The sequence below is a fragment of the Sphingomonas brevis genome, assembly GCF_023516505.1.
Lineage (GTDB): Bacteria > Pseudomonadota > Alphaproteobacteria > Sphingomonadales > Sphingomonadaceae > Sphingomicrobium > Sphingomicrobium breve.
In genome coordinates this window covers 1,782,457-1,894,302 of record NZ_JAMGBB010000001.1, presented here as the reverse complement: position 1 = coordinate 1,894,302, position 111,846 = coordinate 1,782,457, and the positions used below count along the sequence as shown (strand labels likewise).

The 111,846-nt window shown below is 63.3% G+C and carries 115 protein-coding genes (2 of these 115 cut by a window edge); 46 read left to right on the top strand and 69 right to left on the bottom strand.

All coding sequences use genetic code 11. The features are described from left to right. The 17 genes from LZ518_RS09765 to rlmN all read left to right on the top strand — a co-directional run. On the top strand, positions 1–173 hold the end of the coding sequence (locus LZ518_RS09765) for a DUF2569 domain-containing protein (RefSeq protein ID WP_249915800.1). It extends 628 nt beyond the left edge of the window; only the last 173 of its 801 coding nucleotides appear in the window; its start codon lies beyond the left edge, outside the window; it ends in the stop codon at positions 171–173. 443 nt (positions 174–616) lie between these two features. Beyond that, the gene (locus LZ518_RS09760) at positions 617–814 is read left to right on the top strand and encodes a Flp family type IVb pilin (protein WP_249915799.1); all 198 of its coding nucleotides are present in this window, start codon (positions 617–619) and stop codon (positions 812–814) included. A 109-nt stretch (positions 815–923) separates the two neighbouring features. Further along, positions 924–1,862, top strand: coding sequence for a Flp pilus assembly protein CpaB (gene cpaB / locus LZ518_RS09755; protein ID WP_249915798.1), 939 nt, complete (start codon positions 924–926; stop codon positions 1,860–1,862). Continuing rightward, positions 1,852–3,420 carry a type II and III secretion system protein family protein gene (locus LZ518_RS09750; protein ID WP_249915797.1) on the top strand — a complete coding sequence of 523 codons (1,569 nt, stop codon included), beginning with the start codon at positions 1,852–1,854 and terminating at the stop codon, positions 3,418–3,420. The genes cpaB and LZ518_RS09750 overlap by 11 nt, the downstream gene beginning before the upstream one ends. Further along, a complete protein-coding gene (locus tag LZ518_RS09745; protein WP_249915796.1) occupies positions 3,404–3,721 on the top strand; it encodes a hypothetical protein in 318 nt (105 codons plus the stop codon). Before LZ518_RS09750 ends, LZ518_RS09745 begins: the two co-directional genes overlap by 17 nt. A 12-nt stretch (positions 3,722–3,733) precedes the next feature. Beyond that, entirely contained in the window at positions 3,734–5,293 is a 1,560-nt protein-coding gene (locus tag LZ518_RS09740) for a pilus assembly protein TadG-related protein (protein ID WP_249915795.1), read from the top strand. Beyond that, the gene (locus LZ518_RS09735) at positions 5,293–5,811 is read left to right on the top strand and encodes a TadE/TadG family type IV pilus assembly protein (RefSeq protein WP_283938184.1); all 519 of its coding nucleotides are present in this window, start codon (positions 5,293–5,295) and stop codon (positions 5,809–5,811) included. The genes LZ518_RS09740 and LZ518_RS09735 overlap by 1 nt, the downstream gene beginning before the upstream one ends. Next, positions 5,808–6,425, top strand: a complete 618-nt coding sequence (locus tag LZ518_RS09730; protein WP_249915793.1) for a TadE/TadG family type IV pilus assembly protein — start codon at positions 5,808–5,810, stop codon at positions 6,423–6,425. The genes LZ518_RS09735 and LZ518_RS09730 overlap by 4 nt, the downstream gene beginning before the upstream one ends. A gap of 45 nt (positions 6,426–6,470) precedes the next feature. After that, on the top strand, positions 6,471–7,670 hold the full coding sequence (locus tag LZ518_RS09725; RefSeq protein ID WP_249915792.1) for a CpaE/TadZ family protein: 1,200 nt from the start codon (positions 6,471–6,473) through the stop codon (positions 7,668–7,670). A gap of 2 nt (positions 7,671–7,672) precedes the next feature. Then, the gene (locus LZ518_RS09720) at positions 7,673–9,061 is read left to right on the top strand and encodes a TadA family conjugal transfer-associated ATPase (protein WP_249915791.1); all 1,389 of its coding nucleotides are present in this window, start codon (positions 7,673–7,675) and stop codon (positions 9,059–9,061) included. Further along, positions 9,058–10,059, top strand: coding sequence for a type II secretion system F family protein (locus LZ518_RS09715; RefSeq protein WP_249915790.1), 1,002 nt, complete (start codon positions 9,058–9,060; stop codon positions 10,057–10,059). The genes LZ518_RS09720 and LZ518_RS09715 overlap by 4 nt, the downstream gene beginning before the upstream one ends. 4 nt (positions 10,060–10,063) lie before the next feature. Beyond that, positions 10,064–11,041, top strand: coding sequence for a type II secretion system F family protein (locus LZ518_RS09710; RefSeq protein WP_249915789.1), 978 nt, complete (start codon positions 10,064–10,066; stop codon positions 11,039–11,041). 4 nt (positions 11,042–11,045) lie between these two features. Beyond that, on the top strand, positions 11,046–12,056 hold the full coding sequence (locus tag LZ518_RS09705; RefSeq protein WP_249915788.1) for a LytR C-terminal domain-containing protein: 1,011 nt from the start codon (positions 11,046–11,048) through the stop codon (positions 12,054–12,056). Then, positions 12,053–12,877: a tetratricopeptide repeat protein gene (locus LZ518_RS09700; protein ID WP_249915787.1), complete on the top strand. Its 825-nt coding sequence runs from the start codon at positions 12,053–12,055 to the stop codon at positions 12,875–12,877. Before LZ518_RS09705 ends, LZ518_RS09700 begins: the two co-directional genes overlap by 4 nt. Then, the gene (locus LZ518_RS09695) at positions 12,874–13,386 is read left to right on the top strand and encodes an A24 family peptidase (RefSeq protein ID WP_249915786.1); all 513 of its coding nucleotides are present in this window, start codon (positions 12,874–12,876) and stop codon (positions 13,384–13,386) included. The genes LZ518_RS09700 and LZ518_RS09695 overlap by 4 nt, the downstream gene beginning before the upstream one ends. After that, entirely contained in the window at positions 13,386–13,832 is a 447-nt protein-coding gene (locus tag LZ518_RS09690) for a hypothetical protein (RefSeq protein WP_249915785.1), read from the top strand. The genes LZ518_RS09695 and LZ518_RS09690 overlap by 1 nt, the downstream gene beginning before the upstream one ends. Before the next feature lie 48 nt (positions 13,833–13,880). Then, entirely contained in the window at positions 13,881–15,053 is a 1,173-nt protein-coding gene (gene rlmN, locus LZ518_RS09685; RefSeq protein ID WP_249916547.1) for a dual-specificity RNA methyltransferase RlmN, read from the top strand. On the opposite strand, the gene LZ518_RS09680 is transcribed toward rlmN, so the two are convergent. Genes LZ518_RS09680 through LZ518_RS09665 form a run of 4 tightly spaced genes read right to left on the bottom strand, consistent with a single transcriptional unit; the run spans position 15,050 to position 18,757 of the window. After that, positions 15,050–15,499 carry a GtrA family protein gene (locus LZ518_RS09680; RefSeq protein WP_249915784.1) on the bottom strand — a complete coding sequence of 150 codons (450 nt, stop codon included), beginning with the start codon at positions 15,497–15,499 and terminating at the stop codon, positions 15,050–15,052. The two genes, rlmN and LZ518_RS09680, sit on opposite strands and share 4 nt — an antisense overlap. Next, complete coding sequence (locus LZ518_RS09675; RefSeq protein WP_249915783.1) at positions 15,484–16,134, bottom strand: class I SAM-dependent methyltransferase; 651 nt, start codon at positions 16,132–16,134, stop codon at positions 15,484–15,486. Before LZ518_RS09675 ends, LZ518_RS09680 begins: the two co-directional genes overlap by 16 nt. Then, positions 16,131–17,150 carry a glycosyltransferase family 2 protein gene (locus LZ518_RS09670; protein WP_249915782.1) on the bottom strand — a complete coding sequence of 340 codons (1,020 nt, stop codon included), beginning with the start codon at positions 17,148–17,150 and terminating at the stop codon, positions 16,131–16,133. Before LZ518_RS09670 ends, LZ518_RS09675 begins: the two co-directional genes overlap by 4 nt. Next, positions 17,147–18,757: a hypothetical protein gene (locus tag LZ518_RS09665; RefSeq protein WP_249915781.1), complete on the bottom strand. Its 1,611-nt coding sequence runs from the start codon at positions 18,755–18,757 to the stop codon at positions 17,147–17,149. Before LZ518_RS09665 ends, LZ518_RS09670 begins: the two co-directional genes overlap by 4 nt. A gap of 124 nt (positions 18,758–18,881) precedes the next feature. Here LZ518_RS09665 and LZ518_RS09660 point away from each other — a divergent pair, with 124 nt between their 5' ends. Continuing rightward, positions 18,882–20,123: an SAM-dependent methyltransferase gene (locus LZ518_RS09660; protein WP_249915780.1), complete on the top strand. Its 1,242-nt coding sequence runs from the start codon at positions 18,882–18,884 to the stop codon at positions 20,121–20,123. Here LZ518_RS09660 and LZ518_RS09655 read toward each other — a convergent pair. Next, positions 20,120–20,806, bottom strand: coding sequence for an EF-hand domain-containing protein (locus LZ518_RS09655; protein WP_249915779.1), 687 nt, complete (start codon positions 20,804–20,806; stop codon positions 20,120–20,122). The genes LZ518_RS09660 and LZ518_RS09655 overlap by 4 nt on opposite strands. Before the next feature lie 132 nt (positions 20,807–20,938). On the opposite strand from LZ518_RS09655, the gene LZ518_RS09650 reads away from it, so the two are divergent. Further along, complete coding sequence (locus tag LZ518_RS09650) at positions 20,939–22,159, top strand: argininosuccinate synthase (protein WP_249916546.1); 1,221 nt, start codon at positions 20,939–20,941, stop codon at positions 22,157–22,159. Further along, positions 22,156–23,787, top strand: coding sequence for a hypothetical protein (locus LZ518_RS09645; RefSeq protein ID WP_249915778.1), 1,632 nt, complete (start codon positions 22,156–22,158; stop codon positions 23,785–23,787). Before LZ518_RS09650 ends, LZ518_RS09645 begins: the two co-directional genes overlap by 4 nt. Here LZ518_RS09645 and LZ518_RS09640 read toward each other — a convergent pair. The 3 genes from LZ518_RS09640 to LZ518_RS09630 are packed head-to-tail and all read right to left on the bottom strand — an operon-like array spanning position 23,723 to position 25,820. Continuing rightward, entirely contained in the window at positions 23,723–24,454 is a 732-nt protein-coding gene (locus LZ518_RS09640) for a class I SAM-dependent methyltransferase (RefSeq protein ID WP_249915777.1), read from the bottom strand. The genes LZ518_RS09645 and LZ518_RS09640 overlap by 65 nt on opposite strands. Continuing rightward, positions 24,454–25,401, bottom strand: coding sequence for a glycosyltransferase family 2 protein (locus LZ518_RS09635; protein ID WP_249915776.1), 948 nt, complete (start codon positions 25,399–25,401; stop codon positions 24,454–24,456). Before LZ518_RS09635 ends, LZ518_RS09640 begins: the two co-directional genes overlap by 1 nt. Beyond that, positions 25,398–25,820: a GtrA family protein gene (locus LZ518_RS09630; protein WP_249915775.1), complete on the bottom strand. Its 423-nt coding sequence runs from the start codon at positions 25,818–25,820 to the stop codon at positions 25,398–25,400. Before LZ518_RS09630 ends, LZ518_RS09635 begins: the two co-directional genes overlap by 4 nt. Positions 25,821–25,855: 35 nt before the next feature. Between LZ518_RS09630 and LZ518_RS09625 the strand changes: the two genes are divergently transcribed. Then, the gene (locus LZ518_RS09625; RefSeq protein WP_249915774.1) at positions 25,856–27,691 is read left to right on the top strand and encodes an AcrB/AcrD/AcrF family protein; all 1,836 of its coding nucleotides are present in this window, start codon (positions 25,856–25,858) and stop codon (positions 27,689–27,691) included. Here LZ518_RS09625 and LZ518_RS09620 read toward each other — a convergent pair. The 9 genes from LZ518_RS09620 to gluQRS form a co-directional block, all read right to left on the bottom strand. Next, positions 27,688–28,320 (bottom strand): MarC family protein, encoded by a 633-nt coding sequence (locus tag LZ518_RS09620; RefSeq protein ID WP_249915773.1) that lies wholly within the window; start codon positions 28,318–28,320, stop codon positions 27,688–27,690. The genes LZ518_RS09625 and LZ518_RS09620 overlap by 4 nt on opposite strands. Next, positions 28,317–28,967: a nuclear transport factor 2 family protein gene (locus LZ518_RS09615; RefSeq protein WP_249915772.1), complete on the bottom strand. Its 651-nt coding sequence runs from the start codon at positions 28,965–28,967 to the stop codon at positions 28,317–28,319. Before LZ518_RS09615 ends, LZ518_RS09620 begins: the two co-directional genes overlap by 4 nt. After that, positions 28,964–29,851, bottom strand: a complete 888-nt coding sequence (gene folD / locus LZ518_RS09610; RefSeq protein ID WP_249915771.1) for a bifunctional methylenetetrahydrofolate dehydrogenase/methenyltetrahydrofolate cyclohydrolase FolD — start codon at positions 29,849–29,851, stop codon at positions 28,964–28,966. Before folD ends, LZ518_RS09615 begins: the two co-directional genes overlap by 4 nt. Beyond that, entirely contained in the window at positions 29,848–30,150 is a 303-nt protein-coding gene (locus LZ518_RS09605; protein WP_249915770.1) for a YggT family protein, read from the bottom strand. Before LZ518_RS09605 ends, folD begins: the two co-directional genes overlap by 4 nt. Positions 30,151–30,191: 41 nt before the next feature. Continuing rightward, positions 30,192–31,151 (bottom strand): L-histidine N(alpha)-methyltransferase, encoded by a 960-nt coding sequence (gene egtD, locus LZ518_RS09600; protein WP_249915769.1) that lies wholly within the window; start codon positions 31,149–31,151, stop codon positions 30,192–30,194. Further along, positions 31,135–32,370, bottom strand: coding sequence for an ergothioneine biosynthesis protein EgtB (egtB, locus tag LZ518_RS09595; RefSeq protein WP_249915768.1), 1,236 nt, complete (start codon positions 32,368–32,370; stop codon positions 31,135–31,137). Before egtB ends, egtD begins: the two co-directional genes overlap by 17 nt. 80 nt (positions 32,371–32,450) lie before the next feature. Continuing rightward, positions 32,451–33,014 carry a cob(I)yrinic acid a,c-diamide adenosyltransferase gene (locus LZ518_RS09590; RefSeq protein ID WP_249916545.1) on the bottom strand — a complete coding sequence of 188 codons (564 nt, stop codon included), beginning with the start codon at positions 33,012–33,014 and terminating at the stop codon, positions 32,451–32,453. An 11-nt stretch (positions 33,015–33,025) separates the two neighbouring features. After that, entirely contained in the window at positions 33,026–33,229 is a 204-nt protein-coding gene (locus tag LZ518_RS09585) for an HIG1 domain-containing protein (RefSeq protein WP_249915767.1), read from the bottom strand. A 10-nt stretch (positions 33,230–33,239) separates the two neighbouring features. Then, the gene (gene gluQRS / locus LZ518_RS09580; protein WP_249916544.1) at positions 33,240–34,088 is read right to left on the bottom strand and encodes a tRNA glutamyl-Q(34) synthetase GluQRS; all 849 of its coding nucleotides are present in this window, start codon (positions 34,086–34,088) and stop codon (positions 33,240–33,242) included. A 230-nt stretch (positions 34,089–34,318) separates the two neighbouring features. On the opposite strand from gluQRS, the gene LZ518_RS09575 reads away from it, so the two are divergent. Both LZ518_RS09575 and LZ518_RS09570 read left to right on the top strand, forming a co-directional pair. Next, positions 34,319–34,885 carry an HNH endonuclease gene (locus LZ518_RS09575; RefSeq protein WP_249915766.1) on the top strand — a complete coding sequence of 189 codons (567 nt, stop codon included), beginning with the start codon at positions 34,319–34,321 and terminating at the stop codon, positions 34,883–34,885. Positions 34,886–34,938: 53 nt separating this feature from the next. Then, the gene (locus LZ518_RS09570; protein ID WP_249915765.1) at positions 34,939–35,493 is read left to right on the top strand and encodes a response regulator; all 555 of its coding nucleotides are present in this window, start codon (positions 34,939–34,941) and stop codon (positions 35,491–35,493) included. On the opposite strand, the gene LZ518_RS09565 is transcribed toward LZ518_RS09570, so the two are convergent. The 3 genes from LZ518_RS09565 to argH are packed head-to-tail and all read right to left on the bottom strand — an operon-like array spanning position 35,480 to position 38,090. After that, entirely contained in the window at positions 35,480–36,343 is an 864-nt protein-coding gene (locus tag LZ518_RS09565; protein WP_249915764.1) for a UTP--glucose-1-phosphate uridylyltransferase, read from the bottom strand. The genes LZ518_RS09570 and LZ518_RS09565 overlap by 14 nt on opposite strands. Beyond that, positions 36,340–36,663 carry a hypothetical protein gene (locus LZ518_RS09560; protein ID WP_249915763.1) on the bottom strand — a complete coding sequence of 108 codons (324 nt, stop codon included), beginning with the start codon at positions 36,661–36,663 and terminating at the stop codon, positions 36,340–36,342. The genes LZ518_RS09565 and LZ518_RS09560 overlap by 4 nt, the downstream gene beginning before the upstream one ends. Then, positions 36,660–38,090, bottom strand: a complete 1,431-nt coding sequence (gene argH / locus LZ518_RS09555; RefSeq protein WP_431358217.1) for an argininosuccinate lyase — start codon at positions 38,088–38,090, stop codon at positions 36,660–36,662. Before argH ends, LZ518_RS09560 begins: the two co-directional genes overlap by 4 nt. 10 nt (positions 38,091–38,100) lie before the next feature. On the opposite strand from argH, the gene LZ518_RS09550 reads away from it, so the two are divergent. Next, positions 38,101–38,631 carry a TlpA family protein disulfide reductase gene (locus tag LZ518_RS09550; protein WP_249915762.1) on the top strand — a complete coding sequence of 177 codons (531 nt, stop codon included), beginning with the start codon at positions 38,101–38,103 and terminating at the stop codon, positions 38,629–38,631. On the opposite strand, the gene LZ518_RS09545 is transcribed toward LZ518_RS09550, so the two are convergent. The 3 genes from LZ518_RS09545 to LZ518_RS09535 form a co-directional block, all read right to left on the bottom strand. Continuing rightward, the gene (locus tag LZ518_RS09545; RefSeq protein WP_249915761.1) at positions 38,591–39,598 is read right to left on the bottom strand and encodes a DMT family transporter; all 1,008 of its coding nucleotides are present in this window, start codon (positions 39,596–39,598) and stop codon (positions 38,591–38,593) included. The genes LZ518_RS09550 and LZ518_RS09545 overlap by 41 nt on opposite strands. 98 nt (positions 39,599–39,696) lie before the next feature. Beyond that, on the bottom strand, positions 39,697–40,515 hold the full coding sequence (gene dapD / locus LZ518_RS09540) for a 2,3,4,5-tetrahydropyridine-2,6-dicarboxylate N-succinyltransferase (protein ID WP_249915760.1): 819 nt from the start codon (positions 40,513–40,515) through the stop codon (positions 39,697–39,699). Continuing rightward, positions 40,512–41,198, bottom strand: a complete 687-nt coding sequence (locus LZ518_RS09535; protein ID WP_249915759.1) for a pyrimidine 5'-nucleotidase — start codon at positions 41,196–41,198, stop codon at positions 40,512–40,514. The genes dapD and LZ518_RS09535 overlap by 4 nt, the downstream gene beginning before the upstream one ends. Positions 41,199–41,310: 112 nt before the next feature. Here LZ518_RS09535 and LZ518_RS09530 point away from each other — a divergent pair, with 112 nt between their 5' ends. Beyond that, complete coding sequence (locus LZ518_RS09530) at positions 41,311–43,581, top strand: S8 family peptidase (RefSeq protein ID WP_249915758.1); 2,271 nt, start codon at positions 41,311–41,313, stop codon at positions 43,579–43,581. A 4-nt stretch (positions 43,582–43,585) separates the two neighbouring features. Here the strand turns inward: LZ518_RS09530 and mddA are convergent, their stop codons facing one another. From mddA to LZ518_RS09480, 10 genes are all read right to left on the bottom strand, one after another. Further along, positions 43,586–44,332 carry a methanethiol S-methyltransferase gene (gene mddA / locus LZ518_RS09525; RefSeq protein ID WP_249915757.1) on the bottom strand — a complete coding sequence of 249 codons (747 nt, stop codon included), beginning with the start codon at positions 44,330–44,332 and terminating at the stop codon, positions 43,586–43,588. A gap of 73 nt (positions 44,333–44,405) precedes the next feature. Continuing rightward, positions 44,406–44,669, bottom strand: coding sequence for a hypothetical protein (locus tag LZ518_RS09520; RefSeq protein ID WP_249915756.1), 264 nt, complete (start codon positions 44,667–44,669; stop codon positions 44,406–44,408). Between the two features lie 38 nt (positions 44,670–44,707). After that, complete coding sequence (locus LZ518_RS09515) at positions 44,708–45,070, bottom strand: HesB/IscA family protein (RefSeq protein WP_249915755.1); 363 nt, start codon at positions 45,068–45,070, stop codon at positions 44,708–44,710. Next, positions 45,067–45,537, bottom strand: coding sequence for an SUF system Fe-S cluster assembly protein (locus LZ518_RS09510; RefSeq protein ID WP_249916542.1), 471 nt, complete (start codon positions 45,535–45,537; stop codon positions 45,067–45,069). Before LZ518_RS09510 ends, LZ518_RS09515 begins: the two co-directional genes overlap by 4 nt. A 19-nt stretch (positions 45,538–45,556) precedes the next feature. After that, on the bottom strand, positions 45,557–46,732 hold the full coding sequence (locus LZ518_RS09505) for a cysteine desulfurase (protein ID WP_249916541.1): 1,176 nt from the start codon (positions 46,730–46,732) through the stop codon (positions 45,557–45,559). A gap of 14 nt (positions 46,733–46,746) precedes the next feature. Continuing rightward, the gene (locus LZ518_RS09500) at positions 46,747–47,487 is read right to left on the bottom strand and encodes a SufD family Fe-S cluster assembly protein (RefSeq protein ID WP_249915754.1); all 741 of its coding nucleotides are present in this window, start codon (positions 47,485–47,487) and stop codon (positions 46,747–46,749) included. Continuing rightward, a complete protein-coding gene (sufC, locus tag LZ518_RS09495; RefSeq protein WP_249915753.1) occupies positions 47,484–48,227 on the bottom strand; it encodes a Fe-S cluster assembly ATPase SufC in 744 nt (247 codons plus the stop codon). The genes LZ518_RS09500 and sufC overlap by 4 nt, the downstream gene beginning before the upstream one ends. Next, complete coding sequence (locus tag LZ518_RS09490) at positions 48,227–48,523, bottom strand: DUF1330 domain-containing protein (protein WP_249915752.1); 297 nt, start codon at positions 48,521–48,523, stop codon at positions 48,227–48,229. Before LZ518_RS09490 ends, sufC begins: the two co-directional genes overlap by 1 nt. After that, positions 48,520–49,989: a Fe-S cluster assembly protein SufB gene (gene sufB / locus LZ518_RS09485; protein ID WP_249915751.1), complete on the bottom strand. Its 1,470-nt coding sequence runs from the start codon at positions 49,987–49,989 to the stop codon at positions 48,520–48,522. Before sufB ends, LZ518_RS09490 begins: the two co-directional genes overlap by 4 nt. Continuing rightward, a complete protein-coding gene (locus tag LZ518_RS09480; protein ID WP_249915750.1) occupies positions 49,986–50,387 on the bottom strand; it encodes an RrF2 family transcriptional regulator in 402 nt (133 codons plus the stop codon). The genes sufB and LZ518_RS09480 overlap by 4 nt, the downstream gene beginning before the upstream one ends. 133 nt (positions 50,388–50,520) lie before the next feature. Between LZ518_RS09480 and LZ518_RS09475 the strand changes: the two genes are divergently transcribed. Genes LZ518_RS09475 through LZ518_RS09465 form a run of 3 tightly spaced genes read left to right on the top strand, consistent with a single transcriptional unit; the run spans position 50,521 to position 55,051 of the window. Beyond that, positions 50,521–51,552, top strand: a complete 1,032-nt coding sequence (locus tag LZ518_RS09475; RefSeq protein ID WP_249915749.1) for a quinone-dependent dihydroorotate dehydrogenase — start codon at positions 50,521–50,523, stop codon at positions 51,550–51,552. Between the two features lie 10 nt (positions 51,553–51,562). After that, complete coding sequence (gene ggt / locus LZ518_RS09470) at positions 51,563–53,269, top strand: gamma-glutamyltransferase (RefSeq protein WP_249915748.1); 1,707 nt, start codon at positions 51,563–51,565, stop codon at positions 53,267–53,269. Between the two features lie 9 nt (positions 53,270–53,278). Beyond that, positions 53,279–55,051, top strand: a complete 1,773-nt coding sequence (locus LZ518_RS09465; RefSeq protein ID WP_249915747.1) for an AMP-dependent synthetase/ligase — start codon at positions 53,279–53,281, stop codon at positions 55,049–55,051. Positions 55,052–55,090: 39 nt separating this feature from the next. Here LZ518_RS09465 and LZ518_RS09460 read toward each other — a convergent pair whose 3' ends face one another. The 5 genes from LZ518_RS09460 to LZ518_RS09440 are packed head-to-tail and all read right to left on the bottom strand — an operon-like array spanning position 55,091 to position 57,603. Then, on the bottom strand, positions 55,091–55,516 hold the full coding sequence (locus LZ518_RS09460; RefSeq protein ID WP_249915746.1) for a hypothetical protein: 426 nt from the start codon (positions 55,514–55,516) through the stop codon (positions 55,091–55,093). Positions 55,517–55,543: 27 nt separating this feature from the next. Next, a complete protein-coding gene (locus LZ518_RS09455; RefSeq protein WP_249915745.1) occupies positions 55,544–55,963 on the bottom strand; it encodes a hypothetical protein in 420 nt (139 codons plus the stop codon). Positions 55,964–55,980: 17 nt separating this feature from the next. Beyond that, positions 55,981–56,400: a hypothetical protein gene (locus tag LZ518_RS09450; RefSeq protein WP_249915744.1), complete on the bottom strand. Its 420-nt coding sequence runs from the start codon at positions 56,398–56,400 to the stop codon at positions 55,981–55,983. A 49-nt stretch (positions 56,401–56,449) separates the two neighbouring features. Then, positions 56,450–57,190, bottom strand: coding sequence for a hydroxyacylglutathione hydrolase (gene gloB, locus LZ518_RS09445; protein ID WP_249915743.1), 741 nt, complete (start codon positions 57,188–57,190; stop codon positions 56,450–56,452). Further along, on the bottom strand, positions 57,190–57,603 hold the full coding sequence (locus LZ518_RS09440) for a VOC family protein (protein ID WP_249915742.1): 414 nt from the start codon (positions 57,601–57,603) through the stop codon (positions 57,190–57,192). The genes gloB and LZ518_RS09440 overlap by 1 nt, the downstream gene beginning before the upstream one ends. A 111-nt stretch (positions 57,604–57,714) precedes the next feature. Between LZ518_RS09440 and LZ518_RS09435 the strand changes: the two genes are divergently transcribed. After that, entirely contained in the window at positions 57,715–58,449 is a 735-nt protein-coding gene (locus LZ518_RS09435; protein WP_249915741.1) for an SIMPL domain-containing protein, read from the top strand. A 4-nt stretch (positions 58,450–58,453) separates the two neighbouring features. Here LZ518_RS09435 and LZ518_RS09430 read toward each other — a convergent pair whose 3' ends face one another. Both LZ518_RS09430 and LZ518_RS09425 read right to left on the bottom strand, forming a co-directional pair. Beyond that, positions 58,454–59,197 carry a tetratricopeptide repeat protein gene (locus LZ518_RS09430; RefSeq protein WP_249915740.1) on the bottom strand — a complete coding sequence of 248 codons (744 nt, stop codon included), beginning with the start codon at positions 59,195–59,197 and terminating at the stop codon, positions 58,454–58,456. Continuing rightward, complete coding sequence (locus LZ518_RS09425; RefSeq protein ID WP_249915739.1) at positions 59,197–59,964, bottom strand: alpha/beta hydrolase; 768 nt, start codon at positions 59,962–59,964, stop codon at positions 59,197–59,199. Before LZ518_RS09425 ends, LZ518_RS09430 begins: the two co-directional genes overlap by 1 nt. 74 nt (positions 59,965–60,038) lie before the next feature. Between LZ518_RS09425 and thrS the strand changes: the two genes are divergently transcribed. From thrS to LZ518_RS09410, 3 genes are all read left to right on the top strand, one after another. After that, entirely contained in the window at positions 60,039–62,057 is a 2,019-nt protein-coding gene (gene thrS / locus LZ518_RS09420) for a threonine--tRNA ligase (RefSeq protein ID WP_249915738.1), read from the top strand. 128 nt (positions 62,058–62,185) lie between these two features. Beyond that, the gene (gene infC / locus LZ518_RS09415; RefSeq protein WP_431358235.1) at positions 62,186–62,731 is read left to right on the top strand and encodes a translation initiation factor IF-3; all 546 of its coding nucleotides are present in this window, start codon (positions 62,186–62,188) and stop codon (positions 62,729–62,731) included. Between the two features lie 203 nt (positions 62,732–62,934). Next, positions 62,935–65,910 (top strand): TonB-dependent receptor, encoded by a 2,976-nt coding sequence (locus LZ518_RS09410; protein WP_249916539.1) that lies wholly within the window; start codon positions 62,935–62,937, stop codon positions 65,908–65,910. Positions 65,911–65,968: 58 nt separating this feature from the next. Here the strand turns inward: LZ518_RS09410 and LZ518_RS09405 are convergent, their stop codons facing one another. Both LZ518_RS09405 and mutS read right to left on the bottom strand, forming a co-directional pair. Next, positions 65,969–68,698 carry a [protein-PII] uridylyltransferase gene (locus LZ518_RS09405; protein WP_249915737.1) on the bottom strand — a complete coding sequence of 910 codons (2,730 nt, stop codon included), beginning with the start codon at positions 68,696–68,698 and terminating at the stop codon, positions 65,969–65,971. Then, complete coding sequence (gene mutS / locus LZ518_RS09400) at positions 68,698–71,304, bottom strand: DNA mismatch repair protein MutS (RefSeq protein ID WP_249915736.1); 2,607 nt, start codon at positions 71,302–71,304, stop codon at positions 68,698–68,700. The genes LZ518_RS09405 and mutS overlap by 1 nt, the downstream gene beginning before the upstream one ends. A gap of 88 nt (positions 71,305–71,392) precedes the next feature. On the opposite strand from mutS, the gene LZ518_RS09395 reads away from it, so the two are divergent. After that, a complete protein-coding gene (locus tag LZ518_RS09395) occupies positions 71,393–73,687 on the top strand; it encodes an NADP-dependent malic enzyme (protein WP_249915735.1) in 2,295 nt (764 codons plus the stop codon). 54 nt (positions 73,688–73,741) lie between these two features. Beyond that, positions 73,742–74,389 carry a dioxygenase family protein gene (locus tag LZ518_RS09390; protein WP_249915734.1) on the top strand — a complete coding sequence of 216 codons (648 nt, stop codon included), beginning with the start codon at positions 73,742–73,744 and terminating at the stop codon, positions 74,387–74,389. 48 nt (positions 74,390–74,437) lie between these two features. On the opposite strand, the gene LZ518_RS09385 is transcribed toward LZ518_RS09390, so the two are convergent. The 3 genes from LZ518_RS09385 to LZ518_RS09375 all read right to left on the bottom strand — a co-directional run bounded on the left by LZ518_RS09385 (position 74,438) and on the right by LZ518_RS09375 (position 77,595). Continuing rightward, positions 74,438–74,689, bottom strand: a complete 252-nt coding sequence (locus tag LZ518_RS09385) for a hypothetical protein (protein WP_249915733.1) — start codon at positions 74,687–74,689, stop codon at positions 74,438–74,440. 374 nt (positions 74,690–75,063) lie between these two features. After that, the gene (locus LZ518_RS09380) at positions 75,064–77,154 is read right to left on the bottom strand and encodes a RelA/SpoT family protein (protein ID WP_249915732.1); all 2,091 of its coding nucleotides are present in this window, start codon (positions 77,152–77,154) and stop codon (positions 75,064–75,066) included. 123 nt (positions 77,155–77,277) lie between these two features. Next, positions 77,278–77,595, bottom strand: coding sequence for a CC_3452 family protein (locus LZ518_RS09375; RefSeq protein WP_249915731.1), 318 nt, complete (start codon positions 77,593–77,595; stop codon positions 77,278–77,280). Between the two features lie 127 nt (positions 77,596–77,722). Between LZ518_RS09375 and LZ518_RS09370 the strand changes: the two genes are divergently transcribed. Further along, complete coding sequence (locus LZ518_RS09370; protein WP_249915730.1) at positions 77,723–78,217, top strand: winged helix-turn-helix transcriptional regulator; 495 nt, start codon at positions 77,723–77,725, stop codon at positions 78,215–78,217. A gap of 33 nt (positions 78,218–78,250) precedes the next feature. On the opposite strand, the gene rpoZ is transcribed toward LZ518_RS09370, so the two are convergent. After that, complete coding sequence (rpoZ, locus tag LZ518_RS09365; protein ID WP_249915729.1) at positions 78,251–78,592, bottom strand: DNA-directed RNA polymerase subunit omega; 342 nt, start codon at positions 78,590–78,592, stop codon at positions 78,251–78,253. A 141-nt stretch (positions 78,593–78,733) separates the two neighbouring features. Between rpoZ and LZ518_RS09360 the strand changes: the two genes are divergently transcribed. Then, complete coding sequence (locus LZ518_RS09360) at positions 78,734–79,891, top strand: phospholipase D-like domain-containing protein (RefSeq protein WP_249915728.1); 1,158 nt, start codon at positions 78,734–78,736, stop codon at positions 79,889–79,891. A gap of 6 nt (positions 79,892–79,897) precedes the next feature. On the opposite strand, the gene LZ518_RS09355 is transcribed toward LZ518_RS09360, so the two are convergent. Continuing rightward, positions 79,898–80,416: a class I SAM-dependent methyltransferase gene (locus tag LZ518_RS09355; protein ID WP_249916538.1), complete on the bottom strand. Its 519-nt coding sequence runs from the start codon at positions 80,414–80,416 to the stop codon at positions 79,898–79,900. Positions 80,417–80,643: 227 nt separating this feature from the next. Between LZ518_RS09355 and LZ518_RS09350 the strand changes: the two genes are divergently transcribed. Beyond that, the gene (locus LZ518_RS09350; protein ID WP_249915727.1) at positions 80,644–81,954 is read left to right on the top strand and encodes an MFS transporter; all 1,311 of its coding nucleotides are present in this window, start codon (positions 80,644–80,646) and stop codon (positions 81,952–81,954) included. Here the strand turns inward: LZ518_RS09350 and LZ518_RS09345 are convergent. Further along, the gene (locus LZ518_RS09345) at positions 81,919–84,255 is read right to left on the bottom strand and encodes a CDC48 family AAA ATPase (protein ID WP_249915726.1); all 2,337 of its coding nucleotides are present in this window, start codon (positions 84,253–84,255) and stop codon (positions 81,919–81,921) included. The genes LZ518_RS09350 and LZ518_RS09345 overlap by 36 nt on opposite strands. A gap of 320 nt (positions 84,256–84,575) precedes the next feature. On the opposite strand from LZ518_RS09345, the gene LZ518_RS09340 reads away from it, so the two are divergent. Further along, positions 84,576–86,480: an adenylate/guanylate cyclase domain-containing protein gene (locus tag LZ518_RS09340; RefSeq protein WP_249915725.1), complete on the top strand. Its 1,905-nt coding sequence runs from the start codon at positions 84,576–84,578 to the stop codon at positions 86,478–86,480. Here the strand turns inward: LZ518_RS09340 and LZ518_RS09335 are convergent. Then, entirely contained in the window at positions 86,449–87,201 is a 753-nt protein-coding gene (locus LZ518_RS09335; RefSeq protein ID WP_249915724.1) for an SDR family NAD(P)-dependent oxidoreductase, read from the bottom strand. The genes LZ518_RS09340 and LZ518_RS09335 overlap by 32 nt on opposite strands. A gap of 3 nt (positions 87,202–87,204) precedes the next feature. Then, on the bottom strand, positions 87,205–87,654 hold the full coding sequence (locus LZ518_RS09330) for a peptidylprolyl isomerase (RefSeq protein WP_249915723.1): 450 nt from the start codon (positions 87,652–87,654) through the stop codon (positions 87,205–87,207). Between the two features lie 121 nt (positions 87,655–87,775). Between LZ518_RS09330 and mgtE the strand changes: the two genes are divergently transcribed. After that, on the top strand, positions 87,776–89,194 hold the full coding sequence (gene mgtE, locus LZ518_RS09325; RefSeq protein WP_249915722.1) for a magnesium transporter: 1,419 nt from the start codon (positions 87,776–87,778) through the stop codon (positions 89,192–89,194). A 39-nt stretch (positions 89,195–89,233) separates the two neighbouring features. Next, positions 89,234–89,632: a DUF1489 family protein gene (locus LZ518_RS09320; RefSeq protein ID WP_249915721.1), complete on the top strand. Its 399-nt coding sequence runs from the start codon at positions 89,234–89,236 to the stop codon at positions 89,630–89,632. Between the two features lie 10 nt (positions 89,633–89,642). Here LZ518_RS09320 and LZ518_RS09315 read toward each other — a convergent pair whose 3' ends face one another. The 5 genes from LZ518_RS09315 to dinB form a co-directional block, all read right to left on the bottom strand. Then, the gene (locus LZ518_RS09315; RefSeq protein ID WP_249915720.1) at positions 89,643–90,362 is read right to left on the bottom strand and encodes a GIN domain-containing protein; all 720 of its coding nucleotides are present in this window, start codon (positions 90,360–90,362) and stop codon (positions 89,643–89,645) included. 47 nt (positions 90,363–90,409) lie between these two features. After that, positions 90,410–91,132, bottom strand: coding sequence for a head GIN domain-containing protein (locus LZ518_RS09310; protein WP_249915719.1), 723 nt, complete (start codon positions 91,130–91,132; stop codon positions 90,410–90,412). 77 nt (positions 91,133–91,209) lie between these two features. Continuing rightward, complete coding sequence (locus LZ518_RS09305) at positions 91,210–92,277, bottom strand: retroviral-like aspartic protease family protein (RefSeq protein ID WP_249915718.1); 1,068 nt, start codon at positions 92,275–92,277, stop codon at positions 91,210–91,212. 255 nt (positions 92,278–92,532) lie between these two features. Next, on the bottom strand, positions 92,533–93,066 hold the full coding sequence (locus LZ518_RS09300) for a CarD family transcriptional regulator (protein WP_249915717.1): 534 nt from the start codon (positions 93,064–93,066) through the stop codon (positions 92,533–92,535). 163 nt (positions 93,067–93,229) lie between these two features. Beyond that, entirely contained in the window at positions 93,230–94,306 is a 1,077-nt protein-coding gene (gene dinB / locus LZ518_RS09295; protein WP_348538677.1) for a DNA polymerase IV, read from the bottom strand. Between the two features lie 72 nt (positions 94,307–94,378). Between dinB and sucC the strand changes: the two genes are divergently transcribed. The 3 genes from sucC to LZ518_RS09280 all read left to right on the top strand — a co-directional run bounded on the left by sucC (position 94,379) and on the right by LZ518_RS09280 (position 97,397). Then, on the top strand, positions 94,379–95,578 hold the full coding sequence (gene sucC, locus LZ518_RS09290; RefSeq protein WP_249915716.1) for an ADP-forming succinate--CoA ligase subunit beta: 1,200 nt from the start codon (positions 94,379–94,381) through the stop codon (positions 95,576–95,578). A 143-nt stretch (positions 95,579–95,721) separates the two neighbouring features. Beyond that, complete coding sequence (locus tag LZ518_RS09285) at positions 95,722–96,471, top strand: electron transfer flavoprotein subunit beta/FixA family protein (RefSeq protein WP_249915715.1); 750 nt, start codon at positions 95,722–95,724, stop codon at positions 96,469–96,471. After that, a complete protein-coding gene (locus LZ518_RS09280; protein WP_249915714.1) occupies positions 96,468–97,397 on the top strand; it encodes an electron transfer flavoprotein subunit alpha/FixB family protein in 930 nt (309 codons plus the stop codon). The genes LZ518_RS09285 and LZ518_RS09280 overlap by 4 nt, the downstream gene beginning before the upstream one ends. Here LZ518_RS09280 and nhaA read toward each other — a convergent pair. The 4 genes from nhaA to LZ518_RS09260 all read right to left on the bottom strand — a co-directional run bounded on the left by nhaA (position 97,394) and on the right by LZ518_RS09260 (position 101,285). Further along, a complete protein-coding gene (gene nhaA / locus LZ518_RS09275) occupies positions 97,394–98,599 on the bottom strand; it encodes a Na+/H+ antiporter NhaA (protein ID WP_249915713.1) in 1,206 nt (401 codons plus the stop codon). The genes LZ518_RS09280 and nhaA overlap by 4 nt on opposite strands. 60 nt (positions 98,600–98,659) lie before the next feature. Then, positions 98,660–99,706, bottom strand: coding sequence for an NAD(P)H-dependent flavin oxidoreductase (locus LZ518_RS09270; RefSeq protein WP_249915712.1), 1,047 nt, complete (start codon positions 99,704–99,706; stop codon positions 98,660–98,662). 133 nt (positions 99,707–99,839) lie between these two features. After that, complete coding sequence (locus tag LZ518_RS09265; RefSeq protein WP_249915711.1) at positions 99,840–100,262, bottom strand: DoxX family protein; 423 nt, start codon at positions 100,260–100,262, stop codon at positions 99,840–99,842. Positions 100,263–100,367: 105 nt separating this feature from the next. Then, complete coding sequence (locus tag LZ518_RS09260; protein WP_249915710.1) at positions 100,368–101,285, bottom strand: LysR family transcriptional regulator; 918 nt, start codon at positions 101,283–101,285, stop codon at positions 100,368–100,370. Positions 101,286–101,374: 89 nt separating this feature from the next. Here LZ518_RS09260 and LZ518_RS09255 point away from each other — a divergent pair, with 89 nt between their 5' ends. After that, on the top strand, positions 101,375–101,545 hold the full coding sequence (locus LZ518_RS09255; protein ID WP_249915709.1) for a hypothetical protein: 171 nt from the start codon (positions 101,375–101,377) through the stop codon (positions 101,543–101,545). An 11-nt stretch (positions 101,546–101,556) separates the two neighbouring features. Next, positions 101,557–102,252: a pirin family protein gene (locus LZ518_RS09250; RefSeq protein ID WP_249915708.1), complete on the top strand. Its 696-nt coding sequence runs from the start codon at positions 101,557–101,559 to the stop codon at positions 102,250–102,252. 101 nt (positions 102,253–102,353) lie between these two features. Here LZ518_RS09250 and LZ518_RS09245 read toward each other — a convergent pair whose 3' ends face one another. The 4 genes from LZ518_RS09245 to LZ518_RS09230 all read right to left on the bottom strand — a co-directional run bounded on the left by LZ518_RS09245 (position 102,354) and on the right by LZ518_RS09230 (position 105,112). Next, positions 102,354–102,491: a hypothetical protein gene (locus LZ518_RS09245; RefSeq protein ID WP_249915707.1), complete on the bottom strand. Its 138-nt coding sequence runs from the start codon at positions 102,489–102,491 to the stop codon at positions 102,354–102,356. Between the two features lie 213 nt (positions 102,492–102,704). Then, the gene (locus LZ518_RS09240; protein ID WP_249915706.1) at positions 102,705–103,181 is read right to left on the bottom strand and encodes a hypothetical protein; all 477 of its coding nucleotides are present in this window, start codon (positions 103,179–103,181) and stop codon (positions 102,705–102,707) included. Positions 103,182–103,260: 79 nt separating this feature from the next. Continuing rightward, positions 103,261–104,286 carry a hypothetical protein gene (locus LZ518_RS09235; protein ID WP_249915705.1) on the bottom strand — a complete coding sequence of 342 codons (1,026 nt, stop codon included), beginning with the start codon at positions 104,284–104,286 and terminating at the stop codon, positions 103,261–103,263. 1 nt (position 104,287) lies between these two features. Beyond that, positions 104,288–105,112, bottom strand: coding sequence for a DUF2092 domain-containing protein (locus LZ518_RS09230; RefSeq protein WP_249915704.1), 825 nt, complete (start codon positions 105,110–105,112; stop codon positions 104,288–104,290). Between the two features lie 357 nt (positions 105,113–105,469). Between LZ518_RS09230 and LZ518_RS09225 the strand changes: the two genes are divergently transcribed. Further along, the gene (locus LZ518_RS09225; protein ID WP_348538675.1) at positions 105,470–106,093 is read left to right on the top strand and encodes a response regulator; all 624 of its coding nucleotides are present in this window, start codon (positions 105,470–105,472) and stop codon (positions 106,091–106,093) included. 25 nt (positions 106,094–106,118) lie between these two features. Here LZ518_RS09225 and LZ518_RS09220 read toward each other — a convergent pair whose 3' ends face one another. The 6 genes from LZ518_RS09220 to LZ518_RS09195 form a co-directional block, all read right to left on the bottom strand. Beyond that, positions 106,119–106,811, bottom strand: a complete 693-nt coding sequence (locus LZ518_RS09220) for a sensor histidine kinase (RefSeq protein ID WP_249915702.1) — start codon at positions 106,809–106,811, stop codon at positions 106,119–106,121. Between the two features lie 233 nt (positions 106,812–107,044). Next, the gene (locus tag LZ518_RS09215) at positions 107,045–107,728 is read right to left on the bottom strand and encodes a DUF3313 domain-containing protein (protein ID WP_249915701.1); all 684 of its coding nucleotides are present in this window, start codon (positions 107,726–107,728) and stop codon (positions 107,045–107,047) included. Between the two features lie 135 nt (positions 107,729–107,863). Next, a complete protein-coding gene (locus LZ518_RS09210) occupies positions 107,864–109,042 on the bottom strand; it encodes a patatin-like phospholipase family protein (protein ID WP_249915700.1) in 1,179 nt (392 codons plus the stop codon). Positions 109,043–109,224: 182 nt separating this feature from the next. Then, entirely contained in the window at positions 109,225–110,268 is a 1,044-nt protein-coding gene (locus tag LZ518_RS09205) for a DUF2955 domain-containing protein (protein ID WP_249915699.1), read from the bottom strand. A 1-nt stretch (position 110,269) separates the two neighbouring features. Beyond that, the gene (locus LZ518_RS09200) at positions 110,270–111,430 is read right to left on the bottom strand and encodes an HlyD family secretion protein (RefSeq protein ID WP_249915698.1); all 1,161 of its coding nucleotides are present in this window, start codon (positions 111,428–111,430) and stop codon (positions 110,270–110,272) included. After that, a protein-coding gene (locus LZ518_RS09195; RefSeq protein WP_249915697.1) for an efflux transporter outer membrane subunit crosses the window boundary here: on the bottom strand, positions 111,427–111,846 show its final stretch. 1,017 nt of this gene lie beyond the right edge of the window; the window shows 420 of its 1,437 coding nt (coding positions 1,018–1,437); the start codon falls outside the window, past its right edge; its stop codon occupies positions 111,427–111,429. The genes LZ518_RS09200 and LZ518_RS09195 overlap by 4 nt, the downstream gene beginning before the upstream one ends.

The window sequence follows — 111,846 nt, the reverse complement described above, 5'->3', positions numbered from 1 at the left end:
TTGCCCGCGTCGTGGCCGGAACCGAAGGGTTGCCGGGACCAGTGGCCGACGCGCTGCACACCCTGCTCGACGGCAACGTCAAGAAAGTCCTCATCAGCGTCTGCCTGTGGCTACCCTACCTGCTGCTGTCGAAGCGGGTGAACGTGACCTTCCGCCACCGCGTCGAGGCCTAAGCTGCTAATTCCGGCGCGCCGGCGCCGCGACTCGGGAGGCGAATCGAAGCCTGAAAGCCATTCGCCTGGCTCCTCCAACCCCTTAACTTTCGATAATCAGTGATCCCGGGAACGGAGTCTGTCCAGTTTCGAGACTCCGGCGGTGTAATGATCCACCGCTGTGGATAAGTCACAACATCCCCAGAAATGGCAGTTTTCGGCCAGTCATCCACGCAGTTTAGCCAGCAAATGCTGTTAATCTGGGTTAAACAGTCATGCTTGACAAAAAGTTAAGGCAGGCAGAGGCTTTGGGGGTCAAGCGGCTGGGGGGCCGTGGAATTTTGATTGCGGGGGTTGTCGCGTATCGGCGTCCTGCCAGTCCAAATCAGTCCGCCTCCCCTGGCGTGCGACACATCTCATTCGTCCCACTGGGACGGGGGGATCAACTTGATAGGGGACGGATAATGAAGACTTTCATCAACATGCTGCGCGACGATCGTGGCGCGTCGGCCGCCGAATATGCGCTGATCCTTGCCATTATCGGCGCGGTCATTGCCATCGCGGCGCTCGGCCTCAGCCAGGCCATTGGCAATGCCATGGACGATGCTGCTTCGTGCATCAACGATCCGGGCACCGTCGGTTCGCCGAACGCTGACTGCTAAGTGAGTTGGGCGGCCACGCTTCGGTGTGGCCGCCCTTGTACTTTCGTCTGGGTGGGCTGGACGAAATAGCGTATTGTTTGCGTAGCCTTCGATAGCGGGGGACCAGGCTGTGAAACGGCAGACTCTTATTGCGCTCGGCATCGCCCTGGTATTGGGGCTGGTCGCCGTCCTTATCGCCAACTCTTATTTGAGCGGCCGTGAGAGGCAGATCAGCTCGCAGCTGCCGCAGGGCGGCATGGTGCGCATCGCGGTCGCCTCGATGCCCTTGGCCTATGGCACCGACGTCACGCCGGACCGGGTCAAATTTGTCCAATATCCCGCGGCAAGCCTGCCGCCTGGGTCGTACCGGTCGATGGCGGAGCTGTTGCCGGCGGGCAAGCGCCGCGTCGCGCTGCGTCCGATCCTGGTCAACCAGCCGCTGCTTGCGGCGGACCTCACGGGCGCCGGGCAGGGCGCCTCGATCGCCGCGCTGCTGCCCGACGGGATGCGCGCGCTGACCGTCCGGATCAATGACGTGTCCGGCGTGGCTGGCTTCGTCAAACCCAACGACACGGTCGACGTGCTGATCACTCGCACGCCGATCAACGGCAATGGTTCGGGCGAGCAGGTCACCGACGTGCTTCTCCAGAATGTCCGGGTGATCGCGATGGGAACCCAAACGGCGGGTGCCGACGGCAAGCCGAGCCCGACCAATTCGACCACTTTGGAGGTCAATCCGCTCGACGCCCAGAAGCTGGTGCTAGGCCAGCAGCTGGGCCAGCTCAGCCTGGCGCTGCGCAAGCCGGGCGAAGAGCAGAATATTCCGAAAGTCGAGACGGTCAGCCTCAACGACTTGCGCTATTCCTATTACGGATCGCTGCCGCCTGGCGCGGGTCCGGCGATGAACTCGGCCACTGCGCCGGCCAGACCGGCTCCGGCCGTGCGGGTCAGCCGCCCGCGCCCGCCGGTCGTTCAGCGCGCGGTTCAGGCAGTCAAGGACACGTCGACGATCAGCGTCACACGGGGAACCGACACGAAGGACTATGAGGTGGGGGGCTATGCTCAATAGGACTTTGACAAGGGCGGCGCTTGGCGCGGCCATCGCTTGTAGCGCGGCAGCCTTCGCGGCCGCCGTTCCGGCCGCGGCACAGATCTCGGTCAGCGAATCCGACGGCGTTCGCGCCGGCGAGCTGGCGGTGCCGGTCAACAAGAGCCAGGTGCTGCGCTCCGACCGGCCGTTCGCCAAGGCGCTGATCGGCAATCCCGACATCGCCGACGTGCTGCCGCTGTCGGACCAGTCAATCTATGTGCTCGGCAAGAAGATGGGGACCACCAGCCTCACCCTCTATGACCGGCGCAACATGCTGATCGCGGTGGTCGACATTGCGGTCGGGCCGGACGTCATCGGGCTGAAGCGGCAATTGTCCGAATTGATGCCGGGCGACCAGGTAGGCGCGCGCATCGCCAATGATTCGGTTGTGCTGGAAGGCATCGTCAGCTCAGGGCCGGCGGCGGATCGCGCGGTTCAGCTGGCCGAAACCTATGCGCCGGGCAAGGTCATCAACCTCTTGTCGATCGGATCGGCCCAGCAGGTGATGCTCGAGGTCCGCTTCTCCGAGATCAAGCGCGGCGCGCTCAAGGATCTGGGGTTCAGCTCATTTGTCGAAGGCAGCGGCAGCCACGGCTTTCAGGGCGCGATCGGCGGCGGCGCAAGCCTGTCCGGCTCGCTCGGCAGCACGACCACCGTGTCGACCGATCCGGTGACGGGTGACGTCACGACGACTACCACACCCAATGCGCCGACGTTGTCATTGGGCTCGATTGTCGACAGCTTCGGCATCCTGACACGGATGTTCAAGATCGCCGGATTGAACTTTGACGTCGCGTTCAACGCGCTGGAGCGCAAAGGTGTTGTCACCACCCTGGCCGAGCCGACGCTGGTTGCCTTGTCGGGTGAAACCGCCAGCTTCCTCGCCGGCGGGGAATTCCCCATTCCTGTCGCACAGAGTGGGAACAGCGGCGGCGACAGCGCAATCTCGGTTCAGTTCAAGCAATTCGGCGTCAGCCTGGCGTTCACGCCGACGGTGCTTGCCGACGGCGTGATCAACCTGGAGGTGGCGCCTGAAGTGAGCTCGATCGACGCTTCGGCATCGGTCGTCGTCAACAACCTCCGCATACCGGGCCTACAGACCCGCCGCGCCCATACGACGGTCGAGCTTCGCGATGGCGAGAGCTTCGCGCTGGCCGGCCTGATCCGCAGGGACTTCCAGGACACCATTCGGCAGTTCCCGGTCCTCGGATCGATCCCGATCATCGGCACCCTGTTCCGCTCGACCAACTTCCAGAAGGAAGAGACGGAACTTGTCATCATCGTCACGCCGCGGCTGGTCAAGCCGGTCCGGGCGGCGGCGATGAAGGTGCCGACCGATCGCGCAACAGCGCCGGACGAGGTCGACCTGTTCCTGCTCGGCCGTCCCGACACGGGCGTTGGGGTCAATCCGTTGGCGCCGACTCAGCCGTCACCTGCCGGCCGCCCGATCGGTGAGACATCGCCGGCGCCGGCGCCAGGGGGAATGGCGGCGCTCGATCCCTCCAAGCTGGAGAAAGACTATGGCCATGCGTTCTAAGGCGATGCTGATTTCGGCCGGTGCGGCGCTGTTCGCGGCGGCGGGCTGCGCCCCGGTCGATCCCGGCTTCGGCGAGGCTCATCGATACGACATGGCCATCCAGACCATCAATCCTGATCCGGTTTACCCGGCGGATGGCGCGCAGCCGGGCGACAATGGCGAAAAGGCGCAGAAGGCAACAGAACGTTATCGCAAAGGAACAACCAAGGCACTCCGGCGCGAGAGCGCCGGCAGCGGCGGTGGCGTCGGCAGCGGCAGCGGCGGCAGCGGCGCCGGCGGTGGAAACGCTCCGGGAAGCTGAGGATGGTAAGGCATGAATCGGCGTCTCTTCCGGATATGGAGCGATAAGCAGGCGGCGGTTGCGCCGACGGTTGCGCTATCCCTGTTCGCGCTGATTGGCGTCGGCGGAATTGCGTTCGATTATGCGCACATGGCCGGCCTCGACACCGAATTGCAGAACGCCGCGGACCAGGCGGCCCTAGCGGCTGCCAGCCAGCTGGATGGCGAATCCGCGGCTTGCTCCAGGGCCGTCGCGGCGGCGCGCTTGCTTGTGACCAACCAGACAGTGATGGCCAATGATAGCGGCGGCCTGGCGGTAACCATTGCCGATTCAAATGTGTGCACGTCCGATACCGTGATCACGGACAATCCGGATGCGAGCATCCGCTTTTTCCAGGACAAGCTGGCGACTGTGCCGGCGACGACGATGGCCGATGCCAATTTCGTGCAGGTCGCGGTTGACACGAGACGAGCCAATTATGCGCTCACGCCGGTCGTAGGAGCGCTTTCTTCTGGCGATATGAGGGCACAGGCGGTTGCCGGCCTGGGCACTGCCATATGCAAGGTGCCGCCGCTGATGATTTGCCCTCCGACCGGCGGAGTGTCGGATTGGAACGCGCTGAGGGGTCATGGAATCAGGGCGGTTTCGAACAGCGGTCCCAATTGGGCGCCCGGCGACTTCGGTTATATCGGGCCACAGGACGCCAATTCGACCCAGATCGGCCTCGCCTTCCAGAACCCGGTGTTCCAGTGCCAGCAGATTGAAGGCCCGCAATCGGTCAGCTCGGGCGCGCCGACGCCAGCGATTGTCGCGATCAATACCAGGTTCGACATTTACGACATCAGCAATGGCGCCGGAGTGGCGCTTGCGCCATGCCTAGGCAGCGCATGTCCGCCAGCCCTGAATGTGACAAAGGACCTCGTCAAGACGTCCGGTAGCGGGTGTGGTACCCGGACTAGCCACAACAATGGCAACGACGCCTGGCATCTGGTGCCGGCCGCTAATAGATTCAGACCGGTACAGGCAGCCGGTGCCGACCCGATGCGGCAGTTTCAAACGGCAGGCCAGACGATTCAGGCCATGGGCTTGCCCCGGGACAATTGCCATTACACCAGCTACGGCTCGACTTGCCCTGGCGCCAATCCACGCTTTGGCGACGGCGTCTGGGCGCGCGGCGACTATTGGGCCAAGAATCACGCGGGGGTTACTCCGCCGGCTGACGCCGCGACCTGGACGCGCTACGAAACCTATCTGTGGGAAATCACGAACAATAGTATTCCTAACGATACTACTGGTACTGATCGGCAGAGGGGCTCGCCGGTGTGCAATGCCACAGTTCCCGATCCGTCTCGCGATCGCCGCGTGCTCCAGGTCGCCGTTGGCGGCAACTGCGGGTCATTGCATGGCGCATCGACGCCGGTCCAGATCGGGGCATGGGTCGACATGTTCCTGGTCGAGCCTGGCGTGGCCAATCCGGGCCGCGGGAATGGCGACAGCGGCAACGAAATCTACCTGGAAGTGATCGGAGAAGTCACTCCAGGCGGCAATGCGGCCCAAATCATACGGCGCGACTCGCCGTACCTGGTGCGCTGATGACCGCGCGCCCTCGCCTTTGGTCAGATCGCCGCGGTGCCGCCGCCGCCGAAATGGCGATGGTCGCGCCGTTGCTCGTCTTGATTATGTTCGGCTCGCTCGAGGTTGGCAATTTTTTCTGGGACCAGCATCAGGTCTTGAAGGCGGTGCGCGATGGCGCTCGTTTCGCCGCACGCCAAAGCTTCACGTCGATGCCCTGCGGCGGCCCAGCGGCAAATGAAGATCAGATCAAGAATGTGGTGCGCTTCGGAAAGGCCACGGTCGTTTCCGGCGTAGACAGGCCACAGCTTTATTACTGGACCAACAACTCCACGATAACCGTCACCATCGATTGCTACGCCAATGCAGGCGTCGACGGTGCGCGCATCTATGACGGCATCTATAGCGCGAGACCGAATGTCCCTCGCGTAACCGTCGCGGCTTCCGTTCCCTACTCGCCTTTGGCCGGAGTGTTCGGAATTCCGGCGGGCGGCCTGTCGCTCAACGCATCGAGCCAGGCCACGGTGTTCGGCATATGATGGCGCGGCTCGCCTCGATCGCGCGCGATGAACGCGCAGCCAGTGCCGCCGAGTTCGCGATGGTGCTGCCGTTGCTGCTGCTTTTCCTGTTCGGGATCATCGATGTCGGCCGTTACATGTGGACCCTGAACCGGCTGGAAAAGGCAACGCAGATGGGCGTTCGCTATGCGGTTGTTAGCGATCCCGTGGCGAACGTCATCAATACGGATTTCGTTGGCGGTTACGGCCTGCCCGGCGGAAATGTGGTGCCGAATGCGACCTTCGGCAGCGCCACGTGCGACTCGACCGGCAATTGCACGGTGACCGGGGCCGCCAGCAGCGTTTCCGGCCGCAATGCGACCGCCTTTACTGCCATCGTGACCTGGATGCAGAGATTCTATCCGCTGATCACCGCGCCGCAGGTGCGAGTGATCTATCAGAATGTGGGGCTGGGCTATGCCGGCGATCCCACCGGACCCGACGTCTCTCCGCTGACGACGGTCGAAGTTCGAAACATGACTTTTCAACCCCTGATCTTGTTTGGCGGCAGTGTGACCCTGCCGACCATCAGAGCGTCGCTGACTCTAGAGGACGGCGAATGTTCAACCACCGGCGACTGCGGATTTTCGAATTGAAGATGCGCCAGCCCGCCAAGACGGAATTTTTGAACTGAGGTAGTAATGAGCGTGCATAACCCTGACCGACCCACCGCCCAGTGGATGGCCGACACTGGCCCTCCACCGGTGCGCCTGTTGCTTGCCGGAGCTGAAGGCCAGGCAAATGAGCTGGTTGGCGCGCGCGCCGCCGGCTTCCCGCTCGAGCTCGTCATTATCGATACGGCGGCGCCGATCGATCCGTCGGTTCTGTCCGGCGCGGCTGCCGCCGTCGTTCAGGTAACCGAAGGCGATGACCGGTCGACCGATCGGTTCAAGAAGCTGGCCGAAGGTCCCGTGCCCTTGATCGCGGCTGCCTACGAACCTTCGATGAAGCTGGTCCGCGCGCTGGTCCGCGCCGGGGCCCATGACGTGGTGCCCTTGCCGCTCGATCCCGAAGAACTTGAAACCGCTCTCGATCCAATTCGCCGGATCGCGGCTGCCCAGGGTCCGCGCGCCCGGGCCGGTCACCAAAAGATCGTGACGGTCATCAAGAGCGAAGGCGGCATTGGCGCCACCGCATTGCTTAGCCAATTGGCGTTGCGCTTTGCGGCAAATGAGGCCGCCGCAGGGCGTGAGGCATGTCTGATCGACCTGGATGTCCAGTTCGGCAACGCGGCCCTCCAGCTCGGCCTTCAGCCCTCCTTGACCTTTAGCGACCTGGTTGAAGCCGGAAAACGGCTCGACGGCGATCTGCTGCGCTCGGTCGCCACGCGCCATCCCAGTGGCCTTCGGGTAATTGGTGCTCCGCGCGAAATCATGCCGCTCGAAATGCTGACCAGCGAACAGATGCTTTCGATTGTCGACTTGGCGGTCTCTGAATATGGCACCGTACTGGTCGACCTGCCGATGAACTGGACGAACTGGTCGTTGTCGTTGCTCGCGCGGTCAGACCTGGTCTTGCTGGTGACCGAACTTCGCGTGCCAAGCCTTCATCGCGCTCGCCGGCAACTCGATCTGCTTGGCACCCAGGACATGGGTAACCTCGAAGTGCGCATCGTACTCAATCGCACCGAAAAGGGCTTCTTCCGCACCTTGAGCGAGTCGGATGCGGAGAGGGTGCTGAAGAAACCAGTTTCCTACTGCATATCCAACGACCATGAGACGATGAGCCAGGCGATCGATCGCGGGATTCCGATCGACCAGGTCAAGCGCAAGTCACCTTTGTGCCGCGATATCGACGCGCTTGAGCGCGGCCTTGCCGGCGCTCTTGGGCTGGAGCGCTGATCATGTGGCAGATTCGCAAACCCAAGGATCAAACCGGCCCGGAAGAGGTTGCCGAGCGGACCGAAGAAGAACGGAAGCTCCAGACTACCGGCGATGCCGGCGCGTTCGCTACCAAGGACCTTCACACCGATCTCAAGGTTGAGCTCCACCAGCGCCTGCTCGGACTGATCAATTTGAGCGCGCTCGACACCATGTCGCGCGAACAGATCCAGGACGAAGTCGGCGATATCGTCCTGGAGGAACTGGACAAGCAGCGTCATGCGCTCAACCAGGCCGAACGCCGGCAGCTGGTCGACGATGTGCTGGACGAGCTGCTCGGGCTGGGCCCGATCGAGCCGCTGCTCAAGGATGCAACGATCACCGATATATTGGTGAACGGACACAATAGCGTGTTCGTTGAGCGGTTCGGTGTGCTGGAGGCATCGCCGGTTAGGTTCAAGGACGAAAAGCACCTCATCCGCATCATTCAGAAGATCGTTTCGGCAGTCGGCCGCCGCGTTGATGAATCCGCGCCGATGGTCGACGCCCGTCTCGCCGACGGCAGCCGCGTCAACGCGGTGGTTCCGCCGCTGGCGCTTGACGGGGCTCTGCTGTCGATCCGCAAATTCGCCAAGACGCCGATCAGTATGGCTCGGTTGACCGAGATCGGGTCGGTGCCTTCACAAGTTGCGGACGTGCTGAAGGCGGTCGTCGCGGCACGGCTCAACGTGCTCATCTCCGGCGGTACCGGCTCCGGCAAGACAACCATGCTCAATGCGATGTCGGCTTTCATCGACAATCGCGAGCGGATCGTCACGATTGAGGATTCGGCCGAACTTCAACTTCAGCAGGAGCATGTCGCCCGGCTGGAGACACGGCCTGCCAATATCGAAGGAAGGGGCGAAATCCTTCAACGCGACCTCGTCAAGAACTCGCTGCGCATGCGGCCCGATCGGATCATCGTCGGCGAGGTTCGCGCCGGCGAAGCGTTCGACATGCTGCAGGCGATGAACACCGGGCACGACGGATCGATGACTACCGTCCACGCCAACACGCCGCGCGACGCACTAAGCCGCGTCGAGCAGATGATCGGGATGAGCGGGATCGACGTCCCGGCACGCTCGGCGCGGGCGCAAATCTCATCGGCAATTCACGTCGTCGTGCAGGTGGCCCGACTCTCGGACGGCCGGCGCAAGTTGGTCAGCCTCTCCGAATTGAGCGGCATGGAAGGCGATGTCATCACCATGCAGGAGATCTTCCGCTACCGGCAGACCGGTGTCTCCGCCGACGGCATCGTCCAGGGTCGCTTCGAGGCCAGCGGCATTCGCCCGCGTTTCCTTGAGCAGGTCATGGCGCACGGCGTTACCCTGTCGCCCGACCTCTTCCGCCCGGACAGGAATTTCGAAGCATGAGCGATGTCTGGCTCCGCGCGATCGTCCTGGTCCTTGTGTTCGCCGCGGTGGTGTTTGCGGTCGAGCGGGTCGTATCGGTCATGGTTGGCCGCAAGCTTGAAAGCCAGGCAATCAACCAGCGCCTCGACCTGATCAGTCGCGGCGTTTCGCGGGGTGAGGCAATGCAGCTGCTGCGCCGCCAGACCAGCAACCTGGCGGATCTGGTCCCGAACCTGATCGCACGGCCGATCATCGCCTTTGAAAAGACGCTGATGGCGGCCGGGATTGCGATGCCGACCGGGCGCTTGATGCTGGCCCTGGCGCTCGCTCCCCTCCTGATCTTTCTGGCGCTCATCCTGTTCATGATCATTGGCGAAGTCGCGCTTGGAAGCGGCCGGGTGTTGCTGCTCGCGACCTTCTCATTCCTGGTCGGCGCCGCTTTGCCGATGTTCTATTTCAATCTCCGCGCGACCCGCATGCGCAAGAAAATGCAGGACCAGTTTCCGGTAGCCCTGGATGTGTTCGTTCGCGGCCTTCGCGCCGGGCATCCGATTGCCGCTGCACTCGACCTGCTGACGGTCGAAATGCCGGACCCGATCGGCAGCCAATTTGGCATCGTCGTCGACGAAGTCACGTATGGCGCGGACCTGCGCGACGCATTGACCGCCATGGCCGATCGTTGGGACCTGGAAGACATGCGGATGTTCGTGGTCAGCCTTGCGGTGCAGAGCGAGACCGGCGGCAACTTGGCCGAGATTTTGGAGAATCTGAGCCAGGTGATCCGCGAACGGGCATCGATGATGCTGAAGGTTCGGGCCCTTTCGAGCGAGGGGAGGATGACCGCCGCAATGCTTTCGGCCTTGCCGGTCGTGGCGTTCACCTTGCTGTTCATCGGCAACCCTCGATTCTATCTCGATGTCGCCGACGATCCGGCGTTTCTGCCCGGTTATGTCGCGTTGCTGGTTCTGTATCTGATCGGCTTCTTTTCGATCCGCCGAATGATCGACTTGAAGGTGTAGCGCGATGACCGAGCTCCTTGCCAATGACACCGCCCGGATCGCCCTGCTCATCCTGCTGTTCCTGGCGGTAGCCGCGGTGACCTTCGGCATCGTTTTGACCCTGCGCGAGCGGGACGAAGTCCGGCGACGGCTGTCGAGCGGTTCGACCCCAAGCATGGACCAGGACGGAATTGTCCCCGGGGCGGGACTGCGCGTGCATGACGCCCGTGGGGCCTGGATTGCTCTGGTCTCGGCGATCGAGAAGGCCGGCGTGCCGCTGGTCGATACCAAGGATGCGACGCTGCGCAGCCGTCTGGTAGCTGCCGGCTATTCGCAGGAACATGCGCCGCGCGTCTATTCGCTGATCAGGTTGATTACGGTGATCGGATTTCCGCTGGCGGCGATTGGGTTCCTGTGGGCGAACGGAAGCTCGCCATCGCTGACCAAAATCTACCTTACTGGAATGATCGCCGCGCTGGCTGGCCTTTATCTGCCCAGCCTGTGGATCAGGGCGCGCGCCGATCGCAGGCAACGCGACATCATCAATGGGTTCCCGGATGCGCTCGACCTGATGCTGGTCTGCGTTGAAGCCGGGCTGGGCCTTGAAGCGGCCTTCAGCAGGGTGGGCATGGAAATGACGCGGTCGCATCCGCTGCTTGCCGAACAGCTTGGCTCGGTGGTGCTCGAGCTTCGCGCCGGCAGAAGCCAGGAGGACGCGCTGCGGCGCATGGCCGACCGTGCTGGCGCCGACGAGATTCGGGCATTTGCGACACTACTTATCCAGTCGAACAAGCTGGGTTCTTCCATCGCGCAGACCTTGCGCGTCTATGCTTCGGAAATGCGTGAGCGGCGGCGGATGCGCGCAGAGGAAAAGGCGCATCGATTGCCGGTGCTCCTATCGGTGCCGCTTGTCACTTGCATGCTGCCGGTGATGATCGGCGTTCTGATGCTTCCAGCGGTGATCCGAACCATTCGGACCGTCATCCCGGCAATTACGAGGTGAGGCGATGAAAAGGGGCTACTCTCTCATTTGGACCATCTCGGCAATCGCCGCGGCGTCCTGCACGGCAAACAGCATCGACGTTCGCTCGATCAAACAGCCGCTCGCCCAAGGATCGCAGCCGGCAAACTTTCGCGTGGCCGAAGGCGCGTCGCAATTGGCGCTCGGCAACGTCGGCCTTGCGGTCGAAGCTTTTCGCAAGGCGCTCCGCGAGGAGCCGGACAGCGTGCCGGCTCTGATTGGGCTTGCCACCTGTTACGACCGTATGGGGAGGGGCGACCTTTCTCGGCGCTACTATGAATCGGCGCTGGCGGTCGATCCGGCTAATACCGAAGTCTATTCCCTGTTCGCCCAGTCCCTGGATTCTCAGGGACAGCGTGACGAAGCCGCACGGGTAAAGACCGAGCTGGCGGCGCGCGTCGTCGCCCCCGAGGCGCCGCGTGATGTGCCTGGCTCGGTTCCCGTGCTGCCTCCGCCACCGGCGCAAAGTGTGACGGTAGCCCTCGCGCCGCCGCGCTCCGCGCCGGTGGCGGTTGAGCGGCCGAGCTTCGCGCCGGTGGCGGTTGCGCCGCACATTGCGCCGTTGGCGGTTGAGCGACCGATCGCCAGCCTGAAGTTGGAACGGTTGTCGCTACGCGAAGTGGCGCTGGTCACCCGGCCCGAGCCGAAGTGGGAAGCGCGGACCGTAGCTCGCACTGCGACCAGAACGACCATCCAATTCGATCGGAAGATGCAACCGGCAGTGACCTTGCTCAATGCGGCGCGCGTACAGGGGCTCGCGGCCCGCACTCGCGCCTACCTCGCAATGCGCGGTTTTGCAGACGCGAAGATCGGCGACGCCCCGGCGGTTCGAAAACAAAGCGCCATCCTCTACAGCTCGGCGGACGCACCGCGAGCCCTTCGGCTGGCAGCCCAGTTCGGCTTCAGCCTCGAGCGTCGTGAGGCGGACAAGGGCGGGCTGACCATCCTGCTCGGTCGCGACGCGGCGCGCGAGACCGCGCTCCAGCCCAAGGCATGACCCTCACGCTGGCGTTGCTCTTGGCGCTCGCCGATCCCGCGCCAGCTGCGCCCCCTCAAGCCGACGCGCCGTCCGCTGTTTCCCTCAGCGAGGCCGGCCGGGCAATTGCAGCGGGCCGGCTTGACCAAGCCAAGCAAATGCTTGGAGTGGCTGTCGCCGCCGGCGCCAAGGGCGAGCCGGTCGACCGGTTGCTTGCCGACCTCGCACTGGCGCGGGGCGAATATGAAGCAGCGCTCGGCCTTTACCGGGCACTGCTTGCCAATCATCCCAATGAGTCGTTGCTGCTGGAGCGGGCCGGAATTGCCGCGCTGCATCTAGGCCGTGCAAGCGAGGCCACGGCATTGCTCGACCGTGCGACACAGGCGCCGGGCGCCACCTGGCGGGCATGGAACGCGCGGGGAGCGGCCGCCGATGACCAGAGCCGGTGGGAGGAGGCCGACGCCGCCTATCTCCGCGCAGCTCAGCTCGATCCGAACAGCGCCGCAGTCGCCAATAACCAGGGTTGGTCGATGATGCTCCGTGGCCGCTGGGCCGACGCTCTGGCGAGCTTCGAGCGTGCCAATTCGATCAACTCCAGACTGCCGCGCCTCGCCAACAATTTGGAACTCGCCCGCGCGGCGGTCGCGGCCGAATTGCCGGCTCGGACCGCGGGTGAGGGCGATGAAGCTTACGCCATCCGGCTGAACGATGCCGGAGTCGTCGCCGCGGCCAGCGGTGACCGGAAACGCGCCGAAGCGGCCTTTGCTCAGGCGATAGAGCTCAGGAGCCGCTGGTATGACCGGGCGGCCGCCAACCTCGCGGCGTTGGGCCGCGCTCAATGAGGCTGCTGGTAACGGCCCCGGACTGGCTGGCTGGACTATTGCTGCTGTTGCTGGTGCTGGCTGCAATTGAGGACGGCTGGAGGCTCAGGATCAGCGACTGGATATCGGGCCTGGTAGCGATCGGTGCCTTCGCCGCGCTGGTGCTTGACGGGCCGGTCAGCGGTCTATGGCAGAACTTCCTGTTGTTCGCGGCGGTGCTGGCGGTCGGCACTTTCATGTTCGGCCGCGGCTGGATGGGCGGGGGCGACATCAAGCTGCTCGCGGCATCGTCGCTCTGGTTCGACCTGAGTGATGGCTGGAAGGCGATGGTCGCGATCGCCATCGCCGGTGGCATCGAAACGCTGGTCATCATGGCCGTTCGTCGCCTGCCCTGGCCCGACGGCGCGCGAACCAAGGCCTTGCTGCTGAAGCGCAGAGGCCCCATTCCCTATGGCATCGCGATCGCGCTGGGCGTCGCGCTGATGGGTTGGTGGCTGCGCGTTTGGAACTCGCCGTTCATTCATTTCTGATGTTGGCGCTGGCTCCGGCGATCGTCGCCGCCGACGGGCAATGGTCGACGCTGAGCCAGGGCCGGACGTGCGAGGCGGCGGCAAGGTCGGTCGGCACGGTCTACAAGGATCGCTTGCCGGCCAGGGCCAGCCTGTCGTTTGACGCCGGAGGTCCACGCCATGGACAGCTTGCAATTCGGCTCAGCCGCGTGCCGAGGGCGGGAGCGACCGTCATGCTGACCATCGGCGATCAGCCGTTCATGCTGATGAGCCAGGGCGACATGGCCTGGAGCCGGGGCCCCAGGCAGGAGCAGGCGATTATCGCCGCCATGCGCCGCAGCGGGGGAATGCGGGTCGAGGCACGCAGCCCGGGCGGCGGTCGGATCGTCGACCGCTACAGCCTCGACGGTGCGCCGCTGGCGATCGATGCGGCGGCGGCTTGTTCGGCAACACTGGTAAATCGCTGATAATTCTTATATTGGCGCCGGCCTGCCATGAGCGCCAATACCTCATTGATGCCGATTCCCGGCCCCGTCGATCCCGTGCCCGTTCCGCGCGCGTCTCCGGCGCGTGCCGACGGCAAGGTCGAGCTCATCGGGCGTCCCAAGGCCGACATCCGCTCCGCGCTGGAGGCCGCCGGGCTCGATCCGAAGCAGGCCAAGCTCCGCGCCAAGCAAATCTGGCACTGGATCTATAATCGCGGGGTCAGCGACTTCGCCAAGATGACCGACATCGCCAAGGCCCAGCAGCCCTGGCTGATCGAGCGTTTCGCAATCACTCGTCCTGAAGTGGTCGAGGCGCAGGTTTCCTCCGACGGCACGCGCAAATGGCTGCTCCGGACGCACGACGGCCATGATTTCGAGATGGTGTTCATCCCCGACGCCGACCGCGGAACTCTGTGCGTGTCGAGCCAGGTCGGCTGCACCCTCAATTGCCGTTTCTGCCACACCGGCACGATGAAGCTGGTTCGGAATCTCGAGGCCGGCGAAATCGTCGGCCAGGTCATGCTTGCCCGCGACGCGCTCGGTGAATGGCCGTCCAGCCCCGAAGGCCGGATGCTGACCAATATCGTCATGATGGGCATGGGTGAGCCGCTCTATAATTTCGACAATGTGAAGCAGGCGCTGAAGGTCGTCATGGACGGCGACGGGCTGGGACTTTCCAAACGCCGCATCACCTTGTCGACCTCGGGCGTGGTGCCGATGATGGACCGCGCCGGGGAGGAGATTGGGGTAAATCTCGCGGTCAGCCTGCACGCCGTGACCAAGGAAATCAGGGACGAGATCGTCCCGCTCAACAAGAAATACGGCATCGACGAGCTGCTTGCCGCCTGCGCCGCCTATCCCGGCGCCAACAACGCGCGCCGCATCACCTTCGAATATGTGATGCTCAAGGACAAGAATGACAGCGATGCTGACGCGCGGGAGCTGGTGCGGCTGATCAAGCAATACAAGCTGCCGGCCAAGGTCAATCTGATCCCGTTCAACCCCTGGCCCGGCGCGCCTTACGAATGCTCGACCGACGAGCGGATAAAGGCATTCAGCAATATCGTGTTCGAGGCTGGAATCTCTGCGCCGGTGCGTACTCCGCGCGGCCGCGACATCGACGCCGCCTGCGGCCAGCTCAAGACTGCGGCGGAGAAGCGTTCTAGAGCCGAGCGGGACCGGGAAGCGGCTGCTGCGGCTTAGTTATATACGTAGCGGCGTAGTAGCACGAACGTCACTAGCGGCGTTACCAGCACCATAGGAATAGTTGGCCACCAGGTTGGCCCACCGAGCTGTTTGACCAGTAGCCAAACATGGAACTGATTGAGCAGGAACGTGACCAGCGCCACAAATACGAAGCGGCCAGCACGAATATGGTGCCGATCTCTTTCGCCATGGCCTCGAAAGCTAAACGAACCATGCGTTATGTAGCTAATAGCGCCAAATATGGGCACGACTATCGCTAGCGAGATCATTGGATCGATCTGGCCAAGTTCGGCGAGCGCCCAGTAGCTTGCTGCAACCGCCAAAGTAATTCCCAAGCCGGCAATCGCGTACCGACTCATTTGTTCCGCAATCGTTCGGATCTTTGTGGGTAGCAGCCCCAAAGCCGCCGCCGTCAGGCTGTAGCGGCCTATTTTGCGGTCCATGCAGTAACCCTAAAAAGGGGTGCGATTGGCAAGATGGTCTTGACAGCAAGCCGGCTCATCATCTCGCCGGCAGCTGCTTCGATCGCGTGGATATTAGTCTCATGATAGTGACCCTCAAACCCGGCAATTTTGCGACCCAATTTATACAGCCTATTCTCGGTTGGCCCCGACAAGATGAACACACCACCAGGCGCGAGCTTGGTGATGAGAGTCGTAAGCAAGGCGCGATAGCTGGCGTTGTGCTCGAGGGAATCGATTGCGAATATGCGATCATAGGAGCCTTGCAGCGCGCCTTCCAATGTCGTTCGCCGAGCGTCGGGCAACTGCTCAATCAGGAACTCAGCTGCAGCATCGAGTTCTTCGATAAAGTCATACTTGGCGGTATTGGGAAGGAGGTGGCCAAGCTCTCCAATTGAAGAGCCAAAATCCAATGCCCTTCTGGCAGGCGGTCCGACACGCTTTGAAAGATCCGCAGCAGCAAACAGTCGCAGCCAGCTGACATAAGCAGCCGCCGGGTTAGGGTGGCAATAGGAAGGAACGCAGCTTTCTTCCCATGCCTCAAAATCCTTTTTGTATTCGATTGCTGCCCTCAGCACTCGCTGGCGCCTCCTGATATGCGCGATCATGCTGGTCATTTATTTCTTGCTTTTCTCTCAGGAGTTACAATCGTCTTCTTGTGATTCAGGCGATTGTGGATTGGTGCATCTGGAACTGATGCAACATCATGTGCCAAAAAACTCAAGATGAACTGTATGCCCACCAGCACCGGCAGCGCGCTCAGCATGACTGTGCCTGCGGTGGCAGGGTCTCCAGTTCTGAAACTGTCCAGCCACTTGATTACGCCGTAAATCACGCCCGACAATACAAGGAGAAGTCCAGTTGGAAGTGCGATCGAGCCTACGCTGAAATTTCTGACGACATAGTTGTAAATCAGCCGTTTGAAGAAGTTTCTGAAATGCAGAAACGGGAACGTGATCAGGCAACGCCACGTATTGAGGTGGCTAGCTTCGCCTTCGTAGACGGTCTCCAGCGGCAATTCGACGACCTTCGCGCGGAGGATGGCTAGCCGAAATAAAAGGTCGGACTCGAAGAAGTATCTCTGGTGCACCTTATGCGCCGGAATCAATCGAGCAATATCGCTGTGGATCGCTATGTAACCATTTGTGGGATCGAAGAGATTCCAGTAGCCGGTCGACAATTTGGACAGAAAGGAAAGCCCGGCATTTCCGACCAGCCGGATACGGGGCATCGCCAGGACCCGCTCGATGTCGAAGAAGCGGTTTCCTTTTACATAATCGGCCTCACCCTCGACGATCGGCGCTGCGAATTCATTCACGAAGGCGCCGTTCATTTGCCCATCGCCATCGACCTTGACAATGATCTCGGCACCGTCGCCGATTGCCTTGGTCAATCCGTCCATAAATGCGGCGCCGACGCCGCCGTTACGCTCACGCCAGATTCCACGAATGCGCGAGTCCGTCTTGCTGAAATGGGTGATTACAGATTGCGTGTCGTCGCGACTGCAATCGTCCACACAATAGATGCGCCAAATGTCGCCCGGGATGGTTTCCACCACAGTGGCAATCGTTTGACCAACATTGAAGCAAGGGATGACCACAGCAATTCGATAGGGGGCACGACTACCTTTCATGAGACCTGTGCTTCCTTCGTGCGAACTCTGGTATCAATCCGGACAAACTGCCGAAATTTGCCGATTGGCTCGATCTCCCGATACTGCCGCCACGCTTCTTGGAATGCTGGGTCTTCCTTGAAGAACGCCAGATAATCAAAGTCCCTTGGCCCCATGGTGTGACGAGCGGCATCCGTATCGATCAGCACTAGGTCGGGCATTTGGGACAGGTCGTGAAGCATGAATTCGCGAGCATGCTTCTCAATCATGGCCGCGTCTGGTCGTATTGCCAGACCTGCTCGAAGCTGAGCCGTCGCTCCCAAAAACCAGTGGCTGTTCGTGCGGGAGACATGATGCGCTCCAGTGTAAATGGCGACGGGGAAGGTAGGATATGGGTGAAGAGAGACTACCAAAAATCGGCCATTGAGTGCATGCTCGGCTATTGAATTACGCATTCGATCAACCTCAAGCGCACTTGGGCCGCCCGGCCGGTTATCTTTCCACCACCGGACAGTCGGTAGGGCGCAGATCCCGAGATAGGCTATCAGGGCGATGAGAATGGGTATTCGCACGAGGCCGCGCAGTTCCGATGCTAAATGTGCCAGCAAGAGCAATGCGACTACGCTGAATGGAAATAAGTGATACTGGTAACCTTTGTGCTGCACGAAATAGGAAGCAATAAATCCCACCAGTGCAGCAAGAAAGACAATTCCAATCCGATCCCGTTTCACGAATACAATCAATACAAACGGCAGCACAGATAATATTTGCGGTTGAACGTTGTCCCATACTTCTGCCAAAGGACGGTCGAAGGACCAATAGATGGAGCTCGCCAATGGAACAACTTGTTGCAAATAATCCTGCTCGAATAAGAACAGTTCGGCTGCATATATTAAACCGACTCCACATATGGCTAGATTCTCAGGACGTATTAATGATATTTTTCGCTTGCGCGCAATTTGAATGGCCAATTCTAAACAAAGTGGGGCCACGAGAAAATATGGTTTCAGCGCAAGGCCAAATGCAGCATAGACGCCAATAGCTGCGGCTTTTGCAGCCCCAGTCTCACATTTCGCGCAAATTCGTTGGCCACATAACGCTAAATAGGGAAGTATTCCAATCGCAACTAAGTGCTCTCGCTGGCCAAACTCCTTCCCGGGCAGTATCAAGAGGCTAGTCGCGGCAGTGGCGCATAGCATCGCATAACGAACGCGCGTGGGCTCGCCAGGCAAAAGCCGACAGAAGTATTCAACAGACAATGCACCCGCGGCGACTACCGCGATTCGAAAAATCCAATCGAGCGGAAGTCCTGACCACATGGCAATAATCGTAGTAGGAATTGAGAGATACCAAGCCAGCGGGGGATTCGGCTCGATGATATTGACACCCCATTTGGCGCCCATCAACATTTCACGAGTACCCCATAGCACCCAAGCGACGTCGTGATTGGGATACGTCTTGAGTTGAAGTAATATGGCTATGGCTGCCAAGACCGCCAAAATTGAAAAGGTAAGCTGTCTAAGCTTGGGTTGGCCCGCTGCAGCCTGATGGCCTTCAAACGTCGGCGCCGCCGAGGCCAGATCGGCGAGGTCTTCGCGAACCGCATGATGCACGTCCTGAATCCCCATAACACCTCCCCCGTGCTCATCTTATGTGAGAAGGTTTTTGATGGGAAGTCGCGAAGGTGGGCCGGGGCAGACTTGAACGCGGCTGCTTAACCAGCCAACGTGCCTTCCTGACCGGAGGTAATGAATGGCGTTGATTTCCAGGTTGATCGGGACGTTGCTGACCAGGGGTCGGATCACGCTTGTCCAGTCCGACGGCAGCCGCGAAACCTATGGGCCTGGCGACGGCAAGGAGCTGACGGTTCGTTTCGCCGACAAGCGCGTCGCCTTCGACCTGGTTCGCAATCCGCGCCTCAACATCGGCGAAACCTACATGGACGGGCGCCTCATCATTGAGGACGGGACGATCCTCGACCTGTTGGAGCTGATCACCGGGGCCAATCCCTGGGAGCAGGGCGGCGAAGGCCGCTCACTGATGCGCAAGGGCAAGATCAAGGGCCTGAAGAAGCTGCTCCGCCGCAACAAGCCGGCCAAGTCGAGGCGCAACGTCGCGCATCACTATGACCTCAAGGATGAGCTGTACGAGCTGTTCCTCGACGGCGATCGTCAATACAGCTGCGCCTACTTCACCGACCCGGCCAACAGCCTGGAGCAGGCCCAGGCCGACAAGAAAGCGCATATCGCCGCCAAGCTCCACCTGAAGCCCGGAATGAGAGTGCTCGACATCGGTTCGGGCTGGGGCGGCACGGCGCTGTACCTGAACCGGGTCGCCGACGTCGACGTGCTCGGAATCACGCTGTCGGAGGAGCAGCTCAAGGTCGCGCGGCGCCGGGCGGAGGAGGCAGGAGTCGCCGACCGGGTGAAATTCGAACTGATCGACTATCGCCATCTCGAAGGCAGCTTCGACCGGATCGTGTCGATCGGCATGTTCGAACATGTCGGCGCGGCCCACTATGAGGAGTTTTACGCCAAATGCCGGGAGCTGCTGGCCGAGGATGGGGTGATGTTGCTCCACACGATCGGCAAGCTTGGGCAGGCCGGTGCGCCCGATCCATTCACCGACAAATGGGTCTTCCCCGGCTATCACCTGCCGTCGCTCAGCCAGATGAGCGCAGCGAGCGAGAAAGTCCGGCTGATCGCCAGCGATGTCGAGATGTTAAGGCTGCATTATGCCTATACGCTGCGCCATTGGCTCGAACGGGCGACCCAGGCCCGCGACCAGATCGTCGCCATGTATGACGAGCGCTTCTTCCGGATGTGGGAATTCTACCTTGCCGGCGGGATCGTGATGTTCGAGAGCGGCGCGGCCTGCAATTACCAGGTCCAGTACATCCGCGACCGCCATGCGGTGCCGATCACCCGCGACTATATGTTCGAGGCGGAGGAGCGGTACCGGCGCGCCGATGCCGCTCCGAGAAAGGCCGCCTAGCCGTCGGTCTTGCGCTCTTCGATCACCTTCTTGTGAATCATCGGCCGGGCGGCGCGGCGCTCTTCCGGCGTGACCTGGCCGTCATGATTGGCATCCATCTGGTCGAAGTGCTGAAGGGCGAGGGTTTCAGCCTCGGCTAGTGTAATCTGTCCGTCGTGGTTGGTATCGGCCATGACGATCATCCGTCCACCGCCAAATCGGTGCGGCCGAAGCTCGCCCCGATCGCCCTTGTCGCCCAGCGCTTCCTTGCGCTGCTCGCGAATTTCGATGCGCTTTTCGATCCGCTCTTCATGAGCCTTGGCGAATTCGTCGCGGCTGATTGCGCCATCGCGGTTGGCATCCAACCGATCGAAGGCCGCGTTGGGATCGCCCATCGGCCCATCGTGCATCATCATCCGGTGCGGTCCGCCCGGCCCATCCTTGAAGTGAGCGGCCATCTTCTCATGGCCCTGCTCAATCTCTTCCTTGGTAATTGAACCGTTACGGTCGGTATCCATCCGCCCGAAATGCTCCCGGACCATCGCTACCGTTTCGGCGCGGGTCATGACCTTGTCTGCCATCGGATGCGCCATTGGCGCGGGCGGGGCCGGCGGAGCGGGCGGCGGGGCCGCTGTTTGAGCATTCTGGGCCAGAGCGACGGTCCCAGCCATCAGCGCGGCCGTAGCGATCAGAAACTTCTTCATGAGTCAGCCCCTCCTCTACAGGAAAAGAAGGGCTAATCCCGATTATCTGTATGGCGCTTGAACGGCAGGGGTGATGGTGGCAAGGCGCCCGCCACCCGTCCGGGCAGCCTCAACATGAAGGAAAACACCAAGATGGCCGAACAGATCAACCGCGTCGTGCTCGCCTTTTCTGGCGGCCTCGACACGAGCGTGATCCTGAAATGGCTGCAGCAGACATATGCTTGCGAAGTGGTGACCTTCACCGCCGACCTTGGCCAGGGCGAGGAGCTGGGGCCCGCACGGCACAAGGCCGAGCTGATGGGCGTCAGGCCGGAGCATATCTTTATCGACGACCTCCGCGAGGAATTCGTCGGCGATTACGTCTTCCCGATGATGCGGGCCAATGCCCTGTACGAGGGGCTATACTTGCTCGGCACGTCGATCGCCCGCCCGCTGATCGCCAAGCGCCAGGTCGAAATTGCGAGGGCGGTCGGCGCTGACGCCGTCAGCCATGGAGCCACAGGCAAGGGCAACGACCAGGTCCGGTTCGAACTCGGCTATTATGCGCTGGCGCCGGACATCAAGGTGATCGCGCCATGGCGCGAATGGGATCTGAACAGCCGAACCGCGCTGATCGACTTTGCCGAGAAGAACCAGATACCCGTCCCCAAGGACAAGCGTGGCGAAAGCCCCTTTTCGACCGACGCCAATATTCTGCACACTTCGTCCGAGGGCAAGGTGCTTGAGGATCCGTGGGAAGAGGTCCCGGACTATGTCTATTCGCGCACCGACGATCTGGTTTCCGCGCCCGATAAGCCGGAGGAAATCACCATCGACTTCAAGGGCGGAGATGGGGTCGCGGTCAACGGCGAGGCGCTGTCGCCGGCGGCGCTGCTGACCAGGCTTAACGAGCTTGGCAAGCGGCACGGCATCGGCCGGCTCGACCTGGTCGAGAACCGCTTCGTCGGGATGAAGAGCCGCGGCATGTACGAGACCCCGGGCGGCACCATCTACCATGCCGCGCACCGGGCAATCGAGCAGCTGACCCTCGATCGCGGTGCGGCGCACCTCAAGGACGAGCTGATGCCGCGCTACGCGGAGCTGATCTACAACGGATTCTGGTTCGCGCCCGAGCGCGAGATGCTGCAGGCGGCGATCGACCAGAGCCAGGCCAAGGTCGACGGCACGGTACGGATGAAACTGTACAAGGGCGGAGTCCATGTTACCGGCCGAAAGTCGCCGAACAGCCTGTACAGCGAGAAGGTAGTGACGTTCGAGGACGACGCCGGCGCCTATGACCAGCGGGATGCCGAAGGGTTCATCAAGCTGAACGCGCTCCGCCTGCGCCTGCTCGGAAGGCGTGACCGCATTTGATCAAGACGCCGCATCTCGTAGCCGAACAGGCTGCGCCTGCGGCGCTGCCCAAAGGGTCTCCGCGCCCATGGTGGGAAGGGCGACCGTTCGTTGCGGCAATGATCCTGCTGGCCTTCGTACCGTTCCTCTATCCGGCGATCCCGCCGATCGTCGACATCGGCGGCCATATGGGTCGCTACAAAGTCGCCGCCGACCTCGCCACCAGCCCCTTCCTGCAGCAATGGTTTTCGTTCCGCTGGCTGCCGATCGGCAATCTCGGCGTCGACCTGATTGTGGTGCCCTTATCGAAGCTGCTGGGGGTCGAACCGGCAACCAAGCTGGTGGTGATGTCGATCCCGCCAATGACCGTAGCCGGCATGCTGTGGGTTGCTCGCGAAGTGCATAATCGACTGCCGCCGACCGTGGCCTTTGCGCTGCCGCTGGCCTTCGGGCATCCCTTCATGTTCGGCTTCGTCAATTTCGCGCTGTCGATGGCGTTGGCGTTGCTGGCATTCGGCCTGTGGCTGCGGCTTGGCCGCCTGGGCAAGTCCAGGCTTCGTGCCATATTGTTCGTGCCGATCAGCTTCATCGTCTTCTTCGCCCACACCTTTGGCTGGGGCACGCTGGGGCTGATGTGCTTTTCGGCAGAATGCGTCCGCCAGCACGATCGGGGAAGAAGCTGGTGGATGGCGATCCTGCGCGGTGCCTACCACGCCGCGGTTATGGCGCTTCCGGTGCTCCTGGTCGTGCTTTGGCGGACGGAAGCGACGGGCGGGCTGACGCACAAGTGGTTCGACTGGGACTATAAGTGGCAATATCTGCTGCGAATGTTCCGCGACCGGTGGGAGGCGTTCGACATCGCCTCGGCCGCGGTCGTGCTGGCGGTGCCGGTCTTCGCCCTGATCCATCCGCGCCTGACCCTGTCGCGTAACCTCGCCTTTTCCGGCTTGATGCTGGCGGCCACCTACGTGCTGCTGCCGCGCATCGTGTTCGGGTCGGCCTATGCCGATATGCGGCTGGTGCCGTTCGCGGCGGCGATCTTCATCCTTGCGGTCCGTTTCAAGAACGAAACGCGCTTTCCGCTGGCGACCTGGCTGGCGGTGGCGGCGGTCGGCTTCATGCTGGTGCGGATCGCCGGAACGACCGCGAGCATGGCGATCGCCTGGAATCGGCAAAAGGTCCAGCTGCAGGCGCTCGACCATGTCGAGCGCGGATCGCGGATCGCGGTGCTGGTGTGGGACCGCTGCGAGCGCTGGACATTGAGGCGGTCCGACCATCTCGGCGCGATCGCGACGGTTCGCAAGGAGGCCTATACCAACGATCATTGGCCGATGGCCGGCTCGACCCTGATGACGGTCCGTTACCCGGCGGCCGGCTGGTTCCAGCGCGATCCATCGCAGATCGTGCGCGATCCCGGCTGCCGGCATGAAGGCTGGTCGGTCCGCGCGGCGCTCTACAATTTGCCCCACGACGCCTTCGATTATCTGTGGCTGATCGATATGCGACCTATCCCGGCGGACTGGGTCGACGGCTGGCGGCCGGTTTGGGCCGTCAAGGGGTCCATATTGCTAAAGCATGTGCCGCTCAGCGAGGCCGGCGAAGAACAGCGACTAAGGACACTCCGAACGGTAAGGGGACCCGGCCGATAAGGCCGCGCTCCATTCCAAAAACCATGTCGAGCACCTTGTTGACGGGAGCCGAGGGCATGGCATCGTCGCTGTCGTCCTTGTGCGTCAGCTTTCCAACCAACCTGACTGCGGCGATCGGCGGGAATAATAGGCTGTTGAACGGCGACAGCAGGTCAATCCGATAACCCGCATTCGTCGCGAGTTGGCGGATTTCGGACTTGCGGTAGCGGCGATGATGGTGGTGGGCGACGTCGTGTGCGCTCCACATCCACGGATTGATCGGAACCGTGAGGAGCAGCGCGCCGCCGGGCTTCAGCCGTTCGAAGATGGCTGTCAGCGATCCCGTGTCATCGGTGACATGCTCGAGCACGTCGAGCAGGGCCACCAGGTCATAGGTCTCGGCCGGAAACATCGACAGGTCGGGCAATGCGGCCTCGACGACCGGCCGGCCGAGCCGCTCGCTGGCCAGTTCGCGCGCTCCAGGATCGAGCTCGCTCGCTTCAACTTCGCCGAAGCGGGACAGCATCGCCAGATTGTGGCCGGTGCCGGCGCCGAGCTCGAGGATACGAGCGTCGCGTGGCGGCCTGACAATCCGCTCGATTACGCCGTCCAAAATCCGGCGGCGGGCGGTGAACCACCAATGGCAGCTGTCGAGTTGCGCCATCTGGTCATAGACTTTTCGCTCCATCAGTCGGTGCCGATGGTTTCGCGAACGACGTACAGCGGGCGCGCCTTGGTCTCGGTCAGTATCCGCCCGACATATTCGCCGAGCACACCGAGGGAGAGCAGCTGAAGGCCTCCCAGAAAGAGGATCGCGACCATCAAGGAGGCGTAGCCGGGGACGACGATACCGGTGGTCAGCGTGCGAATGATGATGAACAGCGCGTAGCCCAAGGCGCCAAGGGCGACGACCCCGCCAAGGTAGCTCCAGATGCGCAGCGGGGCAGTCGAAGCCGAGGTGATTCCATCAATCGCCAGCGTCCACAGCTTCCAATAATTATACTTGGTCCTGCCGACCTTGCGCTCTTCGCGGTGATAGCTGACCGCGGTCTGCTTGAAGCCCGCCCAGGCAAACAGGCCCTTCATGAAGCGATTGCGCTCCGGCATGCGCCGGATCACCTCGACCACCTTCCGGTCGAGCAGCCGAAAGTCTCCGGCATGTTCGGGAATCTTGTCGTTGGAAAGCCAATTATGGGCCCGGTAATAAAAGTCGGCGGTGATCCGCTTTGGCAGGCTGTCGGTTTCGCGATTGTCCCGCACGCCGTAAACGACGTCGAACCCCTGACGCCATTGAGCGACCATTTTCGGGAGCGCTTCCGGCGGGTCCTGCAGGTCGACGTCGAGCGGGACCACTGCCATTCCGCGGGCCGCGTCGATCCCGGCGGTCAGCGCAGCTTCCTTGCCGAAATTCCGCGACAGCGAAATCCCGCGGATGCGGCCATCGGCCGCATTGGCCTTGCGAATGACGTCAAGGGTAGCGTCGCTGCTGCCGTCGTCGACGAACAATATCTCGAACGATCGCGCCGCCGGATCATCCATTGCCTCGATGACCGGAATCAGCCGGGCCAGGCAGGGGCCGATCGCCGCTTCCTCGTCCTTGACCGGCATGACCAGGCTGAGCTCTACCATGTTCATGCGTAGACGAACCGCCGATGGAGGGTGAAGGTCAAGAGCGGCGTGATGAACACCATCGGGATGGTCGGCCACCAGGTCGGTCCGCCGGCCTGCTTGACCAGCAACCAGATGAAACCCTGGTTGACCAAATAGCCAAGCACATTGACCGCCAGGAACCGGCCCATGCGGATATGGTGCTGGTCCCTGGTGCCGTGGCCGCGGAAGCTGAACTCGCCATGGGTGACATAGCTGATCAGCGAAAAGACGATGAACACGATGGTGAAGCTGATCATCGGGTCGATATGCAGAAGGTCCGTGATCGCCCAATAGCTGGCGGCGACCGCCAGCGTGATCGCCAGCCCGGCAAATCCGTAGCGGATCAACTGGACCAGCACGGTCCGCCGATCGGGATCGATTTTCTGTAGCGTCGACTGGATCATCGGCTTGCTCTGTAGTGTTTCGCCGCTAGGACACAATGTCAGAGTTGGCGGGGGAACGGATGGACGAGGATCGGCCGGCGGAGCTGTTTTCCAGCACCAGGGAGTTGTTTTTCCGCCATTGGCGTTGGGTGGTGGTCCTCGCGTGGGTGGCCTATGCGGCGGTCGCCATCGCCAACAAGTGGGGCCTGATCCAGGCGTTCGCGCTGCCCGACACCGACGATAACCTGCGCATGGCGCAGGTTCGCGCCTTGCTTGGCGGGCAGGGCTGGTTCGACCTAATCCAGCACCGCTTCGACCCGGCGCATGGCGGAGGAAATATCCATTGGTCGCGGCTGGTCGACCTGCCGATCGCCGGGATCATCCTGCTCATGAAGCCCCTGGTCGGTGGGGCGGACGCCGAGCGGACCGCTGTCGCCATCGCTCCCCTGTTGCCGCTCTTGTTAATGGCCTTTTCGCTGGCCCTGACCATGAAGCGGCTGGTGAACGACAAGGCCTGGCCGCTGCCGGTGATCGGCCTGCTGTGCGCTTACTCGACCATGGGCATGTTCGCGCCATTGAGGATCGATCACCACGGCTGGCAGCTTGCCCTGCTTGCCCTGTCGATTTCGGGGATGGCCGATCCGAAGCGGGCGAGGGGCGGCGCGACGCTCGGCATCGCCACCGGCCTGTCGCTGGCGATCGGGCTGGAAATGATGATCTACCTGGCGCTGCTTGGAGGCGCGACGGTACTCCTTTGGGTCGCCGACCGCGACCAGCGCCGCCGCCTAGCGACTTACGCAGCCTCGCTGGTGGCCAGCACCGCGTTTGGCTTTCTGCTGTTCGCTTCCTACGCCAATCGCCAGGCGGTGTGTGACGCGCTGTCGCCGGTTTGGCTGAGCGACGCCGCGATCGGCGGTGCGGTGATGCTCGGCCTTGCGATGCTGAAGCTGGACAGCTGGAAAGCACGGCTCGGGGGGGCAGCCGTCGCGGGCATTACGCTTGCCGGTTTCCACGCGCTCGCCTGGCCCAACTGCCTCCAGCGACTGGAAGGTGTGTCGCCCGAAGCGACACGGCTCTGGCTCGATTATGTGCGCGAGGCCAAGCCATTTTACCGCCACGAGTGGCGCGTGGCGGCGACGGTGATCGCGCTTCCAGCGACAGCAGTATTTGGCTGGGCCTTGCTCGTTTGGAACGAATGGAGGGCTGGGTCGGAAAATCGCGACCGGCTGCTCCGGATCCTGGCGGTTGCCTTGCCGTCGCTCGCAGGGCTCGTCTTGTTGTTCTGGCAGGTCCGCGCCGGTCCGGCCGCGCAGATGATGGCCCTGCCTGGCGCAACTGCCCTGATTGTCCTGCTGGCCAGCCACTGGATGAAATCGTCCAATTGGTGGCTGCACATTGCCGCCTTCGTTCTTGTCCTGCTCGGCTTTGGCGCCGCGGTGCCGCTCGCGATGCAGGTCATCCCGGCCAAGAAGAAGGGCGCGATGGCGCAGCAGGTGTCTCAGGCCAACAACAAATGCCCGAGCCTGGTCGCGCTGGCCCCGGTTGCGCGCCAGCCCAAGGGCATGATCTTCACCTTTATCGATCTCGGCCCGCGACTGATCGTTGCGACGCATCATGATGCGGTCGGCGGCCCCTATCATCGCAACGACAAGATGATTGCCGACGTGATGAATGCGTTCCGCGGCGACGAGCCCCAGGCTCACCGCATCATCGACGAGTATCGCAGCGACTATGTTCTGACCTGCCCGAATATGTCGACCGCGACGATCTTCATGTCCGAGGCCCCCAAGGGCTTCTACGTGCAGCTCGACAAGGGAAAGGTTCCGAACTGGCTTCGGCCGGTCGACCTCGGTCCCAATTCGCCGTTCAAAATGTGGAAGGTAGTCCGCTAACCCGCGAGGCCGGGCAGGCTCCGCTCCAACCCGTCGAGCACAAACTGGGCCGCCAGCGCCGCAAGGATCACGCCGAGAATGCGAGTGATCATCGCTTCCAGCTTGGCGCCGATCAGTTTCATCAGCGGTCCGGCCAATAGGAGGGCGATCATGGTCAGGAGCAACACCAGCGTCAGCGCGGTCAGCACGATCGCATCCTCCACCAGCCCGTCGGCGCGCGCGGTGAGCAGCATGATCGAAGCGATCGAGCCCGGTCCGGCGATCATCGGAATGGCCATCGGGAAAACCGAAATATCCTCGGCCTCCGGCGTCCCCTCAATCTCCTTGGCGCGTTCCTCCCGCCGCTCGGTCCGCCGCTCGAACACCATGTCGAGGGCAATCATGAACAGCATGATGCCGCCGGCCAGGCGGAAAGCGCTCAGTGAAATTCCGAGGGTGCGGAGCAATGGTTCGCCCAGCAGAGCGAAGAAGATCAGGATGCACCAGGCGACGAAGGCGGAACGGATCGCCATTCGCCGACGATGCGCGGCGTCGGTACCGGCTGTCAGCGAGGCGAAGATCGGGGCGCAGCCCGGCGGATCGATGATCACCGCAAGGGTGATGAAGGCGGTGGTGAACAGCTCGATCATGGCTGTGCGGGCGGGGCCGGAACCCGGTCGTCGATCACCGTTTGCCAGCTACTGCCATCCCACAATTGGGTGGTGAAATGCCGCGCGCCGCGCACGTCGACCCGGTAATGCCAGGTCAGGGTGCCGTCGGCGCTGCTTCCGCTGCCCGTTTTGAAAGGTGCGGCGAAACCTTCGATTGGCCCCGGCACTGCAGCCCGGGCGGGTCGGGTTGCGCAGGAGGCGAGGGTTGGCTTGATGTCGCCGCCTTCCGCTCGCGGTACTTCGAGGTCGCCGCCACCGTCATAGACCCACCGCCACTCTCCCGCCTGCTTGCGCCACACGGTAGTGAAAAAGCCGACCCTCTTGCCGGCCTGCCGAACCCATGGGCCCGTATTGACGGCAAGGTTGCCATCACAGCTGACGTAGCTCTTGCCGGGCCACCAGAAGATGGCGACCTTGGGCTCCGGCGCATCCTTCAGCGCTTCGTGCGCATTCTCGGGCTGAGGGCCGAACACTACCGCGTCGTCGGTCGACCATTTGCGGAACGCGGCCCACTGGCCAATCGTATGGGCATCGGTGACAAATGCCCGCTCGGCGTCGATCGCCGTGACTGGCGCGGGGGCATCGGCAGGTGCTGCCTGCGCCGCAAGAATAAGGGCCAGGATCATAAATCCTCCGGCAGTTCAAACCCGTCACGGCGCGCGGCGGAGACCAGCGTGTTGCGGATCAGGCAGGCGATGGTCATCGGTCCGACCCCGCCGGGTACGGGCGTAATCGCACCGGCTATCTGGCTAGCGGAGGCGAAGTCGACGTCGCCCGCCAAATGGCTGTTGCCACCCTCCCCCGCCACGCGATTGATGCCGACGTCAATGACGGTCGCGCCAGGCTTCAACCAGTCGCCCTTGACCATGCCGGCACGCCCGACCGCCGCGACGACAATGTCTGCCGCGCGCACGACCTCGGGCAGGTCGCGGGTGCGGCTATGGGCGATGGTCACGGTGCAATGCTCGGCCAGAAGCAGCATCGCCATCGGTTTCCCGACGATATTCGAACGGCCGATCACGACCGCATTCTTGCCGCTGAGATCGCCGAGCTCTGCTTTGAGGAGCTTGAGGCAACCCAGCGGTGTGCAGGGGGTGAAGCCGGTCAGCCCGATTGCCAGCCGGCCGGCGTTGATCGGGTGAAAGCCGTCGACATCCTTGTCCGGATCGATCGCCAATATGACCTGGTTGGGATCAATGTGATCCGGCAGCGGCAATTGGACCAGGATTCCATCGACCGCCGGATCACTATTGAGCTCGTTGATAAGGTCGATCAGCTTGCCCTCGCTGATCTCGGCCGGGAGCTTATGCTCGAAGCTCAGCATTCCGGCTTCCAGCGTCGCCTTGCCCTTTGAACGGACATAGACCGCCGAAGCGGGATCTTCGCCGACCAGCACCACGGCGAGACCCGGAGCCCGGCCGGTGGCAGCGCGATACCCCGCGACCTCGACCGCGACCTTCGCCCTAAGCGCGGCAGCCGCGCCCTTTCCGTCGATAATGCGAGCGCTCATATCGTCGCGAGCAGCACATCATTCCGTGCGCCGGCGACCAGCATCGATATTACCTGGATCAGCAGCAGGAGGACGATCGGCGAGAAGTCGAGCCCGCCGAAATCGGGCAGGACCTTGCGGATCGGCCGGTAGACCGGCTCGGTCACCCGTTCCATGCCGGTGTAGAGCGCCCGCACGAACGGCTGATGCAGGTTGACGACGTTGAACGCGACCAGCCAGCTCACGATCACCTGGACGATAACCAGGATCGAGAGCAGGCGGAGCAGGAACAGGACGATGTCGAATAGAGCGAGGATCATTGCGTTGGCTTAGCCGCCCATTCTTCGCGGCACAATCTCACTCAAGGGGCGAACCGCTCGCGCTCAGCTTCGGCCAGGATCAGGGCAAAATCCTCGTCGGGAGCAGTCCATTCGGCAAGTGGCGTCCAGCCTCCGGCCAGCAGCAGCAACCGGGCACCGCGAGGCCCGTATTTGTGGCTGTTTTCGGTGTGGATCGACCGGCCCTTGGCAAAGCTGAACCGGCGGTCTTCGATTTGGAATTCGACATCGCGGGTAGCAACCAGGTGCATTTCGATCCGCCCCATCATGTCGTTCCACCTCGCCTGGTGGCGGAAGGCATCGAGAGGGATATCGCCACCAAGCTCCCGGTTGATGCGGCGCAGCAGGTTGAGATTGAACTCGGCGGTGACGCCCTTGGGGTCGTCATAGGCAGCGATCAGCCGGTCGACTGGCTTGACCCGGTCCATGCCGATCAGCAGCCGCGCGCCGGTGCCAAGGATGCTCCGGAAGTGGCGCAGCAGGTCGGTCGCGCTTTGCGGAACGAAGTTGCCGATGGTTGAACCGGGGAAGAAGCCGAGGCGCGGCATTCCGTCGATCGCCGCTGGAAGGTCGACGTGGTTGGTAAAGTCCGCTTCGACCGGATGAACGGCGAGGCCGGGAAACTCGGCATCAACCCGTGCGGCGCTTTCGCGCAGATAATCGCCGCTGATATCGATCGGCACATAGGCCTTGGGCTTGGCCGCGCGAAGCAGGATCGGGGTCTTGGTGGCGCTTCCCGCGCCAAATTCGATCACGGCAGAGTCCGCCGGGACCAGCCTCGCCAACTCGTCGATCCTGTCTTCGAGCAGCGCCGTCTCGGTGCGGGTCGGATAATATTCGGGAAGGCGGGTGATCTCGTCGAACAGTTCCGACCCTCGCCGGTCATAAAGCCACCGCGCCGGAATGGCCGGAATCGGCTCGGCCAGGCCGTTCAGCACATCGGCGCGGAACGCCGGGTCAACTATCTCAAGCGTCTTGAGCAAGGCGCACCCCCGTGAATTGCCAGCGCGACGGCGGCGGGAAGAAATTGCGGTAGCTGGCGCGCGAGTGCCCGCGCGGCGTCGCGCAGCTGGCGCCCTTCAGCACCATCTGCCCGCTCATGAACTTGCCATTATATTCGCCTACCGTGCCTTCCTCGGGCTTGAACCCGGGATAGGGAAGGAAGGCCGACTGGGTCCATTGCCAGACATCGCCGAACGGCCCGCCACCGGCCTCGGGCAGCACCGCGCCGGCCCGGTCGAGCTGGTGGCCCTGGCCGGATTCGAACGTGCCGAACGCCGCTTCCCATTCATATTCGGTCGGCAGGCGCGCTCCGGCCCAGCGGGCGAAGGCGTCAGCTTCATAATAGCCGACATGAGCGACCGGTGCGTCGGCGTCGATCGCGCGGCGCCCGGCCAAGGTGAACTGCCTGCCATCTCCGTGCCAATAGAGCGGTGACGTGACATTTTCGCGCGTGAGCCAATCCCAGCCGTCGCTGAGCCAGAGGGTTGGCGCCCGGTAGCCGCCATCATCGATGAATTGCTGCCATTCGCCATTGGTGACGCAGCGGCTGGCGATGCGGTGAGGATGAAGCAGTGCCTGGTGGCGGGGGCGCTCGCAATCGAAGGCGAAGCCGCCATCGGGCGCCCCAATCTCGACCATTCCCTCGCGCCCGTCGATCCACGCCAGCTTTTCGGCCTTGGCGCCTGGCGATCGATCGAGACTGTCATAAGCAGGCTCAAGGGGGTTCTCGGCGAACGTCGCCAAAATATCGGTCAGAAACAGCTCCTGGTGCTGCTGCTCATGATGAATTCCAAGTTCGACCAGCTTCAGAGCGCCGGCCGGCAAATTGGGCAGCGCGCGCTGGAGCGCCTCGTCGACCTCGCTACGCCATTCGCGAACCGAGTCGAGGCTTGGCCGGCTGAGCATGCCGCGCCGCGGACGGGCGTGCCGCTCGCCCTCACCTTCATAGTAGCTGTTGAACAGATAGGCCCAGCGCTCGTCGTGCAGCCGATAGCCCGGCACATGATCGCGCAGGATGAAGGTTTCGAAAAACCATGTCGTATGCGCCAAATGCCATTTCGCGGGCGAGGCATCGGGATGGGGCTGGATGGCTGCGTCGGCGTCGGACAGCGGCGCGGCGAGGGCGAGCGTCATCGCCCGCGTCGAAGCTAGGCGATCGCCCAACGACTTGCCGTCGGAGTCTGACTCTCCTCTTGCCATCGCCAGCCCACTGCCATGAATCGGCTCTGCGGGAAAGTTATTCGTTCTATAAATGTTCGCTATGGTGGACGAACGTCGGCCTAATCGCCGCGAGTTGCCCCAGGCTGCCACAACACATCACCACCCTCTGCCGCGGCCAAGTGCCGCGCAGCGACAAACAGATGATCGGACAATCGGTTCAAATAAGCGAGCGCATGGGCGTTCACCGTCTCGGCTTCGTTTAGCGCAACGGCCGCCCGTTCGGCCCTGCGAACCGCGCAGCGCGCCAGGTGGACAAGAGCGACAGCCATCGATCCGCCGGGCAATATGAAGCTGGTCAGCGGCGCCAGCGCCTCGTTCATCGCGTCAATTTCTTCCTCGAGCCGGGTTACCTGCCGCTCGACGATCCTCAGCGCGCCTTCGACTCCTTCCGGAGTCGCAAGGTCGGCACCAAGATCGAACAGTTCGTTCTGGATGGCGCGAAGCTGGCTGACGGTCATTCCCGGCTGCAGCGCGGCAATTGCGACGCCGATCGCCGAATTGGCTTCATCGACTTCGCCGATGGCGGCCATTCGGGCCGACGACTTGGAAACGCGGCTTCCATCGACCAGCCCGGCGCTGCCGCCGTCACCGGTGCGGGTATAGATTTTGTTGAGCTTGACCAGGGGGCGGGCCCTCAGCCCCGACCGCTGGCCAGGGCCAGGATCAGGACGACGATGACGATCGCGACGCCCTGATAGAGCACACGCTTCTGCATGTAGTTCTGCTGGACCTCGCCCGAGACGTCCTTGCCGTTGGCCATTGCGATCACGCCGCGGACCAGGACGTAGACAACCGCGGCCATGGCGACCAGCAGCAGGATGAAAAGGATGGTGTTCATGGGCGCCTATCTAGGCCTCTGACAGTTGAAATCCTAGGGGGACCCGCCCCTCCAGCAATTGCGCGGCAAGCGCCGTTCCATCGACCCCGGAGTCGCGCATCGCCGCAAGGGTCGGGGCGAGATCGCGCTTGGCCAGCCGGCGACCATCCGCGTGCATGACCAAAGGATGATGGAGGTAGCTCGGCTCGGGCAGGTCGAGCAGGATTTGCAGCAGGCGCTGGGTTGGCGTCGACGGGCGGAGATCCTTGCCGCGCACCACCAAATTCACGTCCGAAGCGGCGTCATCGACCACGCAGGCGAGATGGTAGGAGGAGGGCGCATCCTTTCGCGCCAGGATCGCGTCGCCGAAATCGCCTAGCTTCCCGTCAAAGCGCGTGCCGTCGCTTTCCGTCCAGCTCGGCAGTCCCGCCAGTTCCAACGCCTTTCCGCTGTCGAGCCGCCAACAATGGGGTGTGGTCGCCCGCTTCTCGGGGCTATCGGGCAGCGGCCGGCAGGTGCCGGGATATTGGGTGCCCGCATCGCCGTGCGGTGCCGTCAACGACTGGGCGATCTCGGCGCGGGTGCAGAAGCAGGCATAGACCAACCCGGCCGCCTTCAGCCGCTCCAGCGCATCGCCATAAAGCGCCGTCCGCTCCGATTGAACGATCGGCTCGCCGTCGAAGCGAAGGCCGAGCCAGTCCAGATCCTCATAGATTCCATCGACGAATTCCGGCCGGCAGCGGCCGGGGTCGAGGTCTTCGATCCGGATCCGGAAGGCGCCGCCGCTTGCCCGGGCGCGTGCGTGGCCGACGACCGCCGAATAGGCATGACCGAGATGAAGCCGGCCGGACGGCGACGGGGCGAAACGTGTGACCTTCAGGACTCACTCCATGATAAAGGCGACCGCGGCGACTCTTGACGGCGATTCGCCACTTGTGGTGTCATGCCATCGTCACCTCGGGTTGGCATCCGGGGTCGCAGACGGAAAGACGGGCTAAAAGGCCGCCGGTCTCCCGCCAAGGTTCCGATGGCCTGGCAAGCTGCGGAATGGTGCGACTAGGCCGGAGGCGCGGCGTTCTTAGCCATAGGAACGCTGGAGAATGTTGCGCCGTGTACCATCCTGACCTCCTCCGCCATCCGGACAGCTGCCCGGCGTTGGTGCTGAACGCCGACTATACGCCGCTAAGCTATTACCCCTTGTCGCTATGGCCGTGGCAGACTGCGATCAAGGCGATGTTCCTCGAGCGGGTCGATGTCGTCGCCCATTATGACCGGGAAGTGCACAGCCCGTCCGCGTCGCTCAAGCTGCCGTCGGTGATCGCGCTTCGCCAATATGTCCGACCCAACGAATATCCGGCCTTCACCCGATTCAACCTCTTCCTTCGAGATCGCTTCCGCTGCGTCTATTGCGGGTCGCATCGCGAGCTGACGTTCGACCATGTCGTGCCGCGTGCCCAGGGCGGGCGGACCAGCTGGGAGAATGTCGCTACGGCCTGCGCGCCCTGTAATCTCAAGAAGGGCGGGCGAACGCCGCGCCAGGCCGGCATGCACGTCGAGCGCGAGCCGATCCGGCCGACCAGCTGGCAACTGCAGGATCATGGCAAGAGCTTTCCGCCAAACTACCTGCACCAGAGCTGGCGCGACTATCTTTATTGGGATGTCGTACTGGAGCCCTAGGGCGTAGGCCCTCGTCTAAGGCACTGTTAACCATTTCCGTTCATAGAAGCGGAATGCAGATCGACCCTGCCCCGCCGTCAAATCACGCTCAAGGCGCCGCGCGCCTGCTGATCATCGAGCCGAACCGAAGCGCGCTATCGGTGCTGGCCAAGCGGCTGGGCGAAGCGGGCTACCGCATCATCGGTTGCGACAATGCCGCCAATGCCACCGCCGAAATGCTGCGCCTGCCGGTCGACCTGGTGCTGGCCGAGCTGCGCATGGCACCGGTCAGCGGTGTCGGGCTGACCCGGCTGATCCGCGACGACACGGTGCTCAAGGATACGCCCGTCATCCTGATCACCGGGCGGACCGACAGCGGCGGCGCGGTCGAAGGCTTTCTTGCCGGGGCCGACGATGTCGTCGCCAAGCCATTTCATTTCGAAGTGCTGGCGGCCCGCATCGCCCGCCGCATTTCCCGCGCGCGTTCGGTCAAGGAGCTGCGCGCCGACAATGCGACCCTCGATGCGCGGGTCGTCACCCGCTCGATCGAGCTTGGCGAAATCCGCGCGGCGCTGATGGAAAGCGAAGCCGAGCGGCTGCGCCTGCAACAGCTGATTATCCGCGACTAGCGAGAAATTCCTCGATCTTCGGCCGAAGGTCGTCGCGCCCGAGCGCGATGGCCAGGTTGGCCAGCACGAAACCGGCCTTGTCGCCGCAGTCATGCCGGACGGCGTCGACCTTCAACGCGTGAAATGGCTGCTTGCCGATCAGCTGCGCCATTCCGTCGGTCAGCTGGATCTCGCCGCCGGCGCCGCGCTCGCCGCGGCCAAGGATGCCCATCAATTCAGGCTGGAGTATGTATCGCCCGACGACGCCGAGCCGCGACGGGGAGTCCTCCGGTTTTGGCTTCTCGACCAGCCCGAGCACTTCCGTCGCCGCGCCGTTGGCCGCGCCCGGCGTGATAATGCCGTAGCTGTCCGTCTTGTCCGCCGGAATCTCCTGGGCGCAGATGATGTTTCCACCGAGCTCGGCATAGGCGTCGACCATCTGCTTCAGGGCGCCCGGTTTTCCGATCATCAAATCGTCCGGCAGCAAGACCGCGAACGGTTCGTCGCCGACAATGTCTCGCGCACACCAGACCGCGTGGCCGAGGCCTAGCGGTTGTTGCTGCCGGACGGAGACGATTTCACCATAATTCGCTTTGGCTGGCGCAAGTGCGTCGAGGCTCTTGCCGGCCCTTTCCATGGTCACTTCAAGTTCGAAGCCGACATCGAAATAGTCGACCAGTGCGGATTTGCCGCGGCCGGTGACGAAGATCATCTGCTCGATTCCGGCCTCGCGCGCCTCGTCGACAGCATATTGGATCAACGGCCGGTCAACGACCGTCAGCATCTCCTTCGGCATGGTCTTGGTCGCCGGAAGCAGGCGTGTACCAAGCCCGGCGACGGGGAAGACCGCCTTGCGAACGGATTTGGTCAACGCCGCGGCTCCTGATTGTCGGGGCCGGTGGTGCTGGGCGTCGCCGCTTCGCCGTCGACCGGCGGCGGAGCGTTGCTGCCGTCAGCCGGTGGCAGGTCGAACCGGTCGGCGGTGCGCACATCGCCGCGCTTGTTGAGTTCGTCGACCCGCTTGGGCGCGGCCTGAGGCGGCAAGTCGAGCAGCTCCTCGGCGCTAAGTGGACGGCTGGCGAGCGCCGGCTTCTGGGGCAGGCTTTGACCCGTTTTAGGCTGGAGATCGGAGACCTTGCCACAGGCCGCCAGCGCCAGGATCAGTGCAGCTACGGCCAGGCGGTTCATCATTCTCCCTTTCGTGCGGCAATCTCTGCCCGTGCCGCGGTAATGGCTTCACGTACCCGCTCCGGTGCCGTCCCGCCAGCCGATTGGCGAGCCGCGACCGACGCTTCGACCGACAGCCGGGGCAGGGCGCGCTGGTCGATGCGCGGATCGACAGCCTGAAGCTCGCCAAGGCTCAGCTGGTCGAGCGCTATGCCGGCCGCTTCCGCCGAGGCTACGGCTCGGCCGGCGATGTGGTGGGCCTCGCGAAACGGGACATTCGCCTCGCTTACCAGCCAGTCGGCGAGGTCGGTGGCAGTGGCATGGCCCGCGGCGGCGGCCGCCCGCATCCGTTCTGGCGAAAACTCAAGGTCGCAGATCATTCCGGCCATCGCGGCGAGGCTAAGTTCGAGTAGATCGTGCGCGTCGAACAGCGGCGGTTTGTCGTCCTGCAGGTCCTTGGCATAGGCCAGCGGCAGACCCTTCAGCAGCACCAGGAGCGCGACAAGGTCGCCAACAATTCGCGCGCTGTGGCCCCGGACCAGTTCGGCCGCGTCGGGGTTGCGTTTGTTGGGCATGATCGACGAGCCGGTCGACCAGGCGTCGGGCAATCTGACGAAGCCGAATGGTTGCGATGCCCACAGGACAATCTCCTCGGCGAGCCGCGACAGATGCACTGAGCAGAGCGCCGCGGCATGGAGATAATCGACGACGAAATCGCGGTCGCTGACCGCGTCCAGGCTGTTGGCTGTCGGCCGGTCGAAACCAAGCGCGGCCGCGGTTTCGTCGCGGTCGATCGGAAAGCCGGTGCCGGCCAGAGCAGCGCTGCCCAGCGGCGACTGGTTCATCCGCGCCCGGGCATCGACGAACCGGCTGCGGTCCCGCGTCAGCATTTCGCGATAGGCGAGGAGATGATGGCCGAGTGTCACGGGCTGGCCCGATTGCAGGTGAGTGAAGCCCGGCATGACGTCGGCCGCATGCTGTTCGGCCCGGGCCAGCAATGCCGATTCGAGAGCGTCGATACCGCGGATCGCATCGTCGATCGAACGGCGGACGAACAGTTTGAAATCGGTCGCGACCTGGTCGTTACGCGACCTTGCGGTATGCAGCCGTCCGGCTGCATCGCCGATCAGTTCGGACAGGCGATGCTCGATGTGCATGTGGATGTCTTCCAGCGCCGGATCCTCGACCAGCTCTCCCGCCCCGATCTCGGCCGCTATCTGCAGCAGGCCATTGTCGATTGCCGCCGCATCGTCGGCGGAGAGAATGCCCCGCTTGCCCAACATTGCGGCATGGGCGCGGCTGGCGGCAATGTCTTCGCGCCACAAACGCTTGTCGATGGCGATCGAGGCATTTATCTCGCGCATCACCGCGGCCGGGCCGCCGCCAAAGCGCCCGCCCCACATTTGATTGGAGTCGCCCGTGCGGCTGATTGTTTGTCTCCTGATTGCCATGTCGCTACCGATGATCGCAGGCTGCGATAGGCAAAAGGCCGATGCGCCTCAAGCACCGGCGGCCGATACGCAGGAAGCGAAGGGCGTCGACCGCAGCCACAAGGGCGAAGCGGCGCCGACCGTCAAGTTCAAGAATCCCGACGGCGGCGACTTCGACTTGGCCAGGTTCAAGGGAACCCCGGTGCTGGTCAATCTATGGGCCAGCTGGTGCGCGCCCTGCATCAAGGAGCTGCCGACGCTGCAGCAGCTGGAGCAAGCCAATGCCGACGCGGGCAAACTCGGGATCATTGCGGTCAGCCAGGACATGGCGCCGCAGGGGTCGGTCGAGGCCTTTCTCGGCGAGCGCGACATCGGCCGCTTCGCCGCCTATCACGACGCCGACATGAAGCTTAGCTCGGCACTTGGCGTCCAGATCATGCCGACCACCATCCTCTACGATGCCGACGGCAAGGAAGTGTGGCGCTATATCGGCGACCTCGACTGGACGAGTGCGGAAGCGGCTAAGCTGCTTGCCGAGACAGTCCCGTCGAAAGGCGCCTGACCAGCCGGCCGTCGATCGCCGCTAGGCCCAGCGCGATCAGCGCCAGGCCGATGAAATCCTGCGGGGCCAGCACTTCGCTGAGGAACAGGCTGCCAAACAGGATTGCGAACGGCGGGACCAGCAGGGTCACCAGCAGAGCGTTGGTCGCGCCGGCCGTCTCGATCAGTCGGAAATAGAGTACATAGCCAAATGCCGTGCACAGCAGCGCCAGGGCGACGATCGCGCCCCAGGCAGTGATCGGCGGGAACGGCTGGGTCCAGGGCTGATCGACCAGCAGCGCAAGGGGGAGCATCATCAGCGCACCAGCGGTCAGCTGGCCGGCGGTGACCGACATTGGCTTCAGCCCCATTCGGCGGAACCGCCGCGCCCAAACTGCTGCGAAGGCGTAACATAGCGCCGCCGCGATGCAGGCCAGCTGGGCAAGCGCATCGGTGCCGACGTTGGCCAGCAGCATCGGCCCGATCATCGTCGCCACGCCGGCAAAGCCGAGCAGGACACCGGCGATCTTGCGCGGCGTCATCCGCTCGTCGGCAGTGAAGAAATGGGCGACTAGAACGCCCCAGATCGGGGTCGTGGCATTGAGGATGGAGGCAAGGCCGCTGGCAATATGGGTCTGGCCCCATCCGAACAAAGCGAATGGCAGGGCATTGTTAAGCAGTGCCAGCACCGCGACCGAACCCCACACTTCGCGCGGCAAATTCAGCTTCTCGCCCTTAAATTTCAGGAACAACATCATGGCGCCCGCGGCGATGGTCAGGCGCAGCCAGACATAGGTCAGTGGATCGACATGACGCACGGCGACGCCGATGAACAGGAAGGCGCCGCCCCAGATCACCGCCAGGACAAGCAGGACCGCCCATTCGCGGCCGGTCATTTCCTGGTTGATCATCGACGTTGCGTAGGCGCCCGCGACGGGCTTCGCGTCCCGTCCCTTGCGGTCAAATAGTTCCTTGCTGAGCGTGGCCATCGGCAAACTCCTGTTCGCTTATGGCATTTAAAGAGAATCCTCTCTGCGGACCAACCAAAGCCGGTCGATCGGCAATAAGCCACGCTTATTGAGCGTCCTCAGTCTCTTAGTAACTCGTTGATGCTGGTCTTGGACCGGGTCCGTTCGTCGACCCGCTTGACGATCACGGCGCAGGCCAGTGCGGGCCCGCCCTTGTCGCTTGGCAAGGTCCCGGGGACGACCACCGAATAGGCTGGAACGCGGCCGTACATCACCTCGCCGCTGGCGCGGTCGACGATCTTGGTCGAAGCACCGAGGAATACGCCCATCGACAGCACCGCGCCTTCTTCGACGACGACGCCCTCGGCGACTTCGGACCGGGCGCCGATGAAGCAACCATCCTCGATGATGACCGGCCCGGCCTGGAGCGGCTCCAGCACGCCACCGATGCCGGCGCCGCCGGAAATATGGACGTTGCTGCCGATCTGGGCGCAGCTGCCGACCGTCGCCCAGGTGTCGACCATCGTCCCCTCACCGACGCGTGCGCCGATATTGACGAAGCTCGGCATCAGCACCGCACCCGGCGCGACATAGGCTCCGCGGCGGACGATCGCACCGGGAACCGCCCGGAAGCCTGCCTCGGCGAACTGGCCCGGCCCCCAGCCGAGGAATTTGGACGGCACCTTATCCCACCAGGGCGCGCCTCCGGGTCCGCCGGCAATCGATTCCATCGGATTAAGGCGGAAGCTCAGCAAAACCGCCTTCTTGAGCCACTGGTTGACCCGCCAATCGCCATCGACCTTCTCGGCGACGCGCTCCTCGCCGCTGTCGAGCGCAATGATCGCGGACTCGACCGCGGCCCTCAACGACCGGTCGCCGGGATCGATCGAATCGCGCCGCTCCCAGGCTTCTTCGATGATCGATTGCAGGTCGGTCATGTCTCAACGTCTCCAAGCATGTCCTCAAGCCATTCGCCGACATCGGTGATGGTGAGGTCGATATAGTCCGGGTGATGGCCGTGATTGCCGCGTTCGGAGCCATTGTCGACCCACACGGTGGTCATTCCCAGCTTTTTCGCGGGCCTCAGATTCTGCGCCATATCCTCGACCATCGCAGCATGGGCGGGATCGATGCCGAACCGGTCGATCAGCAGCCGGTAGCCATGATCGTCCGGCTTGGGACGAAGCTCGGCGGCGTGGATGTCGTGCAGCTCGGCGAAATATTCTCCGATCCCCAATGCCTCGAGTATACGGCGTGCATATGGCTCATCGGCATTGGTGTAGACGATCTTGCGGCCAGGCAGCCGGCCGAGATTTAGCGCCAGCCGATCGTCGCGCGAGACTCGGTCAAGCGGGATGTCGTGGACGTCATTGAGGAACTCATGCGGGTCGACCCGATGCTCGCGCATCAACCCGGCCAGCGTCGTTCCGTGCTCGTGGAAATGCGCTTTCTGGACGCGCTTGGCCTCGACTGGATCGACCCCAAGCAGGCGCTCGATAAAGGCGCCCATCCGCTGGTCGATCAGCTCGAACAGGCCGGTCGACGCCGGATAGAGGCAGTTGTCGAGGTCGAAGATCCAGTCGGTGGTCGACGCAAACAGGTTCGAATAGGGCGGTTTCATCGAGATATTGCCTCTACCCACCTTGACCGTTTCAGCAAAATGAAAGCTATTGTTGGCCATAAGCACTTGTGGGAAAGCTGTTAAGTTCCAACGGCTTGTCGGGGAGTTTGCGATGAGTAACCGGTTGTTGGGGTCGACGGCGTGCGCGCTAATGCTGGCCCTTTCGGCATGTGGCGGCGGCGGTGGCGGCGGCGGAATCGGATCGACTCCAACGCCAACGCCGACCCCAACTCCCACGCCGACTCCTACTCCCACACCGACTCCGACTCCGACGCCAACTCCCGGGACCAACTTCGACACGGCCGAGTATCAGCGATCCAACGGCGCGGTGACCTCGGGCGCGATCGTCGCGTGGCAGCAGGGCGCGACAGGCCAGGGCGTCAAGATCGCCATCGTCGACAGCGGCATCAACCCAAACCTCAATGAGTTTGCCGGCCGCATCGACCCTGCGAGCCGCGATGTTGCCAGCAACCGGCCGCTTAGCGACCAGGCCGGGCACGGCACCGCGGTAACCGCAACCGCAGCGGCTGCGCGCAACGATGCGCAAAATGTCGGAGTAGCGTTTGACGCCACCATCCTGTCGTTTCGCGCCGACGCTCCGGGCAGCTGCACAACCGCGTGCGAATTCTTCGACAGCGCGATCGCTAACGGCATCAATGCCGCAACGGACGCCGGCGCCAAGGTGATCAATCTGTCGCTCGGCGGCGACCCACCAGGAAGCGCACTGCTCTCGGCAATGCAACGCGCGGTAAATGCCGGGATCGTACTGGTGATCTCCGCTGGCAACGATGGCCTGGACCCGACCAAGGCCGCCAATGCCGATCCGTTCGCCCTGGTGCCGGCGCAATTTTTCCCAGGACGGGTGATTATCGCTGGTGGGCTCAGTAGCAACACCGACGTGCTGGCCAGCTTTTCGAACCGGGCAGGTGCGGGCCAGCAATGGTATCTGGCGGCGCTCGGCACCAGTGTCCGGACGATCAACGAGACCGGCGCCGGCATCACCGCGTCGGGGACGAGCTTTTCCGCGCCGATCATTACCGGCGCCGTGGCCCTGATGGCGCAGGCATTCCCAAATCTCAGCGGGCAGGAAATCGTCCAGATTCTGTTCGATACCGCCGACGATCTGGGCATTGCCGGAGATGACGCGACATATGGACAGGGGCGCTTGAACATCACTCGCGCATTCCAACCCGTAGGCGCCACCAGCCTGGCCGGCACCGAGCAGTTGGTTACCGACGAAACCACGGCGAGCGACCTGCCGGAGGTAGCCGGCGACGGCGCCCAGACCGGCCTCGGCGTGATCATTCTCGACGGCTACAGCCGCGCATTCGCAATGGACCTCGCCAAGGGCCTGCACAAAGCCGAAGGCCGCAAGCCACTTGCGCAGGCACTGTCGGGCCACGTCCGGTCGTCGGCCGCGACGGCCGGGCCGCTATCGATCGCGATGAGCGTTGCAGAGCGCCCCAACTCGCTCGGCATTGTCGATCTCAACCAGATGGGGATCGGCCCCGACGATGCTCGGAAGTCGCGGCTGGTTGCCGGGTCGGCGATCGCCAGGCTCGATTCCAGGAGCAAGCTGGCGTTCGGATTCTCCCAGGGCGCCAAGGCGATTGAGCGGCAGCTGACAGACGCTGAGGCGGGTGCTTTCCTGGTCGCCCGCGATGTCAGTGCCGATCCGGGCTTTGAGGCCCGTCGGGGGGCAAGCATGGCGCTGCGGCGTAACCTTGGCTTCGCCGGACTTACGGTGACGGCCGAACAGGGCCATGTTTGGCGGAGCTTCCGAACCGATCTCGACGAATCACCCTATCGCCTGGCCGGCATGACACTCGATCGGCGTTTCGGCGACCAGACGTGGGCTTCGCTCGGGGTCAGCCGGCTGGAAGAACGGGAAACCTTGTTGGGCGGCAGGCTTGGACAGTTGTTCGGGGGTGGCGGATCGTCGAGCCTGTTCGTCGACTTGGAAGCACGTCGCAATCTGGGGTCAGGCTGGTCGTTGAGCCTTATGGGCCGGCGCGGCTGGACCGATTTTGCCGGAGGCAGTTTCCGCACCGGCGCCTATTCGCTGGATCTCGCCAAGTTCGGGCTGCTCGGCGATTCCGATCGGCTGGGATTGCGCGTCGCCCAGCCACTGCGTGTGGAGCGAGGCGGGATCGCGATGATGCTGCCAACGGCCTACGACTATGCGACCGAGAGCGAGACCAACTGCATGTCCCGCCTGAGCTTCACGCCTTCCGGCCGCGAAATCGATGCCGAGCTCAGCTATTCGACATCGCTCGGCGGCGGCTGGCTGGGAAGCAATTTGTTCGTCCGGCGGCAGCCGGGTCACGTCGCGTCGGCCGACCCCGACGTCGGCGCCGCGATCCGATACAGCCTCGGCTTCTGACCGCTCAGGATGATGGCGGTGCCCGCCGCCCAATCCCCGGGAGCAGCATGCCGACCCGGCTGCGATACTCCTCATATTCGCGGCCGAAATAGCTGATGAGGTCTTTCTCCTCATAGCTGATGGCGATCAGCATATAGATCGACATGCCGATGCTCAGCAGCAGATGGCCGTAGCTCATGTGCGGCGTAGCCCAGAAGGCGAGGAAGAAGCCCAAGTAGAGCGGGTGACGGACCCATTTGTAAAGCAAGGGCTGGCGGAACACCGGCGCCGCTGCTTCGCGGCCGGTCAGGTGAAGCCATGCCTGCTGCAATCCGAACAGCTCAAAATGATTGATGAGGAAGGTGGAAAGAAGCACGATCCCCCATCCCGCCAGGAACAGGGCCCAGATAATCGTCTGGCCGAGCGGGTTGGCGACGTCCCACACCACTCCGTCGATCGGCCGCCAGAAGCTGAACAGGATAATCAGCGCGGCACTTGCCATCAGCACATAGACGCTGCGTTCGATCGGCTTCGGCACCGTCCGGGTCCAGGCCTTCTTGAACCCCTGGCGCGCCATCACGCTATGCTGGACGCCGAACAGCGCAATGAGGGCGACGTCGGTTATTACCGCCATTCCGACCGAACCGACCGGTCCCTTGTCGACGGTCAGCGGCAGGCCGGCGAGATTGCCGACGAATCCGATCAGATAGAGAAATGTGGCGAAGAAAATCGCATAGGCGATGGCTGAGAAGGTGAGAAATAGCGCACGCATGGCAAGCCCCCTTGCTGCAATTCGTGATGGTTGCGCGATAACACCAATTTTGGCCTGTGACGATTAGCCTTGGTTAGGGGCGCACTTCGCGGAACTTGACTGGCACCATGCAGCCATTCCCGTCGAGCCGGTAGACGGCCGCATAAGTTTCAGCCGGCGGCAACTCGGCCAGTTTCCTGGGTTTCGCCGGATCGGCGGTCCAGACGCTTCCGTTGCGCGTGAAATGGCTGGTCGCCTTCGGACAATCGGCCGTCGGCTTTTGCAGCGGCGCGGATTTGGCGGGAAGGGTCGCGCTGGATGCCGCGACGATCATCGCTATTGGAAAGAGGATGCGCATGTCATTCTCCCTTCCCGTATCGCTTAACAGATTTTCGCTTAGACCGTGAAGCTTTCGCCGCAGCCGCAGGCGCCCTTGGCGTTGGGGTTTTCAAACACGAAGCCGGCGGCGAAATCATCCTCTCGCCAATCCATCCTGCTCCCGATCAGATAGAGGATCGACGCGCCGTCGACGTAGAAGATGCCGCCGGGCGTTTCGATCTTCTCGTCGAACTTGTCTTCTGCGGTCACATAGTCGACCGAATATGCCAGCCCGGAACAGCCACGCCTTGGGGTCGACAGCTTGACGCCGATCGCGCCCTCGGGCGCCTTGGCCATCAGCTCGGCGACGCGCGCTTCCGCGGCCGGCGTCAGAGTGATCGCGGCCGGACGCGCCGCCCGGACTTTACGTTCCTGGTTCATAACATTCCTAACTCGAGGCGCGCTTCGTCGCTCATTTTCGAAGGATCCCAGGGCGGATCCCACACCAGCTTGACCTCGGCGTCGCGGATGCCGGGCACCGACAGGACGCACAGCTCCACCTCGCCCGGCATCGATTCCGCGACGGGACAATTGGGCGTCGTCAGGGTCATGGTGACTATGGCATCGCCATCATCACTGATCGCCACGTCGTAAATCAGGCCCAGCTCGTAGATATCAACCGGGATTTCGGGATCGTAGATCGACTTCAGCGCCTCGATCACGGCTTCCTGCAACCGGCCGCCGGGGCCACCCTCATCGGGTGCCGGTTTCTTCTCGGCAAGGAAGCCGGCGAGATAGTCGCGCTTGCGCCCAAATGTCTCGGCAGGCGTCTCGGGAGTTACGCGAGCGCGCGGCGGGGAGCCGACGCCGTCGACCTCTTCCACCTCGATCTTTTTCTCTTCGCCCATCGTCATCCGAAAATCCGTTTCACCCAAAAATTCGTTTAACAGCGTGAAGTCCCTTAACCAGCGCCTCGATGTCGCTTGCGTCGCTATGGGCGGCGAAGCTGGCGCGTGCTGTCGCTGGCACGCCGAGATAGTCCATCAACGGCTGGGCACAATGGTGGCCCGCGCGAACCGCCACGCCATGATCGTCAAGAATAGTGCCGATGTCGTGCGGATGCACGCCGTCCAGCGCGAAGCTGACGATGCCAGCGCTGTCTTCCGGGCCGAACAGGGTAACGCCCGGAACGGTGCGCAGCGCGGCGCGGGCCTCGGTCACCAGCGCACTTTCATGCGCGTGAAGCGCGTCGAGCCCGATGTCGCGCGTCCAGTCGATCGCCGCATGGAAACCGACCGCGCCTGCGATGTGGGGCGTTCCGGCCTCGAACCGCGACGGAGCAGGAAGGTAAGTGGTCTTCTCGAACGTCACGCGATCGATCATCGCGCCGCCGCCCTGCCATGGCGGCATCGCGTCGAGCAGATCCTTGCGCGCCCACAGCGCGCCGATCCCGGTCGGCCCGTAAATCTTGTGCGCCGAGAAGGCGTAGAAGTCGGCGCCGATCGCGGCGACGTCGACCGGCAATCGCGGCGCGGCCTGGCATCCGTCGAGCAGCAGCCTGGCGCCGACCTTGTGCGCGATGGCGGCGGCGCGCCTTGCGTCGAGGATCGAACCGAGCACGTTCGACACATGGGCGAAGGCGACGATCGCATGCTCGTCGCTCGCCATGCGTTCGGCGGCATCGAGGTCGATGCGACCGTCCTCGGTCAGCGGTACGACGTCGATGTCGTAGCCCGCCAGCTGCCACGGAACGATATTGCTGTGATGCTCCAGCTGACTGAGCAGCACCCGCTTGCGGTCCCCATTGCGATAGCGTTGCGCGACCAGGTTGATCGCCTCGGTCGCGCCGCGCGTGAAGACGACCTCATGCTCCTCCCCGCCGATCAGCGAAGCAGTTGCGGCACGGGCGGCCTCGAAGCTGGCGGTCATCGCCGCCGAGCGTTCGTAGACGCCGCGATGGACCGTCGCATAATCATGGCCGTAAGCGCGGGTGATGGCGTCGATCACCGACTGCGGCTTCTGGGCCGTCGCGGCGCTGTCGAGATAGTGCCAGCCGGGCGGGATCGCGGGGAATTGGTCGCGCACGGCGAGTGCCGAATTCAAAGGTGCTTGGACGTTCACGCGGCCACCTGCTTCAGCGCCTTGCGAGCCATGTCGGCAATGCCTTGGTCGTCGCCGTCAATCTCGTCCCACAGGCCGGCAATAAAGCCTTCGAGCAGCAACGCTCGTGCGCTCACGGGATCGAGCCCGCGCGCGGCGGCGTAGAACAGCTGGTTCCTGTCCAGCTCGCCGACCGTCGCGCCATGGGCGCATTTCACATCGTCCGCGAAAATCTCCAGCTCGGGCTTGGCATTGGCGGTCGCACCGCGATCGAGCAGCATTGCCTTGACCGATTGCTCGGCGTCGGTCTGCTGGCCTTCGCGCGCCACTTCGATCTTGCCGAGGAAGCTGCCGGTGGCCTTGTCGCCAAGCACGCTGCGGATGGTCTGGTGCGAGGTCGCACCCGGCGCGATGTGGCGAGCGGTGGTGACGATCTCCAGCGTCGAATTTCCGCCGCCGATGTTGGCACCATAGAGCGCGAAATCGGCTCCTTCATGCAACGTCACGTCCAGCTCGACGCGGCCGTAACGCGTCGCATTGTTGAGTACGAAAATGCGCGCGGCCGCGCCGGGCTCCAGCACCATCTCGACGCGCCGAACGTCGACTTCATCGCCGCTCGGCAGCCAGATTTGCTGCAGTCTTTGCTGCGCAGCAATTTCGACCCGTTCCGGCGCGGACAGCTCGCTCCACACCGACGCCAGCGCGTCGATATCGGCGTAGCGATAGGCCTCCAGTTTGCGGGTCGGGAGCGCGGTCATGCAGCCGCCTCCGCATAGCCTTCGCGTTCCAGTTCATGCGCCAGTTCCGGACCGCCCGAACGCACGATTTTTCCGCGCGACAGCACATGCACCTTGTCCGGCGTTACATAGTCGAGCAGCCGCTGGTAATGCGTGATCAGCAGCACCGACTTTTCCGATCCGCGCATGATCGAATTGATGCCCGCACCGACCGCCTTCAGCGCGTCGATGTCGAGACCGCTGTCAGTCTCGTCGAGGATTGCGAGCCTGGGGTCCATGATCCCCATCTGCACCATTTCGGCGCGCTTTTTCTCGCCGCCGGAAAAGCCGACATTGACCGGGCGCTTGAGCATCTCGGCATCCATGCCGAGCAACGCCGCCTGCGCCTTCGCCAGCTTGATGAATTCGGCGCCGCTCAATTCCTTTTCGTCCCGCGCGCGACGCTGAGAATTGAGGCTTTCGCGCAGGAACTGGAGGTATGAGACGCCGGGGATTTCGACCGGATATTGGAAGCCGAGGAACATGCCCGCCGCGGCGCGCTCGTGCGGTTCCAGTGCAAACAAATCCTGCCCGTCATAGGTGGCCGATCCTTCGGTCACTTCATAGCCAGGCCGCCCGCCGAGCACATAGGCGAGCGTCGACTTGCCCGCGCCGTTGGGGCCCATGATCGCATGAATCTCGCCGGCCGGAACGGTCAGCGTCAGCCCGTTCAATATCGGCTTGCCGGCGACGGTCGCGTGGAGGTTTTCAATCTTGAGCATCAAAAGCCCTTCACAATCCACGAGGTGACTTCTGCGCCCGCATCCCGGTCTTCCGCGATCCGCAGATAGTCTGGCGAGTTGAGAAATGTGCGGGCAGCATCTTCGCTGTCGAACCTCAGCACGACGATCTTTTCGACGTCGGAACTTGGGCCAGACATTTGCAGGGGTTCCTCGGCGGCCGCCAGCACTGCGCCGCCGCTGCCGTGGAAGACGGCAGGGAACGCCGCGGCATAGCGGTCGTACCGGTCTTTATCCTTGAAACGGATCGTGGCGACGACGAGAGTCCGGGACATCATCCGACGCTCCCCTCAAGGCTGATGCCGAGCAGCTTCTGCGCCTCCACCGCGAATTCCATCGGCAGCTGTTTGAGCACCTCGCGGGCGAAGCCGTTGACGATCAGCGCCACTGCGCTTTCGGCATCGAGACCACGCGCCATGGCATAGAACAGCTGGTCCTCGCTGATCTTCGACGTAGTCGCTTCATGCTCGATGGTCGCGGTCGGGTTCCTGACCTCGATATAGGGTACGGTGTGGGCACCACATTCGCTGCCCAGCAGTAGTGAATCGCACTGGGTGAAATTGCGGACATTTTCCGCGCCCGGAAGCACGCGCACCAGCCCGCGATAGGTGTTGTTCGATCTTCCAGCGCTGATGCCCTTGGACACGATCGTCGAGCGTGATCCCGCGCCGATGTGGACCATCTTGGTGCCGGTGTCGGCCTGCTGCATATTGTTGGTCAGGGCGACCGAATAAAATTCGCCGACGCTATTCTCGCCTTTCAGGATGCAGCTTGGATATTTCCAGGTGATTGCGCTGCCGGTTTCGACCTGGGTCCAGCTGACCTTCGATCGCGCGCCGCTGCAAAGGGCGCGCTTCGTGACGAAGTTGAAGATGCCGCCCTTGCCCTCGGCGTCGCCCGGATACCAGTTTTGGACGGTCGAATATTTTACCTCGGCATCCTCATGCGCGAAGATTTCGACCACCGCCGCGTGCAGCTGGTTTTCGTCGCGCATCGGCGCCGTGCAGCCTTCGAGGTAGCTGACGTAGCTGCCCTTGTCGGCGACGATCAGGGTGCGTTCGAACTGACCGGTATTTTCGGCATTGATGCGGAAATAGGTGCTGAGCTCCATCGGGCAGCGGACGCCCTCTGGCACATAGACGAAGGTGCCGTCGGAAAAGACCGCGCTGTTCAAACAGGCGAAATAATTGTCGCGCTGCGGAACGACCGAGCCGAGATATTGGCGGACCAGCTCAGGATATTCGCGGATCGCCTCGCTGATCGACAGGAAGATGACGCCGGCCGCCTTCAGCTCCTCGCGGAATGTGGTGGCAACCGACACGCTGTCGAACACCGCGTCGACCGCTACCTTGCGCGCGCCTTCGACTCCGGCGAGCACCTTCTGCTCCTCGATCGGGATGCCAAGCTTTTCATAGGTGCGGCGGATTTCCGGATCGAGCTCGTCGAGCGAAGCAAGCTTGGGCTTGGCCTTCGGCGCAGCGTAATAATAGGCGTCCTGGTAATCGATCGCGGGGATGGTGAGCTTGGCCCAGTCGACCTCTTCCATCTCCAGCCAGGCGCGATACGCCTTGAGCCGCCAATCGAGCATCCACTCCGGCTCGCCCTTCTTGGCCGAGATGAAGCGGACCGTATCCTCATTGAGGCCCTTGGGCGCGAATTCCTGCTCGACGTCGGAAACGAAGCCCCACTCATAATCCTGCGCGATCTTCTCGCGGATTTCCTGGTTCTTGACCGCCTCGTTCATTGCGCAAGCTCATTCAGCGTCACTCGATTTAGCGAGGTCCGTATAGCGTCGCCGACAATGCTCATATGCGGTTTGACGCGGCAGTGCGTGTCGAGCGCGCATTCGTGATTGATGCCGTCGGCGCACATGGTGAGCACGATCGGCCCTTCGACCGCCTCGACAATGTCGGCGAGGGTGATCTGGTCGACCGGGCGTGCCAGGGCATAGCCTCCGCCGGCTCCGCGCTGGCCGACCAGCAGGCCATGCGCCGCCAGCTTCTGCATCAGCTTTTGAGCAGTCGGAAGCGGTACACCGGTGTCGTCGCTAAGCTCGGTCGCCGACAGGCGCGCGCAAGGTTCGCGGCGCGCGGCGGCGGTCATCATTACGACCGCATAATCGGCAAGATGGGTGAGTCGCATGGCTAATCGGAGCTTTCCAGTCCGATTTAGTCCTTTGCATGGCGAAAAACAACCAAAGTCATTGCGAGGAGCGTCAGCGATGCGGCAATCCATGGATTGCTTCGCTTCGCTCGCAATGACAGACGAACGACCAATGGCCCTCTACAAGCTCATTCGACCGCTCGCCTTCGCGCTCGACGCCGAAACCGCGCACCGCGCGGCGGTCAAAGCCCTTTCCTTCGCGCCTCAATTGCCGATGCCGGCATTCCCACCGATATTATCGCAGATTGTTGCCGGCCTGCGCTTCGCCTCGCCAGTTGGCCTCGCGGCGGGGTTCGACAAGGACGCCGAGGTGCCCGATGCGATGCTCCGCCTCGGATTCGGCTTCGTCGAGATCGGCACGGTCACGCCCAAACCGCAGGCCGGCAATCCGCAACCCCGGCTGTTCCGGCTCAAGGAAGACCGGGCGGTGATCAATAGCATGGGGTTCAACAGCCAGGGCCAGGCGGCTGCGCTGGCGCGGCTCAAGCGGCGTCGGCGGATCGGCATCGTCGGGGTCAATATAGGCGCAAACAAGGATAGCCCTGACCGTATCGAAGATTACGCGGCGGGCGTGCGGGCGATGGCGCCGGTGGCAGATTACCTGACCATCAACATCAGCTCGCCCAATACGCCGGGCCTGCGCCAGTTGCAGGACGAAGGCGCCCTTCGATCATTGCTGTCGGCGGTGCAAGGCGCACGGACGGAGGGCGGGCCGCCAATCTTCCTGAAGGTAGCGCCAGACCTTGGCGAGCATGAGCCCGACCAGATCGTCCGCATCGCGATCCAGCATGGAATGGATGCGATCATCATTGCCAACACGACCATTTCGCGCCCGCCATTGCTATCGAAATATCGCGGCGAGGGTGGGGGACTTTCCGGCGATCCCCTCAAGTCGCTGGCACTCGGCGCGCTGCGCCGGTTCCGCGCGGCCAGCGGCGGTGCAATTCCACTGATCGGGGTTGGCGGCATCGCTACGGCCGACGACGCGTGGGAACGGATCCGCGCTGGCGCGTCGCTCGTCCAGCTCTATTCGGCGATGGTCTATGAGGGCCCCGGCATCGCCCGGCGCATCGCAGACGGCTTGGTTGAACGCCTCAATCGCGCTGGAATGAGCAGCATTGCGGAGGCAGTGGGAAGCGGCTAGCCCAACGCCGATGATTGCCCGTTCCTGGACCCTATTGGCTGCCCTGGCGCTCGGCGCCTGCACCACTGTCGCCACCACCCCATCCGCTAATCCGCCGGCGCTCGTCCCGGGCATGGTCAGCGCCGCCGACCCGCGGGCGGCGGAGGCTGGAGCCGAGATTTTGCGCCAGGGTGGCAGCGCGACCGACGCCGCGCTGGCGACGCTTCTGGCGTTGAACGTGGTCGAACCGCAAAGCTCGGGCATCGGCGGCGGCGGCTTTCTGGTTCATAGCGACGCGGGCGGCGCAGTCGATACATTCGACGGGCGCGAAGAGGCGCCGATGGCGGCGACTCCAACCTGGTTCTATGCCGACGGCAAGCCTTTGCCGATCGAACAAGCCATCCCCGGCGGCCGCAGCGTCGGCGTTCCGGGCAATGTGCGGATGATGGCGCTGGCCCATGCCCGCCATGGCAAATTGCCGTGGAAGGCGCTGTTCGGTCCGGCCATACGCCTTGCCGGCGAAGGCTATATCCTCTCGCCGCGCGGCCGGCGGATGCTCGCCGGAGATGCCGAAACCGGAGCGCTGACCGCCGAGGGGCGGGCGATTTACTACCTTCCCGACGGAAGCCCGAAGCCGGTCGGTACGCGTATCACCAATCCGGCCTTTGCGCGCTTCCTGACCCAGCTCTCGGAGCAGGGGCCTGACAGCTTCTATGTCGGCCCCAACGCACAGGCGATCGCCGCGGCCGTAGCCGGCGCTCCGCGCAACGCGGCGCCAATGACGGTTGGCGACATTGCCGCCTATGATGCCAAGCAGCGGGCACCTGTCTGCGGGACTTATCGCAGTTATCGCATCTGCGGCATGGGGCCGCCCTCGTCAGGTGCGACGACGGTGTTCGCGATCCTCAAGCAGCTCGAGCGCTTCGACCTGAAAGCGCTTGGCAAGGATAATCCCGCCAGCTGGCATCTGTTCATTGAATCGATGCGGCTCGCCTATGCCGATCGCGCCCGCTACCTCGGCGATGCCGACTTCGTCCGGGTTCCGGTCGCCGGCCTCACCGATGCGCAATATCTGGGCCAACGATCGGCATTGATCTCGGCGGACGCGACAATGGCGTCGGTCAGCGCCGGAACGCCGGCGGGCGCCCCGCAACTGGCCTCGGCTGCGGAGCAGGCTGAGCATGGCACGTCTCACTTTGTCGCCGCCGACGCCGCCGGCAATGTCGCCAGCCTCACCTCGACCATCGAGAGCAGCTATGGCTCCGGCCTGATGGTCAACGGCTATTACCTCAACAATGAGCTGACCGACTTCAACATCGTCCCCGACAAGGACGGCGCTCCGACCGCCAACCGGGTCGAAGCGGGAAAGCGGCCGCGCAGCTCCATGTCGCCGACCATCGTTTTCGCGCCTGACGGCAAGGTTCGGCTGGCGATCGGCGCGGCTGGCGGCTCGACGATCATTGCCCAGGTCGCCAAGGCGATCGTCGGCGTAATCGATTGGAATTTGCCGGCGCAGGACGCGATCGCACTTCCGCTGGTTTACGCACCCGGCGGCACCACGGTCTATATCGAGCGGGGCAATGCCCTCGACGCGATCACGCCGGGGCTCCGTGCATTGGGCCACTCCGACATTCAGGTCGGCGACCTGTACCTCAAGGCCAATGCCCTGGAGTGGAAGAACGGCCATTGGGTCGGCGCCGCCGATCCGCGCAGCGAAGGTGCAGCCGTCCAGCAATAGGGGAGAGCGATGGCCGAAAGGTCGAAGACGGAGCTGGAGAAGTTTCCAAACCTCGTCACCATGTTCCTGACGAGGGCGCGCGAAAGGAGCGGCCGCCCATTCCTGTCGAGGAAAGTGGACGGCAAGTGGCAGTCGATCAGCTATGCCGAGGCCGCGCGCCATGTGGCGGCACTTGCCGACAGCCTGCGCAGAATGGGATTGAAGCCCGGCGACCGGGTGATGCTGGTCAGTGAAAACCGGCCCGAATGGCTGGTCGCGGATCTCGGCATCATGGCCGCCGGCTGCGTCACCGTGCCGACCTACATCACCAACACTACCCGCGATCACCAGCATATCCTCGCCAATAGCGGCGCCAGCGCGGTGATCGTTTCGACCCAGAAGCTGGCCAAGAATCTGCTGCCCGCCGTGCTGTTCGCGTCGGAATGCCGCCACGTCATTTCGATCGACGACATCATCACCGGCCAGTCTCCGGACGTCGCGCACTTCCACCATTGGCATGACCTGATCGCCGGAGGGTCCGACATCGCCGAGCTTGAAAGGCGCATGGCGGCCGTGACGCGCGAGGACCTCGCCTGCATCATCTACACCAGCGGTACCGGCGGCGCTCCGCGCGGGGTGATGCAGCACCACGGCATGATCCTCCACAATGCCGAGGGGTGCACCGATGTCATCGCCAACGATTTCGGTTGGGACGACGAGATATTCCTGTCGTTTCTTCCGGCGTCCCATGCCTACGAGCATACCGGCGGCCAGCATTTCCCGATCTCGCTTGGCGCCGAAATCTATTACGCCGAGAGCCTCGAAAAGCTTGCTGCGAATATCGAGGAAGTGCGCCCGACGATCATGGTCGTCGTGCCGCGCCTGTTTGAGATGCTTCGCGCCAAAATCCTGAAGCAGGTCGAAAAGGACGGCGGGATACCTGCCTATATGATGGGCCGCGCGATGAGCATCGAATCCAAGCGCTACTCCGGACGATCGGTGCCCTGGGACCTGCCGATGGATGGCATCCTGTCGCTGACCCTGAGGCGCAAGGTCCGCAAGAAGTTCGGCGGCCGGATGAAGGCGATGGTGTCAGGCGGGGCGCCGCTCAATCCTGACGTCGGCTTGTTCTTCCAGGCGATGGGCCTGCCGATGTTGCAAGGCTACGGCCAGACCGAGGCCGGGCCGGTGGTCAGCTGCAACCGCCCAACGGCCGGCATCCGAATGGAAACCGTCGGCCCACCACTCAAGAACACCGAGGTCCGCATTGCCAAGGACGGCGAGATCATGGTCCGCGGCGAGCAGGTGATGCAGGGCTATTGGCACAATATCGAGGAAAGCGAGCGCGTCCTGAAGGACGGATGGCTCGCGACCGGCGACGTCGGCCATCTCGACGACAAGGGCCGGATCGTTATCACCGACCGAAAGAAGGACCTGATCGTCAACGACAAGGGCGATAACGTCTCTCCTCAGCGCGTCGAGGGCATGCTCACTTTGCAGCCTGAAATCCTGCAGGCGATGGTCTACGGTGACCGCCAACCCCACCTGGTCGCCCTCCTGGTTCCCGACCCCGAGGAGTTGAAGGGGTTCCAGGACGATCCCGAGGGGATGCAGCGCGCGCTCAGCAAGGCGGTCGACCGGGTCAATGCCGATCTCAATGTCATCGAGAAGGTGCGCCGCTTCATCCTCGCCGACGAGGCCTTTTCGGTCGAGAATGAACAGTTGACGCCCTCGCTGAAGATCCGCCGGCACGTGATTGGCGGGGTTTATGGCGAACGGCTGGACGCGCTCTACAAAAGGTAGCCGACGTGGCTGTCCGGGGGACAGCCGTGTCGCACCTTTCTAGCCCTTCGACTTGGTGTAAGGGACAAACGGGCCGAACACGCAGGCACCGCCACTGGTCCGCGATTGCAGGTCGATCAACTCGTTGATGTCGCCATCGCACATCTGGCTGGTGCCGACCTGGCGCGCGACCAGCGTTCGCGAACCGCTCGCAAGGCCCGGGCAGCCGCCGCGCGGATTCTGGACGTAGACGGTGCTTCGTCCACCCTCGGTATAGAGGATCGTGAAATCGTCGATCACGCGCATTTCCGCCGTCGGGAAATTGCTGATGCAACGCTGCGGCGTTCCGGCAACTCGGCCGGCCAGCGCGTCAGTAAGCTTCTGGGAAGCCTCGGGGCTGCGGGATGATTGTTCGGCTGGCGCGGTCGAACAGGATGACACGGCAATTCCGGACAGCATGATTCCCGCCATCATCGGCACTTTCATCGGCGTGACTCCATTGGTTGGCGCGGCCTAGCCGCCCGTCTTTGTATAGGGCACGAAAGCGGAGAATACGCAGGACCCGCCACCGATGCCGGTGTGCAGGTCGACGGTGTGATTAATATCGCCGCTGCATAGCCGGTTCGTGCCGTAAAGCCGGCTCACCAGCGTATTGCTGCCGCTGGAAATGCCGGGGCAACCGCCATGCGGGTTTTGGACGTAAACCGTCCGGCCTTCCCGAAACAGGATCGTCCAATCGTCGATTATCTGCATGTCGGACGTTCGAAAGTTGCCGATGCAACTCACCGGCTTTCCGGCCGTCCGTCCGGCCAGCGCCTTGGATAATTCCTGCTCGGCCTCCGGGCTACGGGTTTGTTGGCCTGCCGGAGCGGAACATGATGCAACCAGGGCCGCACCGGCGAGTCCGACCAACATCTTGGCAAATTGCGACATAGCAGTCCTTCAGCAGGCTATTTGATCCGGCGGTATGGGACAAACTCCCCAAAGGTGCAGTGACCGGCCTGGAAACCCGTTCCCACATCGACCAGCTGGTTGATGTCGCCCGAACAAATCTCTCCGCTGCCGAATTTGCGCGTCACCAGGGCGTATTTGCCATCTTCAATCCCAACACATTCGCTCCGCGGCTTCTGCACGTAGATTGTGCTCTGATCGCGGAACAAGATTGTCCAGTCGTCGATCACCCGCATCTTGGCCTGGCCGCGAATATTCTGGATGCAGTTGACCGGCTGACCCGCCGTCCGGCCTTCCAGCGCCTTGGCGAGTTTCTGCGATGCAGCGGGCGTTGGGGCGACTTCCGCCTGGCTGGCCGAAAGGGTCGCGAGCGCGCACAGGGCGCCGATCATGGTGAGTGTTGGGACCCGCAGCTTCATCGCGACTCTCCTTTGAAAGTGCCATCATCCTAAACGCGTGAGCCTGAACTTAGGCCGAACGAAATTCATCCTTCGCGCGGCGCAAATCCGCGAAATGTTCGGTGTCTCGCGCCAACAGGAAGGGGTTGGTTGCCCGCTCCTCCCCAACCGTTGTCGGAACTGTCGGGCGTGCAGAGGCTCGCTCTTGTTCAACGTGCGCCAGGCGAGCAGCGATTTCGCGGTTTTGGGGAAAAGCGTGAGCGGCGAACCGGGCGTTCGCCAGCGTATATTCGTGCGCGCAAAATAGCCTGGTGTCGGCCGGCAATCCGGCGAGGCGGCCGAGCGAATAATGCATCTGCTCCGGCGTGCCTTCGAACAGGCGGCCGCAACCCATGACGAACAGCGTGTCGCCGACAAATGCCACCCGGTCACCGTCGAAGACGTAGGCAATATGGCCCAGCGTATGCCCCGGCACCTCCCACACCTCGGCCCGATGCGCACCGAGCGACACATGGTCGCCTTCCTCCAGCGCGACATCCAGCCCCGGGATCCGGCCATTCTCGCCGGCCGGGCCAATGATCCTGGCTCCGGTCTTTTCCTTGATCGCCAGATTGCCGCCGGTGTGGTCAGGGTGCCAATGCGTATTGAAGATTCTGGTGATCCGCCAGCCGCGACGTTCGGCTTCGGCGAGCACCGGGGCCGGATCGCCCGGATCAACCACCGCGGCCTCGCCGCTGTCCGCGTCATGCACCAGCCACAGATAATTGTCGGCGAAGGCCGGGACGGCAACGATTTCCAGCGCCGACGCCATCACCAGCTCCCCACATTGGCCATCGAGGTCCAGGGCTCGGCCGGCTCGAGGTGCCCCTTCTGCAGCAGCTCGATCGAGATGCCATCGGGGCTTTTCACAAACGCCATATGGCCGTCGCGCGGCGGCCGATGGATCGTCACGCCATTGTCCATGAGCTTCCGGCAGGTGGCGTAGATATCGTCGACCCGGAACGCTAGGTGGCCGAAGTTGCGCCCGCCAGCATAGCCGGTCTCGTCCCAATTGTGGGTCAGCTCGACCTCGCCGCCGTCGTCGCCCGGCACACCCATGAAGATGAGCGTGTATTTGCCCTCGGGCACTTCCATGCGCCGTCGCTCTTCAAGGCCGAGCAGTTGAAAGAATGCAACAGTGGATTCGGGATCTGAGACCCGGAGCATCGAATGGAGGAATTTCACTTTAGCCTTACTCCGTTCATCGCTATATATGCACGGTTCGTCGACGGTTCGTGACCGGCAATCCTGTCCGGTGGCCGTCCTTGAGTGACGACGAACCGAGAGAGTCGTTCCATGTTAGAGCGATTTCAAGGTGATCGCGCCGCTTTGCTCGGCGCGGTAGGTATTTTTTCACTTGCGATGGTGGGTAGCGGCTATTTGCTCGGCGACGGTCTTCGCCGGGCCAAGATGGCCGACCGGTCGGTCAGCGTGCGCGGCGTATCGGAGCGCGACGTCACGGCCGACCTTGCTACCTGGACGGTCAGCTTTTCCGAGAAGGGAGACACGCTCGCGCCGGTTCAGCAGACGGTCGATCGCCAGGCATCCGCGGTTCGTGAATTTTTTCAGCGCGCGGGCTTCAAGCCGGACGAAATCAGGGACACCGGAATCAGCGTCAACCAGAGCTATTACTATGAGCGCAAGGAAGACAAGGTCACGGTCAGCCGGTCGATCCAGCTCAAGAGCCGCAAGGTGATGGCGGTGCAAGCGGCCAATTCTCGCCAGGCCGATCTCATCCGGGCCGGCGTGCCGATAAATTCGAGCGACCTCAATTACACGTTCACCAAGCTCAACGACATCAAGCCGGCGATGATCGCGGAAGCCAACCAGGCGGCGCGGCGCAACGCCGAGCAATTCGCCAAGGATAGCGGCGCCAGTGTCGGCGCGATCAAGAGCGCCAGCCAGGGATATTTCTCTGTCGGGCCGCGGGACGGAGACAGCGAGCGGGAGGGCGATTCCGGCGGTTCCGGGTCACCCTTCCAGAAGATTCGCGTGGTGACTACGGTCGATTACGACATCGACGCCGGCTAGGCGCTTATTCCGGATTCTTGTCCTGGCCCTCGCCGTCGCCATTGGGACGCGTCGCGACCTGGTTGGTGACGGTGAGCGGCACATCGCTCATCGCCAGCGCCTCGCGCGCGGCCTTTGCGGCGGGGCCGTTTGGGTCGGCATTGATCGCCCGGTTCCAATAGTCGCGCGCCTGGGCATTGGCGCCCTCCGCCTCGGCTATATGGCCGGCCTCAAACAATACTTCGGCCGAATCCGGGGCCATCGCCAGCGCGCGGTTGATCGCGGCCTTGGCGGTCGGCAGATCTTCTTCGCGCACCGCGAGCGCCGCCGAGAAGAACCATAGATAGGGATCTTCGCCGATCGTCTTGGCGGCTTCGGAAACCTTTGCGCGGGCGGTCTTGAGGTCGTTCTGAGCTTCGGCTGCCCGAGCACGATCCAGCAGCGCCAGTCCATGCTGTTCCGCTTGCAGACCCGTTCCGGCCAGCGCCTTGTCGAGCGCAACCACTGCCCGGCCTGGCTGGCCGGCGGCAATCCACATATTGCCCGCCGCGGCCAGTGCACGCTCGCGCGCCGGGTCGCCCGCCGGCGCCAGGTCGGCGGCGCTTTCGAACGCCGTTGCCGCTTCGGTAAAGCGGCCGGCATTGCTTGCTTCGACCGCACGGCAGGACTGGGCAGCCTGGGTCAGGACCGTCGGGCATGAGGATGGCGGAGCCGGCGCCACCGGTCCGGACGCCGCTTGGGCCAATGCCGCCGCAATCAGGAAAATCATCAGATCCGCTCCATGAGCCCGAGCAGTTCGACCAGGATCGCGTGGATCTCGTGCGGTTCGCTCAGGCGATGCCCAGATCCTTTGATCAGTCGAAGCTGGACATTGGATGAACGCAGGTCGGTCACCAGCTTCAATGCGACGCCCAGCCCGACTTCCTGGTCGAGCTCGCCATGGACGAGGCGGATCGGGATGGTGAGGTCGATGACATTGTTGAGCAGGCGGTGCTCTGCGCCCGATTGCCAGAAGCCGAGCCATGTAACGGACGGCTCCGGCCCATAGGGATTGGCCTTTTCAAGCTTGCCGTCGCGCTTGAGCGCATCCTTCTCCTCTGGCGTGAAACCCCAGTCGGTGAAATCGGGGGCGGCCGCGATTCCGAGCAGCGCCTTGACCCGGGCTGGCCGGCGAAGTGCCGCGTGAAGCGCCAGCCAGCCTCCCATCGAGGATCCTGCCACAATCAGCGGCCCCTCGGTCAGCAGGTCGATCGCTCCCAACACCTCATCGAGCCAGCGACCCAGCGTCCCATCCGCGAACTCGCCGCCGGACGAGCCCGTGCCCGAATAGTCTAGCCTCAGGCAGCCAAAGCCCCCGGTTGCGCAGAAGGCGTCGATCGCCTCGGCCTTGGCTCCCTCCATGTCGGACGCGTAGCCGGGCAGGAACAGGACGGTCGGGCTCCCCTCCTTGGCCTCCCGGTGGCGATAGGCGATCCGCCGGCCGTCGCCAGGATCGAAATAGGCCAGGCTGGTCGGAGCGATTTGCGGATTCGGCATGGCGCGTCCTTAGCGCCGCGCGCGGGGAAGGGAAGCAGTTGAAGCGCTTGCTGCACTGCACTAGGGCAAGCGCCATGTCCGAAATGTTCAAGATCAGCCTTCCCGACGGGTCCGTGCGTGAAATGCCCGAAGGTTCGACTCCGGCGGATGTTGCCGCGGCAATCGGCCCTGGCCTGGCCAAGGCGGCACTGGCGGCGCGCGTCGATGGCGAAGTGCGCGACATCATGCGCCCGTTCGAAGGCGATTCCAGCCTCGCGCTGATCACTTCGAAGGACGAAAAGGACGCGCTTGAACTCGTTCGGCACGATTTCGCCCATGTCCTCGCCGAGGCCGTCCAGCGCCTCTATCCGGGTACGCAGATCACCTTCGGTCCCGCGACCGAAGACGGTTTTTATTATGACTTCGCCCCGGCGCCGGATCGCGGTCCGTTCACCGAGGAAGACCTGCCCCTAATAGAGGAGGAGATGCGGCGGATCATCGCCGAAGACCTGCACCTCGTTCGCGAGGTGTGGAAGCGGGACGACGTACGCGCCCTGTTCGAAAGGCAGGGCGAGCGGTTCAAGGCGGAATGGGTGATGGAACTGCCCGAAGGGGAGCCGATCACCATGTATCGATCTGGCCAGGGCGACGATGCCTGGATCGACCTTTGTCGCGGACCGCACCTTGCCTCAACCGGCAAGCTCGATCCGCAGGCGTTCAAGCTGACCCATGTCTCGGGCGCCTATTGGCGCGGCGACCAGAACAATCCCATGCTGTCGCGAATCTACGGGACGGCCTGGCTCAACAAAAAGCAGCTGCAGGAGCATCTGGTCCGCCTGGAGGAAGCAGCCAAGCGCGACCATCGCAAGATCGGGCGCGAGATGGACTTGTTCCATCTCCAGGCCGAGGCGCACGGCAGCGTATTCTGGCACCCCAACGGCTTCATCATCTGGCGCCAGCTGGAGGCCTATATCCGCCGCAGGCTCGACGCGACCGGCAATGTCGAGGTCAAGACTCCTCAGCTGATGGACGCCCGTCAGTGGGAGAAGAGCGGTCATTGGGGCAAGTATCGCGAAAATATGTTCGTCGTCCCGGACGAAATTCCCTCGGTTGACGATGACGCCCCCGTGCTGTCGGGCAAGGCCGATCTAATGGCGCTGAAGCCGATGAATTGCCCGGCGCATATCCTGATCTTCAAGCAGGGGATCACCAGCTACAAGGAACTGCCGATCCGGCTGGTCGAGGAAGGCTGCTGCCATCGCAACGAGCCGCACGGCGCGCTTCACGGCTTGATGCGGGTCCGTCAGTTCACCCAAGACGACGGCCACATCTTCTGCCGCGAAGACCAGATCATCGAAGAGGTAAGATCGTTCTGCGAGCTGGCCGACCGGGTCTACAAGGACCTTGGTTTCGCCGGATATGCGGTAAAGCTCGCGCTCAGGCCGGACAAAAGGTTCGGCAGCGACGACGATTGGGACAAGGCCGAGAACGAGCTGCGCAATGCCGTGATCGCCGCGGGCATGGCCAATGAGGATTTCGGCTGGGAAGAATTGCCGGGCGAGGGGGCTTTCTATGCTCCCAAGCTGGAATGGCACCTGAAGGATGCGATCGGCCGTACATGGCAGGTCGGCACGATCCAGTCGGACCGGGTGCTGCCGGAACGACTCGATGCGACCTACATCGGCGAGGATGGCGAAAAGCACCGGCCGATCATGCTCCACCGCGCGATCTTCGGGTCGTTCGAACGGTTCATCGGCATTCTGATTGAACATTATGCCGGCAAGTTTCCGCTCTGGCTTGCGCCGGTGCAGGCGGTGGTCGCGACGATTGTGTCCGATGCGGATGATTATGCCCGCGACGTAGTCGCCAGACTGCAGGCCGCCGGCCTTAGGGCGGAAGCCGACCTTCGCAACGAGAAGATCAACTACAAGGTACGCGAACATAGCCTGGCCAAGGTTCCGTTGCTGCTGGTGGTCGGCAAGCGCGAGGCGGAGGAAGGAACGGTGGCCGTTCGCCGCCTCGGCGGCGACGAACATCAGAAAGTGATCGGGCTGGAAGACGCAGTCGCGCAGTTCACCGAAGAGGCAATGCCGCCCGACTTGCGTCCGAATTAAAGTAATAATCTGGCGTCCGGCGGCCACTCGCCGCGCCAAAAATTAGCTTATCCGCCCGCCTGCCCTTTTCATCCGGGGGCGAAACCCTTAATTCGCGCCCACAACCAACGACTCTAGGAGATTGCGTTATACCCCCGCCCACACCGCGCCGCCCGCTGGCGCCGCCGCAGACCAGCGGCCCTCGCTACAATCAGTTCATCCAGGCGCCCAAGGTGCGCGTGATTGACGAGAACGGCGAAAATCTGGGCGTAATGTATACGCGTGAAGCCTTTGAACAGGCGCAGGAAGTGGGCCTCGACCTGGTCGAGATCAGCCCCGGCGCCGATCCGCCCGTCGCCAAGTTCCTCGACATCGGCCGCTACAAATATGAGGCGCAGAAAAAGGCCAACGAGCAGCGCAAGCGCCAAAAGACGCAGGAGATCAAAGAGATCAAGATGCGTCCGAACATCGACGACCATGATTATCAGGTGAAGATGAGGAAGGTCTTCGAGTTCATCGAGGAAGGCGACAAGGTGAAGCTGACCTTGCGCTTCCGCGGCCGCGAAATGGCGCACAACCAGCTCGGCATGGCCGTGCTCCAGCGCGTCGCCGAGGACACGTCACAAATTGCCAAGGTCGAGCAACATCCACGGATGGAAGGCCGGCAGATGCTGATGGTGATCTCACCAAAATAGATATCTAACCATTTAGGTTCAAAAAGGCGCGAGTTGCCCCTACGGCAGCCGCGCCTTTTCTTTGTTGCGCTGCGACATGTGACATTTCTGTCGCAAGGCTGCCGTTTTTGGCGGCTAGTCGAAGCGGTTTGCTTTGCAGCGGCCCCGCTCTGGATTAATCCTGACAGTCAAATAACAAGAATATTAAATGGGGAGGATAAATGATGCGCAAGTCCATGTGGCTGCTCTCGACCGGAGTGCTCGCACTATCCACACCGGCGTTCGCGCAGGAAACGCCTCCGGAGCAAACTCCGGCCGCCGAATCCGCTCCATCGCCAACCGAAGCCGCCTCGACCGACGATGACGTGATCGTCGTGACGGCTCAGGGTCGCCGCCAGGTCCTTCAGGATGTTCCGATCGCGGTTACCGCCGTCGGCTCGGAGCAGATGCAGAACAGCGGCGCCACAGACATCCGCCAACTAAACCAGCTCGCTCCGTCGCTGCTGGTTTCCTCGACCAGCACCGAAGCCAATGGTTCGGCCCGTATCCGCGGTATCGGCACGGTCGGCGACAATCCGGGCCTCGAAAGCTCGGTCGCGGTGTTTATCGACGGCGTCTACCGGTCGCGTTCGGGCATCGGCCTTAGCGAACTGGGCGAGATCGACCGGATCGAAGTGCTGCGCGGACCGCAGGGAACGCTGTTCGGCCGCAATGCCTCGGCCGGCCTCATCCACATTTTCTCGAAGGAACCGTCCTTCCGGTTCGGCGGCTATGGCGAAGCAACCATCGGCAATTACGATGCGCGGCGACTGGCCTTCGGTATTACCGGACCAATTACGGATAGCCTGGCCTTCCGTCTCGATGGGGTGCTGTTCAAGCGCGACGGTTTCTACGACGACGTTGTCAATGACACCGACGTCAACGACCGCAATCGCTGGTTCACGCGCGGGCAGTTGCTTTACGAACCGAACGATCAGCTCAGCGTTCGCCTGATCGGCGACTATACGTGGCGCAAGGAGAAATGCTGCGGCGCCGTCTATGTCAACAATGACATCAACGACGAGATCGGCGACCTGACGCAGGAGGCGCAGCCGCCGCTCAACAATGATCCCGACGGCAACAACATCATCAATGTGCTGAAAGACCTTGATCCATCCGCAGACGGTGTGATGGACGGCGCATTCGACAATGGTTGGGATCGCGACATCTGGGTCAGCCCCGATCGCAGCTACAAGGGTACAACCAAGGACGCCGGCGTCTCGCTGCAGGTCGACTATGACTTCGGCGGGGCCAAGCTGACCTCGATCACCGGCTATCGCGGTTACAAGTCGGAACAGAATGGCGATTTCGACTTCAGCACGGTCGACATCCTTTACCGCAAGGACGAGGACCCCAATTTCCGCAAGTTCAACACCTTTAGCCAGGAACTGCGGCTGCAGGGCTCGGCGTTTGAAGACAAGCTCGATTGGCTGGTCGGCGCCTACTACGCCCATGAGAAGCTGAAACTGGCGGATTCGCTGCGGTTCGGCAACGACTATGGCCGCTTCGCGACCTGTCGCCTTGTCACGGGCAGTGCGCTATCAGCGTTTTACAGCCCTGGATCGCCTAGCTGCCTTTCTGCAACACCGCCCGCATTTGGGGCAGCGTCGCCTGTCATCTACGCGGCGATCGCACGTCTTGATGGGATGAACGACGTCGGCAGCACCGGCGATATTTATGAGCAGACCAGCAAGAACTGGGCGCTGTTCACGCACAATATCTTCCACGTGACCGACAAGTTCGATGTCACGGTGGGCTTGCGCTACACGCATGAGAGCAAGGACCTTGAGGCAGATTACGGCAATGACAATACGGCTTGCGGACTGAACCAGACAGCCCTCCTGCCGATCCTGACCAACCTGGCCCTTCCTGCAGCACTTAGATCAGCGGCCGGGTCGATTATCGGCCTGAGCTGCCAGGGCAACAACACGTCAGAGCTGAATGACGTTCACATCGAAGACGACCGGTCGGAACATAAGGTTACCGGAACCGCCGTCCTGTCCTACAAGCCGAACGACGACCTGCTGCTCTATGCCAGCTATTCGCGCGGCTATAAGGCAGGCGGCTTCAACCTCGATCGCTCGGCACTGAAGAGCCCGATCTTCCCGTTCGGGGGCGAGGCCGGCGCCCAGGCGCTGGTTGGAAACCTCCAGTTCGATCCGGAAATCAACGACGCGTTCGAACTGGGCGCCAAATACACGTCGCGCGGGTTTACTTTCAACGTCTCGCTGTTCCGCCAGCAGTTCAAGAACTTCCAGCTGAACACGTTCGACGGCACGGTGTTCATCGTCCAGAACATCAATGGCTGCACCGGCGACCTTGCTGGATTGGATGAGGACCAATCGAAATTCACCGGCGCTCCAAACTATAATCCTGCAGCAGCATCTAGCGGCGAATGCGACGACAGTGATGTGGGCTGGGGCGTCCGCTCGCAAGGCGTCGAGTTGGAAACGTCGATCCGGCCGATGCGCGACCTGCGCCTCAATGCCGGCCTGACCTATGCCAGCACCAAGTACCGCGGCGACCTGGTCGGTAGGGACGACGGCTCTCCGCTCAACCAGGCTCTCCGCCGCCTGCCGGGCGAGCATGTGTCCAATGCTCCGGAATGGGTCGCAACCGGCTCGCTGGCCTGGACGCCGCGGATCGGAAGCGGCGGGATGTCCGGCCTGTTCTACATCGATGCTCGCTATTCCGGCAGCTACAACACCGGCTCCGACCTGTTCCCGCAGAAGGCGCAGGAGGCCTATACACTTGTCAACGCGCGCATCGGTGTCCGTGGCCGGGATGATCGTTGGTCGGTCGAGCTGTGGGCGCAGAACCTGTTCGACAAAAATTATCAGCAGGTCGCGTTCAACTCGCCGTTCCAGGAGGGTGCCACTTCGACAACCGCTGATTTCGCCGATCCTGCCTATCCGGGCGGCCGGCAGATCTTCTCGAGCTTCCTGGCTGAACCGCGCACCTGGGGCCTGACGTTCCGCGCCAAGTTCGAGGCGGAACCGGCCGCGCCGCCGCCTCCGCCACCGCCGCCTCCGCCGCCGCCTCCTCCGCCGGCAACGCAGACCTGCCCGGACGGCTCGGTGATCCTGGCGACGGACAGCTGTCCGCCACCGCCACCTCCGCCGCCTCCGCCGCCGCCTCCGCCGGAGCCGGAACGCGGCTGAGCATGAAGGTATAAAAGGGGGAAGGGCCTCGCCATTGGCGGGGCCCTTTTCTATTCGGTCAGCCCGGAGCGCGGGCGACCGCCAGCAAGGCTTCGCGCAACGCAGATCCCTCGTCCGCGGTCAGTTTGCGGCCGCTAGCCGAGGTCAGATAGAAGACGTCGACCGCCCGCTCGCCATAGGTCGCGATGTGGGCGGAATGGAGCTCGTGCCCGGCCGTATGGATGGTGTGCGCCAGCCTGGCCAGCAGGCCCTGGCGGTCGCGCGCATTGACTTCGACGACCGTCGTTCTTGACGAAGCCTTGTCCGAAACGAGCACGCGGGGCGCGACTGCAAATGCCTGCTCGCGCACCGAAATGTCGGCCATTGGCGCGGCCGGCGGCTCCGCCTCAGCCGTCAACGCAGTATCGACCGCGTTGGCCAGCCGCTTACGCAGCCTGCCGTCCTCATAGGGCCTGCCGCGGCCGTCGCTCACCAGCAGATTGTCGAGAGCCATGCCATCGCGAGTCGTGTGAATCCGGGCGTCGACGATTGAGGCTCCCGCCCGGCTCAGCGCGGCAGCAATGCGGTAGAACAGGCCGGCCCGGTCAGGCGCGAACACGGTCACCCGGGTCATGCCGGAGAGCGGATCGGGCTGGGCCGTCACCGACGGTTCGGCCTCGCCAATATGGGCCTCGGCGGCCGCGACCTGGAGCGCATTGGCGAGCTGCCATTCGGGCGGCTCGGCCAGCCAATAGCTGTCGGGCAGGCGCCGGGCATGGGCACGTATGGCCGATTTCTTCCATGGTAGCGCATCGACCAGCGCCTGCTGCCGTGCCGCGACCTGTTCCTGCCGCCCGCGCTGCTTGTGGCCCAGCCTCAGCCGCTCCTCGGCGGCATCGAACAGGGTCCGAAGCAGCTGCCGCTTCCAGTCGTTCCACGTCGTCGGGCCGACCGCGCGGATATCGACCACGGTCAGGATCAGCAACAGCCTTAGCCGCTCCGGGCTCTGGACGGTGCGGATGAAATCCTCAACGGTCTTGGGGTCGGTGACGTCGCGGCGGAAGGCGGTGTTGCTGAGCAGCAAATGATAACGGACGAGCCAGGCGACCGTCTCCGTTTCGGCCTCGTCCAACCCAAGCCGCGGGCACAATTCCAGCGCAATTTCGGCTCCGAGTTCGCTGTGGTCGCCGCCGCGGCCCTTGGCGATGTCGTGCAGCAGCACCGCGACGTAAAGTAGCCGGCGCGACGCGATTTGCTTGAACAGAGCGGTCGACAGGGGATGGTCGTCGGCCAGCTCGCCGCGCTCGATGCGGGACAGTAGCCCGATCGCCCGGATCGAATGCTCGTCGACCGTATAGTGATGGTACATGTCGAACTGCATCTGCGCGACGACCCGGCCGAAGTCGGGAACGAAGCGGCCGAACACCCCCGCATCATTCATCCACCGCAGTGCCAGATCGGGCCGGTCTCGCGCGGTCAGGACGTCGAGAAACAGGGCATTGGCCTTGGGATCATCGCGCGTTCCGTCGACCAGCCGCGCATCGCGGGTCGCCGCCCGCATCGCCTTGGGATGGATCTCGAGCCGCTCCCGCGCGGCGAGCGCGAACAGTTCGATCAGACGGACGGGATCATCGGCGAACCAACCATCCTTAGGGATCGACAGCCTGCCCCGATCGAGCGCGAAGCCGTTGAGGTGCCTGGGCTTGCGGGTGAAAGTCGGAAGCGCGAAGCGGCGGCCCTTGGCGCCCATTTGCTCGTCCAGCTGGGCGAGGAACAGGCCGGTGAGGTCGCCGACCGCCTTGGCGTTCAGGAAGTAGAATTGCATGAACCGCTCGACCGCAGATTTTCCCGGCCGGTCCGAGTAGCGCATGGCTTCGGCGATCTGCCGCTGCATTTCGAATCCGAGCCGCTCTTCGGCCCGGCCGGCGATCAGGTGAAGGTGGCAGCGCACCGACCAGAAGAAGCGCTCGGCACGCTCGAACCGGCGAAATTCGGCGGCGTTGAACAGGCCGCGGTCGACCAGCTCGGCAGGTTGTTCGACGCCGAACACATATTTGCCGATCCAGTAGAGCGTGTGGAGGTCGCGCAAGCCTCCCTTGCCGTCCTTGACGTTGGGCTCAACGACGTAGCGGCTATCGCCCATCCGTTCGTGCCGGGCGTCGCGCTCGCCGAGCTTGGCCGCGACATATTCGCGCGCCGTCCCGGCAACGACTTCGGTCTGGAACCGGCGCATTGCACCGTCGTGCAATTCCTCGTCGCCCCAGATCCAGCGCGCCTCCAGCAGCGCGGTCCGGACAGTGATGTCCTCCTTGGCCGCGACAATCATCTGGCCAGGAGTCCTGACCGACTGGCCGACCTTCAACTTGAGGTCCCACAATATGTAGAGCAGCGCCTCGACTGCCTGTCCGCACCAGGGCGAGCCGCGTTCCGGCACCAGGAACATCAGATCGAGGTCGCTGAATGGAGCCATCTCGCCGCGCCCGGTCCCGCCGAGACCGGCCACAGACAAACGGCAGGAAGAACTTGCTGGCCGCGGGTGGATCCGCGTCGTCACCAAATCATAGGCCAGCCGCACGATCTGGTCGGCAAGGAAGCAATAAGAGGCGGCGATAACCCGTCCACGTCCGGGCTCAAGGGCCAGGCGCCGGGAAATTTCCGCACGCCCCGCGTCCAACGCCTCGCGCAGTGCCTTGCCGGCTTCCGCCTGCAGATCCTTGTCAGGCAACGCCGCCAACCGTTCGGCGAGCGCCCGGCGATCGATCACCGCGCGCCGGTCGGCAATAAGCTGGTAGCGCGGTGGCTGGCGCATCAGCCCTCCGCCGCCAGCCTTTTCAACACATAAAGCGCCTCCAGCGCCTCGCGCGGGGTTAGCGAATCCGGGTCGATCGCGGCGATCGCCTCGCTCAGCGGGTCGGTCTCCGCTTGCTCGATCGCCTGGCTGGCGAACAACGGCAAATCGTCGAGGCCGGCGGCGATGCCGCCGGTAGCATCGCGTCCCGCTTCCAGCTTGGCCAGCACTGCCTTGGCCCGGGCGAGGACCAGGGGCGGCAGGCCCGCCAGCTTGGCCACCGCAATTCCGTAGCTGCGGTCGGCCGGGCCATCGCCTACCTCATGCAGCAGGACCAGTTCGCCCTTCCATTCGCGCGCGCGGACATGGTGGAGCGACAATTGCTCCAGCCGGTCGGCCAGCCGGGTCAATTCATGATAATGGGTCGCGAACAATGTGCGCGCCTTGACCTGGTCGTGCATCGCCTCGACCACCGCCCAGGCAATCGCCAGCCCATCGTAGGTCGAGGTGCCGCGTCCAATCTCGTCGAGGATCACCAGGCTTTGCGGCGTCGCCTGGGCCAGGATCGCAGCCGTTTCGACCATTTCGACCATGAAGGTAGAGCGGCCGCGGGCCAAATTGTCGGCGGCTCCGACGCGGCTAAACAATCTGTCGACGATCCCGATCCTGGCCCGCGCGGCCGGTACATAGCTTCCAGCCTGCGCCAACAAGGCAGCGATCGCCACCTGGCGCAGGAAGGTCGACTTGCCGCCCATATTGGGGCCGGTAATCAGCCAAAGGCGGTCATTGGCGCCCAGCGCGCAATCGTTGGCGACGAACGGTTCGCCTTCGCTTCGCAGCGCCTCCTCAACGACCGGGTGACGGCCGCCTTCGATTTCCAGGCATGGCTGGGTGGTCAGATGAGGCAGGCACCAGCCGCCTTCCGCCGCGCGCTCGGCATGGCTTGCGGCGACGTCGATCCTGGCAATGGCATCGGCGGTCGAGGCGATCCTGACGCCTGCGGCGACGGCCAATGCGGTCAATTCCTCGAAATGCGCGGCTTCGGCGGCCAGCGCATGGGCGCCGGCCTCTACCACCCGGCTTGCCTCGGCATGCAGGTCGGGCGAATTGAACCGGACGACGCCGGCCAATGTCTGCCGATGATTGAATCCCGAATCCGCAGCCATCAATCGATCGGCGTGCTTGGCCGCTACTTCGATGTGATAGCCGAGCACAGCGTTGTGGCGGATGCGCAGCGTCGAAACGCCGGTCGATTCCCGATATCGCGCTTCCAGCGCTGCGATTGCGCGTCGCCCGTCGCTGCTCGCCGAGCGAAGGGCATCGAGTGCCGCGTCATACCCCTCGGCGATATAGCCGCCCTTGGAAGCATCGAGCGGGGGCGCTTCGACCAGTGCAATTCCCATCCGGTCGGTCAGGGCGGCATGGCCGCCAAGATCCGGGAGTAGCGTTGCCAGCAAGTCCGGCCGGTCCGCCTCAGCTTCCAGTTCCGCCTGGAGTGCGGCAGCCGCGAGAAGGCCGTCGCGAAGCACGGCGAGATCGCGTGGAGAGCCGCGTCCGGCTACCAGCCGCGCCAACGCGCGGCCGATGTCGGGCATGGCTTTCAGCCTGTCGCGCGCCCGGGCCCGGCGGATCGGCTCCTCGTGCAGCCACTGCACCAGCGCCAGCCGCGCCTCGATCGCGCGAATTTCAGTCAGCGGGGCCGACAGGTCGGCGGCCAGCAATCGCCGGCCGGGGGCGGTGATGCATCGGTCGATGCAGCCCAGCAGGCTGCCGGCAACCGCGCCCGTTTGTGTTCGGCAAATCTCCAAACTGTCGCGCGTCGCCGGATCGATCGCCAGATGCTCGGCACGCGCGATTCGCCGTGGTGCGGCGAGAAAGGCGACTGCGTCCTTTTGCGTGGCGGCCAGATAAGCCAGCAGCCCGCCGCACGCGGCCAATTCCGCTCGACCCGGCGATCCGAAGCCGTCGAGTGTGGCGACTCCAAACCTCTGCTTGAGCGCCTGCTCGCCGGACAGGCTGTCGAAGCCCCCCTTGCCGGGCGTGGTGGCGATCCCCGGCACCTTTTCGGCAGCCAGTGTCTCCGCCGGTGACAGCCGCGCCAGTTCGGCCGGCAGCTCTCCCGGGCCGCAGGCGACCAGTTCGAACCGGCCAGTCGATATGTCGGCCGCGGCGATTGCCCATTCGTCACCCGCCCTTGCAACCGCCGCCAGCCAGTTTGCGCTGGCGCTATCGAGCAGCGTTTCCTCGGTCAGCGTGCCCGGGGTCACCAGCCGGACGATCGCTCGCTCGACCAAAGCCTTGGACCCGCGCGCCTTGCGCGCCTCGGCCGGGCTTTCGGTCTGCTCCGCGATGGCGACCCGGAACCCACCGCGGATCAGCCGGGCCAAATAATTCTCCGCGGCATGGACGGGAACGCCGCACATCGGCACCGGTTCGCCGCCATCCTCGCCGCGCTTCGTCAATGCAATGTCGAGGCAGGCCGCCGCCGCCTTGGCGTCGTCGAAGAATAGCTCGAAGAAATCGCCCATCCGGTAGAACAGCAGGGCGTCGCCCGCCTCGGCCTTCAGCCGGCGATATTGCGCCATCATCGGGGTCTGCTTGGGCGAAGGATCGTCGGCGCGGGCCATTGTCCGAAGTGGTAGCGGCAAAGTTGCCGTCAAGCGAGGGTGACTCTTGGCGCAAAAGGCCGCTAAAGGCTCGCCAACGGGAGAGCCAATGAGCGAGAGCAACGTAAAGTTCACGCGCGACGAAGCGCTGGATTTCCATTCACGGGGACGGCCCGGCAAGATCGAGATCATCGCGTCGAAGCCGATGGCGACGCAGCGCGACCTCAGCCTCGCCTATTCGCCGGGCGTCGCCGTGCCGGTCGAAGAAATCGCGGCCAATCCAGCGAAGGCCTATGAGCTTACGGCGAAGGGTAACCTGGTTGCGGTAATCTCGAACGGTACCGCCATCCTTGGCCTCGGCAATTTGGGCGCGCTGGCGTCGAAGCCGGTGATGGAAGGCAAGGCGGTGCTGTTCAAGCGCTTTGCCGACGTCGATTCGATCGACCTTGAGGTCGACACCACCGACGCCCAGCGCTTCATCGAAGCGGTCGAATTGCTCGGCCCGAGCTTCGGCGGAATCAACCTGGAAGACATCGCCGCGCCGGACTGTTTCATCATCGAACAGGCGCTGAAGGAGCGGATGAACATTCCGGTGTTCCATGACGATCAGCATGGCACCGCGATCATCACTGCTGCTGGCATGATCAATGCCTGTTTCCTGACCGGGCGCGAGTTCAAGGACGTCAAGGTCGTCGTCAACGGCGCCGGAGCGGCTGCGATCGCCTGCACCGAGCTGATCAAGGCGATGGGCGTTCCCCACAACAATGTCGTCATGTGCGATCGCAAGGGGCCGCTCTACCCGGGCCGCGACGGCATGGACCAGTTCAAGTCGGCGCACGCCGTTCCGACTGAGGCGCGTTCGCTCAAGGAAGCGCTGGTCGGCGCCGACGTTTTCCTGGGCCTGAGCGCCGCCGGCGCGGTCACGCCCGACATGGTCGAGGCGATGGCGCCGCAGCCGATCATCTTCGCCATGGCCAATCCCGATCCCGAGATTACCCCGCCCGATGCGAAGAAGGCGCGGCCGGACGCGATCGTCGCGACCGGGCGGTCCGACTATCCGAACCAGGTCAACAATGTGCTCGGCTTTCCGTTCATCTTCCGCGGCGCGCTCGACGTCCATGCCACCGGCATCAACGAGGAGATGAAGATCGCCGCCGCCCACTCGCTGGCCGATCTCGCGCGCGAAGCGGTCCCGGAAGAGGTGGCGGCTGCCTATGGCGGCGTCAGTCACCGGTTCGGGCCCGATTACATTATTCCGGCACCGTTCGATCCCAGGCTGATCGAAGTGGTTCCCTGTGCGGTGGCCGAAGCGGCGATGAGGACCGGCGTGGCGCAAAAGCCGATCGCCGACATGGCCGCTTACCGTCTGACCCTGCGCGCGCGGCTGAATCCAACCAGCTCGATCCTCAGCCTGGCCTTCGAGGCCGCCAGGGCCAATCCCAAGCGCGTGCTGTTCGCGGAGGGCGAAGAGGAAAATGTCCTCCGCGCCGCGATCGCTTTCAAGGAAGGTGGCTATGGTACGCCGGTGCTGGTCGGGCGCGAGGACGTGTACGACAAGCTGGCGGAGCTCGGGGTCGACGATCCGAAGAGCTATGAGGTGCTCAACAGCCGCAACTCGCCGCTGGTCGGACGCGCCGTCGACTATATCTACGCCAAGCACCAGCGCCACGGAATGTTGCGCCGGGCCGTCGAGCGAATGGTCAACCAGGATCGCAATACCTTTGCCGCCGCGATGCTCGCGATGGGCGAAGGCGATGCGATGATTACCGGCACCACCCGCCCATTCAGCGAGTCGCTGCGGCAGGTCCGCTGGGTGATCGACGAGGACGATTGCGCTACCCCGTTCGGCATCCACGTCGTCTCGGCTCGTGGCCGGACAGTGATGATCGCCGACACCGCGGTGACCGAGCGCCCAACGGCCGAGCAATATGCCGCCATCGCCATGCGCGCTGCATCCTTCGCCCGCCGCGTGGGCCAGGAACCGCGCGTCGCCTTCATCAGCTACACGACCTTCGGCAACCCGCCGGGCCGCCACATCGACGAGCTGCGTGACGCGGTGAAGCTGCTCGACACGCTGCAGACCGACTTTGAATATGAAGGCGAAATGGGGCCGGATGTCGCGCTCAATCATGAGATGCAGGCGAAATATTATCCGTTCAGCCGGCTTACCGGGCCGGCCAACATCCTGGTCATGCCGGGCCTTCAGTCGGCCAACATCAGTTCCAAGCTGATCCGGGCGCTCGGCGGGGACGTCGCGCTTGGGCCCTATCTGATGGGGATGAGCCTGCCGGTCCAGATCGCACCGATGACAGCCAGCAGTTCGGACCTGGTAACGCTGGCGGTTCTTGCCGGCGGCGGCGCGGATGCCATCCGTCAGGCACCGGAACGGCAGAAGAAAGCATAGCGCCAATCGATTCGCGGGCGTAAGCGGGTTGCTTCCCATCGGGGGAGACACGTCATGATCGTTACCAGGCGCCACCTGGTTGTCGGTGCCGCGGCAGTTGCATCCGTATCCGCGGCCAAGGCCCAAAATCTCGTTGCCCAAAATCTCGTTGCGACGTCAGCGCAGGACCTTGGCCCATTCTATCCCATCGTCCGTCCGACGGATCATGATGCCGACCTGACTCGAGTCAAAGGCCGCGACGGGGTGGCCATGGGCCAGCCGATCAACGTCATCGGCCGCATCGTCGACCTGCACGGCAACCCGGTTAGCAACGCCCAGATAGACATTTGGCAGTGCAACGCGGCGGGCCGTTACGCCCATCCCGGCGACACCGCCAATCCGGCGGCGCTCGACCCCAATTTCCAGGGTTTCGCGCGGCTGGCGTCGGACCGCGATGGCCAGTTCAAGTTCCGCTCGGTCAAGCCGAAAGACTATGACACGCCGATTGGCCGCCGAACGCCCCACATTCATTATTCGATCGATGGGCATAGCGAGCGGCTGGTGACGCAAATGTATTTCCCCGGAGAGCCGCTCAACGACATCGATTTCCTGTTGAAGAATGCCGCTCCCAAACAGAGCGTCATTGCCGAGGCGATCGACCGCCTGTCGGGCGACCCGCAGGCGTTGGCTTTCCGCTGGACGGTGGTGCTCGGCGTCGGTTGATTTGACGTCCAGAGCTTAAGGCGCTTGCTGGGCTCGCCCGGTGATGTCTCAATGCTCGTGGCAATCATCTCCACAGTCGTCACGCGCCGCGTCGACAACGAGGAGCGCGCCAACGCCGAGTGCCAGCACAACACCACCAACAATTAGTGCAGTTTTCCCGCCACCACTGAGTTGGGCGGATTTCCAAAGTTGCTTGGCATCCGAACCAGCCAATTGAAGTGATGGTCCGCCATTACCGACAAAGGCAAATTCAATGCCATTGCCGACGCGTATGCTGGCCGTAGCGGGGTTTCTTGCCATTGGGCTGATTCCCACTGCGAAGCGAGTCCGGGTCGGCGTCCGGTTGTTGCCTCCCAGCGTCAGCGTCCCGCCTACGAACATCGAGGTTCGATTGGGGCCATCTTCGATTGGTCCAAAATAGGCAGGCCGCCGAGTCTCAGCTTGCGCCGATGTGCAGAGTCCGAGTGCTGCGAAAAGGGCAACGAAGGATCTGGTCGTCGTCATTGTTTCATCACCGATGGAATGGAAGCATTCCGGATTCTGTCCGACTCCCCACTATGCAAAGCGATATGATCTGCGACGAACGGCCCGTTTCGACGATGAACGCCTCCTGCGGGACGGGCATGCCAAGTGTCCGAATTCAGGAGCCCAGCCAACGAAGCTAGCCGGTTGAGCTAAATCCGCTCGACCTGGCTGACGCCGTCGGCGGCGCGCAGCGCGGCGATCAGGCTGTGGAGGTGGGCAAGGTCGTGCACTTCCACATCGACGTGGAAGGTGTGGAAGCTGCCGTCGCGGTGGGCCAGCACCAGGTTGACGATATTGGCCCCCTTGGCGCCCAATATGCTCGCCATTTCGCCTAGCGCGCCAGCAACGTCTCTGAGGATCACCACAAGCCGGGCGGTGCCGCCGTCCGACCGGTCGCCCCAGGCAAGGTCGAGCCAGTCGGCATCGACCCCGCTAGCCAGCTTGTCGCAGCCGATCACATGGACCTCGATCCCTTCGTCCTCGCGCCGGAGGCCTACGATCCGGTCGCCAGGAATGGGGTGGCAGCAGCTGGCGAGGTCGTAGGCGACCCCGGGGGTCAGCCCCTTGATCGAGATGGCGGTCATTTGGCCGAGCGGGCGCGGCACGACATCTCCACCCGCCGATCCGGGCATCAACGCCTCCATCACCTCGACATCGCTAACCGATCGCCGGGCTATCTTGACCATCAGCGCGTCGGCGTCCTCGACCTTGAGCGTCTTGACAGCCCGCTTCAGCGCGTCGCCTGCCAGCGGAGCGGGCAGGCGCGCAACGATTTCATCATAGATTTTGCGGCCCAGCTCGATCGTCTCGTCGCGCTCCTTATGGCGGACAAAGCGCCGGATTCCGGCCCGCGCCTTGCCGGTGACCACGAACCTGAGCCATGACGGCTGCGGATGCTGCGCCTGCGAGGCGAGGATTTCGACCTGGTCGCCATTATCGAGGATCGTACGGAGCGGAACCACCCGGCCGTTGACCTTGGCCCCGACGGTCTGGTCGCCCAGGTCGGTGTGGACCGCATAGGCGAAGTCGACCGGGGTCGCGCCCTTGGGCAGCTGGATCAGCTCGCCGCGCGGCGTGAAGGCGAAGATCCGGTCCTGGTACATTGCCATCCGGGTATGCTCGAGCAGCTCTTCGGGGCTGCCGGCATGGTCGAGGATTTCGACCAGGTCCGATATCCAGGGCACCTTGATGTCGTCGCCCGGCCGGCCCTCCTTATAGGCCCAGTGGGCGGCCAGCCCCCGCTCAGCCTGGGCGTGCATCGCCTTGTCGCGGATCTGGATCTCGATGCGCGACTTGGAATCGTGGATGACGGTGGTGTGGAGCGAGCGATAGCCGTTGCGCTTCGGGGTCGAGATATAGTCCTTGTAGCGGCCGGGAACCATCGGCCAGCGCTGGTGGATCAGTCCAAGGGCCTGGTAACATTCGTCGGGGCTGCCGACGATCACTCGGAAAGCCATCACGTCGGACAATTGCTCGAAGCTGATGTGCCGCTCGGCCATCTTCTTCCAGATCGAGAAGGGATGCTTCTCCCGGCCGGTAACTTCGGCCTCAAGGCCGTGGTCCGACAGGTGCAGCTGGAGGCCCAGGCCGATCCGGTTGACGAGGTCGCCGCCGGCCTCATGCAGCTGCTGCAGGCGCCGGGTGATCGAGGCATAGGCATCCGGCTCAAGCTCGCGAAATGCCAGGCCCTGCATCTCGTTCATGATTTCGTACATGCCGATCCGCTCGGCGAGCGGGGCATAGATATCCATCGTTTCCTTGGCGATCCGGCGGCGCTTTTCCTCCGACTTGATGTGGTGGAGAGTACGCATGTTGTGGAGCCGGTCGGCCAGCTTCACCAACAGGACGCGGATGTCGTCGGACAAAGCGAGCAGGAATTTGCGAAGATTTTCCGCTGCCCGCTCATTTTCCGACTGGGCCTCGATCTTCGACAGCTTGGTAACCCCATCGACCAGCCGGGCGACATTGGCACCGAACAATTTCTCAATCTGTTCGGGGGTCGCCACCGTATCCTCGATCGTGTCGTGGAGGATCGCGGTGACGATCGTCTCATCGTCGAGCTTGAGGTCGGTGAGGATGCCGGCGACTTCGATCGGGTGGCTGAAATAAGGGTCGCCCGAAGCGCGGACCTGGGCGCCATGGGCCTTCATCGAAAAGACGTAGGCGCGGTTGATCAGCGCCTCGTCGGCGTCAGGGTCGTATGCCCGAACCCTCTCGATCAGCTCATATTGCCTAAGCACGATAACAATGTGGGGTAGCGCACATGTATTTCGCAAGCGCGAAAAAAGGGACGGCCCTTGGAGGAGAGCCGTCCCTTGAGGGAGTCGCGCGCGTGCGGCGCGGCTCGGGGAGGGGATTGAATCCTAGTTTGCGTGGGCCAGCGCCGTCGGCGCGGCAGCGCGCGCGTTGCACTTATCGAGGTCGGCCGTGCTCAACGCCCGGCCGTCGGCCACGAAACTTTCAAGGCGTCCCGCGTGCTTGGCCAGGTCCTGGCAAATCATCAGCGGACGGCTGGAGTCGGTCGCGCCTTTGCACAGGCCGCCGCTGCAGGACCATCCGATGTCCTTGCCGGCAATCTTGGTGGCGGTCGGAGCCGCTAGCGGCTTGGCGGAATAGGTGGCGGCCGCGGCCGGCGTTCCGGCGAACGCTGCTACGGCAATCAGGGTGGCGAAGCGGGTCATGACAACCTCTGGAATTTGCGTTTCAGGATGAAACTTTCTAGCAGTAGCGCGTTGCAACTTGCAACTGTTATTTTGCGTTGGATCGTGCATAACGGTCGTCGGGAGAGGTGCAGCGTTGAATCGTCATATGGCTATCAAGGCCGAACCGGACATCGAGGCTTTCAAGGCCGCTGCATTGCGCTGCCCGCTGCCGTCCGCTGTAGAATTGATCGGCGAGAAGTGGGCGTTTCTCATCCTTCGCGGCGCGCTCAATGGCTTGCAGCATTTCGAGCAGTTCCAGGCGGCACTGGGCATTGCCCGCAATATTTTGTCCAACCGGCTGGCCAAGCTGGTCGACGGAGAGATACTCGAGCGCTGTCCCGATCCGGCCGACCGCCGCAAGGTGGTCTATTCGCTGACCGCGAAGGGCGAGGCGCTGTTGCCGGTGGTGCTGGCGCTTCGCCAATGGGGGGAGGACTGGGGGCACGGCTGCCAGGAGATTTTCCTCGCCGACAAGGTCGAAGGCAGGCCGGTCAGGCGGATCTGCGTCCAGGCCCACGACGGCCGCGAACTGAAGCTGGGCGATCTGATGTGGGTCGACAAGGCGACCGGCGCCTCGGTCAAGCACCCTCACAAAGGCTGAAACAAAAAGGCCGGCTAGGCGCCGGCCTTTTCCTTATTCGTAGTCGCCGCCGCTTGGCGTCGGGCGCGGCGGGGCCGCGGCGGTGAGCCGCAATGCCTCGGCCGATTCACTCAGGCTGGCCAGCTCATCCGTCTCGTCATCCTCGTCGACGCGGACACGCTGCAGGTTGGAAACGATCGCTTCCTCGAGATGCTTCGGCTTGACCGTCGTTTCGGCGATCTCACGCAGCGCGACGACCGGATTCTTGTCACGGTCGCGGTCGATCGTGAGATCGGCGCCACCCGAAATCTGGCGAGCACGCTGTGCCGCCATCAATACCAGGTCGAACCGGTTGGAAACCTTGTCGACACAATCTTCGACCGTCACGCGCGCCATTGTCGCTTTCGCCTTCTCGTAAAGCCTGCAGGGGAGGGCGGCGAGATAGGGATTGGCACCCCAAGAGTCAATGAAATCGCGTCGCTCACGTCGATGCCAGCTCCCTTGCCAGCAGGTGAAACCCCCTCCTAGACCATTGGCATGGCCGAAACGCCCAAAGTAGCAACCGATCAAGGCCTGCTGGTCGATGGCAATCGCCTGACCTTGCTGACCGAAGGGCCGGACCGGCTGAAGGTCCTGCTCGGGCTGATCGACGGCGCCAGCCGTTCGGTGCGGCTGCTCTATTATATCTACCGCGACGATCGGGCCGGCGGCCTGGTCCTTGACGCCATGGAACGGGCGCTCGATCGGGGGGTCGCCGTTTCGTTGCTGGTCGATGGCTTCGGCGCCAACACGCCCGAGCATTATTTCACGCCGTTGATCGACAAGGGACTGAAATATTGCCGGTTCCATCCGACACTTGGCCGGCGCTATCTGATCCGCTGCCACCAGAAGCTGGCGCTGGCGGATGACGAACGTGTCCTGATCGGCGGATTTAACGTCGAAGACAGCTACTTCGGAACGATCGAAGAGGGGGCCTGGCGCGATCTCGGCTTGCTGGTCGAGGGATCCGCGGCGGGCAGGCTCGCTTCCTATTATGACGAATTCTTCGGCTGGTCTTCGATCAAGGGCGGTAGGATCCGTGCACTCAACCGGCTGATCCGGCGGCACAGCGAGCATTACGGCAAGCTGCAATGGACCTTTGGCGGACCGATGACCCGGCTTTCGCCGTGGGCCGCGGCGACCAGCCGGGACCTATTGTCGAGCGACGATGTCGAAATGATCGCCGCCTATTTCGCGCCGACCTGGGCAATCCTGCGCCGGATCAGCCGGCCCGAGCGAAAGCGCGCCCGGATCATCACCGCCGCCAAATCGGACAATCACGCGACGATTGCGGCGGCGCGATACACCTACAAGAATCTGCTGCGCCGCGGTGCGGAGATTTTCGAATACCAGCCGACCAAGCTGCACACCAAGCTGGTGGTGCTCGACGATGTCGTCCACATCGGCTCGTCCAACTTCGACATTCGCAGCATCTATCTGAACCTGGAAATGATGCTGCGGGTCGACGACCCCGTCTTCGCTCAGCTGTTGCGCAACTATTTCGAGCAGGAGTTGGGGCAATGCCTGCCGATCACCGCCGAACTGAACCGCAAGCGGACCAGCCTGTGGACCCGGATCATTCAGGCGATCAGCTTCTTCCTGGTGACGACGGCCGACTATACCATCACGCGCCGGCTGAACCTCGGCCGGCTCTAGGGTGCCTTAGTCGCGGTCGCGCCAGGCCCAGAACAGGGTCGCGGGCGGGACGTTGGCCCATTCGAACCCGCGGTCGATCCGCTCGAAATGCGGGGCGATGAAGTCACGCACCTTGGGGCTGAACTGATAGACCAGGAAAGCGCCGCCATGGCGGATGGCGCGGCCGGTCGCCGCGCCGATCGCATCGCCCACGCCGGGTGGAAGGGTCGAAAAGGGCAGGCCGGACAGGATGTAATCAGCATGGTCGAAGCCATGTTCGGCAATGATCTTCTCAACGTCGGCCGCCGATCCATGGACCGCGATGAATCGGTCGTCGTCGATGTCGCCGTTAAGATAGTCGATGAAGTCCTGATTGGTATCGATCGCGATCAGCTTGGCGTCGCGATTTAGCCGGTCGAGGATCGGACGGGTGAAGGTCCCCACGCCCGGACCATATTCGACGAACAGCTTCGTCGCCGACCAGTCCACCGGCTTAAGCATCTTGTCGATCAGGATCCGGCTCGACGGGATGACCGAGCCGACCATGACCGGATGCTTCAGGAATCCGCGCAGAAACTGCCATTTCGCACTCTTCCGGCCGCGTCCGGCGCGCAGCCCATGACGGCGTTTGCCATTCAACTGGTTGGCGCGGGTAGCGTTCAAGTCGAGCTCCAGATTAGGTCCAAGAGTTGAAGGCGTTGGCAAATCGGCGGACGATTGGCAAGCGATTGGGCGTCTTTCCCGCTCCCTCCGCCCGCCCTATGGGCGATGAAATGCAGCTTTTGCCCGACAGGCCGCGTGTTGCCGGAAGCGCCCTTACCACCCGGCACTTCCTGCTGCTCTATGCCGCCATGCTGGTCGCGGCCGCGGGAAATACCGCCCTGCAGTCCGTCATGCCGGCGATCGGCCGCGAAATCGGGATCGCGGATTTCTGGGTCACGGTTTCCTACACCTGGTCGGCGGTCCTGTGGGTATTGCTTGCGCCCTATTGGGCCCGGGCGAGCGACACGCATGGCCGCAAGGCGCTGACGCTTGTCGGGGTCGGCGGATTCATCATTTCGATGACGCTGTGCGGCCTTGCGCTGCTGGCAGGTCTCAAGGGAGTGCTCGCCGGCGCTCTGACCTTTGGCACTTTCGCCATCTGCCGTGCGATCTACGGGTCGCTCGGTTCCGCGACGCCCAGCGCGACCCAGGCCTATCTCGCCTCCCGGACGCGCCGAACGGCGCGGGTCGAGGCGCTCTCGGCATTGTCGAGCAGCTTCAGCCTCGGGACGATCGTCGGTCCCGCACTGGCTCCTCTGTTCGTCCTCCCCCTGGTCGGCTTGGCCGGGCCGCTGTTCGTCTTCGCGGCGATCGCAATCGTCGTCTTTGCCGCGATCGTCGTCGGCCTCCCCGACGACACGAAGCCGCGGCACGGCCGGCGCAGCGGACATGGCGCGGCGATGAGCTACCCATCGCTGGCCAGCCCGCCGACCGGCGCCAGCGTCATCGCCGCCACCCGCCCCAAGGGTAAGCCGCTGAAGTGGAGCGACTCGCGCATCCGCAACTGGATCCTGGCCGGAGTGATCGCCGGCCATGCCCAGGCCGCGACGCTGGGCTGCATCGGCTTCTTCGTGATCGACCGGCTGCACCTCGCCCCGCACGGGTCGGAAGAGGAAATCTCGATCGTGATGATGGCCGGCGCCGGCGCGACGCTCGCCGCGCAATGGGGCCTCATCCCCCGCCTTCGACTTCGCCCGAGGGCGCTGATTCTGTGGGGCGCGACGATTGCCGCCTGCGGGCTCATCATTACCATGCTGGCGAACGATCTTTACGGCATCGTCCTCGGCTTCGGCCTCACCAGCCTCGGGTTCGGCTTTACCCGGCCCGGCTTCACCGGCGGGGCCAGCCTGGCGGTACCGCTGGCCGAGCAGGGCGGCGTCGCCGGCGTCATCACTGCCGCCAACGGCGTTGCCTATATCCTGGCGCCCGGCATCGGCATGCTGCTCTATGCGGCCGATCCCCACTGGCCGTTCATCGCCGGCGCCGCGTTGCTGCTCGGCCTGCTGTTATGGGGCCGCGGGCGGCTCGCCACCCCCGCCTGACCCCGGCTTGCCGGGACCTCGCGGTCGGAGCATCCCCGGCAGGACAAAGCCGATTCCGCCAGTCGGCCTGACGGCATCGGACTTCAGCGTCTCCTGGATACGGGCATAATCGCTCAGCATCTCCTCGGTGACCGAGGCGCGGGTCTCCTTCAACGCAGTCTCGAAGTCGGCCATGGTCACCTTGGCGCTATCGAGCCCGCGCCGAAGCGCCGTTAGGCCGGCCCGGCGGACCAGATCTTCGAGGTCGGCGCCGGTAAAGCGTTCGGTCCGTTGGGCCAGGCTCTCCAGGTCGACATTCTTGTCGAGCGGCATGCCCTTGGTATGGATCGCCAGGATCCGCCGCCGTCCGGCGGTATCCGGCGTTCCGACATAGATCAGCTCGTCTAGCCGGCCGGGCCTGAGCAATGCCGGGTCGATCAGGTTCGGCCGGTTGGTCGCTCCGATCAGCACGACGTTGTTGAGTTCCTCCAGCCCGTCCATTTCGGCCAGGATGGTGTTGACCACCCGCTCGGTCACCTGCGGCTCGCCCAGCCCGCCGCCACGTGCCGGGACCAGGCTGTCCAGCTCATCGATGAAGATCACCGTCGGCGCGACCTGCCTTGCCCGGGCGAACAGGCGGGCGATCTGCTGCTCGCTTTCGCCGTACCATTTCGAAAGGAGGTCGCTTGACTTGGTGGCGATGAAATTGGCCTCGCTTTCGCGCGCCGCCGCCTTTGCCAGCATGGTCTTGCCGGTGCCCGGCGGGCCATAGAGCAGGAAGCCCTTGGCCGGGCGAATGCCCAGGCGCTTGAAGGCCTCGGGATGCTTGAGCGGCAGTTCGACGCCCTCGCGCAGCTTGTCGCGCGCCTCGTCGAGCCCGCCAACGTCATCCCAGCCGATGTTCGGGACCTGCACCATCACTTCGCGCATCGCCGACGGCTGGACCCTCTTCAGCGCATTGTCGAAGTCGTGCGGCTCGACCGATAGTGAATCGAGCACTTCGGTCGGGATGGTCTGCTCGGACAGGTTGAGCTTGGGCAGGATCCGGCGAACCGTCTCAAGCGCCGCCTCGCGGGTCAGCGCGGCCAGGTCGGCGCCGACGAAACCGTAGGTCCGGCGCGCCAATTCATCCAGGTTGACGCTTTCGGACAAAGGCATGCCGCGCGTGTGGATGCCGAGAATCTCGCGCCGGCCTCGTTCGTCGGGAACGCCGACGACGATCTCACGGTCGAAGCGGCCGGGGCGGCGCAACGCCTCGTCGATCGCCTCGGGCCGGTTGGTTGCGGCGATGACCACCAGATTCTGCCGGGGTTCGATCCCGTCGAGCAGCGTCAGAAGCTGGGCGACCAGCCGTTTTTCGGCCTCTCCGCTGACCTGGTCGCGCTTGGGTGCGATCGAATCGATCTCGTCGATGAAGATGATCGACGGCGCGTTCTGCGACGCCTGCTCGAACAGTTCGCGCAGCTTCTTTTCGGATTCGCCATAGGCCGATCCCATGATTTCGGGGCCGGCAATGTGAAAGAATTGGGCGTCGCTTTCATTGGCAACCGCCCTGGCAAGCAGCGTCTTGCCGGTCCCGGGCGGGCCATGCAGCAGCACACCCTTGGGCGGATCGACTCCCAGGCGCTGGAACAGTTCGGGATGACGGAGCGGCAGCTCGACCATCTCGCGCAGCTGGTCGATCGTGTCGATCATGCCGCCAAGATCGTCATAGGTGACGTCGGCGCGGCGTTCGCCGTCCTTGCGTTCGGTGAATTCGGGCAGCAGCTCGACCTGGGTGTTCTCGTCGATGTGGACGATTCCCCGCGGCGTCGTCGATACGACCGTCAGGCGGACTTCCTGCAAGGCGAAGGCGGGTGCGTTGATCAGCTGCCTGATATGCTCGGGCATGTCGGCGTTGACCCGCTGATGGCCCGCGGTGGCGACCGTATCGCCCGCGCAGAAGGGCCTGCCATCGAAACTGCGCTTCAGCGCCTCCGCCGATCCCTGCAGCCGAATATTGTTTTGCGCCGGAGCGAAGGTGACCTTCGTCGCCGGCTTGCTGACGGCCTTGTTGACCTCGACATAATCGCCGGACCCGACACCGGCATTGGCGCGCTGCAAACCGTCCAGGCGGATAATGTCAATTCCGTCATCCTCCCCATAGGGGCGGATGGCTCGGGCGGCGGTCGAGCGCTTGCCGATGATTTCAATCACATCGCCTTCGGCCAGGCCCAGCTCTTTCATCAGCTTGACCGGCAGCCGCGCCACGCCCCGCCCGCTATCCGCTGGTGGCAGGTTGGCGACCTGCACGCGCCGGACCAGAGTATCGACTGTCGCCATGTAAAACCTCTCCGCTACTGCCGGAACTCGCCCCACATCGGGCACCCGCCAAAGCACTACTTTGATGGGACCCAATTGCAGCCATAGGAACGGCGGCAGGGCATTGAGGTTCAATCTGGGGGCGAAATGACAAGAAAAAAAGGCCGGGCGTCGCCGCCCGGCCGGAAGGTATCAGGAGAGGATGCCTCGTAAGGCATGATCTTTATCGCACTGCACAATGATTCTCGCAAGTGCGAATTCGCAGGTGCGAACAGATCATATAGGACGTGGCGCCGCTGCACGGCGGTGTGATACGGCGTACGGGTTGCAGGGGCAGGATATTGCTTGAACGTCGCCTCACCGCCATCCTTGCCGCCGACGTCGTCGGCTATAGCCGGCTGATGGGCGCGAACGAGGTCGGCACTCTGCGGAGCCTGGAAGGGCACCAGCGCGAATTGATCGAACCGGAAGTCGCCGCAAGCCGCGGACGGATCGTCAAGCTGACCGGCGACGGCATACTTGCCGAATTTCCAAGCGTGGTCGGAGCGGTCGAATGCGCGTCCGCCATCCAGCGCGGGATGCGAATTCGCAACCGCGACATCCCCGACGATCGGCGCATCCAGCTCCGGATCGGCATCAACCTGGGCGACGTCATCGTCCGCGACGACGATCTGTTCGGCGATGGAGTCAATATCGCCGCGCGTCTTGAAGGTGTTGCCAGGCCGGGCGGGATCGCCGTTTCCCAGTCGGTTCGCGACCATGTCGGCAACAAGCTCGACCTTCTGTTTCGCGACAAGGGCGACCAGCTGCTCAAGAATATCGCGGAGCCGGTGAGGGTCTATGACGTGGTGCTTGAACCCGGCGCTCCCGACCCGATGTCGGCGGAAGGTCCGATGATGATGTCGGACAAGCCGTCGATCGCCATCCTGCCCTTCACCAACATGAGCGGCGATCCGGAGCAGGAATATTTTTCCGATGGCATTGCCGAGGACATCATCACCGACCTCAGCAAGATTTCAAACCTGTTCGTGGTCGGGCGCAACACCAGCTTCACTTACAAGGGCATGTTCCTGCAGCTGCCGAAGGTGGCATCGGAACTTGGCGTGAAATTCCTGCTGGAAGGAAGCGTCCGCAAGGCCGGGCAAAAGGTCCGCGTTACCGCCCAGCTGATCGACGGGCCCAGCGGCGGCCATCTGTGGGCCGATCGCTACGACCGCGAACTGACCGACATTTTCGTGATCCAGGACGAAATCACCAAGGCCATCGTCGACCAGCTAAAGGTCAGGCTGTTCCCGGAGGAGATGGAAGCCCTGGGCCAGGCTCCGACCAGGAATGTCGAAGCCTACACTTACTATCTTCGCGGCCGCCAATATTTTCATAATTGCACCCGCTGGTTCCTGGGACTGGCCCGGCAGATGTTCTGCCAGGCGATCGATCTCGATCCAGGTTACGCCCGTGCCTATGCCTGGCTGTCCTTGACGCAAGTCCGGCTTGCCAGCTGGTTCGGTGTGCCATCGTCAATGGACGAAATTGTCGCCACCGCCTGCAAGGCAATGGAGCTCGCGCCCGATCTCGCCGAGGCCCATGCGGCGCTTGGGGAAGCGCTGAACGTCGTTGGCCGTCGTCCTGAGGCCGAAGCCGCGTTCGAGCGAGCGCTTGAGATCGATCCCAATAATTTCGAAGCCAATCTTTTCTACGGACGACATTGGATGAGCATTGGCGAGTATGACCGCTCGCTGCGCTATTTCATGCGCGCCACGGAAGTTCAGCCTGACGATTTCCAGGCCCCGTTCCTGCTCGAAGGATCGTTGCGCGCACTGGGCCGCGCCGACGAGGGCGTGCCCTATGTCCGGATGGGGGTGAAGCGGGCCGAGGAAGCGTTGCAAAAATATCCGGAAAGCTCTCGTCCGGCGCAGCTTGGTGCGACCGCGCTGGCGGCGATCGGTGAGGTGGACCAGGCCCGGCGCTGGATCGAGCGAGCCCTGGCGATCGACCCTGACGACCCGCATATCAAATATAACGCTGCCTGCGTCTATGCGCAGCTCGGCGAAGTCGACAAAGCCTTCGATTTCCTTGAGCAATGGGCCACCCATTCGGGCGTGGAAAACCGCGACTGGATGCTCCACGACCCGGACCTGGATGCCCTTCGCGAAAACCCGCGGCACCAGCACATCATCGACATCATCGAAGCTCGGATCGGCAGCCGGGCACCTGCTACGGCTTCAGCATCCCCGCAGCCTTCCTGACCCAGCTGCGCGGGAAGAAGCGATGCGCCTGGGCAGTGGACTTGTTCATCAATCCAGGAATGACGATCGCCCGCCCGGCCTCAATGCCTTTTAGTCCGGCGGCGACCACCGACGGGGAGTCGGCGAAGATCATGTCGGGCAGTGGCCTGCCGAAGCCGGCAACCGCGCCGAATTCCGTTGCGGTTGGGCCGGGGCACAGCGCGCTGACCCTGACCCCATGGCCTTGCACCTCCTCGTGCAGCGCCTCGCTGAACGCCAGGACGAACGCCTTGGTCGCGAAGTAAACCGCCATGCCGGGCCCGGGCTGGAATGCGGCGGTCGAGGCGACGTTGAGGATCGCACCTGACTTGCGCTGGATCATTCCAGGCAGGACCGCATGGGCCAGCTCCGTCAATGCTCCGCAGTTCAGATCGATCATCTGCCGCTGCCGCTTGCCATCAAGTTCGGTGAAGCGCCCGGCCAGGCCGAACCCGGCGTTGTTGACGAGCAAGTCGACCTGCTCGTCATGCTCGGCCAAATCGGCCATCAGCCTGTCGGCCGCGCCTTCCTCGCCCAGGTCCATTTCAACCGCCCGGGCATTGCCGAGCTCCGCCGCCAGCGCATCGAGCCGATCCTTGCGCCGCGCCACCAGCACCAGCCGGCGGCCCTTGGCCGCAAGCTGGCGGGCGAAATCGACCCCAAGCCCGGCGGAGGCGCCGGTGATCAGCGCGATTGGCGTCATCGGTTAGGCAACCGTCGCCTTGACGATCTTGCCGGGCTCGCGCGGCGGCTCGCCGACGGGCAAGGCATCGACATGCTCCATCCCGCTCGCGACCTCGCCCCACACCGTATATTGGCCGTCGAGGAAGCCGGCGTCGTCGAAGCAAATGAAGAACTGGCTGTTGGCGCTGTGCGGATTGCTGGTCCTCGCCATCGAGCAGGTGCCGCGGGCATGCGGCTCGTCTGAAAATTCGGCCTGGAGATCGGGGAGGTCGCTGCCGCCCGTGCCGGTCCCGGTCGGGTCGCCGCCCTGGGCCATGAAGCCGGGGATCACCCGGTGGAACACGACGCCATCATAAAATCCTTCGCTTGCCAGCCCTGCAATCCGCTCGACATGCCCGGGCGCCAGGTCGGGCCGCAGCTTGATGACGACGTCGCCGCCGCTGGAAAGGGTAAAAGTTAGCGTTTCGGCCATCGTCTCTTCCTTGGAATCGAGGGAAATATGGCTGCCATCTAGGCGCGCTCTGCGGGTTGCGCCAGTGGGCCGTGGAGCATAGGGAGGGCGCCACGCAGCAGATCGGGCGAGGGAGCGAGTCATGAGCGAGAGCGAAGACATCGCTACCCCACTGCATGAACTCGACTCCGAGCAGGTCGAGGATCGCGTGCATGACGAGGAAGACCGGCTCCGGCCGTCATTCGTCCGGGAAGTGCTCGACGCTGTCGCCGATGGCGACGATGAGGCGGCGCGCGCCTTGGTCGCCGATCTTCACCCCGCCGACATTGCCGACCTGATCGAGCTTGCGCCCGGCGACGAGCGCGCCGACCTGATCGAAGCGCTGGCCGGGGTCGTCGACGCCGACGTCTATGCCGAGCTCAACGATTGGGTCCGCGAGGACGTCATCGAGGAGATGGAGCCGCAGCAGGTCGCCGACCTCGCCGCCCAGCTCGATACGGACGACGCCGTCGCAATGATCGAGGATCTCGACGATGACGATCGTCGGGCCGTTCTGCGCGCGATGGAGCCCGACGACCGTGCCGCGGTCGAAGAAGCGCTCAGCTACCCGGAGGAATCCGCGGGACGGTTGATGCAGCGCGAGCTGTGCGCGGTGCCTGAGCATTGGAAGGTTGGCCAGGTCATCGACTATCTCCGCTCGACCGCCGAGCTGCCGACCGATTTCTGGGAAGTGTTCGTGGTCGGCCCGACCCACCATCCGGTCGGTACCTGCAAGCTGTCGACCATCCTTCGCACGCCTCGCGCCACGTTGGTCAGCGACATCATGGCGCGCGAACAGACGCTGATCCCGGTCGACATGGACCAGGAAGAAGTGGCGCTCAAATTCCAGAAATATGCGCTGATTTCCGCCGCCGTGGTCGACCATAGCGATCGGCTGGTCGGCATGATCACGGTCGACGACATCGTCCACATCATCCAGGAAGAAGCCGGCGAGGACGTCCTTCTGCTGTCCGGCGCCGGCGAAGGCGACATCAACGAGCCGATCTTCGACACCTACAAGGCGCGGGTTCGCTGGCTCGCCGCCAATCTGCTGACCGCACTGGTTGCGACGACGGTCATCAGCCAGTTCGAAAGTGCGATCGAGCGGCTTGCCATCCTTGCCGCACTGATGCCGATCGTCGCCGGCGTCGGCGGCAATGCCGGCACCCAAACGCTGGCGGTTACCGTCCGCGCCATCGCCACCAACCAGCTTACCGCTTCCAACCACTGGCGTGCGGTGTGGCGCGAGATTCGGGTCGCACTGCTCAATGGCCTGACCATCGCTGTCCTGATCGGAATTGGCGTCACCTTGGTGCTCGGCTCGGGCACATTGGGCGCCGTCATCGCCGCGGCGATGATGACCAACATTCTGGTCGCGGGGCTGGCGGGCGTACTCGTGCCCCTCGGGCTGGAACGGGCCGGAGCCGATCCGGCAGTCGCCTCATCCGTGTTTGTGACCATGGTCACGGATTCGATGGGCTTCCTCGTTTTCCTCGGCCTGGCGACGGTCGCCGGGTTCTAGCCTATTGAACTGGCGGGACTTTCCCGCCACCTCGGACGGGTGCCGCTTCATCTCACCAAGGTCGCCGTCGGCTGCGCCAGCGTAGAGGCGCTTCAGAACCGTATCGCGCGGCGGATCAGCGGCGGTGTCGTGCGCGTTCCGACCAGGATGCGGCCCAAGCGCGGCGATGAGCTGATCGGCGGCTGCCTGCACTGGATCGTCAAGCACCGGATAATCGCCCGGCAGGCGATCCTGCGTCTGGAGGATCGAAGCGATGGACGGATCGACATCGTCTGCTCGGCCGATCTGGTGCTGGTGCCGCCCAGGCCAAAGCGCGCGCACCAGGGCTGGCGCTATCTGGACGATGCCGATGCGCCCAATGGCGAGGATGACGGAACCGGCCTCGGCGATTTGCCGCCACGGCTCTACGGCAAGCTGGCGGCCCTGGCGCTGGTCTAGGCGGCCTTGGCTAGTCCTTGCAGCCGGTTACGGTGGCCGAACCCTTGGCGTTGACCGTGCAGGCCGGCTTGCCGGCCAACGCTACGGAAGCGAGGCCAAGCGCGTCGACCTTGGCGGAGTTGGTAACGGTCGCGCGGACCGTTGAGGGACCTTCGGCCCCGATCACGGCGTCCTTGACCAGCAGCGCATCGCCGTCAAACGTCGATGTGCCGCGGATGGTCGCGGTGAGCTTGGCGACTTTCCCCGCCAGCCGGACGCTGCCCGATCCGGAGATGCCGGTCTTGAACTGGTCGACGTCGAGCTGGTCGACGGTCGCTACTCCGGCCCCCTGGATGGCGAGGTCGAAGCTGAGGCCCCGGAGGCGGTCGACCGTCAGCGCCCCGGACCCATTGATCCAGGCGTTGCGAAGATCGGGCGTGCCGACCGCAATCGTCACCGGGCCACGGTTCTCACCGGAATAGCCTCCCCAGCCGCCGCTTCCTTGCCGAACGATCAATGTCCTCCCCTCGACCCCAATCGACAGGCCGTCGAGCGACAGCGGCGATCCGGTCGCGCGGGCGTAGGGCGACACATTGGTTTTGAGTTCGACCTTGTACGGACCGTCGATCCGGATCCGGTCGAAGCTGGTGACCGAATAGTTCCGGGTCGCCGGCGTAGCTGCGCGAACCGCCGACGGAGCCGGCAGGCTGGCGAGCGCCAGCAGCGCAAGGATAGGCAGACGATCGATCATCCGCCCATCCTCACGGTTCATGGTTAAGGATGGGTTACGATCGGCTGTCAGGAACAGCTTACGTTGCCCGACCCGGCCTTGGACACCTTGCACTTGGCCCCGCCGCCGATGTCGACGTCGCCTGAACCCATGATCGACACGTCGGCGCTTTCGCTGGCATGCGCGGCGATGTTGCCCGATCCGGCGATCGATACGTCGGCAGTGCGGCTGCTCAGGCCGCCGGCGCGAATGTCTCCCGATCCGGCGATCGAAAGATGTACGGCGTCGGCCTTGCCGGTGGCATCGATCCCGCCCGATCCGGCGATCGCCAGCTTGATCTTGCCGCCGGCGATGGACGCCAGCTTGAGGTCGCCCGAACCGGCGACGTCGCCGTCGAAATCACCGGCAACCTTGTCGATCGTGACGCCGCCCGATCCGGCGATCGCGGCGCCGTGCAGCGCCGCGGCATTGACCGTGAAGACGGCCTTGCCGTTGTGCCAGTTGAAATGGATTCCGTTGCGCTTCTTCGGCCGGATCTTGAGCGTCCCGTTTTCGACCACCACCTCGGTTTCGTCGAGCAGATTGGCCCCGCCCTTGGCGCTGATCGCGCCCTGGCCGCCACTGACCACATTGACTTCATAGGGGCCGGAGACCGCCAGCTTGTCGAACGCGCCGACCTGATAGGTGCGGCTTACTTCCGGGCCGGCTTCGCGGCTCTCGGCCTTGGATCCGACGTGGCACGCCCCGGCAAGCAATGCGACCGCACCGGCGGTAACGAAACGACGATTCATCCTGTCCTCCTTTAAGCGTGTTGCTTACTTAATACACCAACGCGGTTGGGAGGCGCAACCGCAATCTGAAGAACCGGCTATCGCCGGCAAACCGCGCCATTGTCACCGGATGAGACGCGCATGAAGGCCGACGTGGGGGCAGTCGTGACCTCGACTCCGCTCGACCCGCACTTCCTGAGCTGGAACCGGACCTTTCGCGCCCTAAAGTCGAGCGACACCCGGCGGAAGGTTTCCAAGAGGTCGGTGCCCAACAGCAGCGCCGGCTCCTTGTGCAGGCCGAACACCTTGAACGGCGGCACATCGGCGAAGGCAATCGGCACGTTGCGCAAAGTGATCCCGCCCAGCTTGAGCTCGGCGATGCGAGCCATTTCCAGGTTGACCGTCACCCCGGTGACTCCGGTGGTTGCGACAGTGAAGAATTTGTCGCGGTTGCGCCTGATCAGCTTGTCGCGGAGCGCCACATTGCCGATCGTGATTTCAGATCCGGTATCGATCACCGCTTCGATCGGCAGCTTGACGGCGGTGACCTCGGTCAAGATCAGCTGGCCGCGTTGCCGGCGGGCGGTCACTACTATCTCCCCGTCCAGCACCTGTGCGGGTTCATGGGCGTCCTCGACTTTGATCACCAGTTTTTCGAAATCCATCATCAGCCGCTGGTTGATCAGGGAATCAATCCCCAACATGCCCTGGCCGCCCAGATCCTCCTCGCGAAGGACGGGGACTTCCAGGTCGTGAACCCTGCTTTGGCCGAGCGCCAGCTCGTCGACGACCACGCTATCGACGATGCTGGTGGCTGTCATCCCGTTCAACACCAATGGCGTCCCGGCCTTGAGTTGCAGGTCGCGGGCGATCTTAAGGCCAACCACCGACGTATCGGCGCCGCTATCGACCAGGAAATGATAGGGGCCCTGGCCATTGACCATCACCTCCACGGTCATGCGCGTGCTGACCTTCTTTGCGTTGATGTCGTCGCCGCCAATCGCCAATTCATCGTCGATCACCGCGGGCGGAAGCGGCGGCATTTTGCCGGGCTCGATATGTTTCGGCTTGTGGCTGCCCGGGGTCTGCTGGGCAGTCGCGGACACGTCGCCGGCCACGACCGACAATATCAGTCCCAACGCCATCACCAGCCTGCCGCGAGGCATAGGCAAACGCCTCCTCCCCCAATCTAACCCCAGTAGGCTATGCGCGGCAACGCACAGTTGCCAAGCAAGTTAGACCGGCGGCGGCAGCTTTCGATGGACGGATGCCACACTTCGTTTCTTCGCAAGTGGCAAATCGCTCGCGGCGGCTCGGCCCGGGCAGATCCGGCCAACCGGCCGGCAGCACAAAGGTACGCGCTGGAAACAAAAAGGGCGCCCGGTGAGGGGCGCCCTTTCGTGTAACGCGGCAGAGGCAGCCTAGGCTGCTTCTTTCGCCTTGTTGTGGATGGCGGCGGCCTTGTTCAAAATCTCATGGATCTTGGCCAGCGCCGCCTTCTCGTCGGTCTGCTCCATCGCCGCCAGCTCGCGCGCCAGGCGCGACGAAGCCGCTTCGAAGATCTGCCGCTCCGAATAGCTCTGCTCCGGCTGGTCGTCGGCGCGGAACAGGTCGCGGGTCACTTCGGCGATCGAGGTCAGGTCGCCCGAATTGATCTTCGCCTCATATTCCTGGGCGCGGCGCGACCACATGGTGCGCTTGACCTTGGGCTTGCCCTTCAACGTTTCGAGCGCGTCCTTCATGGTCTTGTCGCTGCTGAGCTTGCGCATGCCGACCGAGTCCGCCTTGGCGACGGGCACGCGGAGGGTCATCTTTTCCTTCTCGAAGCGAAGGACGTACAGGTCGAGACTGGTTCCGGCGATTTCGGTGCTCTGAAGTTCGACCACCCGGCCGACACCATGCTTGGGGTACACAACATAATCGCCAACATCGAAGCTAAGGGCCTTCACAGCCATTCCGTCACCTCTTTCAATTGTCCACTTGCGCCCAAGGCAGAGCTCACCGTAATCGCCCCCCATAGCGACCCCCCGGTCCGGCCCTGGTACGTGGATGTGATCCTGTATGAATCGACCGCCGCGGGAGGCGACGGCCTGTGACTATTATATAACAGAAAAATTATCAGATTTCGAGTCCCAGCTGTCGGGGCTCGTCCTGGGCTCGCTCGACCATCGAATGAAGGCCCAATCCCAGCAATCTGATACCTTTAGGAACAGGTAGCAGGGCATCCAGCAATGCCTGACCGGCGCCTTCGAACGCAGCGAAGTCTGGCACTGGACAGGGAAAGCTCTTGGACCGGGTTATCTGCGTAAAATCGCCAAATTTGACCTTGAGCGTGACCGTCCGCCCTTTGACTTCGGATCGCTCGATCCGCTGCCAGGCATAGCCGGCGACCCGCTCCAGCTCGCGCTTCAGGTCGTCGGCTTCGACATAGTCGACGTCGAAGGTTCGTTCGGCGCTGACCGACTTGTACGGCCGGTCGGACTTAACCTCGCGCTCGTCGATGCCGCGGGCGATTCGCCAGTACCAGCGGCCCGACGATCCGAAGTGCGCCTCAAGCTGCTCGATCGGCCATCGGGCGAGATCGGCTCCCGTCGATATGCCCAATTTCTCCATCTTCGCCGCCGTCACGGGCCCAACCCCATGGAAGCGCTTGACGGGCAAGGCGGCAACGAAAGCCGCTCCCTTGTGCGGCGGGATGACGCACAGCCCGTCGGGCTTGTTCTGGTCGCTGGCCAGCTTGGCGATGAACTTGCAATAACTCACCCCCGCTGACGCGGTGAGGCCGGTTTCGGCCTTGATCCGGGCGCGGATTTCCTCCGCGATTGCCCTTGCCGAGCCCAGGCCGCGGCGGTCCTCGGTGACGTCGAGATAGGCTTCGTCCAGGCTGAGCGGCTCGATCAGGTCGGTATAGTCGGCGAAGATCTCCCGGATCTGCTGCGACGCCGCTCGATAGACGTCGAACCGGGGCTTGACGAAGACCAGCTCGGGGCACCGGCGCTTCGCGGTGACCGAGGGCATGGCCGATCGAACGCCGAACTTGCGCGCCTCGTAGCTCGCCGCGGCGACCACGCCGCGATGGCCGCCGCCGACCGCCACCGGCTTGCCCTTCAGCTCCGGATTGTCGCGCTGCTCGACCGACGCATAGAAGGCGTCCATGTCGACATGGATGATCTTTCGGGTTGGCCGCTCAGACACCGTCCAGCCCTAACTTGGCATTGGCCCGGAGTCATGCTTAAGGGCGCGGCAACCCCCTCCAGCGAGACTCACATGAACATCCACGAATATCAGGCCAAGGAATTGCTCGCGAAGTTCGGCGTGCCGGTCCCCGCCGGCCATGCCGCGATGAGCGTCGACGAGGCGGTCGAGGCCGCAAGGCAGCTGCCCGGGCCCCTTTGGGTGGTCAAGGCGCAGATTCATGCTGGCGGTCGCGGCAAGGGCAAGTTCAAGGAATTGGGTCCTGACGCCAAGGGCGGCGTTCGCCTTGCCAGGTCGATCGACGAAGTTCGCGTGCATGCCGAGGAGATGTTGGGCAAGACGCTTGTAACGGTCCAGACCGGCCCGGCCGGCAAGCAGGTCCAGCGGCTTTACATCACCGACGGCGTCGACATCGAAAAGGAATTCTACCTGGCGCTGCTGGTCGACCGCTCGACCGGCCGCATCGCCGTCGTCGCCTCGACCGAGGGCGGGATGGATATCGAGGCGGTTGCCCACGACACGCCCGAGAAGATCGAGACCATCACCATCGATCCGGCGACCGGGCTGATGCCGCACCACGGCCGTGCCGTCGCGGCCGCGCTCGGCCTCACGGGCGACCTCGCCAAGCAGGCGGCCGGGGTGCTCGCCAAGCTCTACGATGCATTCGTCGGCACCGACGCTTCGCAGATCGAGATTAATCCGCTGGCGATCACCGGAAACGGCCAGCTGATGGTGCTCGATGCCAAGGTCGGCTTCGACAGCAATGCGGAGTTCCGCCATCCGGACCTGGAGCAGCTGCGCGACATTTCGGAAGAAGACCCGATGGAGGTTGAGGCATCGAAGTACGACCTCGCCTACATCAAGCTCGACGGCGACATCGGCTGCATGGTCAATGGCGCCGGCCTCGCCATGGCGACGATGGACATCATCAAGCTGAACGGCGCCTTCCCCGCCAACTTCCTCGATGTCGGCGGCGGCGCCTCGAAGGAAAAGGTCACCGCCGCGTTCAAGATCATTCTCAGCGATCCGGCGGTGAAGGGCATACTGGTCAACATCTTCGGCGGAATCATGCGCTGCGACATCATCGCCGAGGGCATCGTCGAGGCGGCCAAGGAAGTGCAGCTGTCGGTACCGCTGGTCGTCCGGCTCGAAGGCACCAATGTCCAGCAAGGCAAGGACATTCTCGCCATGAGCGGGTTGCCGATCGTCGCTGCCAACGACCTTGGCGACGCGGCGCGGAAAATCGTCGAGCAGGTCAAGGAAGTCGCATAGCAGTCCGTCACCCCGGCCTTGAGCCGGGGTCCGCCTTCTCTTAGGGACGAAAAGAAAAGGCAGGCGGATGCCGGATCACGGGACCCCATCAAAGTAGTACTTTGATGGGAACCCAGTCCGGCATGACGAGGAAGGGATGACGAATGAAGCTCTTGGTCGCCGTCAAGCGAGTGATCGATTATAACGTCAAGCCGCGGGTCAAGATGGATGGCTCGGGCGTCGATCTCGCCAACGTCAAAATGTCGATGAACCCGTTCGACGAGATTGCCGTCGAGGAGGCGATCCGCCTCAAGGAAAAGGGCGTCGCGACGGAGATTATCGCCGTGTCGGTTGGCCCGGCCAAGGCGCAGGAGACGCTTCGCACCGCGCTCGCCATGGGCGCGGATCGCGCCATCCTCGTCCAGACCGAGGAAGAGGTTGAGCCGCTCGCGGTCGCAAAGATACTGAAGGGCATCACGGCCGAGGAAAGTCCCGACCTCGTCATCCTCGGCAAGCAGGCAATCGACGACGACAGCAACCAGACGGGCCAGATGCTCGCCGCGCTGCTTGGCTGGCCGCAGGGCACTTTCGCATCCAAGGTCGAAGTCTCGGCAAGCGATCTTAACGTCACGCGCGAAGTCGATGGCGGACTCGAGACGGTCAAGCTGGCAACGCCGGCTATCGTGACCACCGACCTTCGCCTGAACGAGCCGCGCTACGCCTCGCTGCCCAACATCATGAAGGCCAAGTCGAAGCCGCTCGCAACCAAGTCGCCCGGCGACTATGGCGTCGACGTGGCGCCGCGGCTGGAGACGCTCAAGGTGACCGAACCGGCCAAGCGGCAGGCGGGGATCAAGGTCGGCTCGGTCGATGAGCTAGTTGGCAAGCTGAAGGCGCTGGGAGTGGCCAAATGAAGACTCTGGTTCTGGTCGAACATGACGGATCGTCGGTCAAGGATGCGACCCTCGCTGCCGTCACCGCCGCCTCCAGGCTCGGCGAAGTTCACTTGCTCGTCGCCGGCAAGGGTGTCGGCGCAATTGCCGATGCGGCGTCCAGGATCGCCGGTGTCGGCAAGGTCCACGTCGCCGACGGTGCGCACCTCGAGCACCAGCTGGCCGAGGATGTAGCTCCCGTCGCCGCCGCGCTGATGGGCAGCCACGACGCCTTCCTCGCCCCGGCAACGACCACCGGCAAGAATGTGGCGCCACGCGTCGCCGCACTGCTCGACGTGATGCAGATCTCCGACATCCTCTCGGTCGAGGGCGAGGACACCTTCACCCGGCCGATCTACGCCGGCAATGCCATCGCCACGGTCAGGTCGAAGGATGCCAAGAAGGTCATTACCGTTCGCGGGACGGCGTTCGAAAAGGCTGCGCCCAGCGGCGGTTCGGGCGCGATCGAGGCGGTCGATGCCGGCGGCGCGTCGGGCAAGTCGTCGTTCGTCGGCGCCGAATTGTCAAAATCCGAGCGGCCGGAACTGACCAGCGCCAAGGTGATCGTTTCGGGCGGCCGCGCCTTCGGTTCGTCGGACGACTTCCACAAGCTGCTCGATCCGCTGGCCGACAAGCTTGGCGCCGCCGTCGGTGCGTCTCGCGCCGCGGTCGATGCCGGTTACGCCCCGAACGATTATCAGGTCGGCCAGACCGGCAAGATTGTCGCGCCCGAAGTCTATGTCGCGATCGGCATTTCCGGCGCCATCCAGCACCTCGCCGGCATGAAGGATTCGAAAACCATCATCGCCATCAACAAGGACGAGGAAGCGCCGATTTTCCAGGTCGCGGACATTGGCCTGGTCGGCGACCTGTTCAAGATCGTCCCTGAGCTGACCGAAAAACTCTAGGGTTCGTCGGCGGAAAATAGCTCTCCCACCTCGTCGCGGTCGGCCGGTCTCTCCGTCGCCGCCGGGGCGAACCTTAGAATGGCGTAACCGGCAAGCGCCGAGAGCAATGAACCGGCCAAAGTCCCGACCTTGGCCTGGTCAACCAACTCAGGATTTCCGGGGAACGCCAGAGCGCCGATAAACAGGCTCATCGTGAACCCGATGCCGCACAGGATGGCGGCACCATAGAGCTGGCGCCAGCTGGCCGCCGCCGGCCGCGTGGCAATTCCCAACCGTACCGCTGCCCAGATGGCGCCGAAAATGCCGAGCTGCTTGCCGAGGAACAGTCCGGCAAGGATTGCCAGCGGCAATGGCCGGGCGAGGTCATCAACTCCGCCCAAGGCCACGCCGGCCGAAGCGAAGCCGAAGATCGGTACGATCGCAAACATCACCCAGGGATGGATGGCATGTTCCAGCTTCTTCAGCGGCGAGCGGCCTTCGCCCTGGCCGAGTGGAATGGTCAGCGCGGCCAGCACGCCCGAAATGGTCGCATGGACGCCGCTTGCCAGCACCAGCAGCCACAGCAACAGGAACCCGATCAGGAAGGGCCATAGGCGGCGTAGTCCGAACCGCCCCATTGCCGCCATCGCCAGCGTCAGCGCGAGTGCCGCGGCAAGTGCGGGGACATACAGGTCCGCCGTGTAGAACAGCGCGATGATCAGGACCGCTCCGATGTCGTCGACGATGGCAATGGCGACCAGCAGCAGCTTGATCGACGCGGGCGCATTGCGGCCGAGGATGGCCAGCACCCCGACCGCGAATGCGATGTCGGTCGCTGCCGGAATAGCCCAACCCCTGGCCAGGCCAGGATCGCCCCCGATCACTGCTAGAAACACGGCCGCGGGCAAGGCCATTCCGGCTATTGCGGCGATGATCGGCAGGCGCCGTTCGGCGGCGCTCGACAGCTGGCCGGCGTACCATTCGCGCTTCACTTCAAGGCCAACCAGCAGGAAGAAGACAGCCATCAGCCCATCGGCGACCCAATGGTGGAGGTCCATTTGCCCATGGCGCGGAAGGGGCGGGCCAATTTTCCAGTGGAGCAGGTCCTGATAGGTTCCGGCGAGCGGGCCGTTGGCGGCAAGCAGCGCGGCGGCCGCCGCGGCGATCAGTGCGATGCCGGCATATTTGTCCAGCAGCTGCTGCCGTTCAGGCGAATTGGCCATTTGCGATCGATATCAGGACCGCGATCGGGACGTCGAGACCCGTGATGCGATGCGCAAGCATCAGAGCTCGGCCTCCAACGTCCGCACCAGCTTTGACGCCGGCATCGGTCGGGACAGATTGGCGGCCCGGCCGGCCCATTGCGCGCCATAACCATATTCGCCCATGGCCTTGCCGGCGGAATGCAGCGCTTTGCCGAGGTCATAGGCGACTGGATAAGCCGGGATCTCGTCGTCCGAAATCGCACTTCCCAATGCCGTGAAGCGATTGCCGAGGCTGCGCGCCGGCCGGCCGGAGATGGCGCGGGTCATCACGGTTGGGCGATTGTCCGCGTCGGCCAGCGCCAGGCGAAAGCCCTCATCGGCGATGCTTTCATCGCAGGCGATGAATGCCGTGCCCAGCTGGGCCGCCGATGCTCCCGATTCCATTGCGGCGGTAATTCCCGAACCATCCATGATGCCGCCGGCGGCGATAATCGGCAGGTCAATCTTTCGTGCCAGCAGTCCGACCAATTCGGCAGTCTCCAACCGTTCGTCGGGCGCATCGGGGTCGAACAATCCGCGATGCCCGCCGGCTTCCCAGCCCTGGGCGACTATTGCATCTGCTCCGGCCCGGACAGAGGCCTGGGCCTCGGACAGGCTGGTGGCGGTCGCGACCAGCATGATTCCGGCCTGCCTCAGCTGCACGATCCACTCGTCGCGCGGCACGCCGAAATGAAAGCTGACAATGTGCGGCCGCGCCTCAAGCAGCATGGCCATCATCGCATCGTCTTCGACAAAGCTGCGATAGATCTCCCGCAGCCTTGGTGGCGGTTCCGCGCCAAGCGCCTCGAACTCTGGTCTCAACCGGTCGATCCAGGCTCGCTCCTTGGCCGCGTCGGCGACGGCGGGCCGATGACAGAACAGATTGACATTGAGCGGGCCGTCGGACCGCTGGCGGAATTCGGCGATGGCCTCGCGCGCCTCAGCGACGCTGCCGGCCCCAACGCCGATCGATCCCAGGCCACCGGCGTTGGTCACCGCCGCCGCCATGGCAGGGGTGGAAACACCGGCCATCGGGGCCTGGATAATCGGCAATCGGATGCCGAATTGATCTAGCAATGGGGGCATATTTGATAGCTCGCGCGACTGGAAACTGGCGCGGGCTGCTTACGCCATTCAATCGCTGGGGCGCCATCCCGCCGGTGCGCCCCGCACGCGAATGGGTGGCCGGGCGGGGGAGGCGCCGCCCGGCCGGGGGAGGTCAACGGCGGTTGTCGAGGCTCAGCGAGCCGCCACCGAAGGCAATGATCTGGAGGAGGCCTCCGGCCATCGCCACATTCTTGAAGAAGTGGATGAACTGGTTCTGGTCGACCAGGTTGGCGTGGAAGGTGAACGCCGTCAGCAGGCTGAACAGCGCCAAGATCGCCGCAACCAATCGCGTCCGGTATCCGACCACAAGAGCCAGTCCGCCGAGCAGTTCGATCGCGATTGCGCCAGCCAACGCCAGCGCCGGGAAGGGCAGGCCGGTAGAGTTGATGTAGCCAAGCGCCGAGGCTGGGTCGGCGGCCTTGCTGAATCCGCTCAGCAGGAAGATCGCCGCGATCAGGACCCGTCCGGCGGTCGCAAGATAGGAGGCGTTGGTATGACCGTTCTGGACGGCTGCATTGGCAACTGGAGCAATCATGGTCATTCCCCTTGTTTGGGTTGAATGAGCCACTGCTACTCGCCGAGTTTCATCGGTTTTAGCTTATAAATATCCGACAAATCATTCTATAATCTTGAATGATCCCTACAACGACGGCTGCGGGTCGCTTGCTCCCCGCTCGACAAATCGATCGAGCAGCCACTGGGTCGCGGGGCCGGGAGGCTGGTCACGGCGCCACAGGGCCGACAACGGGTAATTGCCACCGCGGTGGTCGGGCAGGTGAAGTTCGACAAGCCTGCCGCCGGCCAGGTCGTCTTGTACCATCTCGCGGGGCATGTTCCCCCATCCGATGCCCTCCAGCAGCAGCGCATGCTTTGCGCCGAGATCGGCGAGGCGCCAGCTCCTGCTCGCCATGACCCCGAAGTCGCGGCCTTCCGTAAGGGGCGAACGGTCGGTGAGCACCAATTGGGTGTAGGCCCGTGCTACCCCGGGGCTCGGCTGCTTTATCAGGGCGAGCGGATGAGTCGGGGCGGCGACCGGGATTAGCTCGATGGATCCGGCCGAGCTGCGCTCGAAAGCAGGATCGTCGGCGATCACCGGCCCGCCTATCCCAAGCTGCGCCGTGCCATCCAGCACCAGCGCGGCAATCGCACCCAGCGCCTCGGCATGGAGACGCAGCGAAACGGTAGGAAAAGCGAATTGAAATTCGCGCAATATCACGGCGACGCGCCGCGACGGGATCAGGACGTCGACTGCCAGGGTTACTTCAGGTTCCAGCCCCTCAAGCAATCCACGCACTTTCGCCCGAAGGCCGTCAACGTCGTTCGAGATCCCGCGTGCTTCGGAAAGCACGGCCTGGCCGGCCTCGGTCAGCTTGGGCTTCCTCGAGCCCTCACGCTCGAACAGCGACACGCCAAGCTGTGCCTCGAGATTGACGATTCCATAGCTGATGACGGAGACCGCCCGGTTGAGCTTGCGCGCTGCGCCATTGAAGCTCCCCTCATCGACGACGGCGAGGAAGATTTTGAGCTGGTCGAAGGTTGGATATCCGGGATTCGCCATTCAACTTTTCCGAATAGATTGTTGTACTTTATCCCCATTCTCCGGAATGAATTCAACGCCTATCTCTCCCCCAGCAAAGGAGAGAAGCAATGGCCAGCGGTTCGCTGAAGCTATCGAAATCGGAATGGCGGCATGTCTCGGACATCGCGGCCCAGATCGATTGGGTGCGCTATTCGGCCGCTACCCGTTACGCCGAATTGGAAGCAGGCCTTGATGGCCGGACTTCCTCGGCGCTGCGCCAATTGCTTCGAGTCATGTAAGGAGCATGGATATGATCGAGGTCAGGAAATTCGACACGCTGGGCGGGGCCGATCATGGCTGGCTGAACGCCAAGCATCATTTCTCGTTCGCGGACTATTATGATCCGGCGCGGACAAGCTGGGGCAATCTGCGCGTCTGGAACGACGATCTCATCCAGCCGAAGACTGGTTTCCCGCCGCATCCGCATGCCAACATGGAAATCATCACCTACGTTCGCGAAGGGGCGATCAGCCATCGCGACAATCTTGGCAATTCGGGACGGACCGAAGCCGGCGACGTCCAGGTGATGTCTGCCGGCAGCGGCATCGCTCACTCCGAATATAATCTTGAGGATGAGGCCACCCGGATCTTCCAGATCTGGATCCTCCCTGACGAGCAGGGCGGCCAGCCGCAATGGGGGGCTCGCCCCTTTCCCAAGGGCGATCGTGCCGGCAAATTTGTGGCGCTGGCTTCGGGCATCGACGGTGATGATGCGCTTCCAATCCGCGCCAGGGCGCGGGTCTCGGGTGCCACGCTGAAGGCTGGCGAGAGCGCGACCTATGCTCTCGGCAAGGACCGCAAGGCCTATCTCGTTCCGGCAACCGGCCGAGTCGAAATTGACGGCCAGCTTATCGAGGCTCGCGATGGTGCAGCGATTGCCGACCTTGACGAGGTCATTGTGACCGCGATCGAAGACAGTGAGGTCGTCCTGGTCGACGTGGCCTAGCGCAACCGGCGAGGGAATGGCTCCCGAAAGTGGAGCGGCCCGATGCGGCGTAGAGGCGCATCGGGCCGCTTTCCGAGGAGCTACGGAACGAACGACGTGGGCTAATTCATCGTCCGAACGGCGACGGCAATGTTGGCGATCGCCACCGCTTCAAGCGTCCCGTAGCGCACGCCGGTTTCAGGAAGGGAGTCGAACCGGCGTGGATCCTGACTATCCGCACCGGCCGCCTGCCAGGCCATCGGGCTTTGTGCTGATCCGGGCGTAGGCCGGGCTGGGACCGGCCGAGGCTCCCCTCGGGATATGACCGGATGTACCAAGGGGACGATAGTCCGCAGACAGATTCCGCCACTAGGTGGCGATCACTGGAGATCGGTGATCCGAAAGGCGGCTCGATGCCCCCTCTTTTCGAGCCGCCTTTCGCTCATCCGGCGGCGCTCCAGGACCGCGACGGGTCAGGCCAGCTTGCGGTAGATCCGAACGACGATCTCTTCGACGATCACCATCGTCACGACGACGATGATCAGCCACACAATCCCGTGGAGCACGCCTTCGAACTTCACATCGTCGGCGAACACAAAGGACAGGGCTTCCAGGATAACGAACTTGGATCCGAACAGGACCAGCCAGGCGCAGAAGAAACGCAGCGCCTTCCACCATCCGCCGCTCTTGTTCTTGAAGTGACCCGCCACCCAATGCTCGACGGCGATCGTCCCCTTGAGGAGGAACTGCAGCACGACCGACGCAAGCAACATGGTCGTGAAGGAGTTCACATAAACCTTGTCGGAATATTCGTCGAACAGCCCGAGCACGACCAGGTCGACCAGCGCTCCGACGAAATAGAGCAGGAACAGACGCTGTCGGTCGGAATAGACCTTGCCCATCGCCGGCATCAGTCCGTCGGTGGTCGCAGTCCCAGGCGCTGCAGTCATGGCTGTTGCCTCAATTGGTTGAACATACGGCCGCTTGCTCCGGTCAAGGGGAGCAGCGGCCGCAGGTTTCGTATCGACGCTATTGTTGTACCGTCACCGTGGCTGGATCGGGCACCGACACATAGACCACCGTGTCCCCCTCATACTGCGGCTGATAGTAAGCGCCGCCGCACGAGTAATAGGTATAGGTGTGATAGGGGTATGGTGAGCATCCGCCTGGCAGGCCATAATAGGCCGAGCCGTACGCCACCGCCGTCGCCCATGCCGCGGTCGCCCCGATCGCGATCCCTGCGCCGATCGGATAATCGCCCCAGCCGTCCCAATCACCGCCCCAATCATTGTCGATGTTGATATCGCCGGTGTTGATATTGCCATTGTTGATATTGTTGCCGCTACCGACCTGGTTGCGACCGCCACCCTGGCTTGGCCGCTGACCGGGCCGTCCAGCGCCACCGACGCCGCCAACGCCGCCGACACCGCCGACACCGCCGACACCGCCAACGCCGCCCACGCCGCCAACGCCGCCGACACCGCCAACACCGCCAACACCGCCAACACCGCCGGCGCCGCCGACACCGCCAGGTTTGCCGGGCCTGCCGGCACCGCCGACGCCGCCAACACCTCCGGGCTTGCCTGCTCCGCCGACACCGCCGACACCGCCGACACCGCCGACACCGCCGGGCTTGCCGGCTCCACCGACACCGCCGGGCTTGCCGGCGCTTCCAATGCCTCCGACGCCGCTCGGGCGGTTCGATGGCCGGCTATATCCGCCGGATCCGCCGGACGGGCGGCTGTAGCTGCCGCCGCGGCTAAACCCGGACTGTCCACCGCCATAGCTGCCACGGCTGGAACTGCTTCCGCCGAACCCGCCCCTGCTGGAACTGCTTCCGCCGAAACCACCACGGCTGGCACTGCTGCCACCGCGGCTGAACCCGCCGCCGCCGCCGCGGCTCATGCTGCTCGATCCGCCGCGGCTGAAACCGCCGCCACCGCGTCCGCCGCCGCCGCCGCCGCGTCCGCCGCGGGCTTCGACTTCCTGGATCATGAAGGCGGTCAGGCCAACGAAGGCGCTGAGCATCGCCAGAGTTTGCATTTTGCCGCGCATTTTACTCTCCCGATCCCTTGTAGGTGGCGATTTGAATGCGCTTGGCATTCGCATCGGGGACAAAAGTGAAATCCGCGTCCGTGTACGTCGGATTCAATTGCCAGGTCAGACGAGCGGTGAATGTCGGCCGCGCCGGATCGGTCCGGTCGACGATCACCAGCTTGCGGGGCCAGGGCTGGTCGCCCTTTTGCACCCAAACCTCCCAATCCACGTCTGCTTCGCGGAATGCAAAATGATCGGTCTCGACGCCATCGATGGTCGCCGATCCGACCTCATAGGCCGATTTCAGCGCCGCTAGGCGATCGGCACTGGTACCGTCCCCCCAGCGGAACAGGTCTTCCAGCGGCAGCTGGATCCCGAACTTGGCGTAGATGGTATCCAGCACTTCCTTGTTCGTCGCGGGCGCCGGGACCGATGCATAATAGCCTAGCTTGGGCGAAAAGACCGTGAAGGTCTTGCCATCGTAGATGAACCTGCGGCTCTTGATGTCGCTCTGATAGTCGACGACGAAGCCTGCTGGTTTCCGGGCCTTGTAAGTCGTGACCCCGTCAAGCTGGATGCGCTGGCCATCGTTGGTAACAACATCCAGGCTTCCCTGCGACGTGATGCCCAGCGTGTTGGCGGTCATCAGGAAGGCGCTCATTTCCTTCAGGGCGTCGATCGCGCCGTCTTCGATGACGCCTTCATTGGCAATGGGATCTTCCTGTGCATATTGAGGCATTGCGACGCCTGATCGTTGCCCGGGATCCTGGGCCGCGGCCCCCTGAACGGTGGCAAGTGCGAGGGCCAGTCCGATGCCGATCGCAGTTCGAGGAAGACGACTCATTCGACCTTCTCCATGGTTGAAGGTGTGGAAATTGAGCCATCGCGTAACATCGCCGGACACCGGCTCTCATCGGGCGAACCCCTATGTCGGCGGGGTAACGTCCCTGAGTTCCTGCAATTTGGTTTGACCCCCTGGGCAGCCCTTGTTTCCGTACGTCCCGGCTGCATAGCCCGGCAGCGTCCGGCCTTGGGTTTTCCCTGATTGGATTTGATGCTTTGAAACGTACGAGGGAAGCTGGCTTACAGGGGGCGAATGTGGGATTTCATCTCTACATTTGGCCGTTTGACGAGCAGTTGCGGTTAGTAAATCACTTGCCAGTGAGTTGATGGATACATGACGAGCCCAATTCGACGAATCATGATTGTCGATGACCACGACTCGATCCGTCGCGGGGTCCGTCAGCTGCTCGAAACGACGCCTTATTATCAGGTCGTGGGCGAAGCGGCCGACGGCCGGGCTGGATTGGAACTAGCCCGCGAAACGCGACCCGATATTGCGATCCTCGACTATTCCCTGCCTGAATTGAACGGGCTCGACCTGTCCCATGCGCTCAAGCGGGAATTCCCTCGCATCGAAATCCTGCTCTACACCATGCACGACCGCGAAGAGATCATCATGGACGTGCTCCGCGCCGGAGTTCGCGGATTTGTGCTCAAGTCCGACACGGAACGGCACCTGATCGCGGCACTCGACGCGCTGTCGATCCGCAGGCCTTATTTTTCGGGTGCCATTTCCGATACGCTCCTCGAGCAGTTTCTGGAAAGCAAGCCGCATCCACTGGCCAGCAGCCTGACCCACCGGGAACGGGAAGTCGTCCAGCAGGTCGCCGAAGGACGGATCAACAAGGAAATCGCTGCCCGGCTGAACATCAGCATCAAAACAGTCGAAACGCACCGCGCCAGCGCAATGCGAAAGCTGAAACTAAGGACGACCGCGGACCTGGTCCGTTACGCGGTTCGAAATCAGCTTATCCAGGCCTGAATTCCGGTGCGGGGCCGGCGAACCGTCAGGCCGCGACCAATGGCACGACCACCGAAATCCTGGTGCCTTGCTTCAGGCTTCTGACATTGAACCGCCCGCCATGCATTTCCACGCGATGGCGCATGCCCTGCAGGCCGATGCCTTGCTCCCTGGAACTTTTGACGGCCGACGCGATCCCGATGCCGTCATCGGATACGGTCAGGTGGAGCCGGTCGACGTCCCTCGCGAGAACCACCTTGGCCGAAGATGCGCGCGAATGACGGTGAATATTGACCAAGGCCTCCTGGGCCACGCGCAACAAGGTCGTTGAAATCGGATCGGCTACCGCCGAGCGTTCGCCAAGGCATCTGAAACTGGTCCGGATGCCCGTCCGCTTGCCGAACCCGTTCACCAAAGACTGAACGGCTTCACACAGTCCACGACCGCTGAGTTCAGCGGGGTGATGCAGGAATGCAAGCGCCCGGATTTCCCTGTCGATTTGAAGGACTATGCCCTGAATCTCATCGATCAGACCATCGTGGCCGCTATTCTGCTCCATCAGTCGCAGTCGAGCGACGCTGAGCTGGAGCGACACCAGTAGCTGACCGGCGGAATCGTGCAGCTCCTGCCCCATGCGCCGCCGCTCATATTCGTGGATGTTGAGCAGTTGCTCCATCGCCGGTTCATTCGCCGGCGAGTCTGCCGCGGCAATGTCCACCAATTCGGCGTCGAATTTCATGATCGAAGAGCTTGCGGCGTTGAGTAATAGTTCCCCTGACGCAAGTGACGGCAGGTCCAACTGTTTACTCCCAAGCTGCATTGCCAATTCCCGCGAGCATCGCCCCTAAACAAACGAACGGGACATGTTGATTCGGCAATTTAACCTACATTAAATACCAACTTATGTCATGCGGGTTGTCCCTTAGGGGTACATCCCATGACTGCCCGGGCCAGTCTTGCCCACTGGAGCCATTAATTCCCGCCGACCTGCGTAAGCTCTTCCAGCCGCTTGCGCGCGGAACTGGCGAAATCGCGTGCGACGGATTTAACCGTGTCGCCGGTTGAAAGCGTAGCCGGCACGTCGAGCGGATCGGGAGTCCGGCGCCTGACCGCTGCCAGCATCAGCTCGTTGGTTTGGCCGTCAAAGGCTTCGACGGCATAGAGCACCGATCCGGTAAATGTCCCCTTCTTGCCGAGCGCACTCTTCAATGCGCTCGTCGCGAAACCCACCGGCGTAACCCGGGTCGCGGTTGCAACGCCGCCCTTGGTTTTCTTGGCGCCCAGGATCGTCACTTTTATGCGCAGCGTGTCGGCCTGGGGCTTGGCGGGAACAGGAAAGGTTTTTGCAAGCTCGGATCTCAGTTCATCCGTGATCATGGCCGCATATTTCGACCGGTCCGCGGCATCGATATCGTCGAACTGCGCATCTGGCCCACTGTAGACGACCGTGGGGTCGACGATCACGGTGCGATATTTGAGGAATGCCGCCTGTGGCTGGGCGTATGTCCACGATTCCGTCCCGGGCTTGTCCTGCATCATCTTGCGGGCCGATGAGAGCGAAACCGGCGCCTGCTCCTTGGTTTGCGCCTGGGCGGGTACGGCAATCGTCATCGCGACGGCGGAAAGTGCGAACGCGCGTAGAAGAGACACAGACATAAGCCACCATTTCCAATTATTGTCGATTGAACCCTATTCGGGGTGACACCCGCCGAAGATTCCCTCCATCAGGACAAACCCTCAGCCTCGATCGGACTCAATCGGTAGGGCGCGCCCGTGATTGATGGCGATGGTTCAATGACCCGACGAAGGCGTCTGGCCAGTGATCGGGACGTCGAACCCTGGCGGCGATTTCTGCCAGTTATAACCTGATTTCGCCGCATTGACGCCGACGTCGTACAGCGCCTTCATAAAGGCTGTGTCGAACATCTCATTGTGGGGCACGTTGAAGGTTGCGGGGATGTAGGTGAGATTGAAATCGACGCCGTCGCGCTGGGTTACGGAGTAGACCCGGTAAAGGTCTCCGATGCCCTGGGTGCGAGTGAGGGAATCGATCGCTCGCATGGCAATCGTCATCGTCCGACGCTCGGTGCTTGCCCAGTCGGCATCGAGGCGGGCGTTGCGGAGGATATAGGCGACGCGCTTGCGAGGGGCGGCATTCTTGGCCGATACCGATGGCGGGTAGAGAAACAGCTGGGCCACCGTGCCGCCGTCGACATGCATTTCCTGATAGCGCGTGCCGCCGAGGTTCACGTCGAGCATTACGGGAGGGAAGGCTCCTGGTATCGACGCCGACGCGAGCAGGATGTTTGCGAATAGCGCGACTGCTTCGGGGTCCTTGCGCGATGCGATCGCGCCCATGTTCCAGATTACCGGTTCCAGCGAATCCAGGTTGGTCGTTCCGACCAGCAGGATCCGACCCTTGGCATATTCGGCGGCGATTTCGTCAAGCAGTTCGCGGTTGACGTATGACGAGATGACGTTGTGAAGCGGCCGAGTGTCCGCCATCGAGTCACCGAATAGCGCGCTCATGATTCCGCGCTTCTTGAAAATGTCCTGCTGCGCGGTGGACGTGTAGACGCGTTCGAGCACATAATCATATTTGGGGCCCAGGAAGGCGAAGGGCGCGATAAGCGCACCGGTACTGATCCCGGTAACAACCTTGAATTGCGGACGGGTGCCAGACGCGGTCCAACCATTGAGGAAGCCGGCTCCATAGGCGCCATTGTCGCCGCCACCCGAGACCGCGAGAAAATATGCAGGCGGAAGGTCAGGGCCTTGCCCCTGGCTCGCCAACCACTGCTTTTCCCGATCTTGCGCTCGCAATGCTTCGGCGGCGAAACTGTCCGTTTCCCGAGAGACCAGGAATCGGATCGGGCCGAAGGCCTCACTCGTTTGCGAGATTTGCGACACCGGCACGGCCGGTAGCCGCTCTGGAGTTGAGCATCCGGCAACTGCAAGTTGAAGGGACACTGCAACCAAAACTGATTTTGACCAAGCGGAAGCCATAACATCCTCCCAGGACGAGAGTGCCGGCTTCCACGTTGCGGCGGCCGCAGGCCATCGATTGAAACCCCGAGAATGGGCGCAGTAATTTCGGGACTAACCCCCAGTCCGCATTGCTTCGTCGGCGCTCTGTTCGTGGTAGCTGTCAGCTAGTTGCCGGCATGACGAGCCTTGGCTTTGAGCCGCGGCCAAAGCAGGGCGATCATGCCGGTTGCAAAAATGCAGGCGATAACAAATTGCACCAATCGCGCTCCCCAGGTCCCCGAATTGGCCGGGCCTTTCAAAATCGCCAGGTCGAAGATCACCATGGTGGCATTATAGGCAATCAGCGCATTGCCGCCGCGTACTCCGCCTTTCGCAATTTCGAGAGCGAACCCGATCCCGATCAGGAATGTGATCAATGAAAGCGTCGTCAGCGTCGGAGCAATTGCGAGCAAGTAAAAGGCCGCGATCGCGATGATTCCGCCGACGAAATTGCCAATCAGCTTGGCCCAGGCGCTGGCGCTGCTGCGCTCTTCCTCCATCTTCGCGACCAGTAGGGCCGTCGTCAGCAGCACCGGAATGGCGTCGGTCAGGCCGAACATCAGAAACCCGAGCATCATCGGCAGCACGATCAGCATGCCCAACGCCGCTGCCGCGGCGGGCGAAGCAAAGCCAAGCGGCGGAGGATCGGGACTTTTGGGAGACGGAAGTGGCCAGATCGCATGGGCGATCCAGGTAAAGATTACAGCGAGCAGCATCGCCCGGACCAATATCGCCGGGAACATCCCGGCAAATTCGGAGACGGTCAGCGTCATCACCGGAACGACAGTTATGCAGATCAGCAGCAGGGTCAGCGGCAATTGGGCCTTCGCCTGCGCCAGACCGTAGAAAATCAGGAACAGGATCAGGCCGATCGATCCGAACAGCAGGTGCGGAACCTGACTCAGGAAGGTGGTGAGAAAGAATGACAGCCAGGCGCTCACCGCCATGACGATTACGAGCCCAAGACCGAGCTTGAACGGAGGCGAGAATGGCAGGTTGGCGAGCAACACTCCGGTTAGCACCGGGGCTAGGGCAGACGGCTGCCAGCCCATCCACTGGCAGATGATATATGCCGCAGTGGTTCCAATACTGAACCGCAGAATGAAATGAGTCCGCGCCGCTTCGGCAAGCTCGAGCCCCGACGGCTTGGGGGCCGCGGCGCTCGCCATCCTATTGCAGGTAGCTCAGCAGGGCGACGATCTTGACCCACAGCCTGCCGATCGGATTGAGAATATTATCATCGTCGGTGAAGATGATGACATTGGCTTGAGCGCCGCTCCGTGCCGCGCCAAGGGCGGCTTCCTTGTCGTCCTCCGGGTCGAGCAGGATTCGGACCGGGAAACGCTGCGGCTCCCGCAGCCAGCCCTTCGGCGCATCGACGGTCGACAGTTGCCCGGTCGGTGCCTCATCGCCCTGCGAGATTCCCCAGCCAACGCTGTGCACCTGGCCATGGAATAGTTTCCCCGGCCTGACGTCGAAGGCGACCAGCACTTTCTGACCCGGCTTTACATTGCCCAACTGGTTTTCGCGCAGATCGGCCGAGATCCAGCGCGGCCCGGTCTCGAGGAAGCTAAGCAGAGGCTGTCCGGGAGCGACATATTGCCCGGATGCGAGGCGCAAGTTGGTGACAATTCCGTTTGCCGGAGCCACGACCTTGGTGTTGCGCAAATCGAGCCGCGCCTGGTCGAGTGCGGCAAGCGCTTGCCGGACCTTGGGGTTGCGGTAGCCGGCCTCGCCAAGGCTTGCCTGGGCGCGCCTCAAATCCGCCTGGGCGCGCGTCAGGTCGGCTTCCGTCTTTGCCGTATCGGCGCGGGCGCGGATGCCTTGCGTTTCGGCGAGGGCGCGCTTGTCGACCAGGTTGTTGACGATGCTGCCGAGGGCACGGCTGGCGGCGAGATCGGCGCGTTGCTTGACGATCTGCGCCCGGGCCGAGGCGATGTCCGCGACCGATACGTCTGCCCCTTGCAGGGCAACCGAGAGATTGGCTTCGGCGGCGCGGACCGCCAGCTCATAAGGCTCGGGATCGATCCGGAACAGGATCTGCCCCTTGGCCACCGTGCCATTGTCCTTCACCCCGACTTCAAGGACGTCCCCGGCGACTTCGGGCGATATCTGGGTGAGGAACGTCTCCACCCGAGCTTGCGATGTGTAGGGTGTGAAACGGTCCGACAGGACATGGTAGATGAACAGGATCAGCAGGACCGCCAGCGCAACAAGGATGACTTTGCGCATCGGGTTGGCGGGAGGCGCTCCGGAGCCAACGTCGATCTCGGTCGCGACCGGCTCGGCGCCCGTAGCACTAGTGGCAGCAGGTTGAGCGGGGTCGGTCATTTCCCGTCCTTCGCGGCAAGGGCCGATGGCGCATAGGTCGGCGGGGCGACGGCCCAATCGCCGCCAAGTGCTCGGTACAGATCGATCAGCGCGCGCTCATAGTCGCCGCGGGCCGACGCTAGCTGAAGCTGCGCATTGAACAGGCTGCGCTCGGTATCGAGCACGTCAAGATAGTCCGAATAGCCATTCTCGTACCGGTCCGTCGCCAGCTCGACGCTTCGTTGGAGCGTCGCCACGCGCCGTTGGACCGTGTCCCTGAGTTCGGCATTGTGGCGCAACGCGGCCAGGGAATCGTCGACGTCCCGAAAGGCGTTCTGGATGACGAGCTCGTAGTTGGCGAAGGATTGGTTGCGCCGGGCTTCGGCCTGGTCGACCGCCGCCGTCAGTCCGCCACCGGTGTAGATTGGTCCGGCAAC

Bases quoted from the DNA above. Each gene is read 5' to 3' on its own strand.
- LZ518_RS09760 (WP_249915799.1), top strand. From the start codon at position 617: ATGAAGACTTTCATCAACATGCTGCGCGACGATCGTGGCGCGTCGGCC.
- LZ518_RS09750 (WP_249915797.1), top strand. From the start codon at position 1,852: ATGCTCAATAGGACTTTGACAAGGGCGGCGCTTGGCGCGGCCATCGCT.
- LZ518_RS09745 (WP_249915796.1), top strand. From the start codon at position 3,404: ATGGCCATGCGTTCTAAGGCGATGCTGATTTCGGCCGGTGCGGCGCTG.
- LZ518_RS09740 (WP_249915795.1), top strand. From the start codon at position 3,734: ATGAATCGGCGTCTCTTCCGGATATGGAGCGATAAGCAGGCGGCGGTT.
- LZ518_RS09735 (WP_283938184.1), top strand. From the start codon at position 5,293: ATGACCGCGCGCCCTCGCCTTTGGTCAGATCGCCGCGGTGCCGCCGCC.
- LZ518_RS09730 (WP_249915793.1), top strand. From the start codon at position 5,808: ATGATGGCGCGGCTCGCCTCGATCGCGCGCGATGAACGCGCAGCCAGT.
- LZ518_RS09725 (WP_249915792.1), top strand. From the start codon at position 6,471: ATGAGCGTGCATAACCCTGACCGACCCACCGCCCAGTGGATGGCCGAC.
- LZ518_RS09720 (WP_249915791.1), top strand. From the start codon at position 7,673: ATGTGGCAGATTCGCAAACCCAAGGATCAAACCGGCCCGGAAGAGGTT.
- LZ518_RS09715 (WP_249915790.1), top strand. From the start codon at position 9,058: ATGAGCGATGTCTGGCTCCGCGCGATCGTCCTGGTCCTTGTGTTCGCC.
- LZ518_RS09710 (WP_249915789.1), top strand. From the start codon at position 10,064: ATGACCGAGCTCCTTGCCAATGACACCGCCCGGATCGCCCTGCTCATC.
- LZ518_RS09705 (WP_249915788.1), top strand. From the start codon at position 11,046: ATGAAAAGGGGCTACTCTCTCATTTGGACCATCTCGGCAATCGCCGCG.
- LZ518_RS09700 (WP_249915787.1), top strand. From the start codon at position 12,053: ATGACCCTCACGCTGGCGTTGCTCTTGGCGCTCGCCGATCCCGCGCCA.
- LZ518_RS09695 (WP_249915786.1), top strand. From the start codon at position 12,874: ATGAGGCTGCTGGTAACGGCCCCGGACTGGCTGGCTGGACTATTGCTG.
- LZ518_RS09690 (WP_249915785.1), top strand. From the start codon at position 13,386: ATGTTGGCGCTGGCTCCGGCGATCGTCGCCGCCGACGGGCAATGGTCG.
- rlmN (WP_249916547.1), top strand. From the start codon at position 13,881: ATGCCGATTCCCGGCCCCGTCGATCCCGTGCCCGTTCCGCGCGCGTCT.
- LZ518_RS09680 (WP_249915784.1), bottom strand. From the start codon at position 15,499: ATGGACCGCAAAATAGGCCGCTACAGCCTGACGGCGGCGGCTTTGGGG.
- LZ518_RS09675 (WP_249915783.1), bottom strand. From the start codon at position 16,134: ATGACCAGCATGATCGCGCATATCAGGAGGCGCCAGCGAGTGCTGAGG.
- LZ518_RS09670 (WP_249915782.1), bottom strand. From the start codon at position 17,150: ATGAAAGGTAGTCGTGCCCCCTATCGAATTGCTGTGGTCATCCCTTGC.
- LZ518_RS09665 (WP_249915781.1), bottom strand. From the start codon at position 18,757: ATGGGGATTCAGGACGTGCATCATGCGGTTCGCGAAGACCTCGCCGAT.
- LZ518_RS09660 (WP_249915780.1), top strand. From the start codon at position 18,882: ATGGCGTTGATTTCCAGGTTGATCGGGACGTTGCTGACCAGGGGTCGG.
- LZ518_RS09655 (WP_249915779.1), bottom strand. From the start codon at position 20,806: ATGAAGAAGTTTCTGATCGCTACGGCCGCGCTGATGGCTGGGACCGTC.
- LZ518_RS09650 (WP_249916546.1), top strand. From the start codon at position 20,939: ATGGCCGAACAGATCAACCGCGTCGTGCTCGCCTTTTCTGGCGGCCTC.
- LZ518_RS09640 (WP_249915777.1), bottom strand. From the start codon at position 24,454: ATGGAGCGAAAAGTCTATGACCAGATGGCGCAACTCGACAGCTGCCAT.
- LZ518_RS09635 (WP_249915776.1), bottom strand. From the start codon at position 25,401: ATGAACATGGTAGAGCTCAGCCTGGTCATGCCGGTCAAGGACGAGGAA.
- LZ518_RS09630 (WP_249915775.1), bottom strand. From the start codon at position 25,820: ATGATCCAGTCGACGCTACAGAAAATCGATCCCGATCGGCGGACCGTG.
- LZ518_RS09625 (WP_249915774.1), top strand. From the start codon at position 25,856: ATGTCAGAGTTGGCGGGGGAACGGATGGACGAGGATCGGCCGGCGGAG.
- LZ518_RS09620 (WP_249915773.1), bottom strand. From the start codon at position 28,320: ATGATCGAGCTGTTCACCACCGCCTTCATCACCCTTGCGGTGATCATC.
- LZ518_RS09615 (WP_249915772.1), bottom strand. From the start codon at position 28,967: ATGATCCTGGCCCTTATTCTTGCGGCGCAGGCAGCACCTGCCGATGCC.
- folD (WP_249915771.1), bottom strand. From the start codon at position 29,851: ATGAGCGCTCGCATTATCGACGGAAAGGGCGCGGCTGCCGCGCTTAGG.
- LZ518_RS09605 (WP_249915770.1), bottom strand. From the start codon at position 30,150: ATGATCCTCGCTCTATTCGACATCGTCCTGTTCCTGCTCCGCCTGCTC.
- egtB (WP_249915768.1), bottom strand. From the start codon at position 32,370: ATGGCAAGAGGAGAGTCAGACTCCGACGGCAAGTCGTTGGGCGATCGC.
- LZ518_RS09585 (WP_249915767.1), bottom strand. From the start codon at position 33,229: ATGAACACCATCCTTTTCATCCTGCTGCTGGTCGCCATGGCCGCGGTT.
- LZ518_RS09570 (WP_249915765.1), top strand. From the start codon at position 34,939: ATGCAGATCGACCCTGCCCCGCCGTCAAATCACGCTCAAGGCGCCGCG.
- LZ518_RS09560 (WP_249915763.1), bottom strand. From the start codon at position 36,663: ATGATGAACCGCCTGGCCGTAGCTGCACTGATCCTGGCGCTGGCGGCC.
- argH (WP_431358217.1), bottom strand. From the start codon at position 38,090: ATGGCAATCAGGAGACAAACAATCAGCCGCACGGGCGACTCCAATCAA.
- LZ518_RS09550 (WP_249915762.1), top strand. From the start codon at position 38,101: ATGATCGCAGGCTGCGATAGGCAAAAGGCCGATGCGCCTCAAGCACCG.
- LZ518_RS09545 (WP_249915761.1), bottom strand. From the start codon at position 39,598: ATGGCCACGCTCAGCAAGGAACTATTTGACCGCAAGGGACGGGACGCG.
- dapD (WP_249915760.1), bottom strand. From the start codon at position 40,515: ATGACCGACCTGCAATCGATCATCGAAGAAGCCTGGGAGCGGCGCGAT.
- LZ518_RS09535 (WP_249915759.1), bottom strand. From the start codon at position 41,198: ATGAAACCGCCCTATTCGAACCTGTTTGCGTCGACCACCGACTGGATC.
- LZ518_RS09530 (WP_249915758.1), top strand. From the start codon at position 41,311: ATGAGTAACCGGTTGTTGGGGTCGACGGCGTGCGCGCTAATGCTGGCC.
- mddA (WP_249915757.1), bottom strand. From the start codon at position 44,332: ATGCGTGCGCTATTTCTCACCTTCTCAGCCATCGCCTATGCGATTTTC.
- LZ518_RS09520 (WP_249915756.1), bottom strand. From the start codon at position 44,669: ATGCGCATCCTCTTTCCAATAGCGATGATCGTCGCGGCATCCAGCGCG.
- LZ518_RS09515 (WP_249915755.1), bottom strand. From the start codon at position 45,070: ATGAACCAGGAACGTAAAGTCCGGGCGGCGCGTCCGGCCGCGATCACT.
- LZ518_RS09510 (WP_249916542.1), bottom strand. From the start codon at position 45,537: ATGGGCGAAGAGAAAAAGATCGAGGTGGAAGAGGTCGACGGCGTCGGC.
- LZ518_RS09500 (WP_249915754.1), bottom strand. From the start codon at position 47,487: ATGACCGCGCTCCCGACCCGCAAACTGGAGGCCTATCGCTACGCCGAT.
- sufC (WP_249915753.1), bottom strand. From the start codon at position 48,227: ATGCTCAAGATTGAAAACCTCCACGCGACCGTCGCCGGCAAGCCGATA.
- LZ518_RS09490 (WP_249915752.1), bottom strand. From the start codon at position 48,523: ATGATGTCCCGGACTCTCGTCGTCGCCACGATCCGTTTCAAGGATAAA.
- sufB (WP_249915751.1), bottom strand. From the start codon at position 49,989: ATGAACGAGGCGGTCAAGAACCAGGAAATCCGCGAGAAGATCGCGCAG.
- LZ518_RS09480 (WP_249915750.1), bottom strand. From the start codon at position 50,387: ATGCGACTCACCCATCTTGCCGATTATGCGGTCGTAATGATGACCGCC.
- LZ518_RS09475 (WP_249915749.1), top strand. From the start codon at position 50,521: ATGGCCCTCTACAAGCTCATTCGACCGCTCGCCTTCGCGCTCGACGCC.
- ggt (WP_249915748.1), top strand. From the start codon at position 51,563: ATGATTGCCCGTTCCTGGACCCTATTGGCTGCCCTGGCGCTCGGCGCC.
- LZ518_RS09465 (WP_249915747.1), top strand. From the start codon at position 53,279: ATGGCCGAAAGGTCGAAGACGGAGCTGGAGAAGTTTCCAAACCTCGTC.
- LZ518_RS09460 (WP_249915746.1), bottom strand. From the start codon at position 55,516: ATGAAAGTGCCGATGATGGCGGGAATCATGCTGTCCGGAATTGCCGTG.
- LZ518_RS09455 (WP_249915745.1), bottom strand. From the start codon at position 55,963: ATGTCGCAATTTGCCAAGATGTTGGTCGGACTCGCCGGTGCGGCCCTG.
- LZ518_RS09450 (WP_249915744.1), bottom strand. From the start codon at position 56,400: ATGAAGCTGCGGGTCCCAACACTCACCATGATCGGCGCCCTGTGCGCG.
- gloB (WP_249915743.1), bottom strand. From the start codon at position 57,190: ATGGCGTCGGCGCTGGAAATCGTTGCCGTCCCGGCCTTCGCCGACAAT.
- LZ518_RS09435 (WP_249915741.1), top strand. From the start codon at position 57,715: ATGTTAGAGCGATTTCAAGGTGATCGCGCCGCTTTGCTCGGCGCGGTA.
- LZ518_RS09430 (WP_249915740.1), bottom strand. From the start codon at position 59,197: ATGATTTTCCTGATTGCGGCGGCATTGGCCCAAGCGGCGTCCGGACCG.
- LZ518_RS09425 (WP_249915739.1), bottom strand. From the start codon at position 59,964: ATGCCGAATCCGCAAATCGCTCCGACCAGCCTGGCCTATTTCGATCCT.
- thrS (WP_249915738.1), top strand. From the start codon at position 60,039: ATGTCCGAAATGTTCAAGATCAGCCTTCCCGACGGGTCCGTGCGTGAA.
- LZ518_RS09410 (WP_249916539.1), top strand. From the start codon at position 62,935: ATGCGCAAGTCCATGTGGCTGCTCTCGACCGGAGTGCTCGCACTATCC.
- LZ518_RS09405 (WP_249915737.1), bottom strand. From the start codon at position 68,698: ATGCGCCAGCCACCGCGCTACCAGCTTATTGCCGACCGGCGCGCGGTG.
- mutS (WP_249915736.1), bottom strand. From the start codon at position 71,304: ATGGCCCGCGCCGACGATCCTTCGCCCAAGCAGACCCCGATGATGGCG.
- LZ518_RS09395 (WP_249915735.1), top strand. From the start codon at position 71,393: ATGAGCGAGAGCAACGTAAAGTTCACGCGCGACGAAGCGCTGGATTTC.
- LZ518_RS09390 (WP_249915734.1), top strand. From the start codon at position 73,742: ATGATCGTTACCAGGCGCCACCTGGTTGTCGGTGCCGCGGCAGTTGCA.
- LZ518_RS09385 (WP_249915733.1), bottom strand. From the start codon at position 74,689: ATGGCAAGAAACCCCGCTACGGCCAGCATACGCGTCGGCAATGGCATT.
- LZ518_RS09375 (WP_249915731.1), bottom strand. From the start codon at position 77,595: ATGACCCGCTTCGCCACCCTGATTGCCGTAGCAGCGTTCGCCGGAACG.
- LZ518_RS09370 (WP_249915730.1), top strand. From the start codon at position 77,723: ATGGCTATCAAGGCCGAACCGGACATCGAGGCTTTCAAGGCCGCTGCA.
- rpoZ (WP_249915729.1), bottom strand. From the start codon at position 78,592: ATGGCGCGCGTGACGGTCGAAGATTGTGTCGACAAGGTTTCCAACCGG.
- LZ518_RS09360 (WP_249915728.1), top strand. From the start codon at position 78,734: ATGGCCGAAACGCCCAAAGTAGCAACCGATCAAGGCCTGCTGGTCGAT.
- LZ518_RS09355 (WP_249916538.1), bottom strand. From the start codon at position 80,416: ATGGTCGGCTCGGTCATCCCGTCGAGCCGGATCCTGATCGACAAGATG.
- LZ518_RS09350 (WP_249915727.1), top strand. From the start codon at position 80,644: ATGCAGCTTTTGCCCGACAGGCCGCGTGTTGCCGGAAGCGCCCTTACC.
- LZ518_RS09345 (WP_249915726.1), bottom strand. From the start codon at position 84,255: ATGGCGACAGTCGATACTCTGGTCCGGCGCGTGCAGGTCGCCAACCTG.
- LZ518_RS09335 (WP_249915724.1), bottom strand. From the start codon at position 87,201: ATGACGCCAATCGCGCTGATCACCGGCGCCTCCGCCGGGCTTGGGGTC.
- LZ518_RS09330 (WP_249915723.1), bottom strand. From the start codon at position 87,654: ATGGCCGAAACGCTAACTTTTACCCTTTCCAGCGGCGGCGACGTCGTC.
- mgtE (WP_249915722.1), top strand. From the start codon at position 87,776: ATGAGCGAGAGCGAAGACATCGCTACCCCACTGCATGAACTCGACTCC.
- LZ518_RS09315 (WP_249915720.1), bottom strand. From the start codon at position 90,362: ATGATCGATCGTCTGCCTATCCTTGCGCTGCTGGCGCTCGCCAGCCTG.
- LZ518_RS09310 (WP_249915719.1), bottom strand. From the start codon at position 91,132: ATGAATCGTCGTTTCGTTACCGCCGGTGCGGTCGCATTGCTTGCCGGG.
- LZ518_RS09305 (WP_249915718.1), bottom strand. From the start codon at position 92,277: ATGCCTCGCGGCAGGCTGGTGATGGCGTTGGGACTGATATTGTCGGTC.
- LZ518_RS09300 (WP_249915717.1), bottom strand. From the start codon at position 93,066: ATGGCTGTGAAGGCCCTTAGCTTCGATGTTGGCGATTATGTTGTGTAC.
- sucC (WP_249915716.1), top strand. From the start codon at position 94,379: ATGAACATCCACGAATATCAGGCCAAGGAATTGCTCGCGAAGTTCGGC.
- LZ518_RS09285 (WP_249915715.1), top strand. From the start codon at position 95,722: ATGAAGCTCTTGGTCGCCGTCAAGCGAGTGATCGATTATAACGTCAAG.
- LZ518_RS09280 (WP_249915714.1), top strand. From the start codon at position 96,468: ATGAAGACTCTGGTTCTGGTCGAACATGACGGATCGTCGGTCAAGGAT.
- nhaA (WP_249915713.1), bottom strand. From the start codon at position 98,599: ATGGCCAATTCGCCTGAACGGCAGCAGCTGCTGGACAAATATGCCGGC.
- LZ518_RS09270 (WP_249915712.1), bottom strand. From the start codon at position 99,706: ATGCCCCCATTGCTAGATCAATTCGGCATCCGATTGCCGATTATCCAG.
- LZ518_RS09265 (WP_249915711.1), bottom strand. From the start codon at position 100,262: ATGATTGCTCCAGTTGCCAATGCAGCCGTCCAGAACGGTCATACCAAC.
- LZ518_RS09260 (WP_249915710.1), bottom strand. From the start codon at position 101,285: ATGGCGAATCCCGGATATCCAACCTTCGACCAGCTCAAAATCTTCCTC.
- LZ518_RS09255 (WP_249915709.1), top strand. From the start codon at position 101,375: ATGGCCAGCGGTTCGCTGAAGCTATCGAAATCGGAATGGCGGCATGTC.
- LZ518_RS09250 (WP_249915708.1), top strand. From the start codon at position 101,557: ATGATCGAGGTCAGGAAATTCGACACGCTGGGCGGGGCCGATCATGGC.
- LZ518_RS09245 (WP_249915707.1), bottom strand. From the start codon at position 102,491: ATGGCCTGGCAGGCGGCCGGTGCGGATAGTCAGGATCCACGCCGGTTC.
- LZ518_RS09240 (WP_249915706.1), bottom strand. From the start codon at position 103,181: ATGACTGCAGCGCCTGGGACTGCGACCACCGACGGACTGATGCCGGCG.
- LZ518_RS09235 (WP_249915705.1), bottom strand. From the start codon at position 104,286: ATGCGCGGCAAAATGCAAACTCTGGCGATGCTCAGCGCCTTCGTTGGC.
- LZ518_RS09230 (WP_249915704.1), bottom strand. From the start codon at position 105,112: ATGAGTCGTCTTCCTCGAACTGCGATCGGCATCGGACTGGCCCTCGCA.
- LZ518_RS09225 (WP_348538675.1), top strand. From the start codon at position 105,470: ATGATTGTCGATGACCACGACTCGATCCGTCGCGGGGTCCGTCAGCTG.
- LZ518_RS09220 (WP_249915702.1), bottom strand. From the start codon at position 106,811: ATGAAATTCGACGCCGAATTGGTGGACATTGCCGCGGCAGACTCGCCG.
- LZ518_RS09215 (WP_249915701.1), bottom strand. From the start codon at position 107,728: ATGTCTGTGTCTCTTCTACGCGCGTTCGCACTTTCCGCCGTCGCGATG.
- LZ518_RS09205 (WP_249915699.1), bottom strand. From the start codon at position 110,268: ATGGCGAGCGCCGCGGCCCCCAAGCCGTCGGGGCTCGAGCTTGCCGAA.
- LZ518_RS09200 (WP_249915698.1), bottom strand. From the start codon at position 111,430: ATGACCGACCCCGCTCAACCTGCTGCCACTAGTGCTACGGGCGCCGAG.